Below are 109,724 nucleotides of genomic sequence, written 5' to 3'. Positions count from 1 at the left end.
TCAAGCCCCGGCCGGCGAAATGCCTCCGGCGGCGGCCCGCCGGAGGGAAAGCAGGTGTGCGAAGCTGGCCGGATGCCCGCCGCCGACCGCCCGCCAGCCCCGCCCGTCCTGCGCGAGGGCGGTGCCCCGGACGCCGCCGCCGTCGCCGCGCTGTACGCCGCGAGCCGCCGCAGCGCGTACGCCGGGCTGCTGCCCGCCGGCCTGCTGGACGCCGAGGCCGACACCGCCGAACAGGAACTGCTCTGGACGCTGCGGCTGGAGGCCGACTACGGGACGCCCGCCGACACGCCCGTCCTGCTGCTCGCCGAGGACCGGGACGGCGCCGCGCTCGGCTTCGCCTACCTGGTGCCGGACGGCGGCGTGGTGCGGCTGGAACAACTGCACGTCCGCCCCGGCCGGACCGGCGGCGGGATCGGCACCGGCCTGCTGCGCGCCGCGCTGGCCCGCTTCCCGGCGGCGCCCGTCCGGCTGGACGTGCTGGCCGCCAACCGGCGGGCGGTCGCGTTCTACGAGCGGCACGGCGCCCGCCGCCTGGGCCGCAGCATCGCGCGCTTCCCGGACGGGACGGAGCTGCCCGAGTACGCGTACGGCTGGCGCTGACGGAGCGTCAGCCGTTCCGGTGCGTCAGTCGGACCGGTGCGTCAGTCGGTCCGTTGCGTCAGCCGTCCCGGCGCGACAGCCGTCCCGGCGCGACAGCCGGGTGGCGGCGAGCAGGGCGAGGGCGGCGGCGCCGGCCGGCAGCAGGTAGCCGGTGCCGGGGGTGGTGTGCTGGGCGAGCGCGCCGCCGAGGGTCGCGCCGGTGGAGATGCCGACCAGGATCGCGGAGACCGCCAGCGCCATCCCCTCGGTCAACCGGTGCGCGGGCAGCAGGCGTTGGGCCAGCGTCATGCCGCTGACCATGGTCGGCGCGGTGCCCGATCCGGCCGCCAGCAGGGCCGCGCCCAGTAGCGGCACGCCCGCCCCGGACAGGCCCGCGGCCAGCGGCAGCAGCATCAGGGCGGTCATCGCGCCGGTGCCCAGCGCCAGCCGCCGGGCCGCCGGGCGGCGCGGCCGGAGCGCGCCGAACACCAGCCCCGACACGCAGGACCCGGCCGCCACCAGGGCCAGCAGCCCGCCGCCCGCCGCCTGCCGGCCGAGCGCGTCGGTGTACGCGAGCGTGGTGACCTCCAGCGAGCCGAACAGCACCCCGGCGGCCAGGAACACCGCGAGCAGCGGCGGGAGGCCCGGCGTCCGGACCAGCCCCCCGGCCGGGTGCCGGACCAGCCCCCCGGCCCGGTGCCGGTGCGGGGCCCGGCCCGGCGGCGGTTCGGTGGCCCGCTGGGCGGCGAACAGCAGGGTGCCGGCGGTGCCCAGCACCCGGGCGGCGAGCAGCCCGGCCTCGGGGGCGAGGGCGGTGCACAGGGCCATGCCGAGCACCGGCCCGGCCATGAAGCACAGTTCGTCCAGCGACTGCTCCAGCGCGTTGGCCCGGTGCAGCACGGCCGGGTCCGCGCGGTGCAGGTGCGCCCAGCGGGCCCGGGCCATGCCGCCCAGGTCGGGGCTGCCGCCGGACAGCGCCCAGCACAGGAAGAGCGTCCAGGCGGGTGCGCCGGAGCGGACGCACAGCAGCAGCGCCCCCGTCGGCAGCGCGGCGGCCAGCACCGCGGGCACCGCGACCCGGGCCTGTCCGAGGCGGTCGACCAGTCGGCCCAGCAGCGGCAGCAGCACCGCCCCCGCCAGCACCCCGACCGCGGAGACCGCCCCGGCCAGCGCGTACGAGCCGCGCCGGTCGGCGATCAGCACCACGGTGGAGACGCCGTTCATCGCCAGGGCGAGCCGGCCGAGCAGCCCGGACAGCGTGAAGGCCAGGGCGCCGGGGGCGGCGAACACCGGGCGGTAGCGGGCGAGCGCCAGGGACGGCAGTGACGCCAGTGACGGAAGCGACGGCAGCGACAAGGGGGGCTCCGAGGAATGGGGGGACGGCTCCAGCCTCGGGGCGGGGGAGCGGGGGCGTCCAACACCCGCTCCGCCGGATTCACCGCCTCCTGTTGTTAATCTTCCGCCCGTGCCCCGCGACCTCCACCCCCGCCTGCTGCGCAGCTTCGCCGCCGTCGCCGAGTCCCTGCACTTCGGCCGCGCCGCCGAGCGGCTGCACCTGGCCCAGCAGGCCGTCAGCCGCGACGTCCAGGCGCTGGAGCGGGAGTTGGGATGCGTGCTGCTGCACCGCTCCACCCGCAGCGTCGAGTTGACCGAGGCGGGCGCGGCGCTGCTGCCGAAGGCGCGCCAACTGCTGGAACTCCAGGCCGAGATCACCGCGCTGGGCGACACCCGGGCGCTGCTGGTGGACGTCAACAGCCCCGGCGGGGAACGGGAGTTCACCGCCGAACGGGTGCTGGCCGCGGCCCGCCGGCGCTGCCCGGAGGCCGAACTGCTGGCCCGCTACCACGGCGGACTCACCGCCGCCGCGCGGGAGTTGGCCGCGCACCGGCTGGACGCCTCGTTCGGCCGGTACGCCGGGCTGCCTGCCGCCGACCGGGTCCGGCTGGTGCACGCGCCGGTCCGGCTGGTGCCGATGGCGGTCTTCCTGCCGCTCGGGCACCCGCTGGCCGCGCTGCCCGCCGTTCCGCTGGCGGCGCTCGCCGGGCACCCGGTGGACGTGTTCGCCGGGCAGCCCGCCACCGCCGAGTGGACCGACCTCGGCGGGCGGCTGCTCGCCGAGCACGGCCTGGCCGCCGCGCCCGGGCGCACCCCGCCGGTCGGGCCGGCCGAGTTCGCCCGCTACCTGGCCCGGCACGGCAGCCCGGTGCTCACCACCGTCGAGGCGCACGACATCCCCGGCGGGGTGGCCCGTCCGCTGGTCGACCCGGTGCCGCTCAGCCTGCTCGGCCTGGTGCACCGCGCGGGGTCGCGCCACCCCGGGCTGGCCGCGCTGCGCGCCTGCGCGGCCGAACTCGCCGCCGCCGAGGGCTGGTTGCGCCGCCCGCCGGGCAGCTGGCTGCCGGCCGAGGACGCGGCGCTGCTGCCCGGCTGAGCGCTCCGGGAGCGGCGGCGCGGGAGCGGTGTTCCTTCCGCGGGAGACGGCGGCGCCCCCGCCGAGGGGGACGGCGGGGGCGGGACCGGGGCGGCCGGACGCGCGGCCGGGGCGGGCGGGTTCAGGAGGCCCGGACGGCGGAGACGTCCAGGGTCAGCTTGACCTTCTCGCCGATCAGCACGCCGCCGGTCTCCAGCGCGGCGTTGTAGGTCAGGCCCCAGGAGGTGCGGTCGACGGTGGTGCCGCCCTCGAAGCCGACCCGCTCGGCGCCGTACACGTCGGTGGCCGCGCCGGTGAACTCCAGGTCGAGGGCGACCGGGCGGGTGGTGCCCTTGATGGTCAGGTCGCCGTGCAGGCGGTAGGTGTCGCCGTCGACCCGCTCGGCGGAGGTCGAGGTGAAGGTGATCTCCGGGTGCGCGGCGGCGTCGAAGAAGTCGCCGGTGCGCAGGTGCTCGTCGCGCTGGGCCTGGCCGGTGCTGATCGAGGCGACCTTGATGACCAGTTCGGCGGTGGACGCGGCCGGGTTCGAGCCGTCCAGGTGCAGCTTGCCCTCGTACTCGGCGAACTCGCCGCGGACGTTGGTGACCATGGCGTGTCGGACCGCGAAGCCGATCTTGGAGTGCGCGGTGTCGATGGCGTAGTCACCGGTCAGGTGGGCCAGGTCCGGGCCCTGGACGGCCGGGACGGTGGCGGTGGCGGTGGCGGTGGCGGCGGTGTTCTTGCTGCGGTTGAAGATGCCCATGGCTGCTCTCCTCGGGATGGGGATCGAAGCCTTTTGTTGAGGCTTCAACTTGTTCACGCGGTTCACCGTACGCCGATGTGGTTCAAGTTTCAACCATGATGGTGAAAGTTGAACCATCTCGCCGGAAAACCGGGTGCGCCCGCCCGCGCCGCCGTCCAGACTGGCCGCCGGAACCCCGAACCCCCCCTCCCTCAGGAGAGCTGTGCAGTCCGCCGTCACCGTCTCGCCGTCCCAGGTCCCCGAGCTGCTGCTCGGACTCGCCACCGTGCGGCCGGTGTTCCTCTGGGGCGCACCGGGCATCGGCAAGTCCTCGCTGGTCAACCGGTTCGCCGAGTCGCTCGGCCTGGAGTGCGTCTCGCTGCTCGGCACCCAGCTCGCCCCCGAGGACCTGATCGGCGTCCCGCAGATCACCCCCGAGGGCCGCTCCCGGTTCTGCCCGCCCGAGTCGATCGCCCGCGAGCAGCCGTACTGCCTGTTCCTGGACGAGCTGAACGCCGCCACCCCCGACGTGCAGAAGGCGTTCTACTCGCTGATCCTCGACCGCCGGATCGGGACCTACGAGCTGCCGCCCGGCTCGATCGTGATCGGCGCGGGCAACCGGGCCACCGACGGCGCGCTCGCCCGTCCGATGCCGTCCGCGCTGCTCAACCGCCTGGTCCACGTCCACCTGCGGGCCAGCTCCGACGACTGGCTCGGCTGGGCCGCCGGGCACGGCATCCACCCGTGGATCACCGACCACCTGACCGACCGGCCCGACCACCTGTGGTCCGCCCCGCCGAAGACCGAGGAGCCGTTCTCCACCCCGCGCGCCTGGCACATGCTCTCCGACGCGCTGCACTCCTTCGGCCCCGGCCTCGACGAGGGCACCCTCAAGGTGCTCGCCCACGGCCTGCTCACCCCCGCCCACGCCGTCGCCTTCTGCGGCTACGCCAAGATCGTCCGCAACGCGTACGGACTGGACGCGATCATGAAGGGCGACGCCTCCTGGCCGCACCGGATCGAGGACCGCGACCTGCTCTACTACCTCGCCGACTCCTTCCGCGGCCGCCTGGTCAAGGAGCTGCCCGCCCGCAAGGAGCACGCCTCGCCGACCGTCCGGCAGCACGCGTACCGCTCCAAGTCGCTGCTGGTGCAGCTCGCCGAGATCTCCGTCGAGGTCGCCCAGACCGTGATCGCCGACGGGCCCGACGGCAACCCCGTGCTGCCGTCCTGGTTCCTGATCGAGGCCGCCCGCGACCTGCCCCGCCTGGTCGAGGCCCGCCGGTGAGCCGCGCCCGCCGCCCCGCCGCCGAGCCCGCGAAGGTCGACCCCGTCGAGGCCGCGTTCCTCGCCGGCCGGGCCAGGGTCGCCGGCAACCCCGCGCTCGCCGCCGTCCCCGCCGCACTCTGCCGGCTGGACGAGCGGGACTGCCCGCTGCACCCCGCCACCGGCTGGGTCACCGCCGACTCGCACGGCAACCTGCACCACAACCGGCGCCGCCGCGCCGAACCCGAGGAGTGGGCCTGGGCCCTCGCCCACGCCCTGCTCCACCTCGGCTTCGGCCACCTCCCCGCCGAACTCGGCCCACGCGTCCAGCCCGACGCCGCCGGCCTCGCCGCCCGCTGCGCCGTCGTCAACCGCTTCCTCGCCACCTTCCCGATCGGCCGCGCCCCCGACGACCTGCCCGCCGGCTGGCCCGGCGGCGACGAGGAGGAACTCGCCGCCCGCTGGCGCCGCGACGGCGTCCCCGCCGAGTACCGGGCCTGCGGCACCGGCGGCGACCGCCCCGACCAGCACCTGGAACGCTGGGTCGCGCACCAGGACCCGCCGGACTGGACCCTCGCCTTCGCCCACGCCCTCACCCGCACCGTCTCCGCCGCCATGGACGTCGCCGGGGGCCGCCGCGAGACCCACGACGGCGCCCGCCTGCCGCAGCGCCCCTGGGAACGCGCCCTCGGCTGGTTCGTCTCCAGCTACCCGCTGCTCGGCGGCCTCGCCGCCGGACTCACCCTGGTCGCCGACGCCGAACTCGCCCGCGCCCACGGCATCACCATCGCCGCCGTCAACGCCGAAGCCGGCGAGATCTACCTCAACCCGCTGCGCCACCACACCGACGAGGAGTGGCGCTTCGTCCTCGCCCACGAGATGCTGCACGCCGCCCTCCGCCACGGCGACCGGGCCGGCGGCCGCGACCCGTACCTGTTCAACGTCGCCGCCGACTACGTCATCAACGGCTGGCTGCTGGAGATGGACATCGGCGAGATGCCCGAAGGGCTGCTCCACGACCCGGAGTTGAGGGGGCTCTCGGCCGAGGAGGTCTACGACCGGATCGCCCGCGACCAGCGCCGCCTGCGCCGCCTCGCCACCCTGCGCGGCAAGGGCCTCGGCGACATCCTCGGCGAACCCCTGCCCCGCACCGGCGGACGCGGCTACGTCGACCTGGACGACTTCTACCGGCGCGGCCTCCAGCAGGGCTTCGACCTGCACACCCGCGACCGCGGCCTGCTGCCCGCCGGGCTGGTCGACGAGATCCGCGCCCTGGCCCAGCCGCCGCTGCCCTGGGACGCCCGACTCGCCCGCTGGTTCGACGAGTTCGTCCCCCGCCCCGAACCGCTGCGCTCCTACGCCCGCCCCTCCCGCCGGCAGTCCGCCAGCCCCGACATCCCGCGCGCCGGACGCCACCACCCGGACGAGGAGACCCCGCGCTGCACCTTCGGCGTCCTGCTCGACACCTCCGGCTCGATGGACCGCGTCCTGCTCGGCAAGGCGCTCGGCGCGATCGCCTCCTACGCCGCCGCCCGCGACGTCCCCGCCGCCCGGGTCGTCTTCTGCGACGCCGCCCCCCACGACGCGGGCTACCTGCCGGTGGCCGAACTCGCCGGCCGGGTCCGGGTCCGCGGCCGCGGCGGCACCGTCCTGCAACCCGGCGTCGACCTGCTCGCCCGCGCCCCCGACTTCCCCGCCACCGCCCCGCTGCTGATCATCACCGACACCGACTGCGACACCCTGCGCGTCCCGCGCCGCGAACACGCCTACCTCGTCCCGCGCGGCGCGACGCTGCCGTTCACCCCGCGGGGGCCGGTGTTCCACCTGCGCTGAAACGCGAGGGCGACGGGGGGCGAAACCAGGGGCGCGAGGTCACCTGCGCATCAGCGCGCGGACGGGGGCGCGGGGAACCGCGCGCAGCGGGAGCCGCACGCCGGCGGGGTCGCGGTGGGAGCGGTCGGTTGCCGTTTCGCCGCGATCTCGCGGTGCGTGCCCGGTCGCTCGCGCAGTTCCCCGCGCCCCCAGGTGCCGCGGCTCGGTCGCGCAGCGGTTCTCCCCGCGCCCCCGCCCGTGCGTTCCGGGGCGTGTCGGCGGGTCGACCTAAGCTGGAGGGTCCGCGCCCGATCCCCCGGAGGTCCCGATGTACGTCCTGCACGCCCAGTGGCGGGCCGACGGGCGGCTCGGGGTGTGGGCGGAGGACGCCGCGGCGTTCCGGGGGCGGGCGGTGGAGGGGGCGCGGCACCCGTTCGCGTGTGCGGCGGGGGAGGTCGCGGAGCTGCTCGCGGCGGTCGGGCCGGGCCCGGCCTGGCTGGCGGAGCGCGGGGACGAGCGCTGGCTGACACTGCGACTGCCGACGCTCGGCTCGCGGCCGACGCCCTCGCCCGACCTTCCGGTGGGTTCCACCGCCAGGGGCCTGGAGCTGCGGCCGTGGCGGGTCCCGGCGCTGCTGTTCGACCGGCCGGAGGCGGCGCAGCTGCTCGGCGAGCTGTTCGACCCGTACTGGCCCGGCAGCACCGTCGAGCTGCCCGGCGGCCGGGCGGCGGAGCTCGCGTACGGGGCGTCGCTGCGCTGGCTGACGGGCGTGCACGACCTGGCCTGGCGGCTGGCCGGGCGGGGGCGGGTGCTGCCCGCGCTGGTGGCGGAGTCCGGCGGGTGGGCGGCCCGCTGGCGGCCCGCGTTCGACCCGGCGGCCCGCCGGGAGGCCCGCGCGCTGGCGGCCGGGTGCCCGCCGGTCGCCCGCGCCGAGGACGGCCACGAGCCCACCGGCGGCGCCCTGTTCGACACCGTGCTGGACGCGCTCACCGACCACGAGACCCGGGTCGCGCTCGGGCCCGACGCACCGGCGCCCCCCGGCGGGCCCGCCTGGGTCGCCGCCCTGCGCGGCCCGGACGCCCGGCTGCCCGCCCCGCCCGACCCGGCGCAGGTCGCCCGCCTCGCCGCCGCCGCGGCCGGCACCGGGCCGGAAGGCCGCCTCCGGCTGGCCTTCCGGCTCGCCGAGCCGCTCGGCACCGCCGCCGACGACCCGGACGCCACCGTGGTGGACGAGACCTGGCGGCTGGACGTGCTGCTCGGCCCGGTCGACCGGCCCTCGCTGCTGCTGCCCGCCGCCGAACTCTGGTCCGACGGGCCGGGCGCGGCGGCGCTGGCCCGGGCGGTGGACGACCCGGTCGAGGCGTACCGCGCCGAACTCGACCGCGCCGCACGGGCGTTCCCCGCGCTGCGGGCCGCCCTGCACCGCACCCGCCCCACCGGCCTCGACCTCGACCGGGCCGGGGCACTGGCCTTCCTGCGCGACACCGCCCCCGCGCTCGCCGCCGCCGGGCACGGCGTGCTGCTGCCCGCCTGGTGGCACCGCCGCCCCCGCCTCGGCCTGGCCGCCACCGCGCAGGCCGCCCCCGTCCCCGGCTCCGTCCGGCGCGCCGCCCAGGCCGACCGGGACGCCGTACTGGACTTCCGCTGGCAGCTCGCCGTCGGGCAACAGCCGCTCACCCGGCAGGAGTTGGACGAGATCGCGGCCGCCCAGGCGGGCCTGGTCCGGTTCCGCGGCCGGTGGATCGAGGTGGACGCCGCCCAACTCGCCGCCGTCCTGCGCTTCCTCGCCGCCCGCCGCGACGACCCCCGGCTCGACGCCGCCGCCCTGCTCCGCCTCGCCCACGAGGACGGCGCCGTGGTCGACGGCCTCCCGGTCACCGCCGTGCACGCCGAGGGCCCGCTCGGCGACCTGCTGGCCGGCCGCCTCGGCCGCCTCCCCGGCGCGCACCGCACCCCGGCCCCGCCCGGCTTCACCGGCACCCTCCGCCCGTACCAGGAGCGCGGGTTGGCCTGGCTGGACGCCCTCGGGCGGCTCGGCCTCGGCGCCGTGCTCGCCGACGACATGGGCCTCGGCAAGACCGTCCAGACCCTCGCCCTGCTCGCCCTCGAACACGCCCGCGGCGCCCGCGGCCCCGTCCTGCTGGTCTGCCCCACCTCGCTGGTCGGCAACTGGCGGCGCGAGGCCGCCCGGTTCGCCCCCCGGCTGCGGGTCCAGCTCCACCACGGCCCCGACCGGACCCGGCCCGACCCCGCCGCCGACCTGGTGGTCACCAGCTACGGCGTCCTCCAGCGCGACGCCGCCGCGCTGCGCGCCGTGCACTGGCGCCGGGTCGTCGCCGACGAGGCCCAGCACGTCAAGAACCGGGCCGCCCGGCAGTCCCGCGCGCTGCGCGCGCTGCGCTCCGGCCCCCGGATCGCGCTCACCGGCACCCCGGTCGAGAACCGCCTCGCCGAGCTGCACACCGTCCTCGACTTCGCCAACCCCGGCCTGTTCGGCACCCCCGAAGCCTTCCGCGAGCACTACGCCGTCCCCATCGAGCAGTCCGGCAACCGGGACGCCGCGGCCCGGCTCCAGCGGCTCACCGCGCCGTTCCTGCTGCGCCGCCTCAAGAGCGACCCCGAGATCGGCGGCCAGCTCCCCGCCAAGCAGGAGTTCACCGTCCGCTGCACCCTCACCCCCGAGCAGGCCGGCCTCTACCAGGCCGTCGTCGCCGACCTGCTCGACCGCCTCGGCGGCATCCGCGGCGTCGAACGCAAGGGCGCGGTGCTGGCCGCCCTCGGCCGGCTCAAGCAGGTCTGCAACCACCCCGCCCAACTGCTGCGCGACAAGTCGCCGTTGGGCGGCCGCTCCGGCAAGGTCGAACGGCTGGTCGAGCTGCTCCGGGAGGCCCTGGCGGCGGGCGACCGGGCGCTGGTCTTCACCCAGTACGCCGAGTTCGGCGCGCTGCTCCAGCCCCACCTGCGCCGCCGCCTCGGCACCCCCGTCCCCTACCTGCACGGCGGGCTCACCGCGCCGCGCCGCCAGGAACTCGTCGACCGCTTCCAGGACCCGGACGGGCCGGGGGTGTTCCTGCTCTCGCTGAAGGCCGGCGGCACCGGGCTCAACCTCACCGCCGCGAACCAGGTCGTCCACCTCGACCGCTGGTGGAACCCGGCCACCGAGGACCAGGCCACCGACCGCGCCCACCGGATCGGGCAGCGCCGCGACGTCCAGGTCCGCAAGCTGGTGTGCACCGGCACCATCGAGGAGCGCATCGCCGAACTCATCGACAGCAAAAGGGAGTTGGCCGAGTCGGTGGTCGGCGCCGGGGAGAGCTGGCTGACCGAGCTCCCCACCGACCGGCTCCGCGAACTGCTCACCCTCTCCGCCGACGCCACCGGGGACTGACCGCCATGGACCTCCCGCTCGACCAGTGCCTCGACACCTTCTGGCACGGCGACTTCACCCTCCACGACCCGCCCCCCGCCCCGCCCGACCCGGCCCCCGCCGCCCTCGCCGACCTCGACCCCGACCTGGCGGCGCTCCTCGCCCCGCTCTACCGACGGCTGATCGGATGAGGGCCGCCCCGCGCTGCCGCGCCTTCACGGCTGGTCGAGGAACTCCCTTACCAGGGCGGTGAATTCGACCGGTGCCTCCACCCAGGGCCGGTGGCCGACCTCGGGGAGGACAGCGAGGCGGGCGCGGGGGTGGAGGGCGGCGGCCAGCCTCGCCGGGGCGGTGCCGATCATCCCGTCCCGGCCACCGGCGACCACCAGGACCGGCGCCGGCACCGGTCGGCCCCCGGCCTCGTCCGAGCCCGCGTAGAACGCGTCCCGCATCCAGGGCGCGGCCGGCACCGGCTCCGGGTCGAACGCCGCGGCGCGGGCCGTCCCGTCCCAACGGCCCCAGAAGAACGGCGTGATCCGCCGGACCAGCTCCGCCGGGTCGCCCGCGCCACCGGCCAGCAGGACGTCCGCCTCGGCCGCGTCCGGGTACCAGGGCTCCGCCGAGCGCGCGGCCCGGATGGCGGCGAGTTCCGCCCGGTCCGGCTCCCGGGCCGCCCGGCCGACCGGGGTGACCAGCACCAGCGACCTTACGCGGTGCGGGAATTCGGCGGCGTAGCGCTGCGCGGTGAGCGCCCCCGCCGAGTGCCCGAGCAGGTCGACGCGTTCCGCCCCGAGGTGTTCCCTGAGGGCCTCCACGTCCGCGGCCTGGGCACCGAACGCGCAGCTCGCCCGGTCGACGGGCGCCGCCGACCGGCCGCAGCCTCGGGGGTCGAGCCGGATCAGCCGCCGGTGGGCGTCCAGCCCGCCGAGGGTGCCGAGGTAGCGGGAGTCCATGCCGGGACCGCCGGGGACCGCCACCAGCGGCGCGCCGTCGCCGAACCGCTCGTAGTGGAGGGCGGTCCCGTCGTACCCGTGGAAGATCGTCATGACCCCGGATGGTGACACGCCCCGCCCGGACGCGGCAGGCGGTTCCACGGTGCGGTCAGCGCAGGCCATGACCGTCGAGCACCGCGCGCAGGCCGTCCGCACCGCGGTGGTGGTGGACGCGCATGCCGAGGTCGCGGGCGGCGGCGAGGTGGCCGGCGGTGTCGTCGACGAACAGGCAGCGGTGCGGCGGGACACCGGCCCGTCCGGCCACTGAGCGGCGCGCTCGCTGGCGCTAGCAGCTTGCTTGCAATTGCAAGCGGAGCGGTGCACACTGCCCGTATGGCGTCACTGAACGTGGGCTCGCTGGGCGAGTACATCCGGGAGCAGCGGCGGAGCGCGCAGTACTCGTTGCGGCAGCTGGCCGAGGTGGCCGGGGTGTCCAACCCGTACCTGAGCCAGATCGAGCGCGGGCTGCGCAAGCCCAGCGCGGAGATCCTCCAGCAGATCGCCAAGGCGTTGCGGATCTCGGCGGAGACGCTGTACGTGCAGGCCGGGATCCTGGAGGAGCGGGACGGGGCGGGGCCGGGGCTGCGGTCCGCGATCCTGGACGATCCGCTGATCAACGAGCGGCAGAAGCAGGCCCTGCTGTCGGTGTACGAGGCGTTCCTGAAGGAGAACCAGGCCGCCCGTCCGCCGGACCCCGCCCCCGCCCCCGCGTGACCAGAGCCGACCGAACGACCAGACCTGCGTGACCGACGCCCCGCGCGACCCGACCGCGCGGCGGCACCCCGACCGGGAGGAACCGACATGCCGATCAGCGACGAGTTCAAGAAGACCCTCACCGACCCGACCCCGCTGTACGCCCTGGCCGGCGCCGGCGACCTCGCGTACGAGAAGCTCCGCGAGGTGCCCGCCCAGCTGGAGGCGCTCGCCGCCGACCGCAAGGGCACCCAGGAGCGGGCCGCCGCCGCCTTCCAGGACGCGGGCGCCGCGCTGGCCGGCGCGCAGGCGAAGGTCACCGAAGCGGTCAACGCGCTGCCCACCGACGTGAAGGAACTCCAGGCCAAGGCACAGGAGTTCGCGATGCAGCAGGTCGGCCGGGCGCTGGAGTTCGCGGTGAAGGCCAAGGAGGTCTACGACGAGCTGGCCGTCCGCGGCCGCACCGTGGTGGACACCGCCAACGCCCCGAAGGACGGCGAGCCGAAGGCGTCGGCCGAGGCGGACGCGCCGGTCGAGGAGGTCGTGGTGGAGGAGGTCGTGATCGCCGAGGTCGTGGTGGACGAGGAGCCCGCCGCGCCGAAGCCCGCCGCCAAGAAGGCCCCCCGGGCCCGCAAGGGCGCCGCCGCCGACCAGGAGTGACCGGCGCGCGGCGGGAACGCCGCGCCGTCGGGGGCCGTTGACTCGGCCGGTGGCCGTGCCAGGATGGAAGAAAGAGTGAGGAGCCCCTCGGTGCAGATCCTGTACGTCAACCTCCTGAACCCGTTGTGGTGGGTCGCCACGGCGATCATCTGTTTCAAGGTGTTCGCGCTCGGCGACGCGGTGTTCCGCCGGGAGGACGCGTACCGGGCGGCCGACAAGAAGACCAAGGGCTTCTGGGTGGTCCTGCTGAGCGTCGTCCTGCTCTGGGACCTGCTGTTCGGCGCCAACCCGATCACCGGCCTGCTGACGCTGGCCGGCCTGGTCGCCGCGATCGTCTACGTGGTGGACGTCCGCCCCGCGATCAAGCTGATCACCGACGGCCGCGGCGGCGGTCGCGGCAACCAGGGCCCGTACGGCCCCTGGTGACGCGGCGCCGGCGCCCGGACGAGGGCGCGGACGCGGGCCTGCGGAGTACGACGGAGAAGCGTGCCGAGCGCGACGGAGAAGAGGGCGGCCCCGGGTGGGGCCGCCCTCCGGCGTCTCCGGGCGCGGACGGGCCGTTCGGCTCCGCCGCTGGACGGACGGGCGCGGGCGGGCCGCGCTCAGCCCATGATCACCGGCACCGGGTTGCGCTCCAGCAGCAGCACCGCGACGTCGTCGGTGAGCGCCCCGCCGTTCAGCTCCTCGACCTCGGCGATCGCGGAGTCGACCAGTCGGCCGCGCGTCAGACCGGCGGCCTGGTGGTCGGCGATCAGCTCGATCAGGCCCTCCTGGCCCAGGCGCGGCGAACCGGCCCCGACCTTGCCCTCGACCAGGCCGTCGGTGTACATCAGCAGCCGCCAGCCGGGCGGCAGTTCGACCTGGAGGGCGGGCCAGACCGAGTGCGTCGCGTCGCAGGGCAGCAGGCCCAGCGCCGGACCGGCCTGGTCGAGCGGGAGCAGGACGGGCGGGCCGTCGGGGCCGAGCAGCAGCGGCGCGGGGTGCCCGGCCAGGTACAGCTCGGCGGTCTCGGGGCCGCCGTCCGCGGTGGGGGCGTCCAGCACGACCATGCAGAGGGTCGCGAAGATCTCGTCGCTGCGGCGCTCGTGCTCCAGCACGTGCTGGAGGGTGGTCAGCAGGGGCTGGCCGGTCAGCCCGGCGAACACCAGCGTCCGCCACGCTATCCGCAGCGCGACGCCGAGCGCGGCCTCGTCGGGGCCGTGGCCGCAGACGTCGCCGATCACCACGTGCACCCGGCCGTCCTTGGTGCGGACGGCGTCGTAGAAGTCGCCGCCGAGCAGGGCGCGGCGGCGGCCCGGGCGGTAGCGGCGGGTGAAGGACAGGTTCGCGCCGTCCAGCAGCGGGGTGGGCAGCAGGTGGCGCTGGAGCCGGGCGTTCTCCTGGCCGCGGATCTCGGCCTCGACCAGGCGGCGCTGCGACTCGTCGGCGCGCTTGCGCTCCACCGCGTAGCGCAGCGCGCGGGCCAGCAGCGGGCCGCCGGTATCCTGCCGGAGCAGGAAGTCTTGGGCGCCCGCGGCGACCGCGGCGGCGCCCAGCTCGGCTCCGGCGGCGTCGGTGAGCACCACCACGGCGGTGTGCGGGGCGCGCAGCAGCAACTCCCGCAGGCCGTCCAGCCGGTCGTCGGCACCGGCCGCCGGGCCGACGCCCTCGGCGAAGCCGTCGGGGAGGCCGTCCGGGAGGCCGGTGGAGAAGCCGTCGGCGAACCCCGGGGCGAAGTCCTCGGCGAAGCCGCCGCCGGGGGCCGGGGCGCCATCGGGACCGGAAGCGGAAGCGGAACCGGGGCCCGGGTCGGCGGAGGTGCCGGTGGTGGCGGGCTCGCCGAGGTCGAGCAGGACGCACTGGAAGTCGGTGCCGCGCGGCCCGCGGCGACCGCTGCCGGGCAGCGGCGGCAGGGCGGCGAGGGCCTCCCGGATGCCGTCCACCCGGTGGAGTTCGGCGTGCTGCCCCAGCTCGGCGGCCAGCGAGTCGAACAGGGTGTGCTCGGGCCCGTCGGCCTCCACCACCAGGACGCGGAAGTCGGCGGCGGGCCGGGACGGCTCGGCGGCCCCCGGGGTGCTGCGCGGATGCGGTATCGGCGCCGGGCCGGCGTTCCGGGCCGGGGGCTGACCGGCGGTCTGGCCGGTCGGGCCGGTGCGCTGCGCGCTGTGGGCGCGGCGGCCGCGGCTGCGTTCGGCGGTTCCGGCGCTGCTGGTCGCGTCGGGTGCCCGCCCGTCTCCCGTAGCGGGCATCGGTCGGTCCTTCCTTTCCCCGACGGACCAACGGCTGGTGTCCGTCCGCAGTGCCCGGGTGGCACCGGGCATCGGGGGGCTTCCCGCGACCATAACGTGATCTCCGAGGATTTCTTCGACTGAGCGGCGCGGATGTGGTTATTGCCACGCGTGTGGTGGCGGCTTTGCCTAGGGTTTCCGTGGCTTTCCGCCACGGCGGGACCGGAACTGACTGGAGGTGAGCAGCGGTGACACAGATCACGCTGGTGCAGGGTGACATCACGGAACAGCAGGTGGACGTGGTGGTGAACGCCGCCAACAGCTCGCTGTTGGGCGGCGGCGGGGTGGACGGGGCGATCCACCGCCGGGGCGGGCCGGAGATCCTCGCCGAGTGCCGCGAACTGCGGGCCTCGCACTACGCCGAGGGACTCCCGACCGGTCAGGCCGTGGCCACCACGGCGGGGCGGCTGCCGGCCCGCTGGGTGGTGCACACCGTCGGCCCGGTGTACCGGGCGGAGGACTACCGGCAGCGCGCGGAGCTGCTGGCCTCGTGCTATCGGGAGTCCCTTCGGGTCGCGGTCGGGCTGGGGGCGCGGACGGTGGCCTTCCCGGCGGTCTCGGCCGGGATCTTCGGCTGGCCGCTGGACGATGCCGCTCGGATCGCGCTGACGGCCGTGGCCGAGGAGGGCCCGGACCTGGACGAGGTGCGCTTCGTGCTGTTCGGCGCCGACGCGTACGAGTCGTTCGAACGAGTCCGGCGGGAGCTGGCGGGCTGACGGGCGGGCTGGCGGGCGGGCTGACGGGCGAGCTGGCGCGCCGACCGTCTGACGGTCACTCAGGGGCCGCTGGAACGGCCGCCCGAGCGGTTCCATGGTGGCGTGACGGGGCGTCAACACGCCAGAGAAAATCGATAACTCGTTCGAGTGAACTGTCGAACGGGTGCTCGGATCGCCCCGCGGCGGGGTCCGGCGGGCGGTCGGCCGGTCCCGGGGTGCCGCCGCCGTTCCTGCGCCGACCGGGTGACCGCCCGCCCGCGCCGGGTGAGGCGGTGCCCCCGGCCTCCCCCCGCTGCCTACCGTGAGACGGCCGCTGCCCACCTCCCGGGATGGTGATCCGTGTACGTACGCGCAACCCGTCTTGTCGCTCTCGTCTCCACCGCGCTGCTGGCCCTGTGCCTGCTCCCGGGGACGGCCTCCGCCCGGTGGGAACCGCCGGCCGGAGCGGCCGCCCCGGCCGCGAACCCCCCGGCCGCGATGGTGATCACGGCCGCCACGGGGCCGGGCCAGACCTACGGCGGCTTCGAGGCCCCCGCCTCCTTCGACCCGCTGTCCGGGTACCCCGCACCCGGCTACAGCACGGTCGGGTACACCCCGGTCGACCCGGGCTTCGGCGGGATCATCTACGGCACCGCCACCACCGGCGCCCGCCTGGAGCTGTACTGCGTGGACCTCAACACCTCGACCGGGACGGGCATCCCCTACGACCCGGGCACCTGGTCGCTGACCGACGTGCCCAACCTCGGCCTCGTGATGCGCGTCCTCACCCAGTACTACCCGGTGACGGGCGAGCCCGCCGCCGCGAGCGGCGACGCCCAGCGGGCCGCCGCCGTCCAGGCCGCCGTCTGGTTCTTCACCGACCGGTTCGTCCTCGCCACCGGCGACCCCAGGTTCGCGCTGACCTCGGCGATCGTCACCCGGGTGATCGGCCAGGGCCCGCTGTCCGAACCGGCCGCCCCCCTCGCGATCGACGGCCCCGGTACGGCGGTGACCGGCGGGATCACCGGCCCGTACACCGTCCGGGGCGGTGCGGGTGACGCCGTGCTCACCGCCACCGGCGGGGACCTGTTCGCCGACGCCGACGGCACCCGGCCGATCGCCGACGGCGCCACCCTCCCGGCCGGGGACCCGTTCTGGTTCCGCCCGTCCGCGCCGGGCTCCGCCCGGATCCGGGCCGCCGCCACCGCACAGAGCCCGGTCGGCCAGGCGTTCGTCTACGCCCCCGTCGATCCGGCCGATCCCGACCCGGCCGACGCCCAGCGGCTCGTCCTCGCCCGGGCCGCCGCCGTCGCCAACCAGGCCGAACTGACCGTCACCGTCAACGCCCCGTCCCCCAGCCCCTCCCCGTCTCCGAGCCCGAGCCCGAGCCCTTCCCCGAGCCCCAGTCCCAGCCCCAGCCCCTCGCCCTCGTCCAGCACCCCGGCGCCCAGCCCCACCCACTCCCACAGCCACGGCCCGCACCCCGCCCTTCCCGACACCGGTGCGAGCGCCCCGGTCCTGTCGATCGCCTCGGCCGCGCTGGCCCTGTGCGCGCTCGGCGCGACCGTCCTGGTGCTCTCCCGCAGGCGCCGGCGCCACTGAGCCCCCGGCCGGGGCGCCGCTGAGGCCGCCGCCGGACCCGCGCCCCGCCGTGTGACGGGCCGCCGCTCGACCACCGGGCGGCGGCCCGTTCCGCGTGCCCGGCGGGGCGCACGACCCGTGCGGACCGCCCCGGACCAGGCCGGGCTCAGCGCGGGGCCAGGGCGGCCCAGTCCACCGTCAGCTCGCCCTGCCGCCGCCGGGCCGGGGCGTCCCGCAGCGGCCAGTCCGCGGCCAGCGCCGCGCAGGTCGCCGCCCAGCGCTGCCGGGCCCCGAACGCCCCCAGCGGCGCGGCCGCCGCCCAGGCCCGGTCGAAGTCGCGCAGGAAGGAGTGCACCGGGCGCCCCGGCACGTTGTGGTGGATCAGCGCCTTCGGCAGCCGCTCGGCCAGGTCGGACGGCCGCTCCAGGTCGGCCAGCCGGGCCGCGAAGGTCACCGTGCGCGGCCCCTCCGGGCCGAGCGCCACCCAGACGTGCCGCCGCCCGATCTCGTCGCAGGTGCCCTCCACCAGCAGCCCGTCCGGGGCCAGCCGCCCGCACAGCCGGGCCCAGACCTCGGCCACCCGGTCCTCGTCGTACTGCCGCAGCACGTTCGCCGCCCGGATCAGCTGGGCCCGCGCCCCGCCGTCCAGCGGCACCTCGAAGCCGCCCCGGCGGAACTCCAGCAGCGGCGGCTCGGCCATCGGCAGCGCCGCCGCGACCCGGGCCGGGTCGATCTCGATCCCGACCACCCGGACGTCCGCCCGCACCGCCCGCAGCCGCGCGGACAGCTCCACCGCCGTCCACGGCGCCGCGCCGTACCCCAGGTCCACCGCGACCGGCGGGGCCGCCGACGCCCGCAGCGCCCGGCCCGCGGTGTACGCGATCCACCGGTCCATCCGCCGCAGCCGGTTGGTGTTCGTGGTGCCCCGGGTGATCGTCCCCACCGGCCGGCTCGACCGGCCCCGGGACAGCGGCGTGTCGCGTGCGGCCATGGGCACCAAGCGTACGCAGCCGGTCCGCCCGCACCGGCACCCGCACCCGCCCCGGCGCCCGTCCCGCGTCCGCTGGCGGGAATACGACGACGCGTTCCCCGGTTGCCCTGGCTGACGTCCCTCCGCCCGCTGCCGCCGGCCGCGGGCGGCGGCACGAGAAGAGCAGACCAGACGGCCGGCGCACAGGGAGGCTTCCGCAGGTGACCCAGCACCTCGTCCGCACGTCCCGCCGGGAGCCGCGCCGCACCGCACCCGCGGCACCCGCCGCGACCGCGCCCCCCGCCCCGGCCCGCGCCCGCCGGCCGCGCCGGATCGCGATGCTGAGCGTCCACACCTCGCCGCTGCACCAGCCCGGCACGGGGGACGCCGGCGGGATGAACGTGTACATCGTGGAGCTGGCCAAGCGCCTCGCCGAGCTGGACATCGAGGTCGAGGTGTTCACCCGCGCCGTCAGCTCGGACGACCCGCCCGCCGTCGAGCTCGCCCCCGGCGTGCTGGTCCGGCACGTCACGGCCGGGCCGTACGAGGGCCTGTTCAAGGAGGACCTGCCGGCCCAGCTGTGCGCTTTCACGCACGGCGTGCTGCGCACCGAGGCCGGCCACCGCCCCGGCTACTACGACCTGGTGCACTCGCACTACTGGCTCTCCGGCCAGGTCGGCTGGCTGGCCGCCGAGCGCTGGGGCGTCCCGCTGGTGCACACCATGCACACCATGGCCAAGGTGAAGAACGCGGCGCTCGCCGAGGGCGACACCCCGGAGCCCGCCGCCCGGGTGATCGGCGAGACCCAGGTGGTCGGCGCCGCCGACCGGCTGATCGCCAACACCGCGGAGGAGGCCGCCGAGCTGGCCCACCACTACGCCGCCCGCCCCGACCAGCTGGCCGTCGTCCACCCCGGCGTGAACCTGGACGTCTTCCGCCCCGACGGCCCCGACTCCCGGGCCGCCGCCCGGGCCCGGCTCGGCCTGCCGCAGGGCGCGGCGGTGCTGCTGTTCGCGGGCCGGATACAGCCCCTCAAGGCGCCCGACGTCCTGCTCAAGGCCGTCGCCCGGCTGCTGGACCGGCACCCCCGGCTGCGCGAGCGCCTGGTCGTCCCGGTGGTCGGCGGCCCCTCCGGCACCGGCCTGGCCCGCCCCGAGAGCCTGCACAAGCTGGCCGCCCAGCTCGGCATCGGCGACGTGGTCCGCTTCCACCCGCCGGTCGACCAGCCCCGCCTGGCCGACTGGTACCGGGCCGCCACCGCCCTGGTGATGCCCTCCCACAGCGAGTCCTTCGGCCTGGTCGCCCTGGAGGCCCAGGCCTGCGGCACCCCCGTGGTCGCCGCCGCCGTCGGCGGCCTCCCGGTCGCCGTCCGCGACGGCCGCACCGGCACCCTCGTCCCCGGCCACGACCCGGAAGCCTGGGCCCGCGCCCTGCACCCCTACGTCGCCGACCCCTCCCTCACCCCCGTCCGGGGCGCCGCCGCCGCCCGCCACGCCGCCGCCTTCGGCTGGCTCACCGCGGCCGGTGCCACCGCGGAGGTCTACACGGGGGCGATGTCCGCGGCCCGGGTCTGACGCGACGGCCCGGGGCCCGAGCGGCGGCGCGGGTCCGCTGTGACGGCGCGCACGCGGGCCCCGCGGGCGCGGGCCGGGCGGCCGGGGGGCTAGCGTGGGGCCATGGCTGCCAAGGACGACGCACTCACCCTCCTGCGCGCCGCGCTCGACCAGGCCGGGGTGGCCTGGGAGCCGGCCGCCGCCGATCCGTACACCGTGGTCGCCGCGCTGCCGGGGACGCGCAAGCTCTCCACGGCGTGCGCGCTGCGGATCGGGGACCACACGCTGTCGGTGAACGCGTTCGTGATCCGGCGGCCGGACGAGAACCACGAGGCGTTCCACCGCTGGCTGCTGGAGCGCAACACCAGGATGTTCGGCGTCGCGTACGCGGTCGACCCGCTCGGCGACGTCTACCTGGTCGGCCGGCTGCCGCTGGAGGCGCTGACCCCGGACGCGGTGGACCGGCTGCTGGGCAGCGTGCTGGAGAACGCCGACGAGCCGTTCAACACCCTGCTGGAGCTGGGCTTCGCGACCGCGATCCGGCGCGAGTGGGAGTGGCGCACCAAGCGCGGCGAATCCACCCGCAACCTCGCGGAGTTCGCGCACCTGGCGAGCGGGAACCCGCCCGCCGGGGACTGAGCCCGGTATCCTCCCGGCCGGGGAGGAAACCATGGACACCGAATTCGCCGGACCCGCCGAATCCGCCGCCGCACAACGGAAGTTGGCCTGGCTGGAGGCCGAGCTCGACGCCGAGCTGAAGGAGCGCCGCCGCCGCCGCGACTGGGACCGGCGGCGGGCCCTGACCCTGCAACTGGCCACCGTCAGCCTGTCCGCGCTGGTCACCGTGCTGCTCGGCCTGAAGGTCGGCGAGCCCGCCGCCAGCCGGCTCTCCGACATCGCGCTGGTCACCGGCGCGCTGGTCACCGTGCTGGCCGCCTGGGCGGCGTTCTTCGGCTACCGCACGCTCTGGATCCAGCGCGCCGACACCGTGCACCGGCTGAACTCGCTGCGCCGCCGACTCGGCCTGCTGAAGGCCGAGTACGGTGACGCGGTGCCGGAGCCGGTCCGGCTGCTGCCGCTGATCGACGAGTACCAGGCGATCCTGGAGGACGACCACGACTCCTGGGTCCGGCTGCGGCAGAGCGAGGCCGGCGGCGCGACCGGCTGAGGACCTGCCGGGGCCTGTTCAGCCGCTGACCGGTCCGGCCGGGTCCCGGGCGGCCCGCGCGTGGACTTCGCTCCAGACGGTTTCGTGGGCGGTGCCGTTGTTGCGGGCGGGCGGGGAGTACTTGTGCCCCCAGCGGTCGCCGAGGGCGAGTGCCCTGAGGACGGCCTGCTGGTCGTCGGGTCCGTCGGGACGGATGACGGCGAGTTCGATCCGGTAGCCGTCGGCGATCGCGGTCAGCCGGGCCTCCCCGCCGCCGCCGACCCGGGAGAGCTGTTCGGCGATCTCCCAGGCCCGCTGCCGCAGCGCGTCGTTCACGAGGCGGCGTCCGGGGCCGGGCGGGACAGCTCGCCGGGGAGCACCGGTGTCCTCCAACGGCCTTCCGGTGTACAGCACTTCTTCCTCAATTCGGTGTCGATGCGGACGGTTCGGGGCGGACGGGATCGGCCTGGACCAGGTCCGCGCGGGTGGGGTGGCGCACCGCGCACCGGCCGACCGACCAGGGCTCGCCCCCGTCGGCCGGGACAAGTACCAGGTCGCCCCGCTCGTCCGCGTGGGAGAACTCGCCGAGCCGTCCGGTCGCCGCGTCGATCAACAACTCGCCGCGCTCCGGCGACCAGAGCATCGAGACGTCCCCGCCGAGCCCCCCGCTCCGTACGGCGCGCACGTAGGGGGCGCCCGTCCAGATCAGGGTCGCCAACTCGCCCGCCACGTCCGGGGTGACGCCACCGAGCTGCACCAGGTACATCCCGGTGGCCGCCCGCTCCACCGCCAGCGAGGGCAACTTGACCCCGGCCGAATCGAGTGCCTCCCGGAGGCCGTCGCACACCTTGCGCCCGAAGGCGCGGTCCTGCCGATCCAACCGGTCGAGCAAGGAGTTGGCCACGGCGGTCACCACCCTTTCCTCATGCCACGAACGTCACGTTCCGTGCTACGAGCGTCGCGGAACGGCACTAGCCTGGGAAGTGGAGAAATCTTGACAAGCACTCTGCACAGAGGTGAGCCATGGTCAGCCCTTCGCCGCTCGACCCGACCCGGTCACCGGCCACGTTCTACGGAGCGGAACTGCGGCGGCTGCGCGAGAAGGCCGGGCTCTCCCAGCAGGAACTCGCGGACCTGGTCTTCATCTCGCCGACGTACGTCAGCCAGTTGGAGAAGGCCACCCGGCGCCCGCAGGAAGACCTGTCGCGCCAACTGGACACGGTGCTTTCGGCCGACGGCCACCTCGAACGGCTGCACTCCCTGGTGCGGACCATGCGCAGCAGGCAGTTCGCCGACTATTTCGTCGAGGCCGCGGAGCACGAACTCCGGGCGAAGACGATCCTGGAGTACGCGCCCCTCGTGGTGCCGGGGCTGCTCCAGACGCGGAGGTACACAGAAGCGATGATCCTGGCTGCTAATCCGCTGCTCGATGAGGAGAAGTTGGAGGAGCGCCTCACGGGTCGACTGGAACGGCAGGTGATCATCGGTGACCCGACAAGGCTCTTGTTCTGGGCGGTCCTTGATGAGGCGGTGCTCAGGCGGGTGGTCGGCAGCAGGGAGATCATGGCCGAGCAGCTCCGGCACATTGCCGAGTTGATTGCCGAGCGGCAGATCATCGTTCAGGTCGTGGAGTTCGGCGCGGGAGCACATGCACTACTTGGAGGCATGGTCAGCCTGATGGCCTTCGATGACGCACCGCCCCTGGCATACATGGAGAGCGTGCACGTCGGCCACTTGGTTGACGAAACCGCCTTGGTCGAAAAATGCCGCCTAGCCTACGATTTGGTGCGGACTGCTGCGTTGTCGCAGGAGGATTCCCTGGTCCGGATCATGAAGGCTGCGGAGGAACACGAGCATGCAAGCCACCCTCAATGAGTCCGTCTCGCCGCGACAGTGGCGGAAGAGCAGTTACTCCGATGGCAACGGTGGCTCGTGCGTCGAGGTGGACGACGCCAACTTCGGTCACGTCCGGGACTCCAAGGACCCGCACGGCCCGCACCTGGAGTTCGCCCCCACCGTCTGGGCGGCCTTCGTGACCGCCGCCGCGACCGGCGAGTTCGGCGAGGTCTGACCGTCCGCCATCCACCCGTCCACAGAGGCCCCTCCTGTTCGGGAGGGGCCTCTGCACAATCTGTCTGTGCCGCCGCCGGCGGGCGTCAGGCCGCCGTCTTCACCGGGGTCGGCAGGGCCGTCCCGTCGACCACCGGCGGGCGGGGGCGGCGGCGGCCGATCGCCACGAAGGCGACGGCGGCCAGGGTGCCGGCCGCCGCGCAGCCGCCCCACAGGGCCCAGCTGCCCGCGTACTGGAGCAGCAGGCCGCCGCCGAGCGGGCCGGCGAACGAGGCCAGTGACCAGGAGAGCGAGTAGACGCCCTGGTAGCGGCCGCGGGCCCGGGCGGGGGAGTGTTCGGCGACCAGCGCCATCATGGTGGGTGCGGTGACGATCTCGCCGATCGTCCAGATCGCCACCGTCAGCGCGTACAGCGCGGCGGAGGACCCGGCCAGCGCGGTCAGGCCGAAGCCCCAGCCGGTCAGCAGGGCGCCCGCCACCAGCAGGGCGGTGCGGTCGCGGCCCTCCATCAGCCGGGTCAGCGGCAGTTGGAGCAGCACGATCAGCACCCCGTTCAGGCTGATCACCAGGCCGAACCGGGCCGCCGAGAGGCCGTGCGCGCCCATGTCCACCGGCAGCGTGGTGGAGCCCTGCTGGACGACCAGGGCCAGCAGCAGGTTCACCGCGACCACGGCCATGAACGGCCCGTCCCGGAAGACCGTGCCCAGCCCGACCTGCGGGGCCTGCGCGGCGGCACCGGCCGGGGCGGCGGCCTCCGGCCGGGTCTCCGGGACCTTCACGAAGACCACCACCGCGCACAGCAGGGTGGTCGCCGCGTCCAGCAGGAACAGCGTCAGGTAGCCGTGCACGGCGATCAGCCCGGCCACCGCGGCGGACGCGCCGAAGCCGATGTTGATCGCCCAGTAGTTCAGCGCGTACGCCCGCACCCGGTCCGCGGCCGGCACCAGGTCGGCGATCATCGCGCTCACCGCCGGGCGGGACGCGTTGCTCGCCAGGCCGACCAGGAAGGCCACCGCGGCGATCGCCACCGGCCCGTCGGTGAACCCGAGCACCGCCGTGAACAGCGCCGTCGCCACCTGCGCGGCCAGCAGCGTCGGCCGCCGCCCCAGCCGGTCGGTCAGCACCCCCGCGCCGATCGCGGCCACCGCCGAGCCGAGCCCGAACAGCGAGGCCACCAGGCCCGCGTACGCCGCCGAGTAGCCGCGCTCGTGCGTCAGGTACATCGCCAGGAAGGTGACCACGAAGCCGCCGAGGCGGTTCACCAGGGTGGACGTCCACAGCCACCAGAACCGGCGGGGGAGCCCGCCGCCCGCTCTGCGTGCTTCGGAGGCCAGACGGGCGAGGAGGGGCATGGGGGGAGCTCCCGGGCGGTACAGGCCCCGGCGGCCGCGGGCAGGGTGGTGCGGCCGCCCGCGGGCGGGGTGGAACGGTGGGGACGGCCCGATCGGTAAGAGTCGAAACCGCTGGGCGAACGTTACCCCCGATTCGGACGACCGAGCGATCGGATTTCGCCCTCCACTAGGCTTGGCCCCATGGCTGACACGACCTATCGCTTGATCCTGCTCCGCCACGGCGAGAGCCAGTGGAACCAGAAGAACCTGTTCACCGGTTGGGTCGACGTCGACCTCAACGAGAAGGGCGAGAAGGAGGCCGCCCGCGGCGGCGAGCTCCTGCTGGCCGAGGGCCTGCTGCCGGACGTGCTGCACACCTCGCTGCTGCGCCGCGCGATCCGCACCTCGCAGATCGCCCTCGACAAGGCCGACCGCCACTGGATCCCGGTCCGCCGCAGCTGGCGCCTGAACGAGCGCCACTACGGTGCCCTCCAGGGCAAGGACAAGGCCCAGACGCTCGCCGAGTTCGGCGAGGAGCAGTTCCAGCTCTGGCGCCGCTCCTACGACACCCCGCCGCCGGCCCTCGCCGACGACGCCGAGTACTCGCAGGCCGGCGACGCCCGCTACGCCGAGATCCCGTCCGAGCTGCGCCCGAACACCGAGTGCCTCAAGGACGTCGTCGAGCGGATGCTCCCCTACTGGTACGACGCCATCGTGCCGGACCTGGCCGCGGGCAACACCGTCCTGGTCACCGCGCACGGCAACAGCCTGCGCGCCCTGGTCAAGCACCTCGACGGCATCTCCGACGAGGCCATCGCGGGCCTCAACATCCCCACCGGCATCCCGCTCCTCTACGAACTGGACGCCGACTTCAAGCCGGTCGCCGCCGGTGGCCGCTACCTCGACCCCGAGGCCGCCACGGCCGCGATCGAGGCCGTGAAGAACCAGGGCAAGAAGTAAGTACTCCTTCCCGCCCTCACCCACCTCTCAGCCCCCTGTCCGGCGCAACGACGCCCCGGCCCAGGGGGCTGTTCCGTGTCCGCCGCAGGGGGCGGGGCGGCCCGGCCGGTCCGGCGGGGAGAGGGCTGACTGATCGTCAACAAGCCTGCGGTAAAGCCTCGTTAAGGTTCTCGAATGGTTCAGACCATTGACGGTGGGAAGGCGCGCTCCTAGCGTGGAACCACTGTCGGCGCGGGCATGACAATCTTGGTCGCCCCCCACGCGGCCCTGCTTCGCGTGTCCGCGGTCGTGCACTCCATCCACCCCCACGGAGGAGCACCATGCGCAAGCGCAACATCCTGGCGGTCGGCTTCGCCGCCGCCGCAGCGGTCCTGGCCACCGCCCTCCCGGCCAGCTCGCACGGGTACATCACGACGCCGCCCAGCCGGGCGGGGCTGTGCGGTGCCGGTGTGGTGAAGAAGTGCGGCGACATCCAGTGGGAGCCGCAGAGCGTCGAGGGACCCAAGGGCTTCCCGGCCACCGGGCCCGCCGACGGCAAGCTGTGCGCGGGCGCGGACGCGCGCTGGGCGCAGCTGGACGACCCGCGGGGCGGCGGCTGGCCGACCACCAAGGTGACCGCCGGGCAGCAGCTGACGCTGACCTGGAGCATCGAGGCGCGGCACGCCACCACCTCGTTCCGGTACTTCCTCACCAAGCCGGGCTACGACGCCACCACCAAGCTGACCAGGTCGAACCTGAACCTGACCCCGTTCCTGACCGTGCCGATGGGCGGCAAGCAGCCCCCGGCCACGCTCACCCACACCGCGACCCTGCCCGCCGGGCTGACCGGCCACCAGGTGATCCTGGCGGTCTGGGACATCGCGGACACCGGCAACGCCTTCTACCAGTGCATGGACGTCAACTTCTCCTGACGCCAGGAAGGGCCCCTCCCGGCACCCGGGAGGGGCTCGTGAGAACGGCAGGGAGAACGGCAGGGCGGCCGGGCACCCCCTCGGGAGGGGCGCCCGGCCGTCCGTCGCGCGCGGGCTCAGTGGCCGCCGCAGCAGCCGCCGGTCACGCCGCCGCACTGGCAGGGCGAGCCGGACTGGCAGCCGCAGCCGCAACCCGGGCCGCAGCCGCAGCCGGCGGCCAGCACCGGCAGCAGCCGCGCGGCGGCCGGGGCCACCGGGTGCGGCGGGGGAGTGGTCGGGGTGCCGGTGGTCTTCATCGGGCTGCCTCCTCGTCCGGGCGGAGCCGGGCGAGCCGAAGCAGCCGCCCGTCCCTTCGAGTGAAACCCCACGGTTGACGACACGTCAACGGGCGCGCGGAGGCTGGTGGTCCGGCCGCCGTGCGCCCCCTCGCCGGACCCGGCGGACGGTTACTCGGCGGACTCCGCGGTGGCCACGAAGTCGTCCACGTGCTCGCCGGTGACCAGGTACACCACGCGCTTGGCGACCGAGACGGCGTGGTCCGCGAAGCGCTCGTAGTAGCGGCCGACCAGGGTGACGTCCACCGCGGTCTCGATGCCGTGGTGCCAGCGGTCGTCCAGCAGGTGCGAGAACAGCTCGCGGTGCAGGGCGTCGATCGCGTCGTCGTCCGCCTCCAGCTCCAGCGCCTTGTCGACGTCCTTGGTGGCGATCACCAGGCCGGCCTTGGCGACCAGCCGCTGGGCGAGCTGCCCCATCTCCAGCACGATCGGGTGCAGGTCGATCGGGACGGCGGTCTCCGGGTAGCGCAGCCGCGCGACCTTGGCGACGTGCCGGGCCAGGTCGCCGCAGCGCTCCAGGTCGGCGCTCATCCGCAGCGAGGTGACCACGATCCGCAGGTCGGTGGCGACCGGCTGCTGGCGGGCCAGCAGGTCGATCGCGCGGTTCTCCAGACCGTGGTGCAGCTGGTTGATCTTCTCGTCGGCGGCGATCACGCCCTCCGCCAGGGCGAGGTCCGCGTCCAGCAGGGCCGTGGTGGCCCGTCCCATCGCCGAGCCGACCAGGCGGGCCATCTCGACCAGGCTGTCGCTGATCGAGTCGAGTTCCTCGTGGTACGCGTCGCGCATGCGCTCTTCTCCTCCAGTACCGGTGTCGGTGGCGGTGCCGACCGGACGCCCCGGACCGACCCGCCGGAGGGGCGGGCGGCGCGGGCGGCCGCTGCTGGTGGCGCGAATGGTAGCCGCGTCACCGCCCACACGGGCTTGCCCGGCCCAGACTGAGCCGTTCGGGCGACCTGCCACGGCCGCTGCGGTGAATCGGCGGCAGCGTGAAGGTGAATTCTCGGCAACGTCAGGCCGATGCCTTGATCGCACCCTTACGGAGCCCGCCCGAGCACCATTTACGCTGACAGGCATGGACGTGAACGTGGCCGCCGCCGCTGCCTGCGCCATAGCCGGGCTCGGCGTCGGCCTCACCGCCTCCGTCGCCTTCCGTTGGAGCGAGCGCGACCAGGGCAGGGGCAAGGGCGGCAGGACCAGCAGGAACACAACGCCGGAACCGCACCAGGAACCGGCCCTCCCCCCGGGAGTGGACACCGTGCTCTCGGTGCTCCGCTCCTGCGCGATCGTGCTCGGCGAGGGCGACGAGGTGGTCAAGGCCTCCTCCGCCGCCTACTCGATGGGCCTGGTCCGCGGCGGCCGGGTGGCCGTCGACCGGATGCTGTCGCTGGCCCGCTCCACCCGGCGGGACGGCGAGATCCGGCAGATCGAGCTGGAACTGACCCGCCCCGGCGCGGCGGCCCGCACCGCCGAGCCGCTCGCGGTCTCGGTCCGGGTCGCCCCGCTGGGCTCCCGACTGGTGCTGGTGCTGGTCGAGGACCGCACCGAGCGCCGCCGGATCGAGGCGATCCGCCGCGACTTCGTGGCGAACGTCTCGCACGAGCTGAAGACCCCGGTCGGCGCGCTCTCGCTGCTGTCCGAGGCCGTCGCGGACGCCTCCGACGACCCGGAGGCGGTGCAGCGCTTCGCCGGCCGGATGCAGGTGGAGGCCACCCGGCTGGCCAGCCTGGTGCAGGAGATCATCGACCTGTCCCGGGTCCAGGACGACCAGCTCAAGGTCGACCCGGAGCCGGTCGCGGTGGACGAGCTGATCGCCGAGGCGATCGACCGCTGCCGGCAGACCGCCGCCGCCAAGCAGATCGTCATCGCGGCGGGCGGCACCACCGGCCTCTACCTGGTCGGCAACCGCGGCCAACTGGCCGCCGCCCTCGGCAACCTGGTGGAGAACGCGGTCAACTACAGCCCGCCGCGCACCAGGGTCGCCCTCGCCACCCGCCGGATCTCCAGCGCCGCGGCACTGGGCGAGGCGGACGGCGAACTGATCGAGATCTCGGTGACCGACCAGGGCATCGGCATCTCGGAGAAGGACCGCGAGCGGATCTTCGAACGCTTCTACCGGGTGGACCCCGCCCGCTCCCGCCTCACCGGTGGCACCGGCCTCGGCCTGTCCATCGTCAAGCACGTCGCCGCCTCGCACCGCGGCACCGTGTCGGTCTGGAGCGTCGAGGGCCAGGGTTCCACCTTCACTCTGCGGCTCCCCGCCGGGCAGGCCCCGGTCGAGGACCCCGAAAACCACGCAGCAACCACACTTCCTGCCCCGGAGGCCCGATCGTGACCCGAGTACTGGTGGTCGAGGACGAGGAGTCGTTCAGCGACGCCCTGTCGTACATGCTCCGCAAGGAGGGCTTCGAGGTGGCGGTCGCCGCCACCGGCCCCGACGCGCTGGAGCAGTTCGAGCGCAACGGAGCCGACCTCGTCCTGCTCGACCTGATGCTGCCCGGCCTGCCCGGCACCGAGGTCTGCCGCCAGCTGCGGGTCCGCTCCAACGTCCCGGTGATCATGGTCACCGCGAAGGACAGCGAGATCGACAAGGTGGTCGGCCTGGAGATAGGAGCCGACGACTACGTCACCAAGCCGTACTCCACCCGCGAGCTGGTCGCCCGCATCCGCGCGGTGCTCCGCCGCCGCGGCGAGGACGGCGGCGGCGACGGCGCGGCCGCCCCGGGCGCGCTGGAGGCCGGGCCGGTCCGGATGGACGTCGACCGGCACGTGGTGACGGTGGACGGCGCCAAGGTCGACCTGCCGCTCAAGGAGTTCGACCTGCTGGAGATGCTGCTGCGCAACGCGGGCCGGGTGCTGACCCGGATGCAGCTGATCGACCGGGTCTGGGGCGCGGACTACGTCGGCGACACCAAGACCCTGGACGTCCACGTCAAGCGCCTGCGGGCGAAGATCGAGCCGGACCCGGGCGCCCCGCGCTACCTGGTCACGGTCCGCGGCCTGGGCTACAAGTTCGAGCCGTAAACCGCGACGCACCGGCACAGCACGCAGGAGGGGCCCCGCCGCGCGGCGGGGCCCCTCCTGCGTGCTGCGCCGGTGCCGTCCGTGCGCCGCCGGGTCAGCCGGCCGTGGCCGAGCCGGACGGGGCGGCCGGGGCGCTCGCCGAACCGGTGGCCCCGGCGGAGGGCGAGGTCGAGGCGCCCGCGGAGGGCGAGGTGGAGGCGCCCGCGGAGACGGAGGCGGAGGCACCCGTGGACGGGGAGGCCGGGGCGGAGGGGGACGCCTTCGCCGGGCCGTAGCCCTCGTACAGGCCGTCGGCCGGCTGCACGTTGGCGTTGGCGGAGACCTCGCCGGCGTTCTTGAAGGTGAAGGTCGTCCTGACGTAGCCGCCGACCGACACGTCCGCGTTCGGCACCGCGGCGAGCGGGCCGCCCTCGGCCCCGAGCAGCACCGACTCGCCGGGCGCGAGCGCGATGCTGTCGACCGCGGCGCCGCTCTTGTCGGTCAGCTTGGCGGCGGTGTCGCCGACCTTCAGGGAGGTCAGCACCTCCGGGCTGTCACCGGTGTTGGCGACGTTGACCGTGACGTTCGCCGGGCCGGTGTACTCGCCGGCCGTCCCCCCGGGGGTGACCACGACGATGTTGTTGAGCTTGACGTCGCTCCCGATGGCCGTCGCCGCGTTGTCCGGCTTGATCTGCAGCGTGCTCGCGTCGTTGCCCGCGGCGCAGGCCGCCAGCGGGACGATCGCGGCGAGGACGATGGCGGCGACAGCGCCGCGTCGAAGGCTCCGGCTCACGGCGGCGACTTCTCCTTGATGGGGGGACGATCCAGCGGAAAACGGATCACGGTCGGTGGTCGAGGGTCAGACTACCGACCACACATATCCGCCTCTCACGGGGTGGCCCCGTGTCGCGGTCCGATCACGATCCGGGGTGCCCGGCGCGTCGGGGGCAAAAACTCAAGATCCAACCATGGTTTCGGAGTCGTGACCAGAGGTTTCGCCGCGCGGTCAGACCGCCTCCGACCTGCGGGAAGCCCTGATCGAACACCGGTCGCAGCATGCGACCGGGGTGGTTGTCAAGCCCTGGGACCGGCCCTGACCTGCGAAAACGCCCTTCGAGTCAGCAGAAAAGCGTGTTATTCTGGAAAGCCACGGAAGGGGTCCTGTCACATGACGTTCAAGGTTGGCGACACGGTGGTCTACCCCCATCACGGGGCTGCGCTGATCGAGGCCATCGAAACTCGCCAGATCAAAGGTGTGGACAAGACCTACCTGGTGCTGAAGGTGCAGCAGGGAGATCTGACGCTTCGCGTGCCCGCGGAGAACGCCGAGTTCGTCGGCGTCCGCGACGTGGTGGGCCAAGAGGGCCTGGACCGCGTCTTCGAGGTGCTCCGGGCACCGTACACCGAAGAACCCACCAACTGGTCGCGCCGGTACAAGGCGAACCTCGAGAAGCTCGCGTCCGGCGATGTGATCAAGGTCGCAGAGGTCGTCCGCGACCTGTGGCGCCGGGAGCGCGAGCGCGGCCTGTCCGCCGGTGAGAAGCGGATGCTGGCCAAGGCCCGGCAGATCCTGGTGAGCGAGCTGGCGCTCGCCGAGAACACCAACGAGGACAAGGCCGAGACGCTGCTCGACGAGGTCCTCGCCTCCTGAGCAGTGCGACGCAGCGCCCGGTGGTGCCCGAACGGCACCTCGGGCGCTTCGCCATGCCCGGAAGGGGTCGGTGGCATAGCGGGGCCACGGGCGCGGTTCCACTAACGTGCAGTCAGGAAGGGGGCCTGCCCGCTCGCGGTATCCGCGCTCGGCACGGGCCATACCCATCACACCCGAGGAGCCAAACCTGAACGCCTCAGCACAGCTCGCGGCAGCGGTCGTCCCGGCCGCCGGGCGCGGCGAGCGACTCGGCCCCGGCGCCCCCAAGGCGCTGCGCGAACTCGGCGGCGTACCGCTGCTGGTGCACGCCGTCCGGGCGCTGGCCCGCAGCCGGGCGGTCGGCCTGGTGGTGGTGTGCGCCCCGCCGGACGGGGTGGCCGAGGTCGTCTCGCTGCTGGACAGCCACGGCCTGGACGGCAAGGACGTCCGGGTGGTGCCCGGCGGCGCCAGCCGGCAGGAGTCGGTGCGGCTCGGCCTGGCCGCCGTCCCGGCCGGGACCCGGGTGGTGCTGGTGCACGACGCGGCCCGCCCGCTGGTGCCGGTCGAGGTGGTGGACGCGGTGGCCGCCGCCGTCCGCGCCGGGGCCGGGGCGGTGGTGCCCGCGGTGCCGCTGGCCGACACCGTCAAGCGGGTCGAGCCGCAGCCGTCCGGCCCCGAGCCGGTGCTGGACACGCCCGACCGCTCCACCCTGCGCGCGGTGCAGACCCCGCAGGGCTTCGACCTGCCCGGGCTGGTCGCCGCGCACGAGCGGGCGCTCGCCGAAGGCGCCGAGGTGACCGACGACGCCGGGCTGATCGAGCGCTTCGGCGGCCGGGTGGTCGTGGTGCCCGGCCACGAGGAGGCGTTCAAGGTCACCCGCCCGCTGGACCTCGTGCTCGCCGAGGCCGTGCTCGCCCGCCGGAGGGCCACCGATGGCTACTGACCCGATCCTCCCCCGCGTCGGCATCGGCACCGACGTGCACGCCTTCGAGGAGGGCCGCCCGCTGCGGGTGGCCGGCCTGGACTGGCCCGGCGAGACCGGCCTGGCCGGGCACTCGGACGCCGACGTGGCCGCGCACGCCGCCTGCGACGCGCTGTTCTCCGCCGCCGGCATCGGCGACCTGGGCGCGCACTTCGGCACCTCCCGCCCCGAGTGGGCGGGCGCGGCCGGGGTCGCGCTGCTGGCCGAGGCGGCCCGCCTCGTCCGGGCGGCGGGCTTCGAGATCGGCAACGTCTCCGTCCAGGTGATCGGCGTCCGCCCCAAGGTCGGCAGGCGCCGGGCCGAGGCCCAGGCCGCGCTGTCCGCCGCGGTCGGCGCCCCGGTCTCGGTCTCCGGCACCACCACCGACGGCCTCGGCCTGACCGGCCGCGCGGAGGGACTCGCCGCGATCGCCACGGCACTGGTCTACGAACGGCCCGCCGCATAGCCTGAGTTCCGACAAGCCGTCAAGAACCAGGCACAGGAGGAGACATGGGCGTCGAACTCGGCGACAAGGTCAGGGCGCTGCTGGACGCGAAGAGCTACGCGGTGGTCTCCACCGTGCAGCCCGACGGCAGCCCGCAGTCCTCCGTGGTCTGGGTGAAGCGGGACGGCGACGACATCCTGTTCTCCACCGTGCAGGGCCGCCGCAAGCACCTCAACCTGGTGCGCGACCCGCGGGTCAGCCTGCTGGTCAACCCGGCGGACGACCCGTACACCTACTTCGAGGCGCGCGGCGAGGTCACCCTGACCACCGAGGGCGGCCGGGAGCTGATCGACGAGCTGTCGCACAAGTACCGGGGCGAGGACTACGGCTTCGACGGACCGGACGACGTCCGGGTGGTGATCCGGCTCAGCCCGCGCAAGATCGTCGGCAACCTCGGCTGAACGAGGGCACGCCAAAGGGGCCGGAAGGTGGCGGGGCACCCCCCGCCGCCCACTACCCTGGTCGCTGTGAGCCTTCGCCTGTACGACACCATGACCCGCCAGGTACGCGACTTCGTCCCGCTGGTGCCGGGCTGTGTCTCGATCTACCTGTGCGGCGCCACGGTCCAGGCACCGCCGCACATCGGGCACATCCGGTCCGGCCTCAACTTCGACGTGATGCAGCGGTGGTTCCGCTACCGCGGCTACGACGTCACCTTCGTCCGCAACGTCACCGACATCGACGACAAGGTGATCGCCAAGGGGCGCGAGCAGTCCACCGACTGGTGGAAGATCGCGTACGCCAACGAGCGCGCCTTCAACGAGGGTTACACCGTCCTCGGGTGCCTGCCGCCGAGCGCCGAACCGCGCGCCACCGGGCACGTCCCGGAGATGATCGAGATGATGCGCGGCCTGATCGAGCGGGGCCACGCGTACGCCGCCGACGGCAACGTGTACTTCGCGGTGACCACCTTCCCGGAGTACCTGGCACTCTCCAACCAGGAGTTGGAGAACCTGCGGCAGCCCTCCGGCGACAACGAGACCGGCAAGCGCGACCCGCGCGACTTCGCGATGTGGAAGGCCGCCAAGCCCGGCGAGCCGAGCTGGGAGACGCCCTGGGGCCGCGGCCGCCCGGGCTGGCACCTGGAGTGCTCGGCGATGGCGCACAAGTACCTGGGCCGCGCCTTCGACATCCACGGCGGCGGGCTCGACCTGATCTTCCCGCACCACGAGAACGAGATCGCCCAGTCCCGGGCCTTCGGCGACGAGTTCGCCAACTTCTGGGTGCACAACGCCTGGGTGACGCTGGCCGGCGAGAAGATGTCCAAGTCGCTGGGCAACTCGGTGCTGGTCTCCGAGATGGTCCGGCGCTGGCGGCCGATCGTGCTGCGCTACTACCTGGCCGGCCCGCACTACCGCTCGATGATCGAGTACAGCGAGGAGTCGCTGCGCGAGGCCGAGACCGGGTTCGCCCGGATCGAGGGCTTCATCGAGCGGGCCGTGGAGCGCTGCGGCCCGGTCGACGCCGCCCCCGAGGTGCCGCTCTCCTTCGCCGAGGCGATGGACGACGACCTGGGCGTCCCGCAGGCGCTCGCCGCCGTGCACATGGCCGTCCGGCAGGGCAACAGCGCGCTCGGCGCGGACGACAAGGAGTCCACCGCGGCCCGGCTGGCGGAGGTCCGGGCGATGCTCGGCGTGCTCGGCCTCGACCCGCTCGACGAGCAGTGGGCCGGCGGCGCCGAGCAGGGCGAGGAGCTCGGCGGCGTGGTCGACGCCCTGGTCCGGCTGGTCCTCGACCAGCGCCAGGCCGCCCGCGCCCGCAAGGACTTCGCCACCGCGGACACCATCCGCGACCAGCTCGGCGCCGCCGGGCTGGCGATCGAGGACACCCCGTCCGGCCCGCGCTGGACGATCGGGCAGTGACACCGGGCCGGACCACCGGCCGCCGGTAGTACCAGTAGCCCTCCGGGGCGCGCCGGGGCCGTACCTTTGTAGGGGTGCGGCCCCGACGCACGAAGCAGACGCAGAGACAGGAAGTACAACCATGGCCGGCAACAGCCAGCGCAGGAACCGCCGCAACCCCGGATCGAAGAAGGGTGCCAGCGTCGGTACCGGCGGCCACAGCCGGAAGGGACTGCAGGGCAAGGGCCCGACCCCGCCCGGCGAGGCCCGCAAGGGCCACCCCAAGCAGCGCGCCGCCAACGCGGCGCTCAAGCGCGAGCGCGACGCCAAGTCCCGCGCGGGCATGCGCCGCGCCGGCGGCGGCTCCCGCAGCGGCCGCGGCGGCGCGGGCGCGGCCGAGCTGGTGGTGGGCCGCAACTCGGTGGTCGAGGCGCTCCAGGGCGGCGTCCCGGCGACCGCGCTCTACGTGCAGCAGTTCCTCGACACCGACGACCGGGTCCGGGACGCCTTCCAGGCCGCCAACGAGCGCGGCGTCCCGCTGATGGAGGCCCCGCGGGCCCAGCTGGACCAGATGACCGGCGGCCTCAACCACCAGGGCCTGGTGCTGCAGGTCCCGCCGTACGAGTACGCGCACCCCGACGACCTGCTGGAGGGCGCCGCCGACAGCGGGCAGGACGCGCTGATCGTCGCGCTGGACGGCGTCACCGACTCCCGCAACCTCGGCGCCGTGGTCCGCTCCGCCGCCGCGTTCGGCGCGCACGGCGTGGTGATCCCGGAGCGCCGGGCGGCCGGCATGACCGCGGGCGCCTGGAAGACCTCCTCCGGCGCGGCGGCGCGGCTGCCCGTGGCGCGCGCCACCAACCTGACCCGGGCGCTGGAGGCGTACCAGAAGGCCGGCGTGATGGTGGTCGGCCTGGCCGCCGATGGCGAGGCCGAGATCGGCGACCTGGACGTGCTGACCGGCCCCGTGGTGATCGTGGCCGGCTCCGAGGGCAAGGGCCTGTCCCGGCTGGTCTCGGAGACCTGCGACCTGCTGGTGCGCATCCCGATGCCGGGCCGGACCGAGTCGCTGAACGCCGGTGTGGCGGCGGGCATCGTGCTGTACGAGGCCGCCCGGCTGCGCGCCAAGCGCTGACGCGGCGGTGCGCGGTGCGCGGTGCGCGGTGGCGCTGCGGCGTCGCGGTACCGCGTCGTTTTCGTGGGGGAACCGGTCGGGTCCGGTCGGGCCCGATCGGTTTTCTCATGATCACTTCAAATCCTCGCCCGGAATCCACCCGGGAGAGTGTCCTCGGGGCCCGTCACCCGGTTAGAGGGGTGTGGACACCAGAACACCTCTGCGCCTCGGGCAGCGCCCCGCGGGGATAGACGACGGTCCGGGCCTCAACACGGTCCGGGTGCCGTCCGACCCGTCGAGGCTCAGCAGCACCCAGGCCAGTTTCCGGGTCAGGCTCTCCGCCCCGGTGGCCCCGATGATCGACGCCCCGGCCGGTGCCGCCTTCGGTGACCCGTACGGCCTGCGCAGCGGCGTCACCCCGCAGATCGTGGTGCCCGCGGCGTCGGTGCCCGCGCTGGCCGGGATCACCGCCGCCTCGGTCACCGGCGGGGCCCCCCGCCGCAAGGCCCGGGTGGTCACCGCCTGGAGCGGCCGGACCGGGCCCGGCGACACCGCCGCCACCCAGCTGCTGGAAGCCGTCCGGCTGACCACCGTGCCCGCCCCCGCCAAGGGCTTCGAGGACGACACCCAGCAGCTCCAGGGCGTCCCGCGCCAGTACGGCCCCGACGGCACCCCGGGCGAGACCCCGCACGTCGGCGTCCCCGAACTGCTGGACGAGTCGGTCCGGATCGGCGCCGGGCGCAGCTGGCAGCCCGAGGGCGAGCTGCCGGAGGTGCCGTCGCTCAGCGAGGGCTCCAAGCACGCCTGGTACCCCGGCCGCCGGGTCGACCTGGGCCTGGTGCTGCTGCCGCTGCGGGTGCTGCTCGGCTCGCTGTCGGTGTACGCCGGGTTCAGCAAGCTGTGCGACCCGGTGTACTTCGACGGCGGCGAGCGCGGCTCGATGATGCGCTGGCTGTCCTCGCTGCACCCGTGGAAGGTCGCCCAGCCGCTGCTGGACTTCGCGATGGCCCACCCGGTGGGCGCCGGGCTCGCGGTCTCCTTCCTGGAGATCGTGGTCGGCGTGCTGTCCATCCTGGGCCTGTGGCAGCGGCTCGCGGCCGGCACCGCGATGGCGCTGTCCGCGGCGCTGCTGTTCACCGTGAGCTGGAAGGCGGTGCCGGTCTACGACACCCCCGACCTGATCTTCCTCGCGGCCTGGAGCCCGCTGCTGATCGCCGGGGCCCCGTTCGCCTCGCTGGACGGCCGGATCGCCCTGGAGGCGTTCCGCCGGCACGGACCCGGCGAACCCGGCGCGGTCCGGCGGCGGATGCTGCGCCGGCGCGGCGTGGTCACCGCCGTGGTGGTCGGCCTCACCCTGCTCTCCGGCTCGCTGCTCGGCGCGGCGGTCCGCACCGGCGGCAGCACGGCGCCGGTCGAGCCGCCCACCGACTTCGGCTCCCCGGTCTGGCCGAGCAACAGCCCCTCGCCGACCCCCACCCCGTCGCCCACCCCCACCCCCACGCCGAGCCCCACCCAGGGCCAGGGCAAGGCCCCGGCCGCGCCCTCGCCCTCGTCCAGCCGCAGCGGCGGCAAGGCCAAGCCGTCCGGCGGCGCCCCCTCCGGGGGCTCCACGCCGACCGCCCGCAACGGCGCCGGCTCGGGCACCTCCGGCACCGGTGGTGGCGGCGGCAGCACCGGCAACGGCGGCTCGGCCGGCGGCACCGGCACGGGCGGCGCCCCCGCCGGGACGCCGCGCACCGCGCAGCCCTCGCACGGCGTGATCGGCGGCCTGCTGGGCAGCGGACCGCCGCTGCTCGAACTCGGCATGAGCCCGCAGCGCCCCGCGCCCGCCGCCTGACGGCCGACCCCGCGCGGAACGACACACCGTAGGGCCCCTCCCGGACGTCCGGGAGGGGCCCTACGGTTCTGCTCCGGTGTCTCCGGTCTACTTCGGTGTCTTCTCGGTGCCTTCGGTGTCTCTGTGCGGCCTCTGGCGCCGTCGGCGGTCGTGCCGGGCCCCCGGGCAGCGGGACGCCCCGGAGCGCGTTCCGCGGCCTCCGGGGCGTCGTGGCGGGCCCGTGCGGGGCGCGCGGGGCGCGCGGGGGGGCCTCGGGGACTTCGGGGGACTATCGCCGGGACGCGGAGAGCTCCTTGGCGGCCTCGGTGAGGTCCTTGGCGGTGTCGATGGCGCGCCAGTAGCAGCCCTGCGGGAGCTGGTAGCCGGCCAGCCGGCGGTCGCGGGCCAGCTGCGGGAAGGTGGTGCGCTCGTGGTCGCCGACCTCGGGGAGCAGCTCGCGAAAGCCCGGGGCGAAGACGTACAGGCCCGCGTTGATCAGGAACGGGGACGGCGGGGCCTCGATGAAGTCCAGCACGTTGCCGAAGCGGTCGGTCTCCACCGCGCCCCACGGGATGCGCGGGCGGGCCAGCGCGAGGGTGGCGGTGGCGGCGCGCTCGTGGTGGAAGGCGGCCATCTCGCGCAGGCTGAACCTGGTCCAGATGTCGCCGTTGGTGGCGTACCAGGGCTCGGCGGGGCGCGGCAGGGAGGCGGCGGCGTAGCGCAACCCGCCGCCGCGGCCGAGGGGTTCGGCCTCCACCACGGTCCGGGTGCGCAGCGGCAGGTCGGCCCGTTCCAGCCACTCCTGGAGCACCTCGGCGAGGTGGCCGCAGGAGATCACCACGTCGGTGACGCCCTCGGCGGCCAGCCACTCCAGCTGGTGCCCGATGATCGGCTTCCCGGTGCCGGGGATCTCCACCAGCGGCTTGGGCCGGTCGTCGGTGTACGGCCGCAGCCGGGAGCCCTGCCCGCCCGCCAGGATCACCGCCTGGGTGACGGCGGGGGCGGTGGCACCCGGGGCGGTGCCGGTGTCTGCTGTCATGCGCGCCACGATAGCGGGCCCGCCCCGGCCGGCCCGGGCCGCGTCGGGGGAGGGCACCTCCGGTGCGCGGTCGGCCGGTTGACCCCGGGACCCGGGCCGGTGCCGCCGTCGGGGCCGCTGCCGGGGCCGCTCCTCCCGTGCGCGGTCGGTCAGTTGACCACGCCGGCGGCGAACGAGCCGTCGCAGACCGGGCGGGCGAAGGAGCGGGCGCGCTTCGCGTCGCCCTGGTACTTCTTCACCGCGGCGCGACCGAGCTCGCCGGCCAGCGCGGTGCAGTACGGGGTCAGCGACGGGTTCTCGCGCATGGTGCGCTCGAGCAGGTCGAGGGCGGTGCCCGGGTTGTGGTTCCTCAGCTCCTCCATCAGGTCCACCCGGAGGGCGTCCTGCGGGGCGAGGCCCTGGGTGTTGGGGGCCGTGGCGGTGCGGCCGATGGTGCCGTCGCCGCTGGAGGCCGCCACCACCTGCTGGTCCAGGCCCGTCGGTGGGGCCCACGGGACGCGGGTGACGGCGAGCGTGCCGGTGGTCACCAGGACCACCGGCAGGGTGAGGGCAACGGTCTGGGCGATGCGGCGCACGAGCTGTTTCACGCACAGGAGAGTAGCGTTGCGTGGCGGGGCGGGCGCGCCGCGTTACACCATCGGGTGACCACTGTCCCGTTTTGTTCCGCCATCGGGTTGACGCCGCGTCCGCAGGAGTGACGGAAGCGTCCGGGGAGCGTCGCTATCGCGGCCGGAAGTGTCCGGGGAGCGCCGGACCGTCGGGAGCACCGGGAACGCCGGAACCCCCTGCCGACCGCCGTGGGCAGGGGGTTCCGTGGAAGAAGCGGAGAGCGGGGGGCGGGCGCCGCCGTCAGGTACGGCGCCCCTCCTCCCGTGCTCTCGTCTGCGTCTGCGTCTGCGTCAGCGGCTGAGGCGCTTGCCGCCCTCGGCCTCGGTGGTGAACACGTGCGGCTCGTTGCCGACCGGCACGATGTGGATGGTCTCGCCGCGCTGCGGGATCTCGCGGCTGTGCACGCGGACCACGATGTCCTTGTCCTCGCCGGACACCTGGGTGGTGCCGTACACGTAGCCGTCGGCGCCGAGCTCCTCGACCACGTTGACGGTGACCGCGACGCCCTCGAGGCCGCCGGCCGGGACGACCTGGAAGTGCTCGGGGCGGATGCCGACCACGACGCTCTTCGCGTCGCCGGCCTTGGCCAGGTCCTCGCGGGCGATGTTGATGATCGAGCCGCCGAACTTCACGCCACCGTCGACCAGCGGGACCTCGATGAGGTTCATCGCGGGGGAGCCGATGAAGCCGGCCACGAACAGGTTGCCCGGGCGGTCGTACATGGCGCGCGGGGCGTCGACCTGCTGCAGCAGACCGTCCTTGAGGACCGCGACGCGGTCGCCCATGGTCATGGCCTCGGTCTGGTCGTGGGTGACGTAGACCGTGGTGATGCCCAGGCGGCGCTGGAGCGAGGCGATCTGGGTACGGGTGGACACGCGGAGCTTGGCGTCCAGGTTCGACAGCGGCTCGTCCATCAGGAAGACCTGCGGCTGGCGGACGATCGCGCGGCCCATCGCGACACGCTGGCGCTGACCGCCGGAGAGCGCCTTCGGCTTGCGGTCCAGGTACTGGGTCAGGTCGAGGATCTTGGCGGCCTCTTCGACCTTGGTGCGGATCTCGGCCTTGTTCACGCCGGCGATCTTCAGGGCGAAGCCCATGTTCTCGGCGACGGTCATGTGCGGGTACAGCGCGTAGTTCTGGAACACCATGGCGATGTCCCGGTCCTTCGGCGGCAGGTGGGTCACGTCGCGGTCGCCGATGCGGATGGCGCCCTCGTTCACGTCCTCCAGGCCGGCCAGCATGCGCAGCGAGGTCGACTTGCCGCAGCCGGAGGGACCGACCAGGACGAGGAACTCGCCGTCCGCGATCTCCAGGTCGAGCTGGTCGACGGAGGGCTTGTCGGCACCCGGGTACACACGGGTGGCCTTGTCGTACGTCACAGAAGCCATGGTGCTTCGCTCCTTCACCGGCAGGAACGTGCCGGACGATCCGAGTAAAGGTGGATGTTCTCGCCGCCGCCCCGGCAACTCCCCACTGGTCTGAACCACTGGTACCGGGCCCGGCTCCCCGCGACGCTACCTGGCAGTTCATCCTTTTGTCAGCCCTCTGCCGCCCCCGAGTTGGCATCGATCCGGTCACACCCCCTCCCACCCGCCCCCGCACGCCCCGCACAACCACCCCACCCCCCGCGCCCCCGCCCGGTACACTGCCCACTGGTGCCGCCGTGGATCTCCGCGGACGGCCACCGCGCCTCCTTAGCTCAGCTGGCCAGAGCACCGCTCTTGTAAAGCGGGGGTCGTCGGTTCGAACCCGACAGGGGGCTCCGCGCTAGAGGAGCCGAAAGGGCCAGCTCACGAGGGGAATCCTCTGAGGCTGGCCCTTCTCTGTCGTCGCGGTGGTGTGACCTGTCGACTCAGCCGTGCCACGCCTGTGCCAGAAGGTGTTCCTGCTTGCGGGGCGGCATCGAGTGGATTTGCCGGACGGTAGAGCAAGGTTGCTCATAGCGTGCCGCCATGGATGACGCCCTCCTCCATGAGCTTCACAGCGAGCTCATGCGGATCAAGAAGCAGCACATTGAGTTGCGGCGCGCAGAGTACGCCCTTGCCAAACAAGCCCGGGAAGCTGCTAAGCGTGCTCTGCGGGCTGGAATGACCGTTGAGCGGATCGCTGCCACTACTGGCTATAGCGATCAAACAGTCGAGCGGTGGAAGAGGTCGCTTCAGTCGGTTCAGCGGCATCAAGCGGCTCAGGAAGCGCGGCGAGTGCGTGCGGCGGCGCGTAGGGGACAGCGTGACGCTTCACGTGGCCGGGCGCGCATTCGTCGCATTCGCGCTATCGGAACGGAGGCCGATAGGGAGGCCCAGGTCGCTCTATGGAAGAAGGGCAAGAAGCGTAGGTAGTGTGATCTGCGCCACTTTGATCTTATGGTATACGCGCGCGCCCGCCCGGGCGCGCGGAAGGCAGAAGGAAGACGGAAACGGACGATCAAAGTCCTTTTTTGGCGCATCGGTTGGCGGCAGATCTGGTGCTTAGATGCTGCTCAAAGCCAAGGGCTCCCGCCGACCAGCGCCTCCTACAGCAGATGGTCGAGGGAGCCCTCCAGTAAGTCCCAAGGAGACTCACATGACTGGCAAGCCTAAGCGATCGAGGGGTACTCGTAGGTATGCGGGCGCTAGGGGCAGCAGCAACCGGATGCCCGTCTTCTTCAAGACGGCAGTTCGTGCTTTGGCGGTCAGCTTTCTGACCGGTGCGGGAGGAGCGCTCGGAGCCCTCTGCGTTCAACTGCTTGCGCAGTAGCGATCTGTAAGTTGTCTCGCCTGGTGGCTAGCCGGGCGAGACAACTCATTCTTCTTGTGGTGCGGCTGTGCCCAAAGCCCTACGGACGGCCTCGCCCATCTTGTCGGCAATCTCCCGGTCACGGTCACTGTTCATGTGCTGGTAGATCAATGCGGCCCGTGTGGTGCTGTGGCCCATGCGCGTCATCAGTTCGCGGGTGCTCGCGCCGCTCCGGGCGGCCAGATTGTTGCCGGTGTGTCGGAGGTCGTGGAAGTGTGCTTCCGGGGAGACGCCAGCGGCGGCCTTGGCGGCGATCCAGTCGTCCCGGAAGTTGCTGCGCCGGAGCCGCCCACCACGGGGCCCGATGAAGAAGTGCCCGTCCTGCCCCTTGGCGGCGTGCTGGTCGAGGTGGTGCGCGAGGACGGGGACGATGTCGGCGGGGAAGGCCACCGGGCGGTACCCGGCCTTGCTCTTGGGCGCCTTCTCGATCAGGGTGCCGTCGCTCAGCTCGGCCTGATTGCGCCGGACCCAGAGGAGCCGCGCGTCCAGGTCGACGTGCCGCCGGCGGAGAGCGGCCAACTCGCCGAGCCGCAGCGTGGTGAACGCGGTCAGCAGGACCAGGGCGCGCCACTGCGGCTGGATGGTGTCGGCGACGGCGTACACCTCCCGGACGGAGAGCGTGGGCCGCTCCGGAACGTCGTAGCTGTCGGCGCCCTTGATCCGGCACGGGTTCCGCTTGATCATCTCGTCGTCCACGGCGGTGGTCATGATGGCGCGTAGCATCTGGTACGCCTTGACCACGGTCGGCTCACCGACTCCGTTCTCCAGGAGGGCCGTTCGCCAGGACCGGACCCGGGCCGGAGTGATCTCCGAGACGAACCGGCCGCCGAGGGCCGGCTTGATGTGCAGGCGGAGCACACCCTCGTAGCGCTCGCGGGTGGTCGCTTCGAGCTTGCGCTCCTTGAGCCACTTGTCGGCGAACTCGCCGAACTTGACCTTCCCGGCGTCCGGGTCGGTCCAACGGTCCTCCACGATGGCCGCCTCAAGCACGGACAGCGCGATCTCGGCATCGGTCCTGGTGTCGTAGGTCTTCTCGCCGGGGCGGAGCTGCCCGGTCACCGGGTCCGGGTAGCGGATCTGCCAGCGGCCGGAGGGCAGCCGGCGGACCGAGCCGAAGCGGCGCCGGTTGTTCTTGCTGTTGGCCATCAGGCGGCCCGCCTCTGGCCGGCGCGGCGAGCGGTGATCGGCTGGACGGTGCGCGCGGCAATGTAGGCGGTGACGGCGGACTCGGGGATGCGGACGTGGCGGCCGATCTTGACGAACGCGATCCGGCGTTCGGCGATGAGGCGGCGGGGGAACCGCTCGCCGCTGGTCTCCCAGGTCCCGAGCAGCCGGGCGACCTTCTCGACCGTGAGGAGCTGTTCAGCCACGGGTGGGTTCTCCTTCCGTTCCGGGGGCGGGGGTGAGCGCTTCGGCGAGCCAGCGTTCGCCGGGGGTGAGCCCGACGCCGGCGAAGGTCCAGTGGGCGAGGACGAGGGTGGTCGGCTCGTCGGCCGGAGCCGCGGTTCCCGTGGGCGCGGGCATTTCGACGCCGAGGGCTTCGGTACGGCGCCAGGCGGCGCGGGCGTCACGGAGGGCACCGAGGGTGGTCGAGTAGCGGCGGGTCTTGGTGGAGAAGTGGCCCCGGAAGCCGAGCATGTGGGCCCAGGGGCGGAGGCGGAGGTCTTCCAGCTCGGGGCGGGCGCCCAGCGTCCAGCAGGTGCGGATCAGGCGGCGGGCGTGTTCGGAGACGTCCAGGTGGGCGAGTTCGGCGAGGAGCTTGACGGGCCGGTCCAGGGTGCCGGTGGCGCTCTCGGCGCCCTTGGTCGCGTACTTGGCGATGTAGGCCGCGACGGCGCGTTCGGTGAGGGCCGAGCCGGCAGCGAAGTCGGCGGACTTGATGGTGCGAATGTCTAGCTGTTTGCCGAAGGCGAAGGTGTAGGCCGTGCCGTCGAGGACGGGCCCGGGGATCTCGGCGGCACCGGCGGCGGCCCGGATCGCATCGGCCAGGAGATCGGGGGTGGCCCAGGCCGGGGGAGGGGTGGCGCCGCCCTCGGGTCCGTCGAGGCGGATCACGGCGTGGAAGTGGACGGCGCCGCGCTTCTGGTACTCGGCAACCTTGGCGAAGGAGATCCGGGCGTACTCGCGGAACTTCCGCTGGGACAGGCCCGCGCGCTTGGCGACTTCGCGGCGCAGGTAGATCGAGAACCGGGCCCAGATCTTCCCGGCGTGCGCGTTCCAGAGCACGGCGGACCGGTAGTCGTAGGTGTCCGGGTTGATCGGGGTACCCAACTCGGCCGCGCCGTCCGAGTGCTGGGCGCCGCAGCGGCACCGGCCGGTGGAGGGCCGGTTGTGGACGGCGCCGAAGCCCGGGGCGGTGAAGGTGGCGAAGACGCGGGGGTGCGCGGTGACCGCGGCGGGGGTGCCCTTGCCGCCGGTGAGTCCGGCGGTGATCAGGTGGTAGGTGTCGCGCCGGTAGGTCTCCGCGCAGGCGGGGCAGCGGGTGGTGCGGCGGTTGTTGCAGCGCACGAGCAGGTGGCCGGCGGCGAGGGCGGTCGAGTCGAGGTGGTGCAGGATCTCGCCGGTGCCGGTGTGGACCTCGGTGCGGTGGCCGTCGAGGCGGATGGGCCGTCCGCAGCCACCGAGCCCGGCGAGCTGCCGCATCAGGGCGGGCATGGTGCCGAGGGAGGCTAAGGCGGTCAGGTCGGCGATCGGCGGCGGTGCTGTGGCGGTCATGTGGATCACCTCCGGTGCGGCACGGCCGGGAGCCTGAGGGCTGGATGGCTCCGGGCCGTGCGGTCAGGACTGCTGGGCAGGCTTGGCGTGCTGATCGGTCCAGGTCTCCGCGCAGACCTTGTGGGCGGGCTTGCCGCGGTCGGAGCGGAGGTTGGTCGGCTTCTCGCAGATGCCGCAGGGTTCGGCGCGTGGGGACCAGTGCTTCTTGTCGGACCAGTCGAAGCGGGTGCCCACGGCGGTCAGCGCCGGGTGGTGGTGAGGGCGCGTCGGGCCGGGGTCGGGACCGTGCCGGTGCCCTGGCAGGTCGGGCAGGTGACCGGGGCGGTGTCGCGGGAGCCGTCGGGCCGGCGCAGGCCGGTGGCGATGGCGACACTGGCGAAGCCGGAGCAGTTGCCGCAGAGGCGGGCCGAGGCGGGGCTGTGCTGGGGCATGATGAAGCTCTCCTTCTGGTCGTGGTCTTGGGCTGCGGGTTGGAAGGGCGTCGGCTTCCGGGGCGGTGCGATGCTTGGCGGCTTGTGACCGCCCCGGAAGCCGCTCAGATACCGAGGGACAGGGCGCGGGCGCTGGCCCGGTCGAGCAGGTGGTGCACGTCCGCCTGGCGGGTCGTCCGGGCGTCGTTGAACACGTCCGGGGAGGCGACGGGCCGACCGGTGGCGTGCAGGACTTCCATCACCTGGTGGCGGGCGCGGTGGACGGTGGTCGGGGTGCCGTAACCATGGGCCAGGACAGCGGCCTGTGCACCCAGGAGGCAGACCCGGCCGGCGGAGTCCCACAGGGCGCCCTGCACCCAGCCGAACGCGTTGAGGTAGCGAGAGGTCAACCGCAGGTGATCGGCGACGGTCACCGGGGTCGGCCGGGCCGGGCGGTGGGCGATCCGGTCGAGGAGCGTCGGACGGAGCAGCGGGAAGCCGGCGTTCCAGGGCTGCACGGCGCTGCCGAGCGGGCAGACGTACGGGGCGAGGACCCGGGCCGGGGCGGGGAAGGTGGCCAGGTACGCCTCGATCTCGGCGACCAGGCCGGAGGCGTCCGGGGTGAGGACCAGCGGGCCGGGGGTGAAGACGGTGGTGGGCATGGCGGAGCCTCCTGTCACTTCTGGGTGACGGCGTTGACGCCGGAGCGGGTGGTCTGGTCGATCACGGGGGCGAGGAAGGTCCCGGCCAGGTAGAAGCCGAAGAGGGCGATGAGGGCGGCGACCCACAGACGGATGCCGAGGAGCTTGACGGCGGTCCAGACGCCGGCGCCGAGGACGACGACCAGGGGAAGGGTGATGTTCATGGCGGGTCTCCTGTCAGCGGACGGTGCAGCGGTGGGTGCGGGCGGCGATCTCGGCGGCGGCGCGGGAGTCGTAGTCGGCGGAGAAGCCGCAGCGCGGGGCGGTGCAGGCGGCGGTGTGCTTCTCGCGGCCGCGGTTGTCGAAGTAGGTGCCGACCTGGACGGGGCCGATGCGGAACACGTTGCGCAGGCGGATCGGGCGGGACATGGCTGATCTCCCTTCCTTCTCAGGCGAGTTGGGCGGTGATGGCGTCGGCGAAGTGCGGCGGGACGCCGAGGCGGACGCGAAGGGTGTCCGAGTCGATCGGGGCACCGGTTCGGGTCCGGTGGTCGTCGGCGATCTTTCGGGCGTGCTCCACCAGCGCGGCGGGAACTGCCACGGGCGGAGCCGCCGGAGGCGCGGCGGGCAGGAGCGCGGGCACCGGTTCGGCCGCTTCAACAGGTTCGGGACCCGGGTCGGCCGTAGGGGCGGGCGGTGCGATCTCGGTTTCGTAGAGCGGGAGTTCGGATTCTTCCTCGGGTTCGGCCGAGTGACCGGCATCGGCGGAGCCGTGGGCGAGCAGGGTGCCGCCGAAGAACGCGAGGGCGGGCCAGCCGGCGACCAGGATGCGCAGCCAGGCCGGGACCTGGTCGAGGTCGAGGAGCCCGGCGGTGGCGACGTTGGCCCCGAGCGAAGCGGTCAGGGCGGTGCCGAACCAGGTCCAGGCGGCCGGGGCCGGGGCGCCGACGGCCCGCAGGACGCGCATGCGGTGCCAGGCGGCGACCAGGAGCAGGTCAACCGAGACGGGGTAGGCCCATGCCTTCCAGCCGTGCTGTCCGGCGGCCTGGGCGAGGTCGTGGAGGTGGGCGAAGGACAGGGCGCCGGCGATGGCGGCTTGGACGAGTACCGGGTCCGTGCGGGGCAGTCGCATCGGTCGGTCCTCCTTCCGGTGGTTGGGCCGGGGCCGGGCGGGGCGCTGCGGCCGGCCGCCCGGTCTCGGCGGTTCGGGCAGCTACGCGGCGGTGCCGGAGCCGAGGCAGGTCGGGCACAGGACCTCGACCTCACCGGCCGGGCGGGATTTCCGGCCCCGGCCGACGGTGTGGGTCTCGCGGACCCAGCCGTCACCGGCGCAGGCAGAGCACTTGGGCAGTGCGGGCTTGGTGCGGGCGGTCTTCCTGGCGGCCATGGGGCACGGTCCTTCCGGATTCGGGCATGGCGGGGTAGGGAAGTGGCGCGGGTGCGGTCGCACCGACCGGACGAGAGGAGGAGTTCAGCCGGTGACGGGACGGGGCTTGACCAGCGAGGGACCGTCGGCCGGGGTGTTCACCGGCGGGACGTAGGGGCGGAACGCGGCCAGCGAGGGCAGTTCGGGCGCCAGACGAGCAGTCTCCCGGCAGATCCGGGCAGCGTCCGCGAGGGACATGTGCGGGGTACGGATGCGGGACCAGCCGCCGGAGGAGTCACCGGCCACCGCGACACCGGGCATCTCCGGGACGATCTGCGTAGCGGCGAGCACCGCCTCGGGCGAGATGTCCGCCAGGCCCATCCGCGCGGTCTCCACGTCGTTGACCCGGTGCACCACCCGGCCGGTGAGTTGAGCGCGCAGCATGGTGGCGCCCTTGCCCAGCTCGGAGCCGAAACGCTGACCGCAGGCTTCCACGAACATTCCTGCGGCGCGGCCGAGTTGGGCGAGGCGGATCAACTGGGTGACCATGTGGTCGCGCCGCTCTTCGTCCTTGCGGGTGGCGACGAGAAACAGCTCGGCGATCTCGTCCACGATGAGCACCAGCGGAACGGGCCGGATCTCGGCGGGCAGGCCCCAGATATCCGACGTGATCTCGTCGTCCGGCACCGAGCCCGGAATGCCCTGGTGGCTGCGGATCAGGCCGTAACGCGCTTCCATCTCGTCAACAAGCTTGTCGAGCAGGGAACTTGCCTGACATGAGTCCGTGGCCAGAGCCGACAGGCGGGGCGCGAACGGGGCCAGCTCGACACCGAACTTGCAGTCGATCCCGACGAGCGCCACGCCTAGCCGGGCCAGCCTGGTGATCAGGTTGCGCTGGTACACCGACTTGCCGGTGAGCGTCGCACCCAGGGTCAGGCAGTGCGGCACCGCCCGATAGTTCCGGACGAAGGCAGTGCCGTCCTCCCGCAGAGCCACCGGGACCAGCAGCTCACCGGTCGGCAGCCGTCGCGGCATCCGCACCCTGCGGAGCACGTCGAAGCCCGTCATCCGCAGCTCGATCACACCGGGCTTCACCACCGAGACGTGCACGGCGTGAACACCCCAGGCGTGCCGCAGACGCTCCGCCGAGGCCGCCACGTCCGCCGGTTCCTGTCCGGGAGCCAGCCGCAGCCGGACCCGCAGGCCCGTCGAAGTCGGCCGAACCCGCCGGATCTTCGGCGGAACGGGACGGATCTCCCGCCGGGTAGTCGCCCGGGTGATCAGCACCCGCAGCCGGGACGGCTCGACCGTCAGGCCGCAGGCGTCCATCGTGCTGCCGTAGGTGGCGGAGAACCGGGCCGCCGTGACCGGCAGACCGATCGCCGACCAGTAGAGGGCCGGAGCCTTGGCCCGCGCGTACCCCACACCGCCGGCGACAGCAGCCAGCGGGCCACCCACCTCGGCCAGCGTCAGCAGCTCGGACATTGCGCTCACGCCTTCACGGGAGCCGGGGCGAGGGACGTGATCGCCATCGCGCGGAACGAGATCCCGTGCCGCTTCTGGCCGTTGAACTCGTTTTCCCAGTCGCGCGCCTTGAGCCCGGTCACCGCGACCGGCATGCCGACCGCCAGCCCCTCGGAGATGCCGGTCTCCGGCACGGTCACGTTGTAGAGGTTCGCCTCGCCGTCGTCGGCGATCGTCAGCCCCACCGTCAGGAGCTTCGCGCCGGTCTCCCGGTCGATCGCCACCTCACCGGTCTGCTTGCTCACCAGCTTGAGCGCCGGCGGGATGACCACGAACACGAACGCGGTCGAGAGGTCGATCTTGAAAGTGGCCATGGGCCTACTCCTTGAGTCAGCTCCGGCGCCCGTGCGCCGAGTAGCAGCTTCTCTATGAAAGTAGGCGCAGTTTTTCTGTGAGTCAAGAAGTTCTGCGAGTAGCTGTGAAGCGCAACTTCTGCGAGCCTGGGGTTCGCGCGAACTTCGCGCGAAGACAGAAGCAGGAGGAGGGAACATGACCAGCGGTTTCGGTCTGGTGGTCCGCTTCGAGCTGCGTGACGATGCGGCTGCTGCGGCCTTCGACGACTTGGTCGAGCAGACGCTCGCGGGCATCAAGGCTCTGGAGCCCGGGACGCTCGCCTACGTCGTCCACGCGGTTCCGGAGGAGCCGAACGTCCGGGTGTTCTATGAGCTGTACGCGGACCGGGATGCCTTCGACCAGCACGAGCAGCAGCCCCACACCAAGCACTTCCTTGCCCAGCGCGAGCAGTACCTGTCCGGCGTAGACGTGACGTTCCTGTCCGCCACGGCAGGGAAGGGGCCGGTGGCGGAATGACGCCCGAGGAGCGACGCGCCTTCGGGGTGCGGGTGGCCGAGCTGCGCGAGGCACGCGGGCTGACGCAGAAGCAGCTCGCTGCCGAGATCGGCAGGACGGCTAGTTGGCTCTCGCAGGTCGAGCGCGGCATTCAGCCGGTGAACCGGCTAGACGTCCTCCGCATGCTCGCTGACGGCCTGGGCGTGTCGCTCCAAGTCCTTCGTCCGGATGCGCCGGCGCCCGTCGCTGCTGTGGCTGTGCCCGCCACGGAGGAGCCGAACGACCTCGACCAGGCCCGTCTCCTGATCTCGGGTCATCCGGTGCCCGAGGTGCTGCTGGTGACGGACCCCACCGAGGCCCCGGTCACCGCGGCAGAGCTGCAAGCTGCGGTTGACCGAGTGTGGGAACTGACCCACAGCAACCAGTTCGCTGAACTCAGCAAGGCCCTTGGTTCGTTGCTGCCGAGGATCGAGCGCGCCGCTCGGACGGCACCCGTTGACCAACGCCCCCGGATGTGGGAGCAGCTCAGCCGGACCTACCAGGCGTTGTCGGCGGCCTTCGTGCGGCAGGACGAGGGAGACGCCGCCTGGATCGCTGCGGACCGTTCGATTCGTGCGGCCGAAGAGTCCGGCCGGCCCTTGGAGGTGTTCGCCGGCGTCTTCCGGCTCGCGCAGGCATTCGTGCGGCTGAAGCACTACGACCAGGCGGACCACTCGGCTACGACCGCTCTCCACGCGCTGGAGCAGCACCTCCGTGAGGGCGACCCGTCCCCCGAGGCTCTGTCGGTCACGGGCTCCCTACACTTGGTGCTGGCACTGTCCAACGCGCGCTCCGGTGACCGCCCGAGGGCCCGCCAAGAACTCGACCGTGCCAGGAAGATCGCTCGCAGGTTGGGCGAGGACCGCAACGACTTCAACTTGGAGTTCGGCCCCACCAACGTCGAGATCCAAACTGTTTCGATCGCCGTTGACCTTGGCGACGCGGGCGAAGCCCTCGATGTCGGCACGCGGATCGACGCATCGGGACTCTCTGCCGAGCGGCAGGCACGGCTCCTTCTCGATCTTGGCCGGGCCTACACGCAGCGCCGGCAACTCGGTGAAGCCCTGGGTGCCTTGCTCCGGGCGGAGGAGCTGTCGCCGGACCTGATCCACACCCATGTCACGGCACGGGCCACGATTCGTGAACTGCTGATGGTCGCAGGCCGGTCGGCGACGCCGGAACTTCGCGATCTCGCTGAACGAGCTGACGCCCGGGTGTGAGTGAGTAAAAACCTTCTCTACGGGTTCAAGGCGGCTCGCTACCGCTCGCCGCGCGCGTCCCGGCTCACCGCCGGGCCGGACGCTCCTGTCTCCGCCCCGCTCCCGGCCCGGCTCCGCCGGGCGCGCAACTGTAGCGATCGCGCAGTGAAGCCCTTGGGGCTCTGCCCCAAACCCCGGCCCTCCTCGGAGGGGGAAGCCGGCGGGATCGAAGGTGCACCTTCGTCGTGGTGATCGGTGTGGGGCGCGGGACGGTCCCCTCCTCGACCGGACACCCAAGGGCGTACCCGGAACCTCCAGGGGCCGCCAAGGCCGAGCGCAAGCGTCACGGACGTGAGCCTTGGCGGCCCCTGGAGAACCCGGGTGCGGCGAAGCTGCCCGATCGAGGAGGGGACCATCCCGCTCGGCAAGAAGCCTGCTGGCGGCAGCTTTGAACGCAAAATGGCCCCGAAGCGCGAACTTCGGGGCCACCTGTTCGTCAGCTCAGGCGGGGAGCAGCATGCCAGCTGCAGAGCCTTCTACGATCGTCCCGGTCATCTCAAGCAGACTCTTAAGTACGACCTTAAACTTTCGCGTGTTACTCATAGTGACCTCTTCTCTGTCGAAGGTGATGTTTCCGGCCTCTCGCGTGTTACCTAGGGCGAGTCCTGCGAACCGAATGACCAGCGCGACCGAGACGAGTACGAGGAAGGTTGCTATGGGATTTGAACCCACAACTCCTGCCCCTAGCCTCAACTGACGACAATCCGAGCGTAGCACCGCTCTGTTGGGCGCGGAGGCTGCGTGCCACAGCCGTGCCAGATCGAGCGGTCTCTGACGGTCAGTCGCGGCACCTACGAGGCACGGGCTTGGGAGGTTGGCCAGAGGACAGGTGCCGATGTCAGACGGCTTGCAGCACGCCAATCCTTGTAAAGCGGGGGTCGTCGGTTCGAACCCGACAGGGGGCTCCGCGAGCAAAGCCGCAAGACGTGCGACAAGGGCCAGGTCACCGGGGTTGTCCCGGGGCCTGGCCCTTGATCGTGATGTGGATCGGGCGGGTGGTCAGGGAGTGGGGGGTGACCAGTGGGCGGCCAGGCGGTAGCCGAGACCGCCGGTGGTGACGAGGGTGGCGAGGAGGGTCCAGAAGACGGCGGGGTGGTGCTCGATCAGGGTGCCCACCAGGAGAGGGCCGGTGATGGCGGAGAGGGCCCAGGTGAGGTTGAAGAGGGAGAGGTAGCGGCCGCGGGCTTCGGGTGGGGCGGCAGTGGCCGAGATGGCGGTGGTGGCCGGGCCGGCCAGGATCTGGCCGGCGGTGAAGAGTAGGACCGCGGTGTAGACCACCGCCACGGTGGCTGGGCCGCGACCGGCGGCGCCGAAGGCCAGGAGGGCGATCGAGCCGAGCATCAGGACGGCTGCCCAGGAGATCACTCTGGCCCGGGGGTACGCCACCACCCTGGCCGTCACCAGGGACTGGGCCAGCACGATCACGACGGCGTTCACCGTCAGGGCGGTCGACGGCAGCCAGGCGGGTAGCCGGTCCACCTCGACCAGGTAGACGGGCAGGACCACGGTCGGGATCAGCCAGCCGAACGCGAAGGCGGTCTGCGCCGCCATCAGGGCCAGCAGCACCCGGTCCCGGAAGAGGGTCCGCCAGCTGTCCCACCATCCCGTCCGGTCCGGTGGGAGTGGGCTGTCGGAGGCCGTCGCCGCGGCCGGCGGTCGTGCGGTCGGAGCCGCCGTCGTTCTCGTGCCGCGCGGGGCCAGAAGCAGGAACGCCGCGATCACGCTGGTCGCGGCGTTCACGGCGACGATGAACACGGCCGCACCGGACCAGCCGCTGCCCAGCAGCAGCCCTCCGGCCGCGCCGCCAATGCCCACGCTGGCGTTGGTGCCCGCGGTGGTGAAGGCGTACCAGCGGTCGAGTTCCGCGCCCTCGGCCAGGTCCGCGACGAAGGCGGGCCAGGAGGCGAAGTACAGGCGTTCGGCGCAGAGCACCACCAGCATGCTGCCAACCAGGGAGGGCAGCGAGTCCACCAGCAGATAGCAGAGGTAACCGGCCGCGGCCAGGAGGTTGTTGGCGATCAGCGAGGTGCGGGGGCCCCAGCGGTCGACGATCGTGCCGGCCACCGGGGCGGCGGGCAGGGAGAGCACGGTGGCGATGCTGGTGCCCAGGCCGACCTGGGCGATCGTCAGGTCGGTGGTCAGGATGAAGAACAGGAAGGACAGCGGGACGAACATCCCGACGCCGAACGCGTCGAGCACGGTGGCGGCGACGATCCGCCCCTGGCCGGCGAGCGCGGGAAGGCCGAGGCGCCGCCGCAGCCGGGCGGCCCGGGTGTCCGGCGCGTCACCGACCGCCCCGGGGTGCTGCGGGTCGGTCACGTCGGCGGGGGACAGGCTCACCGGCCGCCGCCGTTCCGTGCTCCGGCCGACGAGGCGCCCGCTGGCGCTAGTGCGGGTGCGGACGCGGCCAGGTCCGACAGCGCCGCCCGGGCTCCGTGCAGCGGCCACCAGTACTCCAGCTCCAGGTTCGAGGGGTTCAGCAGTTGGCCGCGCACTTGGCGGTCCATCACGTCGACCTGGGTGGCGTGGGTGCGGATCGCCGCCGCCTTGGCGACGGCGGTGCTCTCCGGGAGCCGGGTCTCCCCGGCCCGGTGCCGCCCCGCGGTGGCCCGGGGGAACTGCTCGGCGGCCCAGGCGGCGAGCGGTTCCGGGCGGTCGTTGGTCCAGGCGAACCCGTCCCGGGTGCCGGCCGCCCGCAGGTGGTTGCTGATCTGGAACAGCTGGTACGGGTACTCGGCGTACAGCACCACCCGGGGCGACGGCCCCTCGTCCGCGAGTTCCGCGCACGCCGCCAGGCCGGCGTCCCGGACCAGTACGTGGTCGGGGTGGCCGAGCAGCCCGGCGGGCAGCCAGACCTCCCGGGCCGGGTCCGCGTCCGCTCCGACCGGTGACCCGGCCCGGACGCGGGCCGCCAGGTCGGCCGACAGCTGCCGGGGGGTCTCGCCCGGCCGGTACTGCCCGTCCAGGTAGGGCCACTGTTCCGGGACGAGGCCGAGCGGGGCGAAGGACCGGAGGTCCTCCGCACGGCGTTCCAGGGCCAGTTCGCGCGAGCCGGCGGCACCGAGCGCGCGGTCCCAGTCGGTGAGCAGCCCCGGGTCCTCGGGCACCCCGGCGAACACGGTCACCACCGCGCTCCCCGGACCGAGGGCGCCGTAGCAGGACAGCACGGCGTCATCGGCGTGCGGGGAGAACACCAGGCGTCGGATCGTCACGTGAGGTCCTCCGCGTCGGGCCTGCGGAGCCAGATCCGTTCGGCCGGTGCCGGGATCGGGCCGGACGGGTCGAGGGCGGCCGGCGGGCCGTACCGGCGCCTGCGGGTGCGGCCGGCCTCGACGCCGTCCGCGACCAGGTCGGTCAGCCGGTCGGCGTGGCGGACCGCCCAGCGGTGCACCGGCCCGAGGCTGTTGGTGCCGCCGAGGGCCAGGGTGCGCAGGCCGGCCCGGACGAGCGGGTCGTCCGCGGTCGGGCCGTCCGGGGGCGCGGACACCCCCAACAGGTAGCCCGCGTACCAGAGTTCGGTGCGCAGGCTGGGGTACTCGACGGGCTGTCCGGGGAGTCGTCCGGCCTGTTCGCGGCGGGCCGCGGCGTCGTGCGCCAGCCCCGTGCCGCGCAGGTACTCCCGCACCGGCAGGTGGCGCGGCCCGTCGGGGTGGGGGAGCACCGCGTGCGCCTCGCCGCGGTGCAGGTGCACCAGCAGGGCGGCGGGGTACGGCGAGGACTCCCACGGCTGCCACGCCGGGGGCCGGGCCGAGGCAGGGGGCGAGGCCGCCGTTCCGGCTCCCGCGGGTTCGGCGTGGTCCGCGAAGCAGGCCGAGTGGCGGGGGCCGTGGGTGTCGTTGCCGACCAGGCTCCGGTCGCCGAGGTGCTCCACCAGGTGGGGCACCGAGATCAGCACCCGGCGGCCCCGGAAGGCGAGTTCGCGCTGCAGTACGACATCGTCCGGGGCGGTCTCGGCACTGTCGGCAGGAACCGCCGCGAGCAGGGCGAGCACGTCGGCGCGCGGCAGGAGCAGGGCCAGCGAGGGGGTCCACTCACCCGGGACGGCCGGTGCCCAGCCGGCTCCGGCCAGGGCGGCGGCCCGGGTCGCCGCACCGTTCCAGGCGTTCCAGTTGGCGTAGAGGGCGAGCGGGCGGTCCGGGTGGGCGGCCACGGCGGCGTCGAGGCGGGCGGCGAAGTCGCGGCAGAGGGCGACGTCGTCCTGGAGGACCAGGTGGTGGGTGGCGTCGGCGGGCATCGCCGCCCAGGCCGCGCGGGCGGCGCGCAACGTGGTGGGCGGCCCGTCGGGGTGCGGGTCGACGGCGACCGCGGCGGGCCATCGCGGGAGCGCGGCGGCGAGGGCGCGGGCGTGTCCGAGGCGTTCCGGGTGGGTCATCACGGCGACGCTGATGACGACCGGACGACGGCCGGCGGCCGGTGCGATCGGTGACCCGAGGGCCGAGCCGGTCGGCGGGGCGGTGGTCGGTGTCATCGTCCGGCCGCCCCGGTGGGGCGGCCGGGCGGTCGGTGGCGGTGCGTCATGGGGTTCCCCGCTTCAGAGTTCGATGCCGTCGCGTTCGATTCGGGTGCCCGTCGGCCAGGCGGTGAGGGCGGCGGTGACCGGGAGGACCATCGGCCGGGCGGTGGTGACCAGGGCGGTGAGTTCGTCGTCCGGCTCGTAGTGCCGGGTGTCGGTGCCGTCGAGTGCCGTCCAGCCCACCGAGAGGTAGTAACCGAGCACGCTGGTGTGGCAGTTGAGGTAGCCGAACGGAATCCGGAGGGCGGCCAGGGCGGCCTGGGTGCGGTCGGCCATCTCCCGGCCGACGCCGGTGCCCTGGAGTGCGGGGTGGACGGCCACCAGGCCGACCTCGCCGACCAGTTGGTCCGTTCCGCCGACGCGCAGGAAGCGGCGCAGCAGGCCGGTGTGGGCGACCGGGCGGCCGTCGATCCGGCCGATCAGCCGGCGCTCCGGCCGGGCACCCGCCCAACTGCGGCCGTCGCGGAACTGCTCGGTGGTGTACGGGAAGGACTCCCGCAGCAGGGCGTTCATCTGGTGGTGCAGCTCCGGGGGGACGTCGTTCTCGGGGGTCAGTTCCCAGGTGACGGTGCGGAGTCCGGCGGGTGCGGTGGTGGTCATGAGGGGCTCCGGAAGGCGGTGGGAGCGGGACGGGGCCGGTCGGGGACCGGGACGATCGACGGGCGGCGGACAGCAGCGGCGGACGGGAGGCAGGCGGCGGCCGCCGGTCAGCGGGCGGCCCGGGCGCGGCGGCGGCACACCAGGCCGACGCTGCCGCGCTTGCGCTGGTACATCAGGCCGTCGACCAGGAAGTCCAGACGGGCGCCGAGCAGTTCGTGCTCGGACTCGATCCGCCAGCAGGCAGCGCCGGGGCCCTCGAAGTAGGGGCGCAGTTTGGTTTCGAGGAGTTCGCGCGGTGCGGTGACCAGCAGCAGGTCGGTGGCCAGCGACTCGGTCACGGCGGGGTCGTCGAGGTAGTAGAGAACTTCGGCGAGCAGGTAGGCGTCGGCGGGTGTCCGGGTGGTCCGGGCGAGGTCCTCGACGGTGTCGGCGGTCACCGTGGCTCGTCCGGCGAGCCGGTGGGCGGCCCGTTCGCGGAAGTCGTCGGCGGGTTCGGTGGCGGTGACGTTCAGGCCGGCCTCGCAGAGCAGTTCGCTCAGCGCACCCTCGCACGCGCCGGCCTCCACCACGCTGGCCCCGGGGTGCGGCAGCGCGGCGCGCACCCAGTCGCGGGTGGCGGTCATCCGCTCCCGCTCGTAGGGGGAGCGGGCGAAGTCCCAGGGGTCGCGGGGCACCTCGACCAGCGGATCGGGGCTGTAGACGAGGTAGTAGAGGTGCTCGGCGCGCTCGCGGTCGAGATGCAGGAAGCTCTCGCAGGACGGCGCGGATTGGGTGAGGTGGTCGCGTCCGGCAGTGGCGGACGGCAGCGCTCCGGATTTGAGGTCCGCCAACAGGGCTAGTTTTGACCGCAGTTGGCGCTCGGTCAGCGGGTGCGCCTCGTCGATCAGGAACTGCGAGTGCCCGGCGTGGCCGAGGCTGTGGCGGACCGGTCCGGCAGCGGCAGCGGCCGCGGCCTGGGCGGCGGCGAGTCCCGAACGGGCCTGCTCCGCGCGCCAGTCGGCGGGGTTGTGGGCCCAGTGGGTGTCGTCGGACGAGACCTGTCCGGGCGACCAGGTCGCGGCCGGTCCGGGCCGGGTGCAGGCCCGGGCGAGGTGGCGGACGCGGGTGGCCGCGTCGGCGGCGGGCAGTTCGACGTACCGCCACCCGTCCCCGGTGAGGACGACCGCTGCCGGTTCGTCGGCCCGGTCCAGTACGGAGAGGAACTCCGCTGCCGCGTCGGGCACCTGGTGGGCGAAGACGATGTTGGCCATGGCTTCCTCTCCGTCGCTGGGGCGGTGGGCGGTGGGCGTGCGGGCCCGTCCGGGCGGCGGCGCGGACGGGCCGGTTCGCCGACCGCCTCACTCTCGCCGGTCCGTCCCCCGGGCCGCCACGGTCCGGGCTGGCCGGACCCGGCCGTGCCTGATCCGGCCAGCGGCCCGGGGTCGGTTCGACCGCGGACGGTTGCGATCACCGCAGGTGGGAGGTGTCGTTGTAGAGGTGCATGGCGGTGCGCGGACCGGTGTGCACCAGGGCGGAGAAGGACGCCGGGGACAGGTACATCGCGTGCACCGCCCCGGCGGGGGCGCCCAGCGCCCCCGCCATCAGGGTCTTGATCGGTGTGACGTGGCTGACCAGCAGCAGGCGGCGGCCCGGGTGGCGGGCCAGCAGGGCGTCGCGGGTCGCGGCGGTCCGCTCGGCGACCTGGGCGAGCGACTCGACGGCACCGGTGGGTGCCGCCCCCGACTCCTGCCAGGCCCGCAGGTCCGCGGGGTGGCGGGCCCGGACCTCGTCCAGGGTGAGGCCCTCCCAGTCCCCGAAGTCGGCCTCCCGCAGCCCGTCCTCGATCCGCACGCCCAGCCCGAGCCGTTCGGCCGCGGCCTGCGCGGTCTGCCGGCAGCGCCGCAGCGGGGAGCTGATCACGGCGTGCACGGGGGCCTCGGTGAGCAGGGCGGAGGCGCCCGCCCGCGCGGCCTGGTCGAGGCCGGCGGCGGAGAGCGCGGGGTCGGTACCGCCGCTGCCGGAGAACCTCCGGTCCGGGGTCAGTGCGGTCTCGCCGTGGCGCAGCAGGAGCAGGGTGGTCGGCGGGTCGGACAGGGCGGGAGCGGCTACTCGGCCGTTCGGTGCGCTGGTCATTTCCTCACCCTAGCCGGGCCCATTGAGCGCAATGCGCGGCCGGAAATTCCCGGCCGTCGGAAAATCGTGCGGAAACGGCGGACCGTGCGGCCTATCCGGCCATCCTGTCCGGTTCCGGCACGAGCTGCGCGGACCGCGACAACTCCGGCGGACCGGGTTTCCCGGGGCATGTCGACGCCCGCCCGGCCTGCTCCTGTCCGGATCAGGCATGGCAGGGTCCGGCCACCGGCTTCGGTGGCGGAAGCCTTTCCCTCCGAGGGACAGTTAGCCGTCGAGCGAATCCGGAACTTCCCCGGAGCGTGGAACCGCCGGAATTTCCGGACATCCTTTCCGAACGCTCAAGAATTCCTTGGAGAATTTCATGCCGAAGACCAGAACGCCCTCCTGGACCGCCGGGATTCTCGCCGCGGCCGCGGCCGCGGTCCTCTTCCTCGGCGGCCCCGTGCAGGCGGCCGACGACCTGCCGAACAGCGCGGCGGCCTGCCCGGCGAGCCTGATGTGGGACGCCGTCACCTCCACCTGCCGTTGACCGAAACCCTGCCGGAGCATCCGCCGCTGGCCGGCGGGAGAGAGGACGAGCGATGTCCGTAGTCGAGACGATGCCCGAAACCGGGACGGGAGCCGCGGCCGGGGCAGGCACCGGGACGGTGCCCGCGCGGATCCGGGCGACCGTGCCCGTGCCGATCCACCTGAACGGCGGCGACACGGTCGCCGCCCGGCTGCACACCTTCCACGGCCTGAGCGACCCCGGTGAGCACCTCGCGATCACCCTCGGCGAGGACCGCCCCGACCCGGATCCCGTGCCGCTGGTGCGGCTGCACTCCGAGTGCCTGACCGGCGACGTGCTGGGCTCGGCGCGCTGCGACTGCGGCCCGCAGTTGCACGAGGCGGTGCGCCGGATCGGCGCGGTCGGCGGCTGCGTGCTGTATCTGCGGCAGGAGGGCCGCGGCATCGGCCTGTACAACAAGCTGGACGCCTACCTGCTGCAGGACGCCGGGTTCGACACCTACGCGGCCAACGAGGAACTGCAGCTCGCCCCGGACTCCCGGGACTACCGGGCCGCCGCCGAGATGCTCCGGCTGCTCGGCCTGACGCGGGTGCGGCTGCTGACCAACAACCCGGAGAAGGCCGCCCAACTCGCCCGCTACGGGATCGAGGTGGCCGCGGTGGTGCCGACCGGGGTGTTCGTCACCGAGGACAACCGCTCCTACCTGGAGACCAAGGTCAGGGTGACCCGCCACACGCTGGCGCTCGGCGGCCCGACAGGCCGGTCCGCGAGCTGACCCGCACCCGAGCAGGACGACCAGGACGACCAGGAGGACGGCATGGGAACACTGATACTGATGGGCAGCGAGCGTGTGGACTCCTACACGGCGGCGCTCTCCCGGGCGATCGCCGACGCGCTGGAGTCGGCCGGGGCGGACACCGAGACGGTGCCCGCCGGGGACCCCGCAGCGGCCGACCAGGCGGGGCTGCGCGAGCGCATCGCCCGGGCGGAGGCGGTGGTGCTGGTCTCTCCGGTCTACCACGGCGGCTACTCGGCACTGCTCAAGGCGGTGCTGGACCGGCTGCCGGGCGACGCGTTCGCCGACAAGCCGGTCGCAGTCGCCGCGCACGGCAGCGGGCCGCGCACCGGCAACGTGGTGTGCGACCAACTGCGCACGGTGGCACGGGCGATGGGCGCCTGGGTGGTGCCCACCCAGGTCGCCGGCTGTCCCGACGACTTCCACTCGGTCGGCGGTGCGCCGACCGGACCGGATGCCGAACTGGCCGACCGGTGCATCCTGGTCGCAGGTGAACTGCTGCGGCTGGGCGCGGCGTTCCGCGCCCCGGCGGGGGTGTAGGCCGTGCGCGAGCGGGCCGAGCAGAGCGCCATGCGGCGGGCCGTGGAGCTCGCCGCCGAGCGGCTGGGACGGACCGGCACCAATCCCACGGTGGGCTGCGTCGTCCTGGACGAGCGGCTGAGGGTGGCCGGCGAGGGGTCGCACCTGCGCGACGGCGAGCCCCACGCCGAGGTGGTGGCCCTGGCCGCGGCCGGTCCCCGGGCCCGCGGCGGCACCGCCGTGGTGACCCTCGAACCGTGCGCCCACACCGGCCGCACGGGCCCGTGCGCCGAGGCGCTGCGGGCTGCCGGGGTGGCCCGGGTGGTGTATGCGGTGGCCGACCCGACGCCGTCGGCCGCGGGCGGAGCGGCGGCGCTGGCCGCCGCCGGGGTCGCCGTCGAGGGCGGGCTGCTGGCCGCCGAGGCGGCGTGGGCGAACCGCTACTGGCTGACCGGCGCCACCCGGCTCCGGCCCTGGGTGACCTGGAAGTTCGGGGCGACCCTGGACGGCCGGATCGCCGCCGCGGACGGCAGCTCGCGCTGGATCACCTCCGGGGCGGCTCGCTCCGAGGCCCACCTGCTGCGGGCCCGGCACGACGCGGTGCTGGTCGGGGCGGGCACGGTCCGCGCCGATGACCCGCACCTGGGGGTGCGGCACGGGGTGGCCGGCCCCGCCCCGGTGCGGGTGGTGGTGGCCTCCGACCCGGCCCGGCTGCCCGCGACGGCGCGGGTGTTCGACGGGTCGGCGCGGACCGTGCTGGCCGTGCCGGAGCGGTTCGCGACCGCCGCCGCACCGCCCGGTGCGGACCTGCTGCCCGTCGGGTCCTCCGCCGGGCAGGTCGACCCGCGGGCGCTGCTGTCCGCCCTGCTCGGCCTGGGCGTCCGCTCGGTACTGGTCGAGGGCGGTCCGCGCACCGCGGCCCGGCTCCTGGCCGCCGGGTGCGTGGACGAGGCGGTGGGCCACTTGGCGCCCGCGCTGCTCGGCGCCGGGCCCGCTCCGCTCGGCGACCTCGGCATCGGGAGCATCGCCGGGGCGCTGCGCTGGGAGTTCCGGTCCGCCGAGCGGGTCGGACCCGACCTGCGGGTGTCCGCGGTACCCACCGGGTCGGTCGGGTCGGGCGGGTGGTCGCGGTGAGGACCGGCATCCTGCTCCCGCTGTACGACGACCCCTGGCAGCACGGTCGGCGCCACCTGTACGAGGCGGCGGAGCTCGGCTTCACCGGGGTGTGGACCCGCGACGTCACGCTGACCGAGAACGACGGCGCGGACCGCGCGGTGGCCGGCGACCCGGTCGCCGACCTGGCCCACGCGATGGGCACCGGACTGCCCTTCGAGGAGTTCGGCACCGCGATCCTGTGCGCCGGCTACCGGCACCCGCTGAGCATGGCCCGCTCGGTGGTGATGCTCCAGCAGCTTTCCGGCAACCGGCTGGTCCTGGGGATCGGTGCGGGCTCCCGGGCCAACGTCAACGCGCTGTACGGACTGGACCCGCAGACCCGGCGGCAGAACCTGCTGGAGACCGTGCGTACCCTGGACGACGTGCTGCGCCGGGACGGCCGCGGCCTGCCCGACACTGTGCGGTTCGAGAAGCCCCCCGGCTTCCAGGCCCCGCCGCTGCTGCTGGCCAGCGGCGACCCGGGCGTGCTGTCCGCGCTCGGGCCTTACCTGGACGGCCTGATGGTGCCCGGCCTGGCGCCGGAGCGGCTGTCCGACGCGGGCGGCCCGCCCTCCGCCGGGGCCGCCGCACTGCCCCGCACCATGCAGCTCAGCCTCGCGGTCAGCACCGCGGACCGGGACCGGCCGGTCGGGGTGCGCGACCTGGGCCGGATCACGGTGGTCGAGGTCGGCGCCCGGCTGCTCGGCCCGCTGCTGGAGCGGTACGTCCGGGACGGTCTCGAACGGCTGGTCCTCCACCTGCCGTTCGACGACCTGAGCGGGCGGCAGTTGGCCGTGCTGGCCGAACGGACCCGGGAACTGGCCGACCCCGTCCCGGTCGGTGCGACCCCGGCCCGCACCGCGCCGTGACGCCCGTCGTCAGCGTGGCGGTGGCGGGCGGGACGGCCCGCCCGGAGGCGGTGGCAGCGCTGACCGCCCGGCTGCGCGGACTCGGTCCGGTCCGGGTGGTCCGCGGCGACCCGGCGAGCGTCCCCGTCCGGGCCTGGCGGGCCGCGGCCACGACCGGTTCGACGCACCACCTGGTGGTCCGGGACACCGCCGAGCTGGCACCCGCGTTCACCGCCGAACTCGCCCGGGCGGTGGCCGGACACCCGCGCTCCGCCCTCGCGCTGCACGTGGAGCCCGACTCGTGGAACGCGGGTGCGGCCCGGCTGGCGGCGCTGCGCGGCTGCGGCTGGGCCGCCGCAGTGCCGCAGGACTGCCTGCCGCCGACCGCCGTCCTGCTGCCGTCCGACCTGGCGCTCGCGTTCTCCGGCTTCGCGGACGCGGCGCTGGCCGCGGGCGGCTCCCCCGACGGCCTGCTGTCGGAGTTCGCCCGGCGGCACCGGCTGGACACGCTGGTCCACGCCGGCGGCCTGGCCACCCTCCGGGCCGCGCCCGGCGCTCCGCCCCGGCCCTCGGCCGAGGTGTGCGCCGGGCCGTCCGAGCGGCCGTTCGGCGGCCCGCTCGCCGACCGGGTCAGCCCGCTGCCCGAGGTGCTGCCGCGCCTGCACGCCGGACGGGCCCGGATCTCGCTGTGGGACCCTGCCGCCGGCACCTGGCGGCGGGCGTCCTGGAGCCGGTACATGGCCCGGTCCGGCCGGAACTGGCCGGGTGCGGCCCCGGCCGCGGCGTTCGTGGCGATCACCGACCGGCCGCCGCCCGCCGAGCGCGAGCGGGTCCTGCCGCTCACCGAGGTGGTCCGCTACGGGCTGGCGCTGGGCACCGTCCTGGGCCGCGCGCCCGCCGAGACCTCGGCGCTGGAGCTGCGCCCCTGCCTGTGCGGTGCCGTCCTGGACGCGGCCGGCCCGGTGCCGGCCCGGGACTGGCCGGACGCCTGGACCGACGAGCTCACCGACGTGCTCTGGCGGGCGGTCGGCGTCGGGGCCCGGCTGCGCGCACACCACGGGGTGGAGCGCTGGCCGCCCGAGGAACTGCGCGACCTGCCCGCGGAGGAGCCGCCGTGCGGCGGACCGGGGACCGCCGGGCCGTCCCACCGGGGCGGCCGGCCCGTACCACCGACCCATTGCCCGTGAGAAATTCGGAGACCACCATGTCCTGGCTTCGCGCCACCGACCCGCCGGTCGCGGCACGCCTCGTCGCGGACGCGCTGGTGATCCATGCGGACCCGCACGCGCGGGCCGCCAACCCGTACCACTGGTACCGCACGCAACCGCTGACCGAGGAACTGGCCCGGCTCGCGGGTGACGAGGACGCCGCGCCGTTCGCCCCGGCCGCCCGGCGGCTGCTGGCCGAACCGGAGCGGCCCGAGCACCACCGCGCCCTGGTGGCCGCGCTGGTCCCGATGATCGAGAAGTTCCCCGAGCGGATGCGGCCGCTGACCGAGTTGGCCTGGCGGACGGCGCAGCGCGGCCGGATCGGCCACCACCTGGGCGCGGCCGTCGGCCCGGACCTCCGGCCCGCCCCGGCCGACCGGCCCGGCACCGGGGCTGCGGCCCGGACCACCGCCCCGGGCCGGGCCGCGCAGGTGGTGGTGCCGTTCCGGGACCGCGGCGCGGACGGGCACCGGCTGCGCAACCTGCTGGCCTGCCTGGCCGCGCTGCGCGACCAGGACCCGGTGCCGGGCGGGTACACGGTGACGGTGGTCGAGGCGGACGAGGTGCCGCGCCGCCGGGCGGAGATCGAGGGGGCGGCCGACGAGTACCTGTTCGCGCCGCACCCCGGCGCCTTCAACAAGGCCTGGGTGGTGAACGCCGGCGTGGCCAACTCCGTGGTGGAGGCCGAGACCGTCTGCGTCTTCGACGCCGACCTGCTGCCCGACCGCGGCTTCGTCGCCCGGAGCCTGGAGCGGTTCCGCGCCCCGGGCACGGGCGCCTTCCTGCCGTACCGCGACATGCTGTACCTGGACGAGGAGTCCAGCCGGCGGGCGGTGCACGCCCGGGGCCCGGGCGGGGCGCCGGCGCTCGATCCGGCCGGGCTGCGCGGGTTCTGGATGCGCCGACCGGTGGGCGGCTGCGTGTGGCTGACCCGGGAGGTGTTCGACCGGATCGGCGGGATGGACGAGCGGTACGAGAGCTGGGGCGGCGAGGACGTGGACCTGGTGCTGCGGCTGCAGGCGGCGACCGCGCTGTACAGCTACGACGATTTCATGGTGCACCTGCACCATCCGGTCAAGGCGCTCCAACCGGACGAAGCCCGGCGGAACGACGAAATCCCCTACATGACCTGGAAACCGGTGAATCCGATCGGCCGGCTGGACCGCTATCTCGCGGGCTGAGCAATCCGCTGGGAACTTCGGCGAAAACCTTTGACACCACGCGCACCAGTGGTCTAGACCTACACCGCAAGCGATCATGTTGGTCGGAAGGTGGGGGATACCGTGCGCATGATGAACGGCTTCGATCGAATACGTCGCACACCGGACGCGTCCTGACATGCAGGCCGAGCTGAAGTCGTTCGGCCTGAGTGAGGCGGCGAGCCGGGTCTACCAGGCGCTGCTGCGCAACCCCGAGGCACCTGCGGCCGACCTCTCCGCCGAACTCGACCTGTCCGGGGGCGAGGTCCGCTCCGCCTATCAGGAGCTCACCCGGCTCTCGCTGCTCCGCTCCTCCTGGGACGACCCGCTCACCATGCGCCCGGTGATCCCGGAACTCGGCCTCAAGGCCCTGCTCGCCCACCGGGAGGCGGAACTCCTCGCCCACCGGCAGGAGGTGGAACGGGCCCAGGCCGCCTTCGAGGTGATCCGTGCCGAGTCGGCCTCCGGCCGGCGCTTCACCCAGACCGAGGACCTGGTCGGCGTGGACGCCATCCGCGACCGGCTGGCCGAACTCGGCGCGCGCACCCGCTCCCAGGTGCTGGCGTTCATCCCCGGCGGCGGGCAGAGCGAGTCCGCCCGCCGGTCCAGCCGCCCGCTCGACGAGGAACTGCTGCTGCGCGGCGTCGAACTGCGCACCATCTTCCTGGACTCGGTGCGCAACCACCAGCCCACCACCGACTACGCCCGCTGGCTGGGCGAGCGGGGCGGCCAGGTGCGGACCGTGCCCTCGCTGCCGATGCGGATGATCGTCGTGGACCGCGAGGCCGCCATCGTCCCGCTCGATCCCGAGCGCAGCGACACCGCGACCGTGCTGTACGGCAAGGGCGCGATCGCCGCCATGTGCGCCCTGTTCGACCTGGTCTGGTCGGGCGCCACCCCGCTCGGCGACACCAGGAGCCGGGACCGGAACGGCCTGTCGGGCCAGCACTACGCCCTGCTGCGGATCCTCCACCAGGGCGACACCGACGTGGTCGCGGCCCGCAAGCTCGGCATCTCCGAACGCACCGTCAGGCGGCTGATCTCCGAGGTGATGGACCTCCTGGAGGCCCGCAGCCGGTTCCAGGCCGGTGCCCGCGCCGCCGAACTCTCCTGGCTGCACTGACCGCGCCGAACCGTGCCGACCGCGTGCCGACCGCGCGGCGGGCTCGTCGGGGGAGCGCCCCCGGGCACCCGTTACCCTCCCCGCATGCAGCTGTCACGGATCGTGGTACCGGCCCGCAACCCCCGCGAACTGGCCGGGTTCTGGGCCGACCTGCTCGGCGGGGCGGTGGTCGAGGAGGAGGCGGGGCGGGTGCGGGTCGTGCTGCCGGGGGCGCCGGGGCTGCCGGGGCTGTGCTTCCGGCCGGTCGGGCCGGGCGGGGGCGGCGGCCGGGTCCGGCTCGACCTGGTGGTGCCGGACGTCGCGGTGCTGCGGGTGCGGGCGGTGGACGGCGCGGGTGGGCCGCGGGTGTCCGTGACCGATCCCGAGGGCAACGAGCTGTGCTTCCACCTGGAGGAGCCGAGCCGGGTCGAGCTGCCCGCGGCGGTCGCCAAGGTCCGGGTGGTGTTCACCGACGCGGACGGCCGGGTGCTGCTGGTGCGGCTGAGGTCCGCGGCGGGCGGCCCGCACTGGGGGCTGCCCGGCGGCACCGTGGAGGCGGGCGCGGAGACGCCCCGGGCGGCGGCCGTCCGGGAGGTGGCGGAGGAGCTCGGCCTGGACCGCGCCCCGGGCCGGCTGCTGGCCGTGGACTGGGTGCACCGCCCCGGCGACCGGCCCCGGGCGGTGCAGGTCTTCGACGGCGGCCCGCTGACGGAGCCCGAGCTGGCCCGGATCCGGCTCGACCCGGGGGAGTTGGCCGAGTGGCGGCTGTGCGGGGCCGACGAGGCGGCGGCGCTGCTGCCGCCCGCCGGGTGGGGGCAGCTGTCCCGCGCGCTCGCCGCGCGGGCCCCGGGACGGCCGCCGGCCGAGCTGGTGGACGGTGCCCCGGCCGCGGGAGAGGGCCTCTGACCTGGTGTTGTCCGGCTCTCCGGACACCCTCCCCTGGTGTGGACATGCCCCCCGCCGACTACCATCGCTGCGGGCGGCGGACGCGGGGAGATCCCTCGACATGCGGCGGCCCGCGACGTGTACGTGGAGAGGGTGCGAGAGATGCGTGCATTGGGCGACGGCAGGGGAGAACCCGGAGCGGAGCAGGGGCGGCTCTCCACCCTGCTGGGGCTGAACGACCGCCTGCTGGAGGTCTACCGCACGGTGGTCGCCCGCCCCGGCTGGGGGGTCCCCGAGATCGCCCACCAGCTCACGATGGCCGAGACCGAGGTGCGCACCTGCCTGGACGGCCTGGCCGAACTCTCCATGCTGTACGCGCCGGAGGACTCCGCCGGCCCCGTCGCGCTCAACCCCGAGATCGGGCTGGCCGCGCTGCTGAACCGGCGCGAGAGCGAGATCCGGGCCCAGCAGGCCCAGCTCGCCGACGCCCGCAGCGAGGCCGCCGAGCTGGCCGCCGTCTACTCGGCCCACTGGGGCCAGCGCGGCAACCTCAGCCTGGAGCGGCTGGACGAGGTGGCCTCGGTCCGGGCCCGGCTGGCCGAACTGGCCGGGCAGGCGCGGCAGGAGCTGATGTCCTTCATGCCGGGCGGCGCGCAGAGCCGGGAGGCGCTGGACGCCAGCCGCCCGCTGGACGAGCGGACCCTGGCCGCCGGTGTCCGGATCCGCACCCTCTACCTGGACAGCGTCCGCAACGACCGGGCCACCACCGAGTACGCCCACTGGCTGGCCGGCCTCGGCGGCGAGATCCGCACCATCCCGTCGCTGCCGATCCGGATGCTGATCGTGGACCGGGAGACGGCGCTGCTCCCGGCCGACCCGAAGAACACCAAGGTCGGCGCCGTCATGGTGCGCGCGCCCGGGGTGCTGGCCGCGCTGGTGCACCTCTTCGAGGTGTCCTGGCAGCAGGGCCAGCCGCTGGAGGGGGTGCGGCCCGGCAAGCAGGACGGGCCGACGGCGCAGGAGCTGGAGCTGCTGCGGCTGCTGGAGGCGGGCAGCACCGACCAGGTGGCGGCCCGTCAGCTCGGCGTCTCGCTGCGCACGGTGCGGCGGATGATGGCGGACCTCACCGGCCGGCTCGGCGCCCGCAGCCGCTTCGAGGCCGGGGTGCTGGCGGGCCGGGCCGGCTGGATCTGACCGGCCGGTGGCCGTGTGCTGCCATGGCAGTTAGCGGCCTTTCGCGGGTCCGTTTCCCGGGCGGCGCCGTGCCACCATGGACAGCCGTGTATGCGATACATATCCGGTTCGGCGTTCCGAGCCCCGATGCCGGTCCGGACCGCGTTCCGGACTCCGTTCCGGGCCGCGGAGCCGACCGCGCGGTCGGCCCCGCAGTCGGAGCCGCGGCCGATCCCGTCGCGGGTTCCTGGGACATCAATGACGTCGCGCGGGAAATGTCCGCCCACCCCTCGGACTGTCTCGTGCAACATGTCTACGCGCCTAGAACGAGTGGTTCCGGACATTTGGGAGTCATCTACCTCACCGGGCCGAGCGCGCGCATAGCGGGCGAGCGGGTTCTCGCGGTGGTCCGGCAGCTGCTCCGGGGCGGTGCCGTACGTTCCGATTTGGTCGTTTCCGGCGGTATGGGACTTGCCGGTCTGTGCGACGGAACGGTGCGCCTGGCGCGGTGAATGGCACCTTGTTGCCTGGGCAGCATGAGGCCACCGGGCAGACCTGGAGCGACGCCCGGAAGATGTGTCACCTTTGATTCGTGGCGGTCAGGTGAATTCTTGGAATCAGGGGGCGGCGGGAATGCCGCAATTCTCCTCCGGGAAGGCCGGTCCCCAGTGAATTCGACGTCCCCGCGAAAAGGATCCCCCATGTCTGTGCGCTTCCTGACCTCGCTCGTCCTCGCCGCGGCGGCCGCCGCCGTGCTGGGGGTCGCGACGGCGGAGCTCCCGACCGCCGCCGGGACCGGGACGGCCGCCGCCGAGGCCGCGGCGCCCGCCGGGACGGCGACGGTCGCCGCCGGCAGCTGGGGCTGGGACTGACCGGACCGGACGCCCGCCGCCCCACCGCCGGCCCGCCACCGGGCCCCGCGCCCAGAGGAGCACCCATGAACCGAGCCGTGGACGACACCCCGGCGGGCGGCGGCACCAGCCCGTCGCCCCGGCTCCGCGACCGGATCGCGGCGGCCCTGGTGGAGCTGGAGCGGCTGCACCGCGAACTGGAGTCGCTGCGCCAGCCGGCCGCGATGCCGCTGCGCGAACGGGTCAGCGGTGGTCGCCGGGGCGGCGGCCCGGGCTTCGACGAGGAGGCCAGCGCCGCCCGCACCGGCATCACCGGGACGCTGGCCTGCTGGGCCGGGGCGGTCGCCGACCGGCTGCCCGCCGCCCCGGCGCCCGCCCGGGAGGCCGGCCCGCTGGCCGCGTTCCTGCTGCGCCACCTCGACGCGCTGCTCGCCCTGCCGGCCGCCGACGAGGCCGCCGACGAGTTCGGCGCGGCCGCGGCGGCGGCGCGCGGGGTGCTGCGCCGGCGCGGCGCGGACGCGGTCCTGCTGGGCCGCTGTCCGCGGCCCGGCTGCGGGAGCCCGGTGGAGGCGTCGACGGCCGGGCCCCGGCCCGGCGGCGCGGTCCGCTGCGCGGCCGGGCACGACTGGCAGGTCGGCGAGTGGCTGGCCCTGCGCCGCACCCTGACCGCCCCCGGCGCCCACGGCGGCCCCGGCGGCCCCGGCGCCCCGGCCGCGGCCCGCCCGCGCACCCTGCCGACCCGGCTGGCGGCCCAGGCCGCCGGGGTCTCCGAGGCGACCGTCCGCAAATGGGCCAGCCGCGGAAAGCTGACCCGCTACGGCGACTTCTCGCGGGCCGAGTACGACGTCGACGAGCTGGCGGCGCTGGCCGCCCGCTGAGGACCGATAAAAAATTCCATACCGGAAGGGCCTTGGCGAGCACACCTCCGGTGCTCTCCGGGGCCATTTCGGCGTTCCCCGGGAATGCTTTTCCGATGGTTGACACCGCGAGATGCAAAGTGTCACACTCCTGCCGACGGAAGAAGTGTCTGAATTTCCGGACGAAGCAGGTTTCATGGCAAGCGTGCATTCCGAATTCCTCGCGTACGCCCGCCGGCGCGTCCCCTTCTACCGAGAACTCGGCGCGGACGCCGACTTCCCCCTGGTGGGCCGGGCCGAGCACCAGGCGGAGGGCGGGCGGTTCCGCCCGGAGGGGGCCGGCGAACCGGAGCACCGGATATCCTCCAGCGGCACCACCGGGCAGCCGCTGGAAGTGGCCCTGGACGAATCCGCCTGGTACGCGGTGAACCACCGCTTCTTCGCCCAGATCCGGGAAATCGCCGGACTGCCCGGGGAGCTCTTCTCGCGCGGCGCGCCCGCGGTCCTGTTCGTCAGCAACAAACCCGGACGGCCCACTTTCGTCCGCCCGCTCCCGGCCCTGAACGACGGGCTCTACCTGCGCCTGCAACTGCCCGACGCGGGGGCGTCCGTCCCGGCCGTCCTGGCCCGGTTCCCGGCCCCGGTCCTGTACGGCAAGCCGACCTACCTGCTGGACCTGCGCACCGAACTGCTCCGGCAGGGCATGGCGCGGGCGCCCTGGCGGCCCCGGCTGCTGCTGACCAGCGGGGAGCCGCTGCACCCCGACGACCGGGCCCGGCTCACCGGCTACTTCGGCGCGCCCCTGGTGGACGCGCTGGCCTCCACCGAGGGCGGCCTGATCGCCGCCACCGCGCCCAACGAGCGGGTCTACCGGGTGCTGGGCGAGAACGTCCGGCTGGAGGTCCTCGACGCGGCGGGCCGGCTCGCGCCCTCCGGGGCCGGCGAGCTGGTGCTCACCAACCTGGTCAACCGCAGCACCGTCTTCGTCCGCTACCGCACCGGCGACTTCGCCGAACTGGAGACCGCCGCCGACGGCACGCAGCGCCTGCTGCGGCTGCGCGGCCGGGAGCCGGGGACGGTGCCCTTCCGCACCGGCGAGCTGACCGCCGACGAGGTGACCCGCGCGGTCGGCTCCGTCCCCGGGCTGGCCGACTTCCGCTTCGAACTCGGCGGCGGGCGGCGGACGCTGCTGCGCTGGACCGCCGAGCCGACCGGGCCCGCCGGGGCGGGGGAGCCCGCCGACCCGGCGGCGGTGGCCGGCCTGCTGCGCGAGGCGCTGGCCCGCCTGCTGCCCGGCGAGGACCCCGAGCTGGAGCAGTGCGAGCGGATCACCCCGCCGGGCGGGAAGAAGCGCCGCTTCCAGCTCCGGCCCGAACCGACCGGCGCCACCCAACACACCTAGGCGGGGAACCCCCTGATGACCCTGAACCTGACCTGGACCGGCAACCAGTTCCTCGACCCGCGGGAGCAGTCCGAGCTGCTGCGGCTGGCCGCCGACCCGATCGACCTCACCAACAAGGGCGACGTCTGGAGCGAGAACGTCGCCGCCGCCGTCGCCGCCCGGTTCAGCGTCCCCGCCCCGTTCGTCCGGGTCGGCGCCGGAGCCACCCAGCTCATCGACACGCTGCTGCGCAGCGCCTACCGCGGCCTGGTGGTCGACGTCACCCCGAACTTCCACCTCACCGCGACCGTCTCGCGCCAGCAGGGCTGGAACTACCGGGCGGTGCCGGTGCGCGAGCCCGCCGAGCTGCTGCCCGCCCTCGAACCGTTCCTGGACCGGCCCGAGGCGGTGATCGTGCTCTGCTCGCCGCGCAACCCGCTGGGCTACCAGTTCGACCCGGCGGACGTCCGGGCCCTGCTGGAGCGCGCCCGCGGCCTGGTGGTGCTGGACGAGGTCTACGCGGACTTCGCCCCCGCCACCGCGCTCGGCCTGGTGGCGGAGTTCCCCCACCTGGTGGTGGTGCGGACCTTCTCCAAGGCCTGGGGGATGGCCAACCTGCGGATCGGCTTCGCGGTCTCGCAGGGCTTCGCCCGCCCGGACTTCCCGTTCTGGCTGATGCCCAACAGCGTCTCCGGCGTCGCCCAGCAGACCGTGCTGCGGCTGCTGGCCGAGCCCGCGGCGGTGGAGGAGAGCGTCCGCCGGGCGCGGGCCGCCCGGGAGACCCTGGCGGCCGCGCTGGCCGCGGTCGAGGGCGTGCGGGTGTGGCCCTCGGACGCCAACTACGTCTGCCTGGAGACCCCCCGCGCCGAGTCGGTCGTCGCGGAGCTCAAGGCGGCGGGCTACCTCACCCGGCTGCTGCACGACCTCCAGGGCTACCCCGCCGACTGGCCGGCCGGGGTGCGGATCAGCGTGCCCCGGGAGACCGAGATCGCGGCGGTGGCGGCCTGCGTCGAGCGGGCCCACGCGGCGGCCCGGACCGCCCCGTGAGCGAGCCGGGCGGCGAGCTCAACGGCGTCCCCTCGATCAGCGCGGACGGCCGGTTCGCCGCCTGGCTGTCCAGCGGCAGCGCGGCGGTCCGGCTGGTGCTGCACGACCTGGCGCGGGGCCGGGAGGTGCACCGCGGCCGGGTCGGCGCGGCCCGCTGCCGGGCCTTCACCTGGACGCACCTGCCGGGCGTCGGCCTGGCCGAGGCCGAGGCGGACGCGGCTGGCGCCGAGAACTGGGCGCTGCACCTGGTCCGGGTCGAGTCCGGGCAGTGGCAGCGGCTGGGCGACGGCGCCGCCCGGATGCGGATCGCCGGGCTCTCCGAGCGGCACCCCGACCAGGTGGTGGTCGCGGTCGACGCCGCCGCGCCCGGCCACCGCGACTACCTGCGGATCTGCCTGCGCACCGGGGCGGGCACCCCGGTGCTGACCGGCTCCGCGCACGCCGCCGTCTACTTCGACCGGGAGCTGCGGCCCCGGCTCGCCGAGACCGTGCTCCCGGACGGCGCGCGCGAACTGCGCCACCTCGCCACCGGGGACGGCGGCCGGCCGGTCCCCGGGGCCCGCTACCTGCACGTGCCGCACGAGGACGCGCTGACCGCCCGGGTGCTCGGGTTCGCCGCCGACCCGGCCCGGCTGCACCTGGTGCTGCCGGACGGCCCGGACGGCGTCCGGCTGGCCGAACTCGACTGCCGCCCCGGCGCGCCCGCGGGCGCGCCGCGCACCCTGCACCGGGTCGCCGGCGGCGACTACGCCGGGGTGCTGACCGGCCCGGACGGCCTGCCGGAGCTGGTCCACGTCGAGCGCGAGCGGCTCGCCTGCGTCCCGTTGGACGGCCGGTGGGCGGACGCGGTGCAGCGGCTGCGGACCGCGCTGGGCACCGAGCCGGAGGTGCTGGAACGCCGCCCGGGCGCCTGGCTGGTCGCCTCGCACCGCCCGGAGCGGGACGTCCACTACCTGGTGCACGACCCGGACGGCGGCGGCACCCGGCCGCTGTGCGAGGCCCGGCCGGGGCGGGCGCCGCTGCCGGTGGAGTGCCGCCCGGTCGAGGTGCCGCTGCGCGACGGCCGGCGCGCCGTCGGCTACGTCACCCGCCCCACCGGGCCGCGCCCCCCGGACGGCCCGGGCCCGGCGGTGCTGCTGGTGCACGGCGGCCCGTGGCGGCGCAGCCGCTGGCGCTACACCGAGCGGCGGGCCTGGCTGGCCGCCCGCGGCTGCACCGTCATCGAGCCGAACTTCCGCGGCTCCACCGGCTTCGGCTCCGGCTGGATCGCCGCCGCCGACGGGCAGTGGGGCGCCGCGATGCAGGACGACCTGGAGGACACCCTGGACTGGGCGGTCGCCGAGGGGCTGGCCGACCCGGACCGGATCGCCCTGGTCGGCGGCAGCTACGGCGGCTACGCGGTGCTGCAACTGGCCGCCACCACCGACCGTCCGCTGCGCTGCGCGGTGGCCAGCTCGCCGCTGACCGACCTGGTGGGCTTCGTCGCCGAGCCGCCGGCCTTCTGGCGCAGCGCCGCCCCGATGCTGCGGCGCCGGATCGGCGACCCGTCCCGGCCGGAGCAGCGGGCCGCCCTGGCCGAGCGCTCGCCGGTGAACCGGGCCGCCGGGGTGCGCTGCCCGGTGCTGCTGGTGCACGGCGCCAACGACAGCCGGGTGCCGGCCGAGATGGCGACCCGGATGTTCATGGCACTGGCCCGGGCCGACCGGGACGCGACCCTGGCGCTCTTCCCCGACGAGGGCCACGAGGTGGTGACCGCCGCCAACCGGGCCGCCCTGGACGGGCTGACCGCCGGGTTCCTGGACCGCTGGCTGCGGCCCGCCCCCGCCCCCGGCGCCCCGGAGCCGGGCCCGGCCCCGGGCAGCACGGTGAAGTTGTTCGACTCCCCCCGGGCCGCGCGCCGGAAGGCGGCCGACCCGCAGAACGAGGAAGCAGACCATGGCCATTCACCTCCTCGGCAGTAACGCGCTGTTGCTGCTGACGCCCAAGACGGGCAGCACCTGGATCCGCCGCAAGATCCGGGAACTCGGCCTCGCCTTCGAGGACGTCGGCGACCCGGGCATGCGCGAGCACGACCTGCTGGCCGACTTCGACCGCTCCGCGTACTCCTTCGTCGGCGCCTTCGTGCGCGACCCGCTGGAGTGGTACCGCTCCTACTGGTCCTACCGGATGGAGAAGGGCTGGCGCCCGCAGTACCCGCTGGACGAGCACTGCGAGAGCGACGACTTCGAGACCTTCGTGCGCCGCGCGGTGACCACCCTGCCGGGCGCCCTGGGCAACATCTACGCCTCCTACGTGGGCGAGCCGGGCGCCGAGGTCGACTTCGTCGGCCGGCAGGAGAACCTCCAGGAGGACTTCGCCCGCTTCCTCGACCTGGCCGGCGAGCGCTTCGACCGCTCGGTGCTGGCGGGCGGCAGCCGGATCAACGCGACGACGATCCGCCCCGACTACCCGGAGGAGCTCAAGGAGCTGATCACCCTCTCCGAGTGGGAGACCATGCGCCGCTTCGGCTACCTCGCCGACCGGCCGGACCCGATCGGGCTGGCCGAGGCGCAGCGGCGCTACCCGCAGGAGGCCAACGACCTGCGGCTGCTGGCGCTGTGGACCGAGAAGATCCACTGGGCGCCGGACGACAAGAAGCGCGAGGCCGGCCGGCCCGTCCCCGCCGACACCCGGTACGCCCGGGTGAACAGCAACTTCGCGCTGTTCGCCGAGCACAAGAAGCAGGACCCCGACTACGCGGGCGAACGCTACCGGGCCGCCCTGCGGCTGGACCCGGACCACCCCCGCACGCTGTGCAACTACGCCCTGCACCTGGTCCAGCACCGGGACGACGTCGCCGAGGGCCGCCGGCTGATGCTGCGGGCGCTCGCCCTGCGCCCCCACCACCCGCACACCCTGGGCAAGCTGGCCCGGCTGACCGCCGACCGGCTCGGCGACCCGGAGCTGGCCGAGGTGCTCTACCGGCAGAGCCTGGCGGCCAACGCCGCGCAGGCCGAGCTCCGGGCCGAGTTCGCCGGCTTCCTGGCCGGCCGGGGCCGCACCGGGGAGGCGCTGGCCCTGCTGGCCCCGGCGGCCGACCGCCCGGAGGCCGACCGGCTGACCCTGCTCACCCACGCCACCCTGCTGGCCCGCTCCGGCCGGCTCGCCGAGGCCCGGGACTTCCAGCGCCGCGCCGCGGTCGCCACCGCCGCCTAGGAGCCGTCCGGCCGTCCCGCCGCGGGCCCCGGGCCCGCGCGACCCCACCACCCACGTCAAGGAAGGCAAGGACGATGCACCCGCAGAGCCCGCTGGCCCGGCAGATCCAGGACGAGCGCGTCGAGGGCGCCGGGAAGTCCGTCGAGCAGGTCGCGGCCGAGGCCCGCGAGACGATGGAGAAGAACCGGATCTGCCTGGTCCGCGGCTTCCCGCTGGACCCGGACCGCTACCTGGACTTCCTCGGCCGCTTCGGCGAGCCGCTGATGAACTACTCGTCGCTGAGCGCGCTGGAGAAGACCGACCCGCACCCGCAGATCAACCGGGTCAAGTACAAGAAGAAGGTCACCGGCGCCCAGTCGGTGCACTACGTGGCGGGCGGCCTGCGGCCGCACTCGGCCCGGTCCTGGCGCTCGCCGCGGCCCTCGCACTTCGCGATGCTGATGGTCGAGCCGGGCTGGCGGGAGGCCCCGGCGGGGGAGCGCGGCGAGTCCGTGGTGCTGTGCTGGAACGAGCTGTTCACCCGGCTCGCCGAACGGGACGGCGAGGTCTTCGAGCGGCACTTCGCCCGGCTCTCGGGCACCCCGCTCACCTTCGAGGCGAACAACGTCCGCGAGGAGCTCAGCGACCTGCCGCTGCTCTACCCGCTGCCGGACGCCCGCGGCCCGTACGACGTGGGCGTGCGGCTCAAGCAGGACCTGCTCGCCAAGGTCGAGGCGACGGGCGGGCGGATCCCGGAGTTCGAGGAGTACCGCGAGTCGCTGGCGTACCTGATGGAGGCGAGCGCGGACGAGGCGTTCTTCGCCTGCTTCCCGCTGGAGCGCGGTGACCTGCTGCTGCTCGACAACCACCGCTTCGCGCACGGCCGGCTCCGGATCGTCGGCGAGTACGAGGCCGACGGCGAGGTCCGGTCGAACAACCGCGAGCTGTGGAGCGTCACCGTTCACTGAGGTCTCCGCCCGGAGCCCTCCCGTCCCGAAGGAAGCGAGCACATGAGCAATCCCGACGACACCCCCCGCACCGAGGAGCAGGCCGACCTGGACGCGGTCTGCGCCGAGCTCCAGGGCGAGCTGGACGCGCTGATGGGCGGGGCCGGCACCGACGCGGCGGCCCGGTCGCTGGACACCGCGGTGGCCTCGCTCAAGGAGGTCGAGCAGCGCAACGTCTCGTCCGTCCAGCTGGTCGCCCTGCACGCGGGCTGACCGCGCCCGGACGACCGCCCGCGCCGCCCGGCGCCCGGGCGGTCGTCCGGTGTCCGGACACCGCCGGCCCTACACTGTCGGCGCAGCAGATCACCACCAGGAAGTCGGTTTCCGTCATGTCTCTCATCGGCAGGCACGTCCTCTCCAGCGACCTCTTCGACCGGGACGAACTGGAGCGCCTCTTCGCCCTGGCGGACCTGCTGGCCCCGGTGGCCCGGGGCCGCCAGGTGGTGCGGGTGCTGGAGGGCGCGGTGATGGCGAGCCTGTTCTTCGAGGCCAGCACCCGGACCAGGCTCAGCTGCGAGTCCGCGTTCTCCCGGCTGGGCGGCTCGGTGATCTCCAGCACCGGCGCGGAGATCATGTCGATCTCCAAGGGCGAGTCGCTGGCCGACACCAGCCGGGTGGTCAGCGGCTACAGCGACCTGATCGTGATGCGCCACCCCGAGGAGAGCGCCGTCCACGAGTTCGCGGCGGCCACCAACGTCCCGGTGGTCAACGGCGGCAACGGGGCGGGCGAGCACCCGACCCAGGCCCTGCTGGACATGTACACCCTGCACCGGGAGTTCTCCCGCACCGGCCGCTCCATGGACGGCCGCCGGATCGCCCTGGTCGGCGACCTGCGGCACGGCCGCACGGTGCACTCGCTGATCAAGCTGGTCTCGCTGTACCGGGACCTGACCATCGTCTGCGTGGCCCCCGGCCCGCTCGGCATGCCCGCCGAACTGCTGGAGCTCGCCGAGGGCCGCGGCCACCGGATCGAGCTGAGCGACCGCCCGGAGAGCGGCCTCAAGGACGCCGACCTGGTCTACGCCACCCGCCTGCAGACCGAGCGCTTCGCCGACCAGCCGCTGCCGTACAGCGACGAGTTCCGGATCGACAGGGCGCTGGTCGCCCGGGCCTGCCGGGAGGACGCGGTGATCATGCACCCGCTGCCCCGGGACAGCCGCCCCGGCTCCAACGACCTGGCCACCGACCTGAACCGGGACCACCGGCTGGCGATCTTCCGGCAGACCGACGCGGGCATCCCGATGCGGATGGCGCTGTTCGCCTCCGTCCTGGGCGTCGCCGACCAGGTGCCCGGCGCGCTCCGCCCGGCGACCTGGTTCCAGCCCGAGTACACCGGGCCGGACGACGCCCCGTTCTACCGGAACCCCGCCTCCTGACGGCCCGGTAGCCGCGACAACAGCACACGCAAGCCCTCCTGGAACGCCGGGGCGGGCCGGTCACCGACCGGCCCGCCCCGGCGTTCTCCGGTTCCGCGACGAGGAAAGCCATGAACGTTCCTGTGAGAGGCGGCGGCGGAGACTTCGCCGTGTACCGGACCCCGCTGGTCTCGGTCACGATGGCCAGCACGTTCGTCCTGAAGCTGGTCTCCTTCCTGTGCATCCCGTTCATGACGATCTACCTGAGCCGCACCGTCGACGCCCCGCCGTACGTGATCGGCGCGATCGTCGGGCTCAGCCAGATCGGCTCGCTCGGCGCGGGCTTCGTCAGCGGCGTGCTCGCCGACCGGGTCGGCAAGCGGCGGGTGCTGCTGGTGGGGCTGTTCGGCAGCTCCGCGGTCTTCCTGCTGTTCTTCCTGACCGCGACCTTCCTGCGCGCGACGGTGGCCTTCCCGGTGCTGTTCGCGCTGCTGAACACCGGCTACGGGATGATGTCGGCGTTCTTCTGGCCGGTCACCCAGGTGATGATGGCCGACAGCCTGCCCGCCGAGCGCCGGCCGACGGTGTTCCGGCACCGCTACGTGCTGACCAACTGCGCGGTGGCGATCGGCCCGCCGGTCGGCGCCTTCCTCGGGATCGCCTCCGCCCGGGCCGCGTTCGTCGTCTCCGGCAGCTGCTACCTGGCCTTCTCGCTGGCCTTCTGGTGGCTGACCCGGGGCACCGAGCTCGGGGCGGCCACCGCGCCGTCCGAGCGCCGCAGCCTGGGCGGCGCGCTCCGGGTGCTCGGCGCGGACCGGACGTTCCGCGGGCTGACCCTGTCGATGGTGCTGTTCGCGCTGGCCTACTGCCAGATCGAGTCGAACCTGTCCGCGGTGGTCAGCCGGGGCTTCGCCGACGGCGTGCGGTTCTTCTCGGTGCTGCTGACGGTGAACGCGGTCGCGGTGATCGCCCTCCAGCCGCCCGCCACCGCGATCGCCAAGCGGCTCAGCCCCCGGCGGACCATCCAGCTGGGCAACGGGCTGTTCGCCGCGGTCTGCCTGGCCTTCTGCTTCGTCGAGTTCAGCAAGGCCGGCCTGGTCGCCCTGGTGGTCCTGGTCAGCATGGCCGAGGTGCTGGTGGTGCCGACGGTCAGCGTGGTGGTCGACGAGCTGGCGCCGCCCGGCCTGCGCGGCACCTACTTCGGGGCGTCCACCCTGCGCAACCTCGGCCTCGGCGTCGGCCCGGCGGCGGGCGGCCTGGTGCTGGCCTGGGCCGACCGGTCGCTGCTGTTCGCGGCCATGGGCCTGTGCGCCCTGGCGGCCTGGGCCGTCATCCACCTCACACTCAAGGAGAACCCCGGTGCGGATCCTGGTCCTTCACCAGAACCTGTTTGACCGGCTCGGCTACGAGCGGGCCATCGACCACGAGGCGCACGACGTCACCTACGCGGGCGCGCCCGCGTACCTCGACAACATCCCGGACCGCATCCGCTGCGAGAAGTTCCCCTGGGACCCGGCCCGGGACGTCGCCGAACAGCTCCGCCCGCTGCTCGCCGCCACCCCGCACCAGCGCGTCCTGGCCCGGCACGAGAAGCTGATCACCCCGGCGGCCGAGCTGCGCGCCGAGTTCGGCATCCCGGGCCAACTCCCGGACACCGCACGGAACTTCCGCGACAAGCTGGCGATGAAGAGCGCCGTCGCCGCAGCCGGCCTGCGGGTGCCCCGCCACCTGCCCGCCGACGCCCTCCCCGACACCGCCCCCTGGCCGGGCCGCACCGTGCTCAAGCCCCGGGACGGCTCCGGCAGCCAGGGCGTCCGGGTCTTCGACTCCTACGCCGACGCCGCCGCCCACCTCCGCGCCCAGGACGACCCGCGGGCCGCCGCCCGGCTCGAACTGGAGGAGTACATCGACGGCCCGATCTGGCACGTCGACGGCTTCCTCTTCCGGGGCGAACCCGTGATCGTCCAGCCCTCCCGCTACATCGGCACGCCGCTCGGCTTCGAGCGCGGCGAACCGGTCGGCACCGTCCAGCGCGACGACCCCGCCCTCGCCGACTGGGCGGTGCGCTGCGTCCGCGCCCTGGGCGGCGAGACGCTCACCTTCCACCTGGAGGCGATCGAGACCGCCGACGGCCCGGTCTTCCTGGAGGCCGCGGCCCGCTGCGGCGGCGGCTACATCGTCCGCGCCACCGAACTGCGCACCGGCGCCTACCTGCACACCCTCGACATGGCCTCGGACGTCGACGGCGCCCTCGCCGAACGCTTCATCGGCCCGGCCCGCGCCGACCTCCACCACGGCTTTTTCCTCTACCCCGGCCACGTCCACGGCTCCGCCCCCGTCACCGTGCGGGTCGCCGACGGCCTGCTGGACGACCCGGTGCTGACCGGCCACCGCCTGGCGCCCCCCGGCACCCGCTGCCCCAGCGCCCCCTCCTACCGCCCCGAGAACCTCCCGCTGTCCGGCACGGTCGCCCACCCCGACCCCGACGCGGCGGAGGCGTGGATCCGACGGCTGTTCGCCCGCACCACCGTGCACGTCCACCACCCCGCCGCCGAGGCGTACGACGGGACGGCCGCCGGCCCCGAGGACCACGAACTCGCCCACCGGCTCGCCGAACAGGCCGGCGAACTGCTGCTGGGCCTGCGCACCGAGACCGCCCTGGCCGACCCCGGCAGCCTCAAGGACCTCGGCGACGCCCGCTCGCACGCCTTCCTGACCGCCGAACTCGCCCGGCACCGCCCGCAGGACGCCGTCCTCTCCGAGGAGGGCGTCGCCGACCCGGCCCGGCTCGACGCCCACCGGGTGTGGATCGTCGACCCGCTGGACGGCACCCGCGAGTACGCCGAGGCCGGCCGCGCCGACTGGGCGGTGCACGTCGCGCTCTGGGTCGACGGCCGGCTGGCCGCCGGAGCGGTCGCCCTGCCCGCCCGCGGCACCACCCTCTCCACCGCCCGCCCGCACCCGGCGGCCGACCCCACCGCCCGCGACCTGCTCGGCAGCCGCACCCGGCCCCCGGCCTTCCTCGCCCGGGTCGCCGCCCGGGTCGGCTCCGACCTGGTCGGCATGGGCTCGGCCGGCGCCAAGAGCGCCGCCGTCCTGCTCGGCGAGGCCCGCGCCTACGTCCACGCCGGCGGCCAGTACGAGTGGGACTCCGCCGCCCCGGCCGCCGTCGCGCTGGCCGCCGGGTACCACGTCTCCCGCCTGGACGGCTCCCCGATGCGCTACAACCAGGCCGACCCCTACCTGCCCGACCTGCTGGTCTGCCGCACCGAGGACGCCCCGGCCCTGCTCGCGGCGATCGCCGCCGAGACCGCCGCCGAGACCGCCGCCGAGGACCGCCCGTGACCGCGCCGGCGCCCGCCCGGCGCGGCGCCACCGTGTGGCTGACCGGCCTGCCCAGTGCGGGCAAGACCACCCTCGCGTGCGCGCTGGCCGAGCGGCTGCGGGCCGAGGGGCACCGGGTCGAGGTGCTGGACGGTGACGAGATCCGCGAGTTCCTCTCCAAGGGCCTCGGGTTCACCCGCGAGGACCGGCACACCAACGTCACCCGGATCGGCTTCGTCGCCCAGAAGCTCGCCGCCAACGGCGTCAAGGTGCTCGCCCCGGTGATCGCCCCGTTCGCCGACGCCCGCGACGCGGTGCGCGAGCGGCACGCGGCGAACAGCACGCCGTTCCTGGAAGTGCACGTGGCCACGCCCCTCGACGTCTGCTCCGCGCGGGACGTCAAGGGCCTCTACGCCAAGCAGGCCGCCGGGGAGATCTCCGGACTGACCGGGGTGGACGACCCGTACGAGGTGCCGGAGAACCCGGACCTGCGGCTGCGCACCGAAGGCCGCAGCACGGCCGACACCGTCGCCGAACTGCACCGACTCCTCATCCGGAAGGGACTGGTATGACGACCGCGACCCCCGCCCCCGTCCTGCGCACCGCCCACCTGGATGCCCTGGAGGCGGAGTCGGTGCACATCTTCCGCGAGGTGGCGGGCGAGTTCGAGCGGCCGGTGATCCTGTTCTCCGGCGGCAAGGACTCCATCGTGATGCTGCATTTGGCGCTGAAGGCGTTCGCCCCCGCGCCGGTGCCCTTCGCCCTGCTGCACGTCGACACCGGCCACAACTTCCCCGAGGTCCTGGCGTACCGCGACCGCACCGTCGCCGAGCACCACCTGCGCCTGCACGTCGCCTCCGTCCAGGACTTCATCGACCGCGGCGTACTGCGCGAGCGCCCCGACGGGCTGCGCAACCCGCTGCAGACCGTCCCCCTGCTGGACGGCATCGAGTCCAACAAGTTCGACGCCGTCTTCGGCGGCGGCCGCCGCGACGAGGAGAAGGCCCGCGCCAAGGAACGCGTCTTCTCCCTGCGCGACGAGTTCGGTGCCTGGGACCCGCGCCGCCAGCGCCCCGAACTGTGGTCCCTCTACAACGGCCGCCACGCGGTCGGCGAACACGTCCGGGTCTTCCCGCTGTCCAACTGGACCGAGCTGGACGTGTGGCAGTACATCGAGCGCGAGCACATCGAGCTCCCGGAGATCTACTACGCCCACGAGCGCGAGGTGTTCCGGCGCGACGGCATGTGGCTGACCGCCGGCCAGTGGGGCGGCCCGAAGGAGAGCGAGCCGGTCGAGACCCGCCTGGTGCGCTACCGCACGGTCGGCGACATGTCCTGCACCGGCGCGGTCGACTCCGACGCCGCCACCATCGAGGCCGTCATCACCGAGATCGCCGCCTCCCGCCTCACCGAACGAGGGGCCACGCGCGCCGACGACAAGATGTCCGAAGCCGCCATGGAAGACCGCAAGCGCGAGGGGTACTTCTAACCATGACGACACAGACCGCCACCTCGCTGCTGCGCTTCGCCACCGCCGGGAGCGTGGACGACGGCAAGTCCACCCTGGTCGGCCGCCTCCTGCACGACTCCAAGTCCGTCCTCGCCGACCAGCTGGAGGCCGTCGAGCACGCCTCGCGCCGCCGCGGCCAGGACACCCCCGACCTGGCGCTGCTCACCGACGGCCTGCGCGCCGAACGCGAACAGGGCATCACCATCGACGTCGCCTACCGCTACTTCGCCACCGCCCGCCGCCGCTTCATCCTCGCCGACACCCCCGGCCACGTGCAGTACACCCGCAACATGGTCACCGGCGCGTCCACCGCCGAGCTGGCCGTGGTGCTGGTCGACGCCCGCAACGGCGTGGTCGAGCAGACCCGCCGCCACGCCGCGGTCGCCGCCCTGCTGCGCGTCCCGCACGTCGTCCTGGCGGTCAACAAGATGGACCTGGTCGACTACGCGGAGCCGGTGTTCGCCGCCATCGCCGAGGAGTTCACCGCGTACGCGGCCTCGCTCGGGGTCAAGGACGTCGTGGCGGTGCCGATCTCGGCGCTGGCCGGGGACAACGTGGTCGAGCCCTCCGCCCACATGGACTGGTACGCCGGCCCGACCCTGCTGGAGCACCTGGAGACCGTCCCGGTGGGCACCGACCCGGGCGCCGAACCCGCCCGCTTCCCCGTCCAGTACGTGATCCGGCCGCAGAGCGAGGAGTTCCACGACTACCGCGGCTACGCGGGCCAGCTGGCCTCCGGCGTGCTGCGGGTCGGCGACCCGGTGACGGTCCAGCCCTCCGGCCACACCACCACCATCACCGCCATCGACGCACTCGGCACCTCCACCGAGACTGCCTGGGCCCCCCAGTCCGTGACCGTCCGCCTCGCCGACGACCTCGACATCTCCCGCGGCGACCTGATCGCGGCCGGACCGCTGCCCGTCTCCACCAAGGACGTCGAGGCCACGGTCTGCCACCTGAACGAGCGTCCGCTGCACGTCGGCGCGAAGGTGCTGCTCAAGCACACCACCCGCACCGTGCGCGCCCTCGTCAAGGAGATCTCGTACCGGATCGACATCGACACCCTCGAACAGCGCTCCGGCGCCGAGGGGCTGAACGTCAACGACATCGGCCACGTGGTGCTGCGCACCGCCGAACCCCTGGCCCTCGACGACTACACCGACAACCGCCGCACCGGCTCGTTCATCCTGATCGACCCGGCCGACGGCACCACCCTCACCGCCGGCATGGCCGGTTCGACCGCGGAGGAATGGACCCGCCATGCCTGACGTCGATCTGTTCCGGCTGCTGGCCGGACTGGTGCTGCTGCTGATGTCGGCGCACCTGCTGGGCAGGGTGTTCGCCCGCTTCCGTCAACCCCCGGTGATCGGTGAGATCGTCGGGGGTCTGTTGTTCGGGCCCTCGCTGTTCGGCCTGCTGGCCCCGCACGCCCAGGGCTGGCTGTTCCCGCGGACCGGTCCGGCGGCGTCCGGGCTGGCGCTGGTCTACCAACTCGGCACGCTGCTGCTGATGTTCCTGGCCGGGGCGCAGATGCGGGCGGTGTTCTCCCGGCGCGACGGCCGGACGGTGGGCCTGGTGGCCGTGGTCGGGATGGTGGTGCCGTTCGCCTTCGGGCTGGGGCTCGCGCCGTTCCTCGACCTGGGACGGGTGGTCGGCCCGGCGGGGGACCGGGCGGCGCTGACCCTGGTGCTGGCCTGCGCGGTGGCGATCACCAGCATCCCGGTGATCTCCCGGATCATGCTCGACCTGGGCATCCTCGGCACCGACTTCGCCCGGGTGGTGCTCTCGGTGGCGGTCCTGGAGGACATCGCGCTCAACGTGGTGATCTCGGTGGCGCTCGGCATGGTGAACGACGGGCGGCACGACAGCTTCGGGGCGGCGGCGCTGCTCGGGGTCGGCGACGGCCCGGCCGCGCTGGCCTACCACGCGCTGGCGCCGCTGGTGCTGTTCGCGCTGATGGCGGCGGTCGGGGTGGCGGTGCGCCGCCGGACGGCCGCCGCGGGCCGCCGGGCGGGCGGGGTGGCCGTCCAGCTGTCGGCGGTGCTGGCGGCGTCCGCGGGCTGCCTGTTCGCCGGGATCACCCCGATGTACGGCGCCTTCCTGGTCGGCCTGGTGGCCGGCTGGGGCGGGGCGGTGCGGGGCGCGGGGGACGCGGGGGAGGAGCCCGCGCGGGCGGTGCACACCTTCGCCGCGAACTTCTTCATCCCGGTGTACTTCGCCGTGGTGGGCCTGAAGCTCGACCTGGTGCACTCCTTCGACCCGCTGCTCACCGTGCTGTTCATCGCCTTCGCCTGCGTGGTGAAGGCGGGCAGCGTGTACGCGGGGGCCCGCTGGTCGGGCTGTCCGCCGGTGCGCTCGGCCAACCTGGCGGTGGCGATGAACGCCCGGGGCGGCCCGGGCATCGTCCTGGCCACGCTGGCGTACGACGCGGACATCATCAATGCGACGCTGTTCACCACCCTGGTGCTGACCGCGGTCGTCACCTCGCTGATGGCCGGCGGCTGGCTCGAACGGGCGGTCTCCCGGGGGCAGTTGGCGACGGACCGGCCGGTGGCCGGAGAGCCGGTCGCGGTCCGGGCGGGTGCGGCATGAGGCCGGCCCCCGTCTGCACCTGCCTGCCGGGCGCGACCCTCTGGCTGGCGGACGCCCGGGAGCACGGCGCCGGGGCGGAGCTCGCCGAGCTGCTGCGCACCGAGCACCACCGCCGGGCCGAGTTCCTCCCGGCGTTCCCGCCGCTGCCGGGGGAGGACCCGGCCGGGGCCGTCCGGCGCACCGGGATGGTGGCCGAGATCCTCGCCCGAAACGGGGTCCTGGCGGTGGTGGCCGGCACCGGCCCCGAGCCGTCCGGGCTGGCCGAGGTGCGCGAGCGCCACCGGCTGTCCGGCACCGCCTTCCTCGCCCCGGCCCCCGGGCCCGGCCCCGCGCCGACGGCCGACGCCCTGCTCGCCCTGCTCGGCGCGCACCAACTGGTCCGCCGCACCTGACCCCCCGTCCCAGGAGCCAGCACCCGTGTTCGAAGAATTCGCCATCGACTGTTCCGGCCGCTCCGCCGAGGAGATCGAGGCCGCCACCCTCGCCTCGGTCGCCGCGCACCAGCTCGCCTACCTCCGCAACTTCCCGATCGAGGTGGACCGCTACACCGCCCTGCTGTCCCGGCTCGGCGAGCTGTGCCCCAACTACGCGGCCGGCTCGACCAAGGCCGCGTACGCGCTGCACGAGGCGATCAACGTGGTCCGCTGCCGGGCGCCGCAGGCCGAGGGGGTCGAGCGGGTCCAGGAGAAGGCCGGCTCGCTGCCCATGCACTCGGGCCGCTCCTTCGCCCGGCGCCGCCCGCTGTACCTGGCCATGCTGATGGCCGACCCGGGCTGGCAGGGCTTCGAGCCCGGCCGCAACGGGGAGTCCCTGCTGGTGCGCTGGGGCGACGTGCTGGCCGCGCTGCGCGAGCGCCACCCCGAGCACTGGGCCGAGGACCTGCGGCAGCTCACCGGCCTCGCGATGAGCTTCCCCGCCTCGCACCTCGACGAGGCGCCCTCCGAGCTGCCCTTCCTCTACCTGCCCGGCACCCCCCGCTACACCCCGGTGGCGGACGACTGCGCGGCCCGGCTGCCGCAGGACCTCGGCCGGCTGCGCAAGGCCGCCGGGGAGATCGAGGGCGGCGAGCGCTGGTTCGAGGCGGTCGAGCGCTTCCACGCCGCCGCCAACGACCCGGCCCTCCAGCAGGTCTACCTGATGCGCGCGGGCGACGTCGTGATCATCGACAACGACCGCCACGGGCACGGCCGGCAGCACGTGGTGGCGGCGCGGACCGCCGCCGACGGCCGGACCGAGGTCAATCCGCGCACCATCTGGAGCGTCAACATCCAGTGATCCGAATCAGGTTCGGTCCACTTCCCGCCAACTCACCATCCTGGAAAGAGACATGAGCACGGTAATCACGAGCTGCACCCGTGGTGCGCAGGAGCTGCCGGAGCGGCTGACGGCCGTCGAGGGCACCGGCCGCGCCGGGGACCTGGTGATCGCCCGGGTGGTCCGGGTCGGCGCCTACCCGCGGGTCGAGAACGTCCACGGCCGGGACGTCCGGATCCGGGTCGGCGACGAGGTCGTCGGCGTGCTGGGCGACCGCCACTCCACCACGTCGATCTACGGCGGCCTGCCCGAGGACGGCCTGGCCGTCAAGGCCGGCACCCCCGCCGACCTGCTGGCGGTGGGCGGGGTGGTCGGCATCGCGGCCTCCTCCCCGTCCTCGCTGGGCACGGCCACCGCGCTGGAGCTGACCGGCCTCGCCGCCGGCCCGGACGGGCGGGTGCTGAGCCTGCGCCGGCAGGCCGCGGCCGAGGCCCCGGCCACCCCGGTGGTGTTCGTCGGCGGCACCGCCGCCGAGGTCGGCAAGACCACCTTCGCCGCGGCGCTGGTGCACCACCTGGCCGCCCGGTACGGGGTGCGGGTGGGCGTCACCAAGCTGGCCGGCACCGGCCGGCTCCGCGACCTGCTGACCCTCGCCGACGCGGGCGCCCACTGCGCCGCCGACTTCGTGGACGCGGGCCTGGCCACCACCTACGGCCACACCGCGGACACCGTGGTCGGCGCGGCCCGGCACCTGGCGGCCCGGCTCACCGGGGAGGGCGCCGAGATCGTCGTCGCCGAACTCGGCGGCGACCTGTGGGGCGCCGGCATCCCGGACATCCTGCGCGATCCCGGCCTGGTCGCCGCGGCCCGGGCGCTGGTCCTGGTGCCCTCCGACACCATGGCCTCGCTCGGCGCGGACACCTGGCTGACCCGCAACGGCATCACCATCCCGCCGGTGCACGGCGTCCCGCACCGCAACGTGATGGCCGCCCGGGAACGGGTCGGCAAGGGCATGGGCGTCCAGCTGGTCGACCCGCACGACGAGGAGGACCTGGACCGCCTGGTCACCGGCCTGCTGCTGCCCGCGCTGCCCGCCCGCGCCGTCCCGGCCGGCACCCGGTGAACGCCCCCGACCCGCACCTGGTGCTGCTGCTGGGCGCCGGCGGCATCTCCCCGGACGCCGCGCTGGCCTCCGCCCGGCGGGTGACCTCCGAGATCAGCGTGGTCTGGTACCAGGGCGGCCCGTCCGCCGCCGCGGCGCAGGCGCTGCGCACGGCCTGGAGCGCCGGCTGCACCGGCGAGTGGCTGACCGTCGCCGACCACCTGGCCGTCCCCGACCTGCTGGCGGAGCTGCACGCCCGCCGCCCGGTGCACGGCGTCGCCACCTTCGGCGAGCCGCTGATCGTGGCCCAGGCCGAGGCCCAGCGGCGCCTGGGCCTGCCCGGCAACCCGCCGGAGGCGGTCCGCACCGCGCAGTCCAAGCTGGCGCAGCGCCGCCGGCTGCGGGAGGCCGGCGTCGAGAAGATCCGCTTCCGGGAGGTCACCGGCGAGGCCGACCTCGCGGAAGCCGCCGCCGAGGTGGGCTTCCCCGCGGTGCTCAAACCGGTGCACGGCGCGGCCAGCTTCCTGGTCGCCAAGGTCCACGACGAGGCCGAGCTGCGGGAGCGGCTGCGCGCCGCCCTGGACGCCTACCGCACCTCCCCGCTGTTCGACCCGGAGCCGCGGTTCGTCCTGGAGCAGCTGCTGGTCGGCGACGACTGGTACGGGCGGCCCGGGTTCGGCGACTACGTCAGCGTCGAGTCGCTGGTCGAGGACGGCCGGGTCCGGCACGTCGCGATCACCGACAAGCTCCCGCTCGACGCGTTCGTGGAGACCGGCCACCTGATGCCCACCTCGCTGCCCGAGGAGCGCCGCCGCCAGGTGCTGGAGCACGCCGGGCGGGTCATCGCGGCGATGGGCATCCGCTGGGGCGCCACCCACCTGGAGCTCAAGCTCACCCCGGACGGGCCCGCCTGCATCGAGCTGAACGCCCGGCTCGGCGGCCCGATCGGCCACCTGCTGCGGGCCTGCGCCGACACCGACATCGCGGCCGACGTCGTCCGGCTGGCGCTCGGCCGCCCGGCCGAGGGCGACTACCGGGCCGTCCGCCACGCGCTGTACCGCTCGGTGCCGCCGCCCGCCGAGGCGGTCACCCTGGTCCGGCAGACCCCGCGCGAGGAGCTGCTGGCGGCCTTCCCGGAGCTGGTGTTCTGCAAGACCCGCTTCGCCCCCGGCGCCGAACTGCACCCGGACCGCCCGTACGGCGTCCTGACGTTCCTGCTGGCCGGCGAGGACCCGGCGCACTGCGCCGAGCTCGCCGAACGGGTGCTGGCCGCCCACCGGACCGAGTACGCCCCGCTCGGCTGAGCCGGGCCGCCCCCACTCCCGAACCGACCGACGGAAGGTCAACATGCACACGTCCAGCGTGGGCGGCACCACCGCCCGCGACCTGCTGCACAGCCTGGTCGACCACGGCTACACCCTGGCCACCGGCGTCCCCTGCAGCCTGCTGAACGGCGCGTTCCGGCTGCTGGAGGAGCCCGGCGACGACCCGCGGCTGGCCGCCCTGCGCTACCTGCCCGCCCCCCGCGAGGACAGCGCCGTCGGCGTCGCCTCGGGCGCGGTGGTCGCCGGCGAGCAGGCCGTGGTCCTGATGCAGAACTCCGGGCTCGGCTACTGCCTGAACGTGCTCACCTCGTTCAACCTGATCTACGACGTGCCGGTGCTGCTGGTGGTCAGCTGGCGCGGCCACGACGGCAACGACGCGGTCGAGCACGACGTGATCGGCGCCGAACTCCTCGCGCTGCTCGACCTGTTCAAGCTCCCCCACACCCTCCTCGACCCGGCCGACCCGGCCGGGTCGGTGGCCCGGGTGATCGACCAGATGAAGCGGGAGCAGCGCTGCGGCGTGCTCGTCGTCCGGGAAGGGATCTGATGACCGACCACCTGCTCACCCCCGGGCCCGCGCTGAGCCTCACCGAGGTGATCGGCGAGCTGCTCGACCGCCACCCGGACGCCGTCGTGGTCTCCACCTGCGGGTTCACCAGCCGGGAGCTGTTCAACGCGGCCGACCGGCCGGAGAACTTCTACCTGGTCGGCTCGATGGGCATGGCCGCCCCGGTCGCCCTCGGCATCGCGCTGGCCCGCCCCGGCCGCACCGTCATCGCCCTGGACGGCGACGGCTCGCTGCTGATGAACCTCGGCGTGCTCCCGCTGGTCGCCGCGTCCGGCACCGAGCTGCTGCACGTGGTGGTCGACAACGGCATGCACGAGAGCACCGGCGGCCAACTGACCGTCCGGCGCACCGACTTCGGCGCGCTGGCGCTGGCGGCCGGCTACCGGGCCGCCGTCCGGGTCGCCACCGCCGCCGAACTGCGCGCGGCCCGGCTCCCGGCCGGCCCGGTCCTGCTGCACGCCCTGACCGGCCCCCGCGCCGGCGGCCCCGGGCGCCGGGTGACGCACACCCCGCAGGAGATCGTCGCGCGGGTCCACCGCGCCCTCAACCGTCCGGACGCGCTGCAGCCCGCGTCCTGACCCCGCCCCACCGTTCCCCCACTTCGTCCCGCCCCCTGAAGGAGCCCCCCCATGTCCAAGAGCCGTACCCTGCGCGACGGCCTGAACGGTTCCGAGGTCATCCGCCTGGTGGGTGCGCACAGCGCACTGAGCGCCAAGCTCGGCCAGGACGCCGGATTCGAGGCGATCTGGGCCAGCGGCCTGGAGATCTCCGCCAGCCGCGCCCTGCCGGACGCCAACGTGCTGTCCATGTCCGAGTGCCTGGAGGCCGCCGCCCAGATCGCCGACGCGGTGGACGTCCCGGTGCTGGCCGACTGCGACTCCGGCTTCGGCGGCGTCGGCAACGTCGCCCACATGGTCCGCTCGTACCAGGCCCGCGGCCTGGCCGGCGTCTGCATCGAGGACAAGCAGTTCCCCAAGCTGAACAGCTTCGTCGAGGGCCACCAGGACCTCGCCCCGATCGGCGACTTCGCCGCGAAGATCACCGCCGCCAAGGAGGCCCGCACCGGCGAGGACTTCGTGGTGGTCGCCCGGATCGAGGCGTTCATCGCGGGCGCCGGCCTGGACGAGGCGCTGCGCCGCGCCACGGTGTACGAGGCGGCCGGCGCGGACGCGCTGCTGATCCACTCCAAGCTCTCCACCCCCGAGGAGGTCTTCGCCTTCCGCGCGGCCTACACCGGCGCGCTCCCGGTCATCGTCGTCCCGACCACCTACCCGCAGGTCACCGCGGCCGAGCTGACCGAGCGCCGGTTCGGCGGCGTGATCTACGCCAACCAGGGGCTGCGCGCGGCGATCAGCGCCATGCGCGACGTGCTCGGCCAGATCGGCGCGGCCGGCTCGACCCACGCCGTGGAGGGGTCCATCGCCACCCTCAAGGACGTCTTCGCCCTGCAGAACGTGGACGCGCTGCTCGCCCGCCAGGAGCGGCACGACGCGCTGACCGCCCAGTACGCCGCCCTCGGCTGACCGAGCCGCCCGCCCCGCCTCGCCCCGCCCACGAAGGGATCACGATGGAGCCCCGCCTGACCGCCGGCCCCCGCCTCGCCGAAGCCCGCAACCACGTCGCCGGCCGGTGGTGCGGCGCCGCCTCGGGCCGCAGCCGGGACAACCGCAACCCCGGCGACCTCGCCGAGACCGTCAGCCGCAGCGCCGACTCCGCCGCGGACGACGCGCTCGCGGCGGTCGCCGCCGCCCGGGCGGCGCTCGCGGCCTGGCGCTCGCTCGGACCGGTCCGGCGGGGCGAGGTGGTGCTGCGGGCGGCCCGGCTGGTGGCCGGGCGGCGCGCCGAGTTCGCCGCGGCGATCACCCGCGAGCAGGGCAAGCTCCCGCACGAGGCGCTGGGCGAGGTGGACCGCACCGTCGCGCTGCTGGAGTTCACGGCCGGCGAGGGCCGCCGCCTGGGCGGCGCCACCCTGCCCGCGGACGACCCGCGGACCCTGGCGCTGACCAGGCGCGACCCGATCGGGGTGGTCGCCCTGATCACCCCGTGGAACTTCCCGCTGGCTATCCCGGCCTGGAAGGTCGCCCCCGCCCTGCTGTCCGGCTGCACCGCCGTCCTCAAGCCCTCCCCGCTGACGCCGCTCACCGCGACCCTGCTGGTGGACTGCTTCGTCGAGGCCGGGGCCGGGCACGGCGTGCTGAACCTCGTGCACGGCGGGCGCGAGGTCGGCGAGGCCCTGGTCGACCACCCCGACGTGGCCGGCGTCTCCTTCACCGGCTCGGTCGAGGTCGGCCGGGCCATCCACGTCGCGGGCGCACCGCGCTTCCTGCGCACCCAGCTGGAGATGGGCGGCAAGAACGCCGCCCTGGTGCTCGCCGACGCCGACCTCGACCGGGCCGCCGACGCGATCGTGGCCGGCGCCTTCGGCCAGGCCGGGCAGCGCTGCTCCGCGACCAGCCGGGTGGTCGTCGACCGCGGCGTCCACGACGAACTGGTCCGCCGCCTCGCCGCCCGCGCCGAGGCCCTGCGGGTGGGCCCCGGCACGGACCCCGACGCCCGGCTCGGGCCGGTGGTCAGCGCCGAACGCCTGCACGCCTGCCTGGAGGGCGTCCGGCGGGCCACCGCGGACGGCGCCACCGTGGTCACCGGCGGCGGCCGGCTCACCGAGGGCCTGCCGGACGGCTACTTCATGGCCCCGACCGTGCTGGACCGGGTCCACCCGGACAGCCACGTCGCCCAGGAGGAGATCTTCGGCCCGGTCCTCTCGGTGATCGCCTGCGACGGCCCCGAGGACGGCCTGCGGATCGTCAACGCGGTCCGCTACGGCATGGCCGCCGCCGTCTTCACCCGCGACACCTCCCTGGCCCTCGACGCCCTCGACCGGATCGACGTCGGCATGCTGCACGTCAACCGTCCGGGCGTCGGCGCCTACCCGCACATGCCGCACATCGGCGCCAAGGAGTCCCAGTACGGCCCGGCCGAGTGCTCGCCGCAGGTCTGGGACTTCTACACCGAGCTGCGCAGCGCCTGCATCTCCTACTGAACCGGCCCGGCGGGCGCCGGGCGGCCCGGCTCCGGCCCGGCCCCCGCGCCCGGCCCCCGCGCCCGGCCCCCGCGCCCGGCCCCCGCGCCCGGTCCCGCGCCCGGTCCCGCGCCCGGTCCCGCGTCCGACCCCGCGTCCGGTCCCGGGGCGGCCACCCGGTGGACGAACGTCGCGGTCAGGAACGCCACCACCGCCGCGACGATCAGCAACGGCATCGAGTCCGTCGCCTGGTCGCCCAGCAGGGCCGCCGCCAGCACCGTGCTGGTCACCGGCAGCCGGGTCACCGCCGAGCTGCCCGCCGCCAGCCCGGCCGCCAGCCCCGCCTCGACGCCCAGACCCGGCAGGCCGCCCGCCGCCACCCCGAGCGCCGCGCCCAGCAGCACCGCCGGGAAGATCGGGCCGCCGCGCAGCGACCCCAGCGCCACCCCCCAGCCCAGCCCCTTGAACAGCACCAGCGCCAGCAGCGCCCCCACCGGCCAGCCGTGCGGGTCCGCGGCCAGCTGTCCCAGCGTCGCCTGCCCGGACAGCGCCGCCTCCTCCGGCGACCGCCCCGTCACCAGCGCGTACCCGGCGACGCACCCGCCCACCAGCACCGCGCACAGCACCGTGCGGACCGCCGTCCGGTGCGCCGTGAACGCGGCGGAGCGGTGCCCCAGGGTCTGCCCCGCGACCAGCACCACCGCGATCACCACCGCCAGCGGCACCCCCCACAGGAAGTCCCCCGCGTCCGGCAGCCCCGCCCTCGGCACCGACGGCAGGCTCAGCGCGCCGATCGACAGCCCCGTCCAGTGCCCGAACCCGGTGAACACCAGCGCCCCCACCCCCGAGGCCAGCAGGCACGGCAGCAGCAGCATCGTCAGCTGCGCCCCGCCCAGGCCCGCCGCCTCGATCATCATCACCGCCGCGACCAGCGGACTCCCGAAGATCGTCGCGATCGCCGCCGTCGACCCGGCCGCCCCCAGCATCGGCCCGAGCAGCGGACTGGCCGCCCGCTTCGCCGCGCTCACCGTCAGCAGCGCCAGCCCGCTGCCCAGCGCCATCAGCGGCGCCTCCGGGCCGAGCACCGCGCCCAGCGGCAGCGCCGCCAGCGCCGCCAGCACCACCGACGGCACCTCCACCGGCAGCGTCGGCGGCCCGCCCAGCCCCAGCACCGGCGTGTGCCCGCCGCGCCCCGGCATCCGGGTCACGATCGGCGCCAGCAGCAGACCGGCCAGCGCCAGCGCGGGCAGCGGCCACCACCAGGGCGCGCGCGCGTGGTCCAGCTTCCGCGGCAGCGACTCCCACACCCAGTGCTGCAACTCGTGCTCCAGGCCGACGAACCCGAACGCCGCCAGCGAGACCGGCACCCCGACCAGCGCCGACACCAGCAGCAGCCGCCCGTACCCGGGGCTGCGGAGCAGCTCGCGCAGGCCGGGCGGCGGGGCGGCGGGACCGGCGGCCTGTGCTGGCATCTGCACTCCCTGCTCTCGTCCGGCGGGCACGCGTCCTCCGACCGTCCGCCGTCGACCGGCCCCCCGGCCATCGGAGTGGCCCGAACGGGCGAGCACCGCCCCCGCGGCCGTACGGTGGACGGAAGGAACGACCGAGGAGGACGCGATGCCCGGCTCCATGACCATCGGCCACACCGACACCCTCGTGATGCTCGGCCACGACGACGCCGCACGGCTCTCGTCCCTGCTCGCCGGCCTCTCCGCGCTGGTCGCGAGCGGACACCTCTCCACCGAACAGCTCGCCGCCCTCGGCGGCGGCGAGGCCCCCGACCGCGCCGCCCTGGCCACCTGGTCCCGCACCCTCGCGGGTCACCTCCGCGACCACCTCTGAGCCCGGCCCGCCGGGCCCCGGCGCGCCCTACAGTGGCGGGATGGAACTCTCCTGGGTGATCGTCCCGACCCCGCTGCCGAGCGGGCCGATGCGGTTCGCGGTGACCGACCGGGGAGTGGCCGCCGCCAGCTACGTCTGCGACGGCCCGGTGCCGGAGTGCGCCGACGGGCGGAAGGCCGCGACGGTACGGGCCCGGGTCGGCGAGTACTTCGCCGGCGCGCGGCGCGAACTTGAGCTGCCGATCGACTGGCGGCTGGCCTCCGGCCCGCACCTGACCGTGCTGCGCCGCCTGTGGACCGACGTCGGCTGGGGGCGGACCGTCACCTACGGCGAACTCGCCGCCCGCAGCGGGGTGTTCACCGAGCCGACCGAGCCGGGCGTCCCGGCCCGGACGGTCGGGCAGATGATGGGGGCCAACCCGCTGCCGCTGCTGGTGCCCTGCCACCGGGTGGTGGCCGCCGACGGGCTCGGCGGCTTCGGCGGGGCGTGGCACGGGGTGGAGACCAAGCGCTGGCTGCTCACCCTGGAGGGCGTGCTCCCGCCGACCCTGGACTGGTCCGGGCCGGAGCTCTAACCCGCCGCGGGCAGCAGCCGCGCGCCGGCCCCGTTGACGCCGGCCCCGATACCGCTCACGCCGAAGCCACCGCCGATCCGCTCCAGCGCGGGCGCCGCCGCCTGCCGGGGCAGCACCGCCTGGATGGTGGAGACCAGGGTGTAGTCGCCGAGCGTCAGCTCCTCCGCCGCGGGCAGCGACGGCCGGTTGCCCAGCGCGAGTTCGACGGCCGCGGCGGGCAGGTTGAGCCCGCACAGGCGCAGCTGGTGCAGGCCGCCGGACGGGCGGGTGTTGACGTCCAGGACCACCGCGCGGCCGGTGCCCCGCTCGTGCCGGAACTGCACGTTCGACAGGTGGCCGACGCCGAACTCCTCGACCAGGCGGCGGGCCGGGCCCAGGTAGGCCGGGTCGACGGTGAAGCCGCGGCGGCGGCCCTGCTTGGTGCGGCCGACCGCGGCCAGCACCCGGCCGCCCTGCTCGGCCAGGCAGTCGACGGATACCTCGGGGCCGTCCAGGTACGGCATCACCAGCAGCTCGGCCGGGGCCGCGGACCGCTCCAACGCGCCCAGCACCTGGTCGAGCTGGACCCGGGTGTCGACGTACCCGGAGAGCCGCCCGAGGTGGAACGGCTCGCGGGTCAGGACCCGGAAGCCCTCGCCGCCCGCGCCGCTGGCCGGCTTCAGGCAGGCCGTCATCCCGGTCGCCTCGATCTCCTCGACGGCGGCGAGCAGTTCGGCGGCGGTGTCGGCCTGCCGCCACAGCGGGGTGGGCAGCCCGGCCGCGTCCAGCGCCCGGTAGCCGTCGGCCTTGCTGGTGAACAGCGAGATCGCCGGGGCGGGCGGGCAGACCAGCGCGGTGCCCAGCGCCTCGAAGTCGCGGCGGCGCAGCGATATCGCCAACTGGTGCAGCCGCGGCAGGAATACGTCCACGTCGTGCCGGGCGCAGAATTCCAGCGCGAATTCCACGTACCCCTCGGCGCTCAGCCCGTCGGGTTCCAGGGCGCCGAGATCGGCGGCGGCGAGCACCGGGGAATCGGGGTCGACGTGGGTGGCCAGGACGTGCACCGGTCGCGGCGCGGCCCGCAGCAGGTCGATGAAGAAGACGTTCTCGGCGTAGGTACGGTTCAGCCAGACGCGGACGGGCGCGGTCACGAGGGGTCTCCCTGGAGAAGGGCGTGCCGATGGGAGGTCACCGACCGGTTCGCCTGCGCTGCGGCGGCGGTCACCACGCGGTGAGGGGGCCACCTTAGCGCTGTTCCGGGCGGATTCGAACAGGGGGCCGGTGAGCAGCGCGGACGCCTGGAACGAGGGCCGGCGGGAGCGCCCGGAAGAGCCCCCGGGGCGGGTCCGGACCGCCCGCCGACCGGCCCGGCGCGCTGGTCGCGCCCGCCGCGCCCGCGCACCCGAATCACCCCCACGAGTGATTGCCGCCTCACCTGAACGGCCGTCAGCATGGTTGCCGCAACGTGCCGTCGACACGATCTAGGGGCCCCGCGGAAATGACGACCGAAACCACCACCGAAATTCCCCGGGCGGGGCAGCGGAGCAGCCTCTCGGTGGCGGCGGCCAAGAACCTCGCGTCGACCACCAAGTCGGCCCCGCAGATGCAGGAGATCAGCAACCGCTGGCTGCTGCGCGCCCTGCCCTGGGTCGAGGTCTCCGGCGGCACCTACCGGGTCAACCGTCGGCTGTCGTACGCGGTCGGCCGCGGCCGGGTGGGCTTCGTGCAGGCCGGCCGCCGGGTCTCGGTCGTCCCGCCCACCCTGCGCGAGGTCCCGGTGCTGCGCGGCTTCGCCGACGACGAGCTGCTCACCGAGCTGGCCGGCCGCTTCGTCCAGCGCGACTTCGCCGCGGGCGAGGTGCTGGTCGAGCAGGGCGGCGAGATCGACCGGGTCTACCTGATCGCGCACGGCAAGGTCGACAAGCTCGGCACCGGCAAGTACGGCGACCCCACCGTGCTGGGCACCTTCGCCGACGGCGACCACCTCGGCGACGAGGCGCTCACCGTCGCCGACCGCCGCTGGCCCTACAGCGTCCGGGCCACCACCGCCGGCACCGCGATGGTGCTCCCCTGGCCCGCCTTCCAGGAGCTCGCCGACCGCTCCCGGGCGCTGCGCGACCAGATCCTCGCCTTCATCGCCGACTCGCAGCTCCCGCAGACCCACAAGGGCGAGGCCGCGATCGGCATGTCGGCCGGGCACGAGGGCGAGTTCGAGCTGCCCACCGCCTTCGTCGACTACGAACCCGCCCCGCGCGAGTACGAGTTGAGCGTCGCCCAGACGGTGCTGCGGGTGCACAGCCGGGTCGCCGACCTCTACAACCAGCCGATGGACCAGACCGAGCACCAGCTCCGGCTGACCGTCGAGGCGCTGCGCGAGCGGCAGGAGCACGAGCTGGTCAACAACCCGGAGTTCGGCCTGCTGGCCAACGCCGAGTACGGCCAGCGGATCCAGACCCACTCCGGCCCGCCCACCCCCGACGATCTGGACGAGCTGCTCTGCCGCCGGCGCAGCACCAAGTTCTACCTCGCCCACCCCAAGGCGATCGCCGCCTTCGGCCGGGAGTGCAACAGCCGCGGCCTCCACCCCGAGGCGATCCGGTTCGAGGGCCGGACGGTGCCCAGCTGGCGCGGCGTCCCGATCCTCAGCTGCACCAAGATCCCGGTGGTCGACGGCACCACCTCGATCCTGGCGATGCGCGTCGGCGAGGACAACCAGGGCGTGGTCGGCCTGCGCCCCGGCGCCCTCCCGGACCAGGTCGAGCCGGGCCTGAACGTCCGCTTCATGGGCATCGACGAGAAGGCGGTCGTCTCCTACCTGGTCAGCGCCTACTACTCGGCCGCGATCCTGGTCCCCGACGCGATCGGCGTCCTGGAGAACGTGAACGTCGACCACCGGCGCTGACCACCCGGGCGGGCCCACCGTCCTGGGCCCGCCCCTTCCACCGCCTGACCGCCCGTCAGCGCGCATTCCTGCCGCCCCGCAGCCGGGGCCGGCCGAGGGGGAGGACTTCACCATGGCCATCACCGTGCCCGAACGCGACCAGCACGGGGCCGCCGCCACCGACGTGGGCCGGGACGCCGCCGAGGCGCTGGCCCTGCTCGACCGGGCCCGCGGCACCGTCGGCCCCGCGCTGCGCGCCGCCGTCGACACCCTGCCCGAGTCCATGCGGCGGATCTCCGGCTACCACCTGGGCTGGCTGGAGGCCGACGGCAGCCCCGGCGCGGCCGGCGCCGGCAAGGCGATCCGCCCGGCGCTCGTCCTCGCCGCGACCACCGCGGTCGGCGGCCGCCCGCAGGACGCGGTGCGCGCCGCCGCCGCCGTCGAGCTGGTGCACAACTTCACCCTGCTGCACGACGACGTCCTCGACCGCGACCACACCCGCCGCCACCGCCCCACCGCCTGGCGGGTGTTCGGCACCACCGGCGCCATCCTGGCCGGCGACGCCATGCACTCGCTGGCCCTGCGGGTGCTCGCCGAGGACCCGCACCCGGCCGCCGCCGCGTCGGTCCGCCGCCTCGCCGACTGCGTGGTCGAACTCTGCGCCGGCCAGCAGGCCGACTGCTCCTTCGAGCAGCGCGCCGACGTCACCCTCGCCGAGTGCCTCGGCATGGCCGAGGGCAAGACCGGCGCCCTGCTCGGCTGCGCCTGCGCGCTCGGCGCGCTGTACGCGGGCGCGGACGCCGCGACCGCCGACGCGATGGACGCCTTCGGCCGCGAGATCGGGCTGGCCTTCCAGCTGATCGACGACCTGATCGGCATCTGGGGCGACCCCGCGGTCACCGGCAAGCCGGTCGGCGCCGACCTCGCCGCCCGCAAGAAGTCCCTCCCGGTGGTGCACGCCCTCTCCTCCGGCACCCCCGCCGGCGCGGAACTCGCCGCGCTCTACGCCACCGGCCGCCCGCTCAGCCCCGCCGAACTCGCCGCCGCCGCCGACGCGGTCGACCGGGCCGGCGGCCGGGCCTGGGCCCAGGCGGAGAGCTGCGAGCGGATGGCCGCCGCCATCGCCCACCTCGCCACCGCCGTCCCCGACCCCTCCCGCGCCGACGACCTGCTCGCCCTCGCCGAACTCGTCACCCGCCGGGCGTACTGAGCGCCCGCCGGGCGTACCGGGCGAGCGCCCCGGTGTACTGAGCGCTCGCCGGACGGACTGATCACCCGCCGGGCGTACTGAGCGCCCGCCGGGCGTACCGGGCGCGGCGCGCTCACCCGCGCGGGGCGAGCAGCCGGTCGACCAGGGTGTCGACCAGTTCGGGGCGGGCGGGCGCCCCCGTCATCGCGGCGTACACCAGCGGGCCGGTCAGCGCGTCCAGCACCGCGTCGAGGTCGAGCGCCGGGGCGAGCTCCCCGGCGTCCGCCGCGGCGGCCAGCCAGGCGCGCTCCTGCGCGCGGCGCGGTCCGAGGTGGCGCCGGTGCAGGGACGCCGCGGTGCCGGGGTCGTGCTGCGCCTGGGCGAGCAGGGTGAGCAGCACCTTGCCGGCCGGGTCCCGGTCGAGGAACCGGGCGAAGTCGTGCAGGTAGCCGCGGACGGCCGCGGCGGTGGGCCGGTCGGCCGGGACGGGGAGCGTCTTGGCGCTGTCCTCGATCAGGGTGTCGAGCAGGATCTCCACCTTGGAGGGCCACCAGCGGTAGATGGTCTGCTTGGCGACCCCGGCCCGCCGGGCGATCGCCTCCACGGTCAGCGCGGCGAAGCCCTGTTCGGCGAGCAGGTCGTCGGCGGCGTGCAGCACGGCCAGCCGGGCGGCCTCGTCGCGCCGGTTGCCGGAGCGCGCCCGGGGGGCCGGGGGCTCCGGGGGCTCCGGGGTCGGCGGGGTGCTGGTGGCGGACATGCCCGCCACCCTATCGGCCGGAACCCGCCCTGCCCGGACGCGACGTTGTGTCTGGACGCAACGTTGCGTCTAGACTCGGGGCCGACCGCGCGGGCCCCCGCGCCGCTCCCCGAGGAGACCCGATGACCCACCCGGCCCCGCCGCCCCGCCGCGCCCTCGTGGTCGGCGCCTCCCGCGGCCTCGGACTGGTCCTGGCCGAGGAACTCGCCCGCCGCGGCTGGCAGGTGGTGGCCACCGCCCGCGCGGACCGCGGCGGGCTCCCGGCCGCCGTCCGGGCCGCCGGCGGCCGGCTCGCGGTGGAGACCCTGGAGGTCACCGACGCCGCCGCCCTCGCCGCCCTGCGCGGGCGCCTGGCCGGCCGCCCGCTCGACCTGCTCTTCGTCAACGCGGCGATCGACCGCGGGGACCGGCCGATCGACGAGGTCCCCACCGAGGTGTTCACCGAGGTGATGACCGTCAACGCGCTGGCCCCGCTGCGGGTCCTGGCCGCCCTGCGCGGGCTGGTCGTCCCGGGCGGCACGGTCGCCGTGATGTCCTCCGAGCAGGGCAGCGTCTCGCTCAACACCGAGGGCGGCTACGAGCTGTACAAGGCCAGCAAGGCGGCGCTGAACCAGCTGATGCGCAGCTACGCGACCCGGCACGCCGACGACGGCCACACCAAGCTGCTGATCGACCCCGGCCACAACCGCACCCGGCTGGGCGGCCCCGACGCGCCGCTCGACCCCCGGCGGAGCGTCCCCGCGGTGGTCGACGTCCTGGAGGCGCAGGCCGGGACGCCCGGGCTGCGCTTCCTGGACCGGCGCGGCGCGCCGGTGCCGTGGTGAGGCGGGCGGCGCTCAGGGGCGTCCCAGCAGCTCCCGCTCCTTCGCCGGGTCGATCCCCAGCGGGGTGTCCAGCTGCCGGTAGGAGACCTCCGCGCGACCGCCGGACTCCAGCCAGGCCCAGGTGTCGGTGACGGTGTCGAGCAGCGGGCGCACCCGCAGGCCCGCGGCGAGGGCGGTGGCGGGGTCGGCCCGCCAGGTGCCGTGCCAGCCCTCGGTGGCGGGGGCCCAGAGCGGGAGCTCGGTCCACGGGGAGACCCCGGCGGCGAGCAGCGCGTCGTCCGGGGTCCAGACGAACTCGGCGTCGGAGCCGGTCGCGGTGCGGCACGCGGCGAGGAGTTCGCCGGTGGTGGCCGAGCCGATCGGCGCGGTGGTGAGGTAGCGGCCGGGCGCCCGCCGCTCGGCCAGGTCGAGGCCGAAGGCGGCGAAGTCGCGGGCGTCGATCAGGCTGATCGGGCGGTCGGGGGCGCCGGGGGCCAGGACGGGGCCGCCGCGGGCGATCCGGTCGAGCCACCAGGGCAGGCGGCCGATGGGCTCGTGCGGGCCGATCAGCAGGCCGCAGTTGAGGATCGCGGCCGGTCCGTCGAAGGTGTCCCGCAGGGCGCGCTCGCAGCCGGCCTTGAGCGCGTTGGCGAAGGGCTGGTCGGGCGGGAGGTCGCCGGGGCAGTCGAGGGTGGCGGAGTCGGCGTCGACGGGGCGGGCGGGCCAGTCGGCGAAGGCGTGCACCGAGGAGACGAAGCCGTAGTGCCCGGCCCGGCCGCTGAGCAGCCGGGCGGCGGTGGCCACGTCGTGCGGCTGCTGGCCGGAGGTGTCGACGACGGCGTCCCACCGGCGGCCGTCGACCAGGCGGTGCAGGTCGGCGAGGTCGGTGCGGTCGCCGTGGACGGCCTCGACGCCGGGCGGGTCGGCCCGGCTGACGCCGCGGTTGAAGGTGGTGACGCGGTGGCCGCGGGCGAGCGCCTCCGCGGCGTAGGCGCGGCCGAGGAACGCGGAGCCGCCGAGCAGAAGGATGTCCATGCCTCCGAGGGTCTCCGGGCCGGGCGCGGTCCATGCGCCGCGTTCACCGGGAGCGGAGCGGTTCTGCCGGGCGCAGACCGCGGACCGGCTGACGGGCCGTCGGCTTCCCGGCGTGCCGGACCGGAGGGGAGCGCATAGCATCCCGGTGTACCGGTATGTCGGAATGTTCCCTTTCTGGGGGGAGGAGGGCGGGCGAGAGGGGGAACCCGGCGCGCCCCGCCCCGGCCCTCCGACGAAGTCACCGAGCAGACAAGGACGTTCGCATGGCTGACGCCACGCCCGAGATGCTGGCCGTCGAGGCCTTCGTGTACGGCTCCCCGCTGGTGGCCGACCTGACCGCCGTGGACACCCTCGTCCGCCGGGGATTCGGCTCGGTCGGCCCGACCCCCTGGAACACCTTCGGCCACTCCACCCGACTCGCCGACGCCGACACGGACTTCGTGTCGGTGAACAACGACACGCTGTACTCGAACGCGCCGCTGGACCTCTCCGCCGGTCCGCTGCTGCTGCACGTCCCGGACACCGGCGGCGCGTACGACGTGTTCCAGTTCATCGACGCCTGGACGAACAACTTCGCCTACGTGGGCCGCCGTTCGTCCGGCACCGCCGAGCAGACCTGGCTGATCGCCCCGCCCGGCTGGCAGGGCGAGCCGCCGCCGGACGTGCCGGTGATCGTCGCGCCGACCACGGTCGCGGTGATCGCCGGCCGCAACTCCTGCGCCGGGCCGGACGACCTCGACCGGGTCCGGGACCTCCAGCGGCAGCTCACCCTCACCCCGCTGGAGGGCTCCGGCACCCCGGCCGGGCTGCCGGAGCCGGACGCGGACGTCCCGGCCGAGCTGCTCTTCCTGGAGCGGCTGCGGCGCTGGATGGCGGCCTTCCCGCCCGCCGCCGCCGACGTCGCCTTCCAGCAGCGCTTCGCCCCGATCGGGCTGCTCGACCAGGGCCGCTCGCCCTACCTGGACGGCCCGGCCGAGTGGACGGCGGCGCTCGCCAAGGGCCTGGCCGCCGGCCGGGAGCGGGTGGAGGCGGCGACCGCCGGGGCCGGCGAACCGACCGGCGAGTGGTCCGCCAACCTGCACCTGTTCGACTACAACCTGGACCACCTCGGCCCCGGCACCCGCGACGAGCCGCAGTGGCGGATCGCCGACCGCCGGGCCGCGTACCTGACCCGCGCGGTCGCCGCCCGGGCCGGCCTGTGGGGCAACCACGCGTACGAGGCGGTGTACGCCACCACCCACCACGACGCCGACGGCGTCCCGCTGACCGGCGCGCACGCGTACACCCTGCGCTTCGAGCAGCCCCCGCCGGTGGGCGCGTTCTGGTCGGTGACGATGTACGGCACCCCGGAGTACCGGCTGGTCCCCAACCCGATCGACCGGTACTCGATCGGCGACCGCACGCCCGGCCTGGTGCACGGCGAGGACGGCTCGCTGACCCTCCACCTCCGGCACGAACCCCCCACCGACCAGGACGAGCTCGCGAACTGGCTGCCCGCGCCCGAGGGCGGCTTCCGGCCGATGGTGCGGATGTACCAGCCGCAGGACGCGGTGCTCGACGGCAGCTACCGGCTGCCGGCCGTCCGGCTGCGCTGACCCGCGGGACGCGGCCGCCCGGCCCCCCTCCGGCCCCGTCCCGGACGCCGCGCCCGAGGAGGCGGCGGCATCCCGTCAGGGCGCGGGCGACCCGGACGGCGAGGCGGCGGGGGAGCCGGAGCCCGGGTCGGACGGGCTCCCGGACGACGGGGACGACGGGGAGGCCGACGAAGCCGGGGACGACGGGGACGACGGGGGAGCGGACGGCGAGGGGGACACCGGCGCCGAGGCCGAGGCCGAGGCGGACGGCGAGCCGGGCGCGGAGGAGGAGCCGGACGGCGACGGGCTCGACGGGGCGGGGGAGTCCGAGCCGCCCGCGGACGGCGAGGGGCCGCCGGGGGAGGGCAGGCCGCGGTGGTCGGTGCCGCCCTCCAGGGTGACCACGGCGGTGGAGGGCGGCAGCGCCAGGTGCGCGGTCCAGCGGGTCTGCGGGGCGCGCGACTCGTCGACCGTGACGGTCACGGTGATCCGCTGGCCGGGCGCCAGGGTGCCGGCGTCCCGGCTCAGCCGCAGCCAGTCCACGTCCAGCACGGCGTGCCAGGACAGCGGGGCGTCGCCGGTGTTGGTCAGGGTCAGCACCGTGCGGCTGCCGTACTCGCCGGCCTCCACGGCCAGCCGGGCGGCGGACGGCGCCGGGGCGGGCGCGGCGGTCAGCGCGGGGCTGGAGAGCGGGGCGGACCCGGCCGAGGGCACCGCGACGGCCGGCCCCTGCAGGGTCGGCAGGGACGTTTCTGCGATCGCCCCCGCCAGCTCCAGCGACCCCACCGAGACGGCCGGCGGCAGCGCCGCCGAGCCGACCGCGGTCGGCTCGGGCACCGGCACCCGGTGCCCGGCCCCGGTGGTGGCGTCCACCCGCACCGAGGACACCGCCGAGGCGTGGTCCTCCCCGCCGTCCCGGTGCGCGCTCCACAGCGCCACCACCGGCGCGGCCAGCACCGCCGCCAGCACGCCCGTGGTGACCACCCGCTGGCGCACCGCCGCGCCGCGCGGCACCGACGGCATCCGGTGCCGGGGGAAGCCGCGCTGGTCGAACCGCGGCTCCGCCGGGCCCTGCGCGGCCCGCCGCCCCGCCGCCGCGCCGGACAGGAACGCCGCCCCGCCCGCCGTCGGCGCCGACGCCGGGCGCAGCGCGCCCGGCGCGGCCAGCAGCGGCAGGCCGGGCAGCCCGGCCAGGCCGTGCCCGAGCTGCCCGGCGACCCGCTCCGCGGTGCCCCGGCAGGTCGGGCACTCCACCAGGTGCGCCACCAGTTCGCGGCGCAGCGCCGGCCCCAGCACCCAGCCCCGCCAGGACTCCGCGCCGACCCCGCCGAGCTGCGCCAGCTCCGGGCAGGAGCCGACCCCGAGCACCAGCAGCGCCGTCCTGGTGCGGCCGACCTCGGCGCCCGCCGCGTCCAGCAGCGCCGCCGCGGCCCCGGTGCTCAGGCCGAGCACCGCCGCGACCTCCGCGCCGTCCAGCCGGTGCCGGACCGCCAGCTCCAGCGCCTCGCGCTGCTCCGGGTCGGTGCCGGCCGCCTCCGGCCAGGCCAGCGAGGCGAGTTCGCGCCGCTCGCGGCCCGCGCCGGGCCCGGGCGGGCCGCCCGCCGGGGCGCCGTCCGGCGCGCCGCCCTCCAGCCGGGCCAGGCAGCGGTGCCGGGCCAGCGCGTACAGCCAGGCGCGCAGCAGGGCCGGGTCCTCGATCCGGTCGCCGTGGCGGCGGGCCAGGTCGCGGACCTCCAGGACGGCGGCCGAGGCGGCGTCGTGCGCGCAGAGCACGGACAGGCAGTAGGTGAACAGCCCGTCGACGCACGCGCCGTACGCCCGCAGGGCGGGGGACGGGTCGACGGGGTGGGGCTGGCCGGTGGTCACGGGATCGACGGTAGGCAGCCGAAACCCGTCGCCCGGGGGGTTTCGGCCGCTTGTCCTTCTTTCGGGTAACAGGACCGATCCCCTGTTCGCCCGGTTGACGCCGTCCGGGTGACGTCCGGCCGCTGTCGGTGCGAGGCGCTACGGTGGCCCGCATGGCTGCCCGTACCAAGACCACCGCCAAGCCGCGCTCCTCGTACCGCTGCACCGAGTGCGGCGCCCAGCTGCTCAAGTGGGTCGGCCGCTGCCCCGAGTGCAACGCGTGGGGGACGGTGGAGGAGTACGGCGCGGTGCCGATCCGGACGACGGCGGCCGGGCCGGTCTCCGCGCCCGCCAAGCCGATCGGGCAGGTCGACGGGCAGGTCGCCACCGCCCGCTCCACCGGCGTCCCGGAGCTGGACCGGGTGCTCGGCGGCGGCCTGGTGCCGGGCGCGGTGGTGCTGCTCGCGGGCGAGCCCGGCGTCGGCAAGTCCACGCTGCTGCTGGACGTGGCGGCGAAGGCGGCCAGCGAGCGGCACCGCACGCTGTACGTCACCGGCGAGGAGTCCGCCGGGCAGGTCCGGCTGCGCGCCGACCGGATCAACGCGCTCTCCGAGCACCTCTACCTGGCCGCCGAGCAGGACCTGGGCGCGGTGCTCGGCCACATCGACGCGGTCAACCCCGGCCTGCTGGTCCTCGACTCGGTGCAGACCATCGCCTCCGCCGAGCTGGACGGCGCCCCCGGCGGCCCGGCGCAGGTCCGCGAGGTGGCGGGCGCGCTGATCCGGGCGTCCAAGGAGCGCGGCATGGCCACCCTGCTGGTCGGCCACGTCACCAAGGACGGCCAGATCGCCGGCCCGCGCCTGCTGGAGCACCTGGTGGACGTGGTGCTCTCCTTCGAGGGCGACCGGCACGCCCGGCTGCGGCTGATCCGCGGCGTGAAGAACCGCTACGGGGCGACCGACGAGGTCGGCTGCTTCGAGCTGCACGACGAGGGCATCGTCGGCCTGGCCGACCCGTCCGGCCTGTTCCTGACCCGCCGCGACAAGCCCGTCGCGGGCACCTGCCTGACCGTCACGCTGGAGGGCAAGCGCCCGCTGGTGGCCGAGGTGCAGGCGCTGATGGTGGACTCGCAGATCCCCTCGCCCCGGCGCACCACCTCGGGCCTGGAGTCGCCGCGGATCGCGATGATCCTGGCGGTGGTCGAGCGGCACGGCGGGGTGAAGCTCGGCAAGCAGGACATCTACACCGCCACCGTCGGCGGCGTGAAGCTCACCGAGCCCTCGGCGGACCTGGCGATCGCCCTCGCGGTGGCCTCCTCCTCGACCGACACGCCGCTGCCCAACAACCTGGTGGCGATCGGCGAGGTCGGCCTGGCGGGCGAGGTGCGGCGGGTGACGGGCGTGCAGCGCCGGCTCGCCGAGGCGCACCGGCTCGGCTTCACGCACGCCCTGGTGCCGCCGGACCCGGGCAAGGTCCCGGCGGGCATGAAGGTGGTGGAGGTCTCCGACATCGGCGAGGCGCTGCGGGCGATCCCCGGCCGCCGTCCCCGTTCGAAGCCCCGGCAGGACGCGGCGCCGCCCGCGGATCAGGGCGCCCGGGCGCTCGCCCGGGCCCGCGCCCAGGCCCCCGTCCCGGCCTTCCCGGAGGAGCTGATGGCGGGCTGGGAGCCGGTCGACTCGGACGAACTGGGCTGACCCACGCCCCGCCGCGGCCGTACGCAGTTAGACTTCACCTGCTCATCGGCATCATTCGCAGCAACAACAGACAGACCGTCGGCCGCCGTGGCACACGGTCCGGGTCGGCCCAAGGAGTCACGTGGCAGCCATCGACCGGGCGGACAAGTCCTCCCGCGAGGAGGCCCTGCTGCGGGCCTCCCTCAGTGCGATCGCGCCGGGCACGGCGCTGCGGGACGGCCTGGAGCGGGTGCTCCGGGCCAACACCGGCGGCCTGATCGTGCTCGGTTTCGACAAGAGCGTGGACGCGCTGTGCACCGGCGGTTTCGTGCTGGACGTCGAGTTCACCGCCACCCGGCTGCGCGAGCTGTGCAAGCTGGACGGCGCGGTGATCCTCGACAAGGACCTCACCAAGATCCTGCGCGCGGGCGTCCACCTGATGCCGGACGCCAACATCCCCACCGACGAGACGGGCACCCGCCACCGCACCGCCGAGCGGGTCAACCGGCAGACCGGCTACCCGGTGGTCGCGGTCTCGCACTCGATGCGGCTGATCGCCATCTACGTCAACGGCGCCCGCCGGGTGCTGGAGGACTCCACCACCGTGCTCTCCCGCGCCAACCAGGCGCTGGCCACCCTGGAGCGCTACAAGCTCCGGCTGGACGAGGTGGCCGGCACGCTGTCCGCGCTGGAGATCGAGGACCTGGTCACCGTCCGGGACGTCTCGGCGGTGGTGCAGCGCCTGGAGATGGTCCGGCTGATCGCCGGGGAGATCGCCGGGTACGTGCTGGAGCTCGGCACCGACGGCCGGCTGCTCTCGCTCCAGCTGGACGAGCTGATCGCGGGCGTCGAGCCCGAGCGCGAGCTGGTGGTGCGCGACTACTTCCCGGACCGGGCCGCCAAGAAGGGCCGCACCGTCACCGAGGTGCTGTCCGACCTGGAGGCGCTCACCCACGCCGAACTGCTGGACCTCCAGACGGTGGCCAAGGCGCTCGGCTACACCGGCACCCCCGAGTCGCTGGACTCCGCGGTCTCCCCGCGCGGCTACCGCCTGCTGGCCAAGGTGCCGCGGCTGCCCAACACCGTCATCGAGCGGCTGGTCGACCACTTCGGCGGCCTCCAGAAGCTGCTCGCCGCCTCCATCGACGACCTGCAGACCGTGGAGGGCGTCGGCGAGACCCGGGCCCGCTCGGTGCGCGAGGGGCTGTCCAGGCTCGCCGAGTCCTCCATCCTGGAGCGGTACGTCTGACCGTCCCGCGCGGGCGCGCCGGGTCCGCGCCCGGGACGACCCGCGGGCCGACGGCGCGGAGCCGGGGGCTCAGCCCTCCAGGCGCAGCGAGGTGCGGGCGGAGAGCGGGCCGCCCGCCGGGCCGGTGAGGTCGGCCTGGACCAGGTAGTTGCCGGGCTGGGCCGGGGTGGGGTCGGGGGTGGCGCACTGGGGCTTGGAGCGCGAGCGGTCCCAGGTGAAGGTCTCGGTGACGCCGCTGTTGCCGGCGATCTGGGCCCAGGCGTCGGTGCGTTCGGTGATGCAGTCCGCGGAGGACCAGACCCGCTCGTTGGCGCTGGAGGTGACGGTCAGGAAGGAGTACTCGTGCGAGAGGTTGATCCGGCAGCCCGCCCCGGAGGAGTTGCGGACGGTCAGGGCCAGCTTCGGCTTGTCCTTCGCCGGGTACGAGTTCTGCCCCGGGGCGAGTTCGAGGGTCAGCTGCGCGGTGGTGCAGACCGGTAGCGCCATCACCTCGGTGGTGTTGACGGCGGGCGAGGCCCCGCCGCCGGGGCGGGAGTTGCCGACGCCGGAGCCCGTCCCGCCGGAGGAGCCCGTCCCGCCGGAGCCGCCGGAGGAGCCGCTGCCGCCGGAGGAGCCGCCGCCGGTGACGCTGATCTCGCCGCCCGCGCCGGAGCCCGTCCCGCCGGTGCCGGAACCGCCGCCGCTGCCACCGCCGTTGCCCCCGCCGCCGGTGCCGCCGGGGCGGGTGGTGATCGCGGGGCCGGTCGGGGAGGCGCCGGGGGTGATCGACTGGGCGGGCGCGGGCAGCGGCCCGTTCCCGGAGTCCTTCTTCCGCTTGCCGTCGCCGCCGCCGAGCGCGAGCCAGCCGACCACCAGGAGGACGACGGCGAGGGCGACGAGGACCACGGCGCGGCGCCGCCAGTAGATCGAGGCGGGCAGGGGTCCGACGGGCTGGCGCAGAGAGGGCACGCGCAAACTCTACGAGACCTTGTGCGCCTGTTGACGCATCAACACCGCACCGGGACCACTTCTTTCACATCATCCGCCATTTGGTCCGGAAGAGGGACTCGACACGTCGCCGTGTCGCCCTATAGTCGCCCTCATGGCCTCCCCGCACGACCGCGCCCCCAGCGGCACGCCCCTCGACCCGGCGCAGATGATCGCCGAGGCGCGCAAGGCGTTCTTCACCATGTTCGGCTTCCTCTGCCTGGTCTGGGCGGTGCAGTTGGTGAACTGGCTGCTCGACGGGCGGATGGCCCTGCTGCACGGCATCCGCTCGCGGGACGTGGACAGCCTCGGGTACCTGCTGACCGCGCCGTTCCTGCACCTGAACTGGCAGCACCTACAGGGCAATTCGGGCCCGCTGTTCGTGTTCGGGTTCCTCGCCGCGTACCGCGGGGTGCGCAAGTTCCTCGGGCTGACGGTGCTGCTGGTGGTGACCAGCGGCATGGCGGTGTGGCTGTTCGAGCGGGGGGACGTGGTGACCGTCGGCGCGAGCGGCGTGATCTTCGGCTACTTCGGCTACGTGGTGCTGCGCGGCCTGTTCGACCGGAACCTGATCGACTCGCTGATCGGCCTGGTGATGGGCGCCTCCTTCGCCTACCTGCTGACCACGGCGGTCCCCGGCACCCCGGGGGTGTCCTGGCTGGGCCACCTGGGCGGGCTGGTCGGCGGCCTGGCGGGGGCGTGGATCTTCCGGGACCGCCGCCCGAAGCAGGCGGCCGCGCTCCCCGACGGCCCCGCCGCCCCGTCGCTGCCCGCCCCGGGTGCCGCCCCCGGCCGGAAATCCGCCGCGTCCGGTGCGTCCGGTGCGTCCGGTGCGTCCGCGATCGGGCCGGCCGGGCCGGTCAGCCCGCGCGCGGACCTGCTGAAGGAGCTCGACGACCTGGGGCTTTAAGCCTCCGGCCCGGGTCGTGGCAGGATCGTGGGGCCATGGTTGCCACTGCTTCGACTCTTGCCCCGGGCGCCCTCCAGGCGCTGCACTCGACCGTCATCGGCTGGTACGAGGCCCACGCCCGCGACCTGCCCTGGCGGGCCCCCGACGCCTCGCCCTGGGCCGTGATGGTCAGCGAGTTCATGCTCCAGCAGACGCCCGTGAAGCGGGTGCTGCCCGCCTACGCGGCCTGGCTGGAGCGCTGGCCCACGCCCGCCGCGCTGGCCGCCGACGCGCCCGGCGAGGCGGTGCGGATGTGGGGCCGGCTCGGCTACCCGCGCCGCGCGCTGCGGCTGCACGGCGCGGCCGTCGCGATCACCGAACGGCACGGCGGCGTGGTGCCGGACGACCACGCGGCGCTGCTGGCGCTGCCCGGGGTGGGGGAGTACACGGCGGCGGCGGTCGCCTCGTTCGCGTTCCGGCAGCGGCACGCGGTGCTGGACACCAACGTGCGCCGGGTGTTCGCCCGGGCGGTGACCGGCGTCGAGTACCCGGCGAACGCCACCACGGCCGCCGAGCGCCGCACCGCGCACGAGCTGCTGCCCGCGACCGACGAGCGGGCCGCGACCTGGGCGGTCGCGGTGATGGAGCTGGGCGCCCTGGTCTGCACCGCGCGCAGCCCCGCGTGCGGCGGCTGCCCGCTGCTGACCGAGTGCGCCTGGCAGCGGGCCGGCTGCCCGCCGTACCAGGGCCCGGCGCGCCGCGGGCAGACCTACGAGGGCACCGACCGGCAGGTGCGCGGCAAGCTGCTGGCGGTGCTGCGGGACGCCCACGGGCTGGTCGGGCAGGGCCAGTTGGACGTGGTGTGGCCGGACGCGGTGCAGCGGGCCCGGGCGCTGGACGGACTGGTCGCCGACGGCCTGGTCGAGCCGGTCGGGCCGGGCACCTACCGGCTGCCGCAGTAGCGGCGCGGCGACGCGCGGCGGGCCCCGCCCCCCCCGCGGGCCCGGGCCCCCCCCCGGGGGGCCCCGGGGGGGGGGGGGGGGCGCCCCCCCCGGGGGCGGGGGCGCCGGGGCCCGGGGCGGGCCCGCCCGCCGCGGGCGTGGTCCACCC

General features: G+C 74.7%; 112 protein-coding genes and 1 tRNA gene. 73 read left to right on the top strand and 40 right to left on the bottom strand.

Annotated elements, in window-relative coordinates; translation table 11 throughout:
• Nucleotides 1–72 precede the first annotated feature (72 nt).
• A complete protein-coding gene (locus ACIQVD_RS24995; protein ID WP_402291747.1) occupies nucleotides 73–600 on the top strand; it encodes a GNAT family N-acetyltransferase in 528 nt (175 codons plus the stop codon).
• Between the two features lie 24 nt (nucleotides 601–624).
• On the opposite strand, the gene ACIQVD_RS24990 is transcribed toward ACIQVD_RS24995, so the two are convergent.
• On the bottom strand, nucleotides 625–1,935 hold the full coding sequence (locus ACIQVD_RS24990) for an MFS transporter (protein WP_402291746.1): 1,311 nt from the start codon (nucleotides 1,933–1,935) through the stop codon (nucleotides 625–627).
• Nucleotides 1,936–2,044: 109 nt separating this feature from the next.
• On the opposite strand from ACIQVD_RS24990, the gene ACIQVD_RS24985 reads away from it, so the two are divergent.
• Nucleotides 2,045–3,010, top strand: coding sequence for a LysR family transcriptional regulator (locus tag ACIQVD_RS24985; protein WP_402291745.1), 966 nt, complete (start codon nucleotides 2,045–2,047; stop codon nucleotides 3,008–3,010).
• A gap of 121 nt (nucleotides 3,011–3,131) precedes the next feature.
• On the opposite strand, the gene ACIQVD_RS24980 is transcribed toward ACIQVD_RS24985, so the two are convergent.
• Nucleotides 3,132–3,752 carry a YceI family protein gene (locus tag ACIQVD_RS24980; RefSeq protein WP_402291744.1) on the bottom strand — a complete coding sequence of 207 codons (621 nt, stop codon included), beginning with the start codon at nucleotides 3,750–3,752 and terminating at the stop codon, nucleotides 3,132–3,134.
• A gap of 202 nt (nucleotides 3,753–3,954) precedes the next feature.
• On the opposite strand from ACIQVD_RS24980, the gene ACIQVD_RS24975 reads away from it, so the two are divergent.
• The 4 genes from ACIQVD_RS24975 to ACIQVD_RS24960 all read left to right on the top strand — a co-directional run bounded on the left by ACIQVD_RS24975 (nucleotide 3,955) and on the right by ACIQVD_RS24960 (nucleotide 10,367).
• A complete protein-coding gene (locus tag ACIQVD_RS24975; RefSeq protein WP_400684000.1) occupies nucleotides 3,955–5,019 on the top strand; it encodes an AAA family ATPase in 1,065 nt (354 codons plus the stop codon).
• Complete coding sequence (locus tag ACIQVD_RS24970) at nucleotides 5,016–6,830, top strand: hypothetical protein (RefSeq protein WP_402291743.1); 1,815 nt, start codon at nucleotides 5,016–5,018, stop codon at nucleotides 6,828–6,830. Before ACIQVD_RS24975 ends, ACIQVD_RS24970 begins: the two co-directional genes overlap by 4 nt.
• Before the next feature lie 307 nt (nucleotides 6,831–7,137).
• A complete protein-coding gene (locus ACIQVD_RS24965; protein ID WP_402291742.1) occupies nucleotides 7,138–10,197 on the top strand; it encodes an SNF2-related protein in 3,060 nt (1,019 codons plus the stop codon).
• Between the two features lie 5 nt (nucleotides 10,198–10,202).
• Nucleotides 10,203–10,367 (top strand): hypothetical protein, encoded by a 165-nt coding sequence (locus ACIQVD_RS24960; RefSeq protein ID WP_400684006.1) that lies wholly within the window; start codon nucleotides 10,203–10,205, stop codon nucleotides 10,365–10,367.
• 24 nt (nucleotides 10,368–10,391) lie between these two features.
• Here the strand turns inward: ACIQVD_RS24960 and ACIQVD_RS24955 are convergent, their stop codons facing one another.
• Together ACIQVD_RS24955 and ACIQVD_RS24950 are read right to left on the bottom strand one after the other, a co-directional pair.
• Complete coding sequence (locus tag ACIQVD_RS24955) at nucleotides 10,392–11,222, bottom strand: alpha/beta fold hydrolase (protein WP_402291741.1); 831 nt, start codon at nucleotides 11,220–11,222, stop codon at nucleotides 10,392–10,394.
• 55 nt (nucleotides 11,223–11,277) lie between these two features.
• Nucleotides 11,278–11,433: a hypothetical protein gene (locus ACIQVD_RS24950; protein ID WP_402291740.1), complete on the bottom strand. Its 156-nt coding sequence runs from the start codon at nucleotides 11,431–11,433 to the stop codon at nucleotides 11,278–11,280.
• 68 nt (nucleotides 11,434–11,501) lie between these two features.
• Here ACIQVD_RS24950 and ACIQVD_RS24945 point away from each other — a divergent pair, with 68 nt between their 5' ends.
• From ACIQVD_RS24945 to ACIQVD_RS24935, 3 genes are all read left to right on the top strand, one after another.
• Nucleotides 11,502–11,882, top strand: coding sequence for a helix-turn-helix domain-containing protein (locus tag ACIQVD_RS24945; RefSeq protein ID WP_400684012.1), 381 nt, complete (start codon nucleotides 11,502–11,504; stop codon nucleotides 11,880–11,882).
• 87 nt (nucleotides 11,883–11,969) lie between these two features.
• Nucleotides 11,970–12,521 carry a hypothetical protein gene (locus tag ACIQVD_RS24940; RefSeq protein WP_402291739.1) on the top strand — a complete coding sequence of 184 codons (552 nt, stop codon included), beginning with the start codon at nucleotides 11,970–11,972 and terminating at the stop codon, nucleotides 12,519–12,521.
• Between the two features lie 63 nt (nucleotides 12,522–12,584).
• The gene (locus tag ACIQVD_RS24935) at nucleotides 12,585–12,947 is read left to right on the top strand and encodes a DUF2516 family protein (RefSeq protein ID WP_100837617.1); all 363 of its coding nucleotides are present in this window, start codon (nucleotides 12,585–12,587) and stop codon (nucleotides 12,945–12,947) included.
• A gap of 176 nt (nucleotides 12,948–13,123) precedes the next feature.
• Here ACIQVD_RS24935 and ACIQVD_RS24930 read toward each other — a convergent pair whose 3' ends face one another.
• Nucleotides 13,124–14,749 carry a PP2C family protein-serine/threonine phosphatase gene (locus ACIQVD_RS24930; protein WP_400684016.1) on the bottom strand — a complete coding sequence of 542 codons (1,626 nt, stop codon included), beginning with the start codon at nucleotides 14,747–14,749 and terminating at the stop codon, nucleotides 13,124–13,126.
• A 227-nt stretch (nucleotides 14,750–14,976) separates the two neighbouring features.
• On the opposite strand from ACIQVD_RS24930, the gene ACIQVD_RS24925 reads away from it, so the two are divergent.
• Together ACIQVD_RS24925 and ACIQVD_RS24920 are read left to right on the top strand one after the other, a co-directional pair.
• On the top strand, nucleotides 14,977–15,504 hold the full coding sequence (locus tag ACIQVD_RS24925; protein ID WP_402291738.1) for an O-acetyl-ADP-ribose deacetylase: 528 nt from the start codon (nucleotides 14,977–14,979) through the stop codon (nucleotides 15,502–15,504).
• Nucleotides 15,505–15,843: 339 nt separating this feature from the next.
• Nucleotides 15,844–17,085: a Cys-Gln thioester bond-forming surface protein gene (locus ACIQVD_RS24920; RefSeq protein ID WP_402291737.1), complete on the top strand. Its 1,242-nt coding sequence runs from the start codon at nucleotides 15,844–15,846 to the stop codon at nucleotides 17,083–17,085.
• A gap of 145 nt (nucleotides 17,086–17,230) precedes the next feature.
• Here ACIQVD_RS24920 and ACIQVD_RS24915 read toward each other — a convergent pair whose 3' ends face one another.
• Entirely contained in the window at nucleotides 17,231–18,055 is an 825-nt protein-coding gene (locus ACIQVD_RS24915) for a class I SAM-dependent methyltransferase (RefSeq protein WP_400684022.1), read from the bottom strand.
• A gap of 200 nt (nucleotides 18,056–18,255) precedes the next feature.
• Here ACIQVD_RS24915 and mshA point away from each other — a divergent pair, with 200 nt between their 5' ends.
• The 3 genes from mshA to ACIQVD_RS24900 all read left to right on the top strand — a co-directional run bounded on the left by mshA (nucleotide 18,256) and on the right by ACIQVD_RS24900 (nucleotide 20,755).
• The gene (gene mshA / locus ACIQVD_RS24910; RefSeq protein WP_100837621.1) at nucleotides 18,256–19,608 is read left to right on the top strand and encodes a D-inositol-3-phosphate glycosyltransferase; all 1,353 of its coding nucleotides are present in this window, start codon (nucleotides 18,256–18,258) and stop codon (nucleotides 19,606–19,608) included.
• Between the two features lie 102 nt (nucleotides 19,609–19,710).
• Nucleotides 19,711–20,226 (top strand): YbjN domain-containing protein, encoded by a 516-nt coding sequence (locus ACIQVD_RS24905; RefSeq protein WP_400684024.1) that lies wholly within the window; start codon nucleotides 19,711–19,713, stop codon nucleotides 20,224–20,226.
• Between the two features lie 31 nt (nucleotides 20,227–20,257).
• On the top strand, nucleotides 20,258–20,755 hold the full coding sequence (locus tag ACIQVD_RS24900) for an SLATT domain-containing protein (protein ID WP_400684026.1): 498 nt from the start codon (nucleotides 20,258–20,260) through the stop codon (nucleotides 20,753–20,755).
• Nucleotides 20,756–20,773: 18 nt separating this feature from the next.
• Here the strand turns inward: ACIQVD_RS24900 and ACIQVD_RS24895 are convergent, their stop codons facing one another.
• Together ACIQVD_RS24895 and ACIQVD_RS24890 are read right to left on the bottom strand one after the other, a co-directional pair.
• Complete coding sequence (locus ACIQVD_RS24895; protein ID WP_402291736.1) at nucleotides 20,774–21,070, bottom strand: hypothetical protein; 297 nt, start codon at nucleotides 21,068–21,070, stop codon at nucleotides 20,774–20,776.
• 85 nt (nucleotides 21,071–21,155) lie between these two features.
• Nucleotides 21,156–21,647 (bottom strand): hypothetical protein, encoded by a 492-nt coding sequence (locus tag ACIQVD_RS24890; RefSeq protein ID WP_402291735.1) that lies wholly within the window; start codon nucleotides 21,645–21,647, stop codon nucleotides 21,156–21,158.
• Between the two features lie 110 nt (nucleotides 21,648–21,757).
• Here ACIQVD_RS24890 and ACIQVD_RS24885 point away from each other — a divergent pair, with 110 nt between their 5' ends.
• Nucleotides 21,758–22,609, top strand: coding sequence for a Scr1 family TA system antitoxin-like transcriptional regulator (locus ACIQVD_RS24885; protein ID WP_400684033.1), 852 nt, complete (start codon nucleotides 21,758–21,760; stop codon nucleotides 22,607–22,609).
• On the top strand, nucleotides 22,590–22,805 hold the full coding sequence (locus tag ACIQVD_RS24880; protein ID WP_400684035.1) for a DUF397 domain-containing protein: 216 nt from the start codon (nucleotides 22,590–22,592) through the stop codon (nucleotides 22,803–22,805). The genes ACIQVD_RS24885 and ACIQVD_RS24880 overlap by 20 nt, the downstream gene beginning before the upstream one ends.
• 85 nt (nucleotides 22,806–22,890) lie before the next feature.
• Here the strand turns inward: ACIQVD_RS24880 and ACIQVD_RS24875 are convergent, their stop codons facing one another.
• Nucleotides 22,891–24,156, bottom strand: coding sequence for an MDR family MFS transporter (locus tag ACIQVD_RS24875; RefSeq protein ID WP_402291734.1), 1,266 nt, complete (start codon nucleotides 24,154–24,156; stop codon nucleotides 22,891–22,893).
• Between the two features lie 180 nt (nucleotides 24,157–24,336).
• Here ACIQVD_RS24875 and ACIQVD_RS24870 point away from each other — a divergent pair, with 180 nt between their 5' ends.
• Both ACIQVD_RS24870 and ACIQVD_RS24865 read left to right on the top strand, forming a co-directional pair.
• Entirely contained in the window at nucleotides 24,337–25,095 is a 759-nt protein-coding gene (locus ACIQVD_RS24870) for a phosphoglyceromutase (protein WP_402291733.1), read from the top strand.
• Nucleotides 25,096–25,415: 320 nt separating this feature from the next.
• The gene (locus ACIQVD_RS24865; protein ID WP_400684040.1) at nucleotides 25,416–26,006 is read left to right on the top strand and encodes a lytic polysaccharide monooxygenase; all 591 of its coding nucleotides are present in this window, start codon (nucleotides 25,416–25,418) and stop codon (nucleotides 26,004–26,006) included.
• A gap of 116 nt (nucleotides 26,007–26,122) precedes the next feature.
• Here ACIQVD_RS24865 and ACIQVD_RS24860 read toward each other — a convergent pair whose 3' ends face one another.
• Nucleotides 26,123–26,302: a hypothetical protein gene (locus tag ACIQVD_RS24860; protein ID WP_111553857.1), complete on the bottom strand. Its 180-nt coding sequence runs from the start codon at nucleotides 26,300–26,302 to the stop codon at nucleotides 26,123–26,125.
• A gap of 150 nt (nucleotides 26,303–26,452) precedes the next feature.
• The gene (phoU, locus tag ACIQVD_RS24855; protein WP_100837635.1) at nucleotides 26,453–27,127 is read right to left on the bottom strand and encodes a phosphate signaling complex protein PhoU; all 675 of its coding nucleotides are present in this window, start codon (nucleotides 27,125–27,127) and stop codon (nucleotides 26,453–26,455) included.
• 286 nt (nucleotides 27,128–27,413) lie between these two features.
• Between phoU and ACIQVD_RS24850 the strand changes: the two genes are divergently transcribed.
• Together ACIQVD_RS24850 and ACIQVD_RS24845 are read left to right on the top strand one after the other, a co-directional pair.
• Nucleotides 27,414–28,673 (top strand): sensor histidine kinase, encoded by a 1,260-nt coding sequence (locus ACIQVD_RS24850; protein ID WP_400684044.1) that lies wholly within the window; start codon nucleotides 27,414–27,416, stop codon nucleotides 28,671–28,673.
• Nucleotides 28,670–29,362 carry a response regulator transcription factor gene (locus tag ACIQVD_RS24845; RefSeq protein WP_033250991.1) on the top strand — a complete coding sequence of 231 codons (693 nt, stop codon included), beginning with the start codon at nucleotides 28,670–28,672 and terminating at the stop codon, nucleotides 29,360–29,362. Before ACIQVD_RS24850 ends, ACIQVD_RS24845 begins: the two co-directional genes overlap by 4 nt.
• A 94-nt stretch (nucleotides 29,363–29,456) precedes the next feature.
• Here the strand turns inward: ACIQVD_RS24845 and ACIQVD_RS24840 are convergent, their stop codons facing one another.
• Nucleotides 29,457–30,134 carry a DUF461 domain-containing protein gene (locus ACIQVD_RS24840; RefSeq protein ID WP_400684046.1) on the bottom strand — a complete coding sequence of 226 codons (678 nt, stop codon included), beginning with the start codon at nucleotides 30,132–30,134 and terminating at the stop codon, nucleotides 29,457–29,459.
• 375 nt (nucleotides 30,135–30,509) lie between these two features.
• Between ACIQVD_RS24840 and ACIQVD_RS24835 the strand changes: the two genes are divergently transcribed.
• From ACIQVD_RS24835 to ACIQVD_RS24805, 7 genes are all read left to right on the top strand, one after another.
• On the top strand, nucleotides 30,510–30,992 hold the full coding sequence (locus ACIQVD_RS24835) for a CarD family transcriptional regulator (RefSeq protein WP_014136563.1): 483 nt from the start codon (nucleotides 30,510–30,512) through the stop codon (nucleotides 30,990–30,992).
• Between the two features lie 160 nt (nucleotides 30,993–31,152).
• Nucleotides 31,153–31,914, top strand: a complete 762-nt coding sequence (gene ispD / locus ACIQVD_RS24830; protein WP_400684208.1) for a 2-C-methyl-D-erythritol 4-phosphate cytidylyltransferase — start codon at nucleotides 31,153–31,155, stop codon at nucleotides 31,912–31,914.
• Nucleotides 31,904–32,398 carry a 2-C-methyl-D-erythritol 2,4-cyclodiphosphate synthase gene (gene ispF, locus ACIQVD_RS24825; RefSeq protein WP_400684049.1) on the top strand — a complete coding sequence of 165 codons (495 nt, stop codon included), beginning with the start codon at nucleotides 31,904–31,906 and terminating at the stop codon, nucleotides 32,396–32,398. Before ispD ends, ispF begins: the two co-directional genes overlap by 11 nt.
• 44 nt (nucleotides 32,399–32,442) lie before the next feature.
• Entirely contained in the window at nucleotides 32,443–32,838 is a 396-nt protein-coding gene (locus ACIQVD_RS24820; protein ID WP_400684051.1) for a PPOX class F420-dependent oxidoreductase, read from the top strand.
• A 66-nt stretch (nucleotides 32,839–32,904) separates the two neighbouring features.
• Entirely contained in the window at nucleotides 32,905–34,299 is a 1,395-nt protein-coding gene (gene cysS / locus ACIQVD_RS24815) for a cysteine--tRNA ligase (protein WP_282206097.1), read from the top strand.
• A gap of 121 nt (nucleotides 34,300–34,420) precedes the next feature.
• Complete coding sequence (rlmB, locus tag ACIQVD_RS24810) at nucleotides 34,421–35,413, top strand: 23S rRNA (guanosine(2251)-2'-O)-methyltransferase RlmB (protein ID WP_400684053.1); 993 nt, start codon at nucleotides 34,421–34,423, stop codon at nucleotides 35,411–35,413.
• 259 nt (nucleotides 35,414–35,672) lie between these two features.
• Entirely contained in the window at nucleotides 35,673–37,229 is a 1,557-nt protein-coding gene (locus ACIQVD_RS24805) for a DoxX family protein (protein WP_402291732.1), read from the top strand.
• 268 nt (nucleotides 37,230–37,497) lie between these two features.
• Here ACIQVD_RS24805 and ACIQVD_RS24800 read toward each other — a convergent pair whose 3' ends face one another.
• From ACIQVD_RS24800 to ACIQVD_RS24790, 3 genes are all read right to left on the bottom strand, one after another.
• Nucleotides 37,498–38,247, bottom strand: a complete 750-nt coding sequence (locus tag ACIQVD_RS24800; protein ID WP_400684057.1) for an NDP-sugar synthase — start codon at nucleotides 38,245–38,247, stop codon at nucleotides 37,498–37,500.
• Nucleotides 38,248–38,396: 149 nt separating this feature from the next.
• The gene (locus tag ACIQVD_RS24795) at nucleotides 38,397–38,834 is read right to left on the bottom strand and encodes a hypothetical protein (protein WP_400684059.1); all 438 of its coding nucleotides are present in this window, start codon (nucleotides 38,832–38,834) and stop codon (nucleotides 38,397–38,399) included.
• A gap of 312 nt (nucleotides 38,835–39,146) precedes the next feature.
• A complete protein-coding gene (locus ACIQVD_RS24790) occupies nucleotides 39,147–40,244 on the bottom strand; it encodes an ABC transporter ATP-binding protein (protein WP_100837645.1) in 1,098 nt (365 codons plus the stop codon).
• Nucleotides 40,245–40,544: 300 nt separating this feature from the next.
• On the opposite strand from ACIQVD_RS24790, the gene ACIQVD_RS24785 reads away from it, so the two are divergent.
• A tRNA-Thr gene (locus ACIQVD_RS24785) sits at nucleotides 40,545–40,618 on the top strand.
• A gap of 175 nt (nucleotides 40,619–40,793) precedes the next feature.
• On the opposite strand, the gene ACIQVD_RS24780 is transcribed toward ACIQVD_RS24785, so the two are convergent.
• From ACIQVD_RS24780 to ACIQVD_RS24720, 13 genes are all read right to left on the bottom strand, one after another.
• Nucleotides 40,794–41,033, bottom strand: a complete 240-nt coding sequence (locus ACIQVD_RS24780; protein ID WP_402291731.1) for a hypothetical protein — start codon at nucleotides 41,031–41,033, stop codon at nucleotides 40,794–40,796.
• Between the two features lie 604 nt (nucleotides 41,034–41,637).
• Nucleotides 41,638–42,777 carry a tyrosine-type recombinase/integrase gene (locus ACIQVD_RS24775; RefSeq protein ID WP_402291730.1) on the bottom strand — a complete coding sequence of 380 codons (1,140 nt, stop codon included), beginning with the start codon at nucleotides 42,775–42,777 and terminating at the stop codon, nucleotides 41,638–41,640.
• A complete protein-coding gene (locus ACIQVD_RS24770) occupies nucleotides 42,777–43,001 on the bottom strand; it encodes an excisionase family DNA-binding protein (protein ID WP_033250982.1) in 225 nt (74 codons plus the stop codon). The genes ACIQVD_RS24775 and ACIQVD_RS24770 overlap by 1 nt, the downstream gene beginning before the upstream one ends.
• Nucleotides 42,994–44,346 (bottom strand): replication initiator, encoded by a 1,353-nt coding sequence (locus tag ACIQVD_RS24765; protein WP_402291729.1) that lies wholly within the window; start codon nucleotides 44,344–44,346, stop codon nucleotides 42,994–42,996. The genes ACIQVD_RS24770 and ACIQVD_RS24765 overlap by 8 nt, the downstream gene beginning before the upstream one ends.
• Nucleotides 44,347–44,409: 63 nt before the next feature.
• Entirely contained in the window at nucleotides 44,410–44,580 is a 171-nt protein-coding gene (locus ACIQVD_RS24760; RefSeq protein WP_162869927.1) for a hypothetical protein, read from the bottom strand.
• A 5-nt stretch (nucleotides 44,581–44,585) separates the two neighbouring features.
• Complete coding sequence (locus ACIQVD_RS24755; RefSeq protein WP_402291728.1) at nucleotides 44,586–44,777, bottom strand: hypothetical protein; 192 nt, start codon at nucleotides 44,775–44,777, stop codon at nucleotides 44,586–44,588.
• 104 nt (nucleotides 44,778–44,881) lie between these two features.
• Nucleotides 44,882–45,418 (bottom strand): hypothetical protein, encoded by a 537-nt coding sequence (locus ACIQVD_RS24750; RefSeq protein WP_402291727.1) that lies wholly within the window; start codon nucleotides 45,416–45,418, stop codon nucleotides 44,882–44,884.
• A 14-nt stretch (nucleotides 45,419–45,432) separates the two neighbouring features.
• Complete coding sequence (locus tag ACIQVD_RS24745) at nucleotides 45,433–45,621, bottom strand: hypothetical protein (RefSeq protein WP_402291726.1); 189 nt, start codon at nucleotides 45,619–45,621, stop codon at nucleotides 45,433–45,435.
• A 13-nt stretch (nucleotides 45,622–45,634) separates the two neighbouring features.
• The gene (locus ACIQVD_RS24740; RefSeq protein ID WP_402291725.1) at nucleotides 45,635–45,826 is read right to left on the bottom strand and encodes a mobile element transfer protein; all 192 of its coding nucleotides are present in this window, start codon (nucleotides 45,824–45,826) and stop codon (nucleotides 45,635–45,637) included.
• Nucleotides 45,827–45,845: 19 nt separating this feature from the next.
• Nucleotides 45,846–46,529, bottom strand: a complete 684-nt coding sequence (locus ACIQVD_RS24735) for a DUF2637 domain-containing protein (RefSeq protein ID WP_402291724.1) — start codon at nucleotides 46,527–46,529, stop codon at nucleotides 45,846–45,848.
• Nucleotides 46,530–46,610: 81 nt separating this feature from the next.
• Complete coding sequence (locus tag ACIQVD_RS24730; protein WP_162869926.1) at nucleotides 46,611–46,784, bottom strand: hypothetical protein; 174 nt, start codon at nucleotides 46,782–46,784, stop codon at nucleotides 46,611–46,613.
• An 84-nt stretch (nucleotides 46,785–46,868) separates the two neighbouring features.
• Nucleotides 46,869–48,248, bottom strand: coding sequence for an FtsK/SpoIIIE domain-containing protein (locus tag ACIQVD_RS24725; protein WP_402291723.1), 1,380 nt, complete (start codon nucleotides 48,246–48,248; stop codon nucleotides 46,869–46,871).
• Between the two features lie 5 nt (nucleotides 48,249–48,253).
• Nucleotides 48,254–48,601, bottom strand: a complete 348-nt coding sequence (locus tag ACIQVD_RS24720) for a hypothetical protein (protein WP_402291722.1) — start codon at nucleotides 48,599–48,601, stop codon at nucleotides 48,254–48,256.
• 175 nt (nucleotides 48,602–48,776) lie between these two features.
• Here ACIQVD_RS24720 and ACIQVD_RS24715 point away from each other — a divergent pair, with 175 nt between their 5' ends.
• Nucleotides 48,777–49,097: a putative quinol monooxygenase gene (locus ACIQVD_RS24715; protein WP_380238558.1), complete on the top strand. Its 321-nt coding sequence runs from the start codon at nucleotides 48,777–48,779 to the stop codon at nucleotides 49,095–49,097.
• Entirely contained in the window at nucleotides 49,094–50,335 is a 1,242-nt protein-coding gene (locus ACIQVD_RS24710; protein WP_402291721.1) for a helix-turn-helix domain-containing protein, read from the top strand. Before ACIQVD_RS24715 ends, ACIQVD_RS24710 begins: the two co-directional genes overlap by 4 nt.
• A gap of 1,038 nt (nucleotides 50,336–51,373) precedes the next feature.
• Here ACIQVD_RS24710 and ACIQVD_RS24705 read toward each other — a convergent pair.
• The 6 genes from ACIQVD_RS24705 to ACIQVD_RS24680 form a co-directional block, all read right to left on the bottom strand.
• A complete protein-coding gene (locus ACIQVD_RS24705) occupies nucleotides 51,374–52,714 on the bottom strand; it encodes an MFS transporter (protein WP_402291720.1) in 1,341 nt (446 codons plus the stop codon).
• Entirely contained in the window at nucleotides 52,711–53,586 is an 876-nt protein-coding gene (locus tag ACIQVD_RS24700) for a PIG-L deacetylase family protein (RefSeq protein WP_402291719.1), read from the bottom strand. Before ACIQVD_RS24700 ends, ACIQVD_RS24705 begins: the two co-directional genes overlap by 4 nt.
• Entirely contained in the window at nucleotides 53,583–54,746 is a 1,164-nt protein-coding gene (locus ACIQVD_RS24695; protein WP_402291718.1) for a hypothetical protein, read from the bottom strand. The genes ACIQVD_RS24700 and ACIQVD_RS24695 overlap by 4 nt, the downstream gene beginning before the upstream one ends.
• Nucleotides 54,747–54,905: 159 nt before the next feature.
• Entirely contained in the window at nucleotides 54,906–55,487 is a 582-nt protein-coding gene (locus tag ACIQVD_RS24690) for a GNAT family N-acetyltransferase (RefSeq protein ID WP_402291717.1), read from the bottom strand.
• Between the two features lie 107 nt (nucleotides 55,488–55,594).
• Nucleotides 55,595–56,737, bottom strand: coding sequence for a class I SAM-dependent methyltransferase (locus ACIQVD_RS24685; RefSeq protein WP_402291716.1), 1,143 nt, complete (start codon nucleotides 56,735–56,737; stop codon nucleotides 55,595–55,597).
• A 196-nt stretch (nucleotides 56,738–56,933) separates the two neighbouring features.
• The gene (locus ACIQVD_RS24680; RefSeq protein ID WP_400684073.1) at nucleotides 56,934–57,599 is read right to left on the bottom strand and encodes a histidine phosphatase family protein; all 666 of its coding nucleotides are present in this window, start codon (nucleotides 57,597–57,599) and stop codon (nucleotides 56,934–56,936) included.
• A gap of 361 nt (nucleotides 57,600–57,960) precedes the next feature.
• Here ACIQVD_RS24680 and ACIQVD_RS24675 point away from each other — a divergent pair, with 361 nt between their 5' ends.
• From ACIQVD_RS24675 to ACIQVD_RS24515, 33 genes are all read left to right on the top strand, one after another.
• The gene (locus ACIQVD_RS24675) at nucleotides 57,961–58,128 is read left to right on the top strand and encodes a hypothetical protein (protein ID WP_402291715.1); all 168 of its coding nucleotides are present in this window, start codon (nucleotides 57,961–57,963) and stop codon (nucleotides 58,126–58,128) included.
• A 52-nt stretch (nucleotides 58,129–58,180) separates the two neighbouring features.
• On the top strand, nucleotides 58,181–58,882 hold the full coding sequence (gene ribA / locus ACIQVD_RS24670; RefSeq protein WP_402291714.1) for a GTP cyclohydrolase II: 702 nt from the start codon (nucleotides 58,181–58,183) through the stop codon (nucleotides 58,880–58,882).
• Between the two features lie 42 nt (nucleotides 58,883–58,924).
• Nucleotides 58,925–59,443 carry an NADPH-dependent FMN reductase gene (locus tag ACIQVD_RS24665; protein WP_400684078.1) on the top strand — a complete coding sequence of 173 codons (519 nt, stop codon included), beginning with the start codon at nucleotides 58,925–58,927 and terminating at the stop codon, nucleotides 59,441–59,443.
• A gap of 3 nt (nucleotides 59,444–59,446) precedes the next feature.
• Nucleotides 59,447–60,556 (top strand): bifunctional diaminohydroxyphosphoribosylaminopyrimidine deaminase/5-amino-6-(5-phosphoribosylamino)uracil reductase RibD, encoded by a 1,110-nt coding sequence (gene ribD, locus ACIQVD_RS24660; RefSeq protein WP_402291713.1) that lies wholly within the window; start codon nucleotides 59,447–59,449, stop codon nucleotides 60,554–60,556.
• Complete coding sequence (locus ACIQVD_RS24655; RefSeq protein ID WP_400684084.1) at nucleotides 60,553–61,446, top strand: LLM class flavin-dependent oxidoreductase; 894 nt, start codon at nucleotides 60,553–60,555, stop codon at nucleotides 61,444–61,446. Before ribD ends, ACIQVD_RS24655 begins: the two co-directional genes overlap by 4 nt.
• Nucleotides 61,443–62,612: a hypothetical protein gene (locus ACIQVD_RS24650; protein ID WP_402291712.1), complete on the top strand. Its 1,170-nt coding sequence runs from the start codon at nucleotides 61,443–61,445 to the stop codon at nucleotides 62,610–62,612. Before ACIQVD_RS24655 ends, ACIQVD_RS24650 begins: the two co-directional genes overlap by 4 nt.
• A 17-nt stretch (nucleotides 62,613–62,629) precedes the next feature.
• Entirely contained in the window at nucleotides 62,630–63,814 is a 1,185-nt protein-coding gene (locus ACIQVD_RS24645; RefSeq protein WP_402291711.1) for a glycosyltransferase family 2 protein, read from the top strand.
• A 157-nt stretch (nucleotides 63,815–63,971) separates the two neighbouring features.
• On the top strand, nucleotides 63,972–64,955 hold the full coding sequence (locus ACIQVD_RS24640) for a helix-turn-helix transcriptional regulator (protein WP_402291710.1): 984 nt from the start codon (nucleotides 63,972–63,974) through the stop codon (nucleotides 64,953–64,955).
• Nucleotides 64,956–65,039: 84 nt separating this feature from the next.
• A complete protein-coding gene (locus ACIQVD_RS24635) occupies nucleotides 65,040–65,840 on the top strand; it encodes an NUDIX domain-containing protein (RefSeq protein WP_402291709.1) in 801 nt (266 codons plus the stop codon).
• A gap of 141 nt (nucleotides 65,841–65,981) precedes the next feature.
• Nucleotides 65,982–67,013: a LuxR C-terminal-related transcriptional regulator gene (locus ACIQVD_RS24630; RefSeq protein WP_400684097.1), complete on the top strand. Its 1,032-nt coding sequence runs from the start codon at nucleotides 65,982–65,984 to the stop codon at nucleotides 67,011–67,013.
• Nucleotides 67,014–67,693: 680 nt separating this feature from the next.
• On the top strand, nucleotides 67,694–67,864 hold the full coding sequence (locus tag ACIQVD_RS24625; protein WP_400684100.1) for a hypothetical protein: 171 nt from the start codon (nucleotides 67,694–67,696) through the stop codon (nucleotides 67,862–67,864).
• Between the two features lie 65 nt (nucleotides 67,865–67,929).
• Nucleotides 67,930–68,721, top strand: coding sequence for a hypothetical protein (locus ACIQVD_RS24620; RefSeq protein ID WP_402291708.1), 792 nt, complete (start codon nucleotides 67,930–67,932; stop codon nucleotides 68,719–68,721).
• Nucleotides 68,722–68,905: 184 nt separating this feature from the next.
• The gene (locus tag ACIQVD_RS24615; protein ID WP_402291707.1) at nucleotides 68,906–70,102 is read left to right on the top strand and encodes a hypothetical protein; all 1,197 of its coding nucleotides are present in this window, start codon (nucleotides 68,906–68,908) and stop codon (nucleotides 70,100–70,102) included.
• A 15-nt stretch (nucleotides 70,103–70,117) separates the two neighbouring features.
• Nucleotides 70,118–71,128: a pyridoxal phosphate-dependent aminotransferase gene (locus ACIQVD_RS24610; protein WP_402291706.1), complete on the top strand. Its 1,011-nt coding sequence runs from the start codon at nucleotides 70,118–70,120 to the stop codon at nucleotides 71,126–71,128.
• Nucleotides 71,125–73,089 carry an alpha/beta hydrolase family protein gene (locus ACIQVD_RS24605; RefSeq protein WP_402291705.1) on the top strand — a complete coding sequence of 655 codons (1,965 nt, stop codon included), beginning with the start codon at nucleotides 71,125–71,127 and terminating at the stop codon, nucleotides 73,087–73,089. Before ACIQVD_RS24610 ends, ACIQVD_RS24605 begins: the two co-directional genes overlap by 4 nt.
• The gene (locus tag ACIQVD_RS24600; protein WP_400684114.1) at nucleotides 73,064–74,323 is read left to right on the top strand and encodes a hypothetical protein; all 1,260 of its coding nucleotides are present in this window, start codon (nucleotides 73,064–73,066) and stop codon (nucleotides 74,321–74,323) included. The genes ACIQVD_RS24605 and ACIQVD_RS24600 overlap by 26 nt, the downstream gene beginning before the upstream one ends.
• A gap of 74 nt (nucleotides 74,324–74,397) precedes the next feature.
• Nucleotides 74,398–75,270, top strand: coding sequence for a TauD/TfdA family dioxygenase (locus ACIQVD_RS24595; protein ID WP_400684116.1), 873 nt, complete (start codon nucleotides 74,398–74,400; stop codon nucleotides 75,268–75,270).
• Between the two features lie 42 nt (nucleotides 75,271–75,312).
• Nucleotides 75,313–75,522: a hypothetical protein gene (locus ACIQVD_RS24590; RefSeq protein ID WP_111553886.1), complete on the top strand. Its 210-nt coding sequence runs from the start codon at nucleotides 75,313–75,315 to the stop codon at nucleotides 75,520–75,522.
• Between the two features lie 116 nt (nucleotides 75,523–75,638).
• The gene (pyrB, locus tag ACIQVD_RS24585) at nucleotides 75,639–76,685 is read left to right on the top strand and encodes an aspartate carbamoyltransferase (RefSeq protein WP_400684119.1); all 1,047 of its coding nucleotides are present in this window, start codon (nucleotides 75,639–75,641) and stop codon (nucleotides 76,683–76,685) included.
• Nucleotides 76,686–76,795: 110 nt separating this feature from the next.
• Nucleotides 76,796–78,058 (top strand): MFS transporter, encoded by a 1,263-nt coding sequence (locus ACIQVD_RS24580; RefSeq protein ID WP_400684121.1) that lies wholly within the window; start codon nucleotides 76,796–76,798, stop codon nucleotides 78,056–78,058.
• Nucleotides 78,024–80,009, top strand: coding sequence for an inositol monophosphatase family protein (locus ACIQVD_RS24575; protein WP_402291704.1), 1,986 nt, complete (start codon nucleotides 78,024–78,026; stop codon nucleotides 80,007–80,009). Before ACIQVD_RS24580 ends, ACIQVD_RS24575 begins: the two co-directional genes overlap by 35 nt.
• A complete protein-coding gene (cysC, locus tag ACIQVD_RS24570; protein WP_402291703.1) occupies nucleotides 80,006–80,560 on the top strand; it encodes an adenylyl-sulfate kinase in 555 nt (184 codons plus the stop codon). The genes ACIQVD_RS24575 and cysC overlap by 4 nt, the downstream gene beginning before the upstream one ends.
• Nucleotides 80,557–81,477, top strand: a complete 921-nt coding sequence (cysD, locus tag ACIQVD_RS24565) for a sulfate adenylyltransferase subunit CysD (protein WP_402291702.1) — start codon at nucleotides 80,557–80,559, stop codon at nucleotides 81,475–81,477. Before cysC ends, cysD begins: the two co-directional genes overlap by 4 nt.
• Before the next feature lie 2 nt (nucleotides 81,478–81,479).
• On the top strand, nucleotides 81,480–82,766 hold the full coding sequence (locus ACIQVD_RS24560) for a sulfate adenylyltransferase subunit 1 (RefSeq protein ID WP_402291701.1): 1,287 nt from the start codon (nucleotides 81,480–81,482) through the stop codon (nucleotides 82,764–82,766).
• A complete protein-coding gene (locus ACIQVD_RS24555) occupies nucleotides 82,759–84,090 on the top strand; it encodes a cation:proton antiporter (RefSeq protein WP_402291700.1) in 1,332 nt (443 codons plus the stop codon). Before ACIQVD_RS24560 ends, ACIQVD_RS24555 begins: the two co-directional genes overlap by 8 nt.
• Entirely contained in the window at nucleotides 84,087–84,482 is a 396-nt protein-coding gene (locus ACIQVD_RS24550; protein WP_402291699.1) for a hypothetical protein, read from the top strand. The genes ACIQVD_RS24555 and ACIQVD_RS24550 overlap by 4 nt, the downstream gene beginning before the upstream one ends.
• Before the next feature lie 25 nt (nucleotides 84,483–84,507).
• A complete protein-coding gene (locus tag ACIQVD_RS24545; RefSeq protein ID WP_402291698.1) occupies nucleotides 84,508–85,365 on the top strand; it encodes a TauD/TfdA family dioxygenase in 858 nt (285 codons plus the stop codon).
• A gap of 52 nt (nucleotides 85,366–85,417) precedes the next feature.
• Nucleotides 85,418–86,467, top strand: coding sequence for a hypothetical protein (locus ACIQVD_RS24540; protein ID WP_402291697.1), 1,050 nt, complete (start codon nucleotides 85,418–85,420; stop codon nucleotides 86,465–86,467).
• On the top strand, nucleotides 86,464–87,750 hold the full coding sequence (locus ACIQVD_RS24535) for an acetyl-CoA carboxylase biotin carboxylase subunit family protein (protein WP_400687559.1): 1,287 nt from the start codon (nucleotides 86,464–86,466) through the stop codon (nucleotides 87,748–87,750). The genes ACIQVD_RS24540 and ACIQVD_RS24535 overlap by 4 nt, the downstream gene beginning before the upstream one ends.
• 43 nt (nucleotides 87,751–87,793) lie before the next feature.
• The gene (locus ACIQVD_RS24530) at nucleotides 87,794–88,318 is read left to right on the top strand and encodes a hypothetical protein (RefSeq protein WP_400687557.1); all 525 of its coding nucleotides are present in this window, start codon (nucleotides 87,794–87,796) and stop codon (nucleotides 88,316–88,318) included.
• Nucleotides 88,318–88,917, top strand: a complete 600-nt coding sequence (locus ACIQVD_RS24525) for a thiamine pyrophosphate-dependent enzyme (protein ID WP_402291696.1) — start codon at nucleotides 88,318–88,320, stop codon at nucleotides 88,915–88,917. Before ACIQVD_RS24530 ends, ACIQVD_RS24525 begins: the two co-directional genes overlap by 1 nt.
• 51 nt (nucleotides 88,918–88,968) lie before the next feature.
• Complete coding sequence (locus tag ACIQVD_RS24520; RefSeq protein WP_100837665.1) at nucleotides 88,969–89,862, top strand: isocitrate lyase/phosphoenolpyruvate mutase family protein; 894 nt, start codon at nucleotides 88,969–88,971, stop codon at nucleotides 89,860–89,862.
• 44 nt (nucleotides 89,863–89,906) lie between these two features.
• Complete coding sequence (locus tag ACIQVD_RS24515; protein WP_400687553.1) at nucleotides 89,907–91,379, top strand: aldehyde dehydrogenase family protein; 1,473 nt, start codon at nucleotides 89,907–89,909, stop codon at nucleotides 91,377–91,379.
• On the opposite strand, the gene ACIQVD_RS24510 is transcribed toward ACIQVD_RS24515, so the two are convergent.
• Nucleotides 91,373–92,830: a chloride channel protein gene (locus ACIQVD_RS24510; RefSeq protein WP_402291695.1), complete on the bottom strand. Its 1,458-nt coding sequence runs from the start codon at nucleotides 92,828–92,830 to the stop codon at nucleotides 91,373–91,375. The genes ACIQVD_RS24515 and ACIQVD_RS24510 overlap by 7 nt on opposite strands.
• Before the next feature lie 145 nt (nucleotides 92,831–92,975).
• Between ACIQVD_RS24510 and ACIQVD_RS24505 the strand changes: the two genes are divergently transcribed.
• Nucleotides 92,976–93,200, top strand: coding sequence for a hypothetical protein (locus ACIQVD_RS24505; RefSeq protein ID WP_400687549.1), 225 nt, complete (start codon nucleotides 92,976–92,978; stop codon nucleotides 93,198–93,200).
• Nucleotides 93,201–93,240: 40 nt separating this feature from the next.
• Nucleotides 93,241–93,774: a methylated-DNA--[protein]-cysteine S-methyltransferase gene (locus ACIQVD_RS24500; protein WP_402291694.1), complete on the top strand. Its 534-nt coding sequence runs from the start codon at nucleotides 93,241–93,243 to the stop codon at nucleotides 93,772–93,774.
• Here ACIQVD_RS24500 and ACIQVD_RS24495 read toward each other — a convergent pair.
• A complete protein-coding gene (locus tag ACIQVD_RS24495) occupies nucleotides 93,771–94,904 on the bottom strand; it encodes an ATP-grasp domain-containing protein (protein ID WP_400687545.1) in 1,134 nt (377 codons plus the stop codon). The genes ACIQVD_RS24500 and ACIQVD_RS24495 overlap by 4 nt on opposite strands.
• Nucleotides 94,905–95,251: 347 nt before the next feature.
• Between ACIQVD_RS24495 and ACIQVD_RS24490 the strand changes: the two genes are divergently transcribed.
• Both ACIQVD_RS24490 and ACIQVD_RS24485 read left to right on the top strand, forming a co-directional pair.
• A complete protein-coding gene (locus tag ACIQVD_RS24490) occupies nucleotides 95,252–96,655 on the top strand; it encodes a family 2B encapsulin nanocompartment shell protein (protein ID WP_402291693.1) in 1,404 nt (467 codons plus the stop codon).
• 112 nt (nucleotides 96,656–96,767) lie between these two features.
• Entirely contained in the window at nucleotides 96,768–97,844 is a 1,077-nt protein-coding gene (locus tag ACIQVD_RS24485; protein WP_400687541.1) for a family 2 encapsulin nanocompartment cargo protein polyprenyl transferase, read from the top strand.
• Between the two features lie 112 nt (nucleotides 97,845–97,956).
• Here ACIQVD_RS24485 and ACIQVD_RS24480 read toward each other — a convergent pair whose 3' ends face one another.
• Entirely contained in the window at nucleotides 97,957–98,580 is a 624-nt protein-coding gene (locus ACIQVD_RS24480; RefSeq protein ID WP_402291692.1) for a TetR/AcrR family transcriptional regulator, read from the bottom strand.
• 122 nt (nucleotides 98,581–98,702) lie between these two features.
• On the opposite strand from ACIQVD_RS24480, the gene ACIQVD_RS24475 reads away from it, so the two are divergent.
• Nucleotides 98,703–99,404 (top strand): SDR family NAD(P)-dependent oxidoreductase, encoded by a 702-nt coding sequence (locus ACIQVD_RS24475; protein ID WP_402291691.1) that lies wholly within the window; start codon nucleotides 98,703–98,705, stop codon nucleotides 99,402–99,404.
• 12 nt (nucleotides 99,405–99,416) lie between these two features.
• Here the strand turns inward: ACIQVD_RS24475 and ACIQVD_RS24470 are convergent, their stop codons facing one another.
• Nucleotides 99,417–100,418: an NAD-dependent epimerase/dehydratase family protein gene (locus ACIQVD_RS24470; RefSeq protein ID WP_402291690.1), complete on the bottom strand. Its 1,002-nt coding sequence runs from the start codon at nucleotides 100,416–100,418 to the stop codon at nucleotides 99,417–99,419.
• Between the two features lie 263 nt (nucleotides 100,419–100,681).
• Between ACIQVD_RS24470 and ACIQVD_RS24465 the strand changes: the two genes are divergently transcribed.
• A complete protein-coding gene (locus tag ACIQVD_RS24465; RefSeq protein WP_402291689.1) occupies nucleotides 100,682–102,013 on the top strand; it encodes a DUF1254 domain-containing protein in 1,332 nt (443 codons plus the stop codon).
• A gap of 75 nt (nucleotides 102,014–102,088) precedes the next feature.
• Here the strand turns inward: ACIQVD_RS24465 and ACIQVD_RS24460 are convergent, their stop codons facing one another.
• Nucleotides 102,089–103,858, bottom strand: a complete 1,770-nt coding sequence (locus tag ACIQVD_RS24460; protein ID WP_402291688.1) for a hypothetical protein — start codon at nucleotides 103,856–103,858, stop codon at nucleotides 102,089–102,091.
• 152 nt (nucleotides 103,859–104,010) lie between these two features.
• Between ACIQVD_RS24460 and radA the strand changes: the two genes are divergently transcribed.
• Entirely contained in the window at nucleotides 104,011–105,531 is a 1,521-nt protein-coding gene (radA, locus tag ACIQVD_RS24455) for a DNA repair protein RadA (protein ID WP_400687531.1), read from the top strand.
• 169 nt (nucleotides 105,532–105,700) lie between these two features.
• Nucleotides 105,701–106,759, top strand: coding sequence for a DNA integrity scanning diadenylate cyclase DisA (gene disA, locus ACIQVD_RS24450; RefSeq protein ID WP_111555992.1), 1,059 nt, complete (start codon nucleotides 105,701–105,703; stop codon nucleotides 106,757–106,759).
• Between the two features lie 69 nt (nucleotides 106,760–106,828).
• Here disA and ACIQVD_RS24445 read toward each other — a convergent pair whose 3' ends face one another.
• Nucleotides 106,829–107,707 (bottom strand): hypothetical protein, encoded by an 879-nt coding sequence (locus ACIQVD_RS24445; protein WP_402291687.1) that lies wholly within the window; start codon nucleotides 107,705–107,707, stop codon nucleotides 106,829–106,831.
• A 133-nt stretch (nucleotides 107,708–107,840) separates the two neighbouring features.
• Here ACIQVD_RS24445 and ACIQVD_RS24440 point away from each other — a divergent pair, with 133 nt between their 5' ends.
• Both ACIQVD_RS24440 and ACIQVD_RS24435 read left to right on the top strand, forming a co-directional pair.
• Complete coding sequence (locus ACIQVD_RS24440; protein ID WP_402291686.1) at nucleotides 107,841–108,635, top strand: rhomboid family intramembrane serine protease; 795 nt, start codon at nucleotides 107,841–107,843, stop codon at nucleotides 108,633–108,635.
• A 35-nt stretch (nucleotides 108,636–108,670) separates the two neighbouring features.
• The gene (locus ACIQVD_RS24435; protein WP_282206051.1) at nucleotides 108,671–109,576 is read left to right on the top strand and encodes an A/G-specific adenine glycosylase; all 906 of its coding nucleotides are present in this window, start codon (nucleotides 108,671–108,673) and stop codon (nucleotides 109,574–109,576) included.
• The last annotated feature ends 148 nt before the right edge of the window (nucleotides 109,577–109,724 follow it).

The sequence above is a fragment of the Kitasatospora sp. NPDC090308 genome (assembly GCF_044769485.1).
Taxonomy (GTDB): Bacteria; Actinomycetota; Actinomycetes; order Streptomycetales; family Streptomycetaceae; genus Kitasatospora; species Kitasatospora fiedleri.
Note: the sequence above shows the minus strand (reverse complement) of the source record. Positions and strands in the feature narration are given on the sequence as shown.

Bases quoted from the DNA above. Each gene is read 5' to 3' on its own strand.
- ACIQVD_RS24995 (WP_402291747.1), top strand. From the start codon at position 73: ATGCCCGCCGCCGACCGCCCGCCAGCCCCGCCCGTCCTGCGCGAGGGC.
- ACIQVD_RS24980 (WP_402291744.1), bottom strand. From the start codon at position 3,752: ATGGGCATCTTCAACCGCAGCAAGAACACCGCCGCCACCGCCACCGCC.
- ACIQVD_RS24965 (WP_402291742.1), top strand. From the start codon at position 7,138: ATGTACGTCCTGCACGCCCAGTGGCGGGCCGACGGGCGGCTCGGGGTG.
- ACIQVD_RS24960 (WP_400684006.1), top strand. From the start codon at position 10,203: ATGGACCTCCCGCTCGACCAGTGCCTCGACACCTTCTGGCACGGCGAC.
- ACIQVD_RS24955 (WP_402291741.1), bottom strand. From the start codon at position 11,222: ATGACGATCTTCCACGGGTACGACGGGACCGCCCTCCACTACGAGCGG.
- ACIQVD_RS24945 (WP_400684012.1), top strand. From the start codon at position 11,502: ATGGCGTCACTGAACGTGGGCTCGCTGGGCGAGTACATCCGGGAGCAG.
- ACIQVD_RS24940 (WP_402291739.1), top strand. From the start codon at position 11,970: ATGCCGATCAGCGACGAGTTCAAGAAGACCCTCACCGACCCGACCCCG.
- ACIQVD_RS24935 (WP_100837617.1), top strand. From the start codon at position 12,585: ATGGAAGAAAGAGTGAGGAGCCCCTCGGTGCAGATCCTGTACGTCAAC.
- ACIQVD_RS24930 (WP_400684016.1), bottom strand. From the start codon at position 14,749: ATGCCCGCTACGGGAGACGGGCGGGCACCCGACGCGACCAGCAGCGCC.
- ACIQVD_RS24915 (WP_400684022.1), bottom strand. From the start codon at position 18,055: ATGGCCGCACGCGACACGCCGCTGTCCCGGGGCCGGTCGAGCCGGCCG.
- ACIQVD_RS24905 (WP_400684024.1), top strand. From the start codon at position 19,711: ATGGCTGCCAAGGACGACGCACTCACCCTCCTGCGCGCCGCGCTCGAC.
- ACIQVD_RS24900 (WP_400684026.1), top strand. From the start codon at position 20,258: ATGGACACCGAATTCGCCGGACCCGCCGAATCCGCCGCCGCACAACGG.
- ACIQVD_RS24885 (WP_400684033.1), top strand. From the start codon at position 21,758: ATGGTCAGCCCTTCGCCGCTCGACCCGACCCGGTCACCGGCCACGTTC.
- ACIQVD_RS24880 (WP_400684035.1), top strand. From the start codon at position 22,590: ATGCAAGCCACCCTCAATGAGTCCGTCTCGCCGCGACAGTGGCGGAAG.
- ACIQVD_RS24875 (WP_402291734.1), bottom strand. From the start codon at position 24,156: ATGCCCCTCCTCGCCCGTCTGGCCTCCGAAGCACGCAGAGCGGGCGGC.
- ACIQVD_RS24870 (WP_402291733.1), top strand. From the start codon at position 24,337: ATGGCTGACACGACCTATCGCTTGATCCTGCTCCGCCACGGCGAGAGC.
- ACIQVD_RS24865 (WP_400684040.1), top strand. From the start codon at position 25,416: ATGCGCAAGCGCAACATCCTGGCGGTCGGCTTCGCCGCCGCCGCAGCG.
- ACIQVD_RS24860 (WP_111553857.1), bottom strand. From the start codon at position 26,302: ATGAAGACCACCGGCACCCCGACCACTCCCCCGCCGCACCCGGTGGCC.
- phoU (WP_100837635.1), bottom strand. From the start codon at position 27,127: ATGCGCGACGCGTACCACGAGGAACTCGACTCGATCAGCGACAGCCTG.
- ACIQVD_RS24850 (WP_400684044.1), top strand. From the start codon at position 27,414: ATGGACGTGAACGTGGCCGCCGCCGCTGCCTGCGCCATAGCCGGGCTC.
- ACIQVD_RS24835 (WP_014136563.1), top strand. From the start codon at position 30,510: ATGACGTTCAAGGTTGGCGACACGGTGGTCTACCCCCATCACGGGGCT.
- ispF (WP_400684049.1), top strand. From the start codon at position 31,904: ATGGCTACTGACCCGATCCTCCCCCGCGTCGGCATCGGCACCGACGTG.
- ACIQVD_RS24820 (WP_400684051.1), top strand. From the start codon at position 32,443: ATGGGCGTCGAACTCGGCGACAAGGTCAGGGCGCTGCTGGACGCGAAG.
- rlmB (WP_400684053.1), top strand. From the start codon at position 34,421: ATGGCCGGCAACAGCCAGCGCAGGAACCGCCGCAACCCCGGATCGAAG.
- ACIQVD_RS24800 (WP_400684057.1), bottom strand. From the start codon at position 38,247: ATGACAGCAGACACCGGCACCGCCCCGGGTGCCACCGCCCCCGCCGTC.
- ACIQVD_RS24790 (WP_100837645.1), bottom strand. From the start codon at position 40,244: ATGGCTTCTGTGACGTACGACAAGGCCACCCGTGTGTACCCGGGTGCC.
- ACIQVD_RS24780 (WP_402291731.1), bottom strand. From the start codon at position 41,033: ATGCCGCTGAACCGACTGAAGCGACCTCTTCCACCGCTCGACTGTTTG.
- ACIQVD_RS24775 (WP_402291730.1), bottom strand. From the start codon at position 42,777: ATGGCCAACAGCAAGAACAACCGGCGCCGCTTCGGCTCGGTCCGCCGG.
- ACIQVD_RS24765 (WP_402291729.1), bottom strand. From the start codon at position 44,346: ATGACCGCCACAGCACCGCCGCCGATCGCCGACCTGACCGCCTTAGCC.
- ACIQVD_RS24755 (WP_402291728.1), bottom strand. From the start codon at position 44,777: ATGCCCCAGCACAGCCCCGCCTCGGCCCGCCTCTGCGGCAACTGCTCC.
- ACIQVD_RS24750 (WP_402291727.1), bottom strand. From the start codon at position 45,418: ATGCCCACCACCGTCTTCACCCCCGGCCCGCTGGTCCTCACCCCGGAC.
- ACIQVD_RS24745 (WP_402291726.1), bottom strand. From the start codon at position 45,621: ATGAACATCACCCTTCCCCTGGTCGTCGTCCTCGGCGCCGGCGTCTGG.
- ACIQVD_RS24740 (WP_402291725.1), bottom strand. From the start codon at position 45,826: ATGTCCCGCCCGATCCGCCTGCGCAACGTGTTCCGCATCGGCCCCGTC.
- ACIQVD_RS24735 (WP_402291724.1), bottom strand. From the start codon at position 46,529: ATGCGACTGCCCCGCACGGACCCGGTACTCGTCCAAGCCGCCATCGCC.
- ACIQVD_RS24730 (WP_162869926.1), bottom strand. From the start codon at position 46,784: ATGGCCGCCAGGAAGACCGCCCGCACCAAGCCCGCACTGCCCAAGTGC.
- ACIQVD_RS24725 (WP_402291723.1), bottom strand. From the start codon at position 48,248: ATGTCCGAGCTGCTGACGCTGGCCGAGGTGGGTGGCCCGCTGGCTGCT.
- ACIQVD_RS24720 (WP_402291722.1), bottom strand. From the start codon at position 48,601: ATGGCCACTTTCAAGATCGACCTCTCGACCGCGTTCGTGTTCGTGGTC.
- ACIQVD_RS24715 (WP_380238558.1), top strand. From the start codon at position 48,777: ATGACCAGCGGTTTCGGTCTGGTGGTCCGCTTCGAGCTGCGTGACGAT.
- ACIQVD_RS24710 (WP_402291721.1), top strand. From the start codon at position 49,094: ATGACGCCCGAGGAGCGACGCGCCTTCGGGGTGCGGGTGGCCGAGCTG.
- ACIQVD_RS24695 (WP_402291718.1), bottom strand. From the start codon at position 54,746: ATGACCCACCCGGAACGCCTCGGACACGCCCGCGCCCTCGCCGCCGCG.
- ACIQVD_RS24690 (WP_402291717.1), bottom strand. From the start codon at position 55,487: ATGACCACCACCGCACCCGCCGGACTCCGCACCGTCACCTGGGAACTG.
- ACIQVD_RS24685 (WP_402291716.1), bottom strand. From the start codon at position 56,737: ATGGCCAACATCGTCTTCGCCCACCAGGTGCCCGACGCGGCAGCGGAG.
- ACIQVD_RS24680 (WP_400684073.1), bottom strand. From the start codon at position 57,599: ATGACCAGCGCACCGAACGGCCGAGTAGCCGCTCCCGCCCTGTCCGAC.
- ACIQVD_RS24675 (WP_402291715.1), top strand. From the start codon at position 57,961: ATGCCGAAGACCAGAACGCCCTCCTGGACCGCCGGGATTCTCGCCGCG.
- ribA (WP_402291714.1), top strand. From the start codon at position 58,181: ATGTCCGTAGTCGAGACGATGCCCGAAACCGGGACGGGAGCCGCGGCC.
- ACIQVD_RS24665 (WP_400684078.1), top strand. From the start codon at position 58,925: ATGGGAACACTGATACTGATGGGCAGCGAGCGTGTGGACTCCTACACG.
- ACIQVD_RS24645 (WP_402291711.1), top strand. From the start codon at position 62,630: ATGTCCTGGCTTCGCGCCACCGACCCGCCGGTCGCGGCACGCCTCGTC.
- ACIQVD_RS24640 (WP_402291710.1), top strand. From the start codon at position 63,972: ATGCAGGCCGAGCTGAAGTCGTTCGGCCTGAGTGAGGCGGCGAGCCGG.
- ACIQVD_RS24635 (WP_402291709.1), top strand. From the start codon at position 65,040: ATGCAGCTGTCACGGATCGTGGTACCGGCCCGCAACCCCCGCGAACTG.
- ACIQVD_RS24630 (WP_400684097.1), top strand. From the start codon at position 65,982: ATGCGTGCATTGGGCGACGGCAGGGGAGAACCCGGAGCGGAGCAGGGG.
- ACIQVD_RS24625 (WP_400684100.1), top strand. From the start codon at position 67,694: ATGTCTGTGCGCTTCCTGACCTCGCTCGTCCTCGCCGCGGCGGCCGCC.
- ACIQVD_RS24620 (WP_402291708.1), top strand. From the start codon at position 67,930: ATGAACCGAGCCGTGGACGACACCCCGGCGGGCGGCGGCACCAGCCCG.
- ACIQVD_RS24610 (WP_402291706.1), top strand. From the start codon at position 70,118: ATGACCCTGAACCTGACCTGGACCGGCAACCAGTTCCTCGACCCGCGG.
- ACIQVD_RS24600 (WP_400684114.1), top strand. From the start codon at position 73,064: ATGGCCATTCACCTCCTCGGCAGTAACGCGCTGTTGCTGCTGACGCCC.
- ACIQVD_RS24595 (WP_400684116.1), top strand. From the start codon at position 74,398: ATGCACCCGCAGAGCCCGCTGGCCCGGCAGATCCAGGACGAGCGCGTC.
- ACIQVD_RS24590 (WP_111553886.1), top strand. From the start codon at position 75,313: ATGAGCAATCCCGACGACACCCCCCGCACCGAGGAGCAGGCCGACCTG.
- pyrB (WP_400684119.1), top strand. From the start codon at position 75,639: ATGTCTCTCATCGGCAGGCACGTCCTCTCCAGCGACCTCTTCGACCGG.
- ACIQVD_RS24580 (WP_400684121.1), top strand. From the start codon at position 76,796: ATGAACGTTCCTGTGAGAGGCGGCGGCGGAGACTTCGCCGTGTACCGG.
- cysD (WP_402291702.1), top strand. From the start codon at position 80,557: ATGACGACCGCGACCCCCGCCCCCGTCCTGCGCACCGCCCACCTGGAT.
- ACIQVD_RS24560 (WP_402291701.1), top strand. From the start codon at position 81,480: ATGACGACACAGACCGCCACCTCGCTGCTGCGCTTCGCCACCGCCGGG.
- ACIQVD_RS24555 (WP_402291700.1), top strand. From the start codon at position 82,759: ATGCCTGACGTCGATCTGTTCCGGCTGCTGGCCGGACTGGTGCTGCTG.
- ACIQVD_RS24550 (WP_402291699.1), top strand. From the start codon at position 84,087: ATGAGGCCGGCCCCCGTCTGCACCTGCCTGCCGGGCGCGACCCTCTGG.
- ACIQVD_RS24540 (WP_402291697.1), top strand. From the start codon at position 85,418: ATGAGCACGGTAATCACGAGCTGCACCCGTGGTGCGCAGGAGCTGCCG.
- ACIQVD_RS24530 (WP_400687557.1), top strand. From the start codon at position 87,794: ATGCACACGTCCAGCGTGGGCGGCACCACCGCCCGCGACCTGCTGCAC.
- ACIQVD_RS24525 (WP_402291696.1), top strand. From the start codon at position 88,318: ATGACCGACCACCTGCTCACCCCCGGGCCCGCGCTGAGCCTCACCGAG.
- ACIQVD_RS24520 (WP_100837665.1), top strand. From the start codon at position 88,969: ATGTCCAAGAGCCGTACCCTGCGCGACGGCCTGAACGGTTCCGAGGTC.
- ACIQVD_RS24515 (WP_400687553.1), top strand. From the start codon at position 89,907: ATGGAGCCCCGCCTGACCGCCGGCCCCCGCCTCGCCGAAGCCCGCAAC.
- ACIQVD_RS24510 (WP_402291695.1), bottom strand. From the start codon at position 92,830: ATGCCAGCACAGGCCGCCGGTCCCGCCGCCCCGCCGCCCGGCCTGCGC.
- ACIQVD_RS24505 (WP_400687549.1), top strand. From the start codon at position 92,976: ATGCCCGGCTCCATGACCATCGGCCACACCGACACCCTCGTGATGCTC.
- ACIQVD_RS24500 (WP_402291694.1), top strand. From the start codon at position 93,241: ATGGAACTCTCCTGGGTGATCGTCCCGACCCCGCTGCCGAGCGGGCCG.
- ACIQVD_RS24490 (WP_402291693.1), top strand. From the start codon at position 95,252: ATGACGACCGAAACCACCACCGAAATTCCCCGGGCGGGGCAGCGGAGC.
- ACIQVD_RS24485 (WP_400687541.1), top strand. From the start codon at position 96,768: ATGGCCATCACCGTGCCCGAACGCGACCAGCACGGGGCCGCCGCCACC.
- ACIQVD_RS24480 (WP_402291692.1), bottom strand. From the start codon at position 98,580: ATGTCCGCCACCAGCACCCCGCCGACCCCGGAGCCCCCGGAGCCCCCG.
- ACIQVD_RS24475 (WP_402291691.1), top strand. From the start codon at position 98,703: ATGACCCACCCGGCCCCGCCGCCCCGCCGCGCCCTCGTGGTCGGCGCC.
- ACIQVD_RS24470 (WP_402291690.1), bottom strand. From the start codon at position 100,418: ATGGACATCCTTCTGCTCGGCGGCTCCGCGTTCCTCGGCCGCGCCTAC.
- ACIQVD_RS24465 (WP_402291689.1), top strand. From the start codon at position 100,682: ATGGCTGACGCCACGCCCGAGATGCTGGCCGTCGAGGCCTTCGTGTAC.
- radA (WP_400687531.1), top strand. From the start codon at position 104,011: ATGGCTGCCCGTACCAAGACCACCGCCAAGCCGCGCTCCTCGTACCGC.
- ACIQVD_RS24440 (WP_402291686.1), top strand. From the start codon at position 107,841: ATGGCCTCCCCGCACGACCGCGCCCCCAGCGGCACGCCCCTCGACCCG.
- ACIQVD_RS24435 (WP_282206051.1), top strand. From the start codon at position 108,671: ATGGTTGCCACTGCTTCGACTCTTGCCCCGGGCGCCCTCCAGGCGCTG.